General features: G+C 72.3%; 102 protein-coding genes and 1 pseudogene (1 of these 103 running past the window's edge). 25 read left to right on the top strand and 78 right to left on the bottom strand.

Going from position 1 to position 113,582, the window contains the following annotated elements; translation table 11 throughout:
• A protein-coding gene (locus ACYU8V_RS07380; protein WP_460846301.1) for an LOG family protein crosses the window boundary here: on the top strand, window positions 1–208 show its end. It extends 704 nt beyond the left edge of the window; 208 of the gene's 912 nt are visible here — the last part of the coding sequence; the start codon falls outside the window, past its left edge; it ends in the stop codon at window positions 206–208.
• On the opposite strand, the gene ACYU8V_RS07375 is transcribed toward ACYU8V_RS07380, so the two are convergent.
• Window positions 205–1,326 carry a glycosyltransferase family 4 protein gene (locus tag ACYU8V_RS07375; RefSeq protein ID WP_460846300.1) on the bottom strand — a complete coding sequence of 374 codons (1,122 nt, stop codon included), beginning with the start codon at window positions 1,324–1,326 and terminating at the stop codon, window positions 205–207. The genes ACYU8V_RS07380 and ACYU8V_RS07375 overlap by 4 nt on opposite strands.
• 134 nt (window positions 1,327–1,460) lie before the next feature.
• Here ACYU8V_RS07375 and ACYU8V_RS07370 point away from each other — a divergent pair, with 134 nt between their 5' ends.
• Complete coding sequence (locus tag ACYU8V_RS07370) at window positions 1,461–3,161, top strand: TIGR03767 family metallophosphoesterase (protein WP_460846298.1); 1,701 nt, start codon at window positions 1,461–1,463, stop codon at window positions 3,159–3,161.
• A 2-nt stretch (window positions 3,162–3,163) separates the two neighbouring features.
• On the opposite strand, the gene ACYU8V_RS07365 is transcribed toward ACYU8V_RS07370, so the two are convergent.
• From ACYU8V_RS07365 to rpsB, 11 genes are all read right to left on the bottom strand, one after another.
• Window positions 3,164–4,537 (bottom strand): FAD-binding oxidoreductase, encoded by a 1,374-nt coding sequence (locus tag ACYU8V_RS07365; RefSeq protein WP_460846297.1) that lies wholly within the window; start codon window positions 4,535–4,537, stop codon window positions 3,164–3,166.
• An 11-nt stretch (window positions 4,538–4,548) separates the two neighbouring features.
• Window positions 4,549–6,000, bottom strand: a complete 1,452-nt coding sequence (locus ACYU8V_RS07360; protein ID WP_460846295.1) for a flavin-containing monooxygenase — start codon at window positions 5,998–6,000, stop codon at window positions 4,549–4,551.
• A 65-nt stretch (window positions 6,001–6,065) separates the two neighbouring features.
• Complete coding sequence (rlmN, locus tag ACYU8V_RS07355; RefSeq protein WP_460846294.1) at window positions 6,066–7,193, bottom strand: dual-specificity RNA methyltransferase RlmN; 1,128 nt, start codon at window positions 7,191–7,193, stop codon at window positions 6,066–6,068.
• Window positions 7,193–7,519, bottom strand: a complete 327-nt coding sequence (locus ACYU8V_RS07350; RefSeq protein ID WP_460846293.1) for a hypothetical protein — start codon at window positions 7,517–7,519, stop codon at window positions 7,193–7,195. Before ACYU8V_RS07350 ends, rlmN begins: the two co-directional genes overlap by 1 nt.
• A 14-nt stretch (window positions 7,520–7,533) precedes the next feature.
• A complete protein-coding gene (locus ACYU8V_RS07345; protein ID WP_460846292.1) occupies window positions 7,534–8,409 on the bottom strand; it encodes a phosphatidate cytidylyltransferase in 876 nt (291 codons plus the stop codon).
• A 20-nt stretch (window positions 8,410–8,429) separates the two neighbouring features.
• Complete coding sequence (frr, locus tag ACYU8V_RS07340; RefSeq protein WP_460846613.1) at window positions 8,430–8,984, bottom strand: ribosome recycling factor; 555 nt, start codon at window positions 8,982–8,984, stop codon at window positions 8,430–8,432.
• Between the two features lie 62 nt (window positions 8,985–9,046).
• On the bottom strand, window positions 9,047–9,760 hold the full coding sequence (gene pyrH, locus ACYU8V_RS07335) for a UMP kinase (RefSeq protein ID WP_460846290.1): 714 nt from the start codon (window positions 9,758–9,760) through the stop codon (window positions 9,047–9,049).
• Between the two features lie 45 nt (window positions 9,761–9,805).
• Complete coding sequence (locus ACYU8V_RS07330) at window positions 9,806–10,999, bottom strand: hypothetical protein (protein ID WP_460846289.1); 1,194 nt, start codon at window positions 10,997–10,999, stop codon at window positions 9,806–9,808.
• Window positions 11,000–11,003: 4 nt separating this feature from the next.
• Window positions 11,004–12,041 (bottom strand): SPFH domain-containing protein, encoded by a 1,038-nt coding sequence (locus ACYU8V_RS07325; protein WP_460846288.1) that lies wholly within the window; start codon window positions 12,039–12,041, stop codon window positions 11,004–11,006.
• Between the two features lie 217 nt (window positions 12,042–12,258).
• Entirely contained in the window at window positions 12,259–13,068 is an 810-nt protein-coding gene (gene tsf / locus ACYU8V_RS07320; RefSeq protein ID WP_460846286.1) for a translation elongation factor Ts, read from the bottom strand.
• A 37-nt stretch (window positions 13,069–13,105) separates the two neighbouring features.
• A complete protein-coding gene (gene rpsB / locus ACYU8V_RS07315; RefSeq protein ID WP_460846285.1) occupies window positions 13,106–14,038 on the bottom strand; it encodes a 30S ribosomal protein S2 in 933 nt (310 codons plus the stop codon).
• 304 nt (window positions 14,039–14,342) lie between these two features.
• On the opposite strand from rpsB, the gene ACYU8V_RS07310 reads away from it, so the two are divergent.
• Window positions 14,343–14,870, top strand: coding sequence for a murein hydrolase activator EnvC family protein (locus tag ACYU8V_RS07310; RefSeq protein ID WP_460846283.1), 528 nt, complete (start codon window positions 14,343–14,345; stop codon window positions 14,868–14,870).
• On the opposite strand, the gene ACYU8V_RS07305 is transcribed toward ACYU8V_RS07310, so the two are convergent.
• From ACYU8V_RS07305 to rimM, 16 genes and pseudogenes are all read right to left on the bottom strand, one after another.
• On the bottom strand, window positions 14,871–15,833 hold the full coding sequence (locus ACYU8V_RS07305) for a tyrosine recombinase XerC (protein WP_460846282.1): 963 nt from the start codon (window positions 15,831–15,833) through the stop codon (window positions 14,871–14,873).
• 35 nt (window positions 15,834–15,868) lie between these two features.
• The gene (dprA, locus tag ACYU8V_RS07300) at window positions 15,869–17,002 is read right to left on the bottom strand and encodes a DNA-processing protein DprA (RefSeq protein ID WP_460846279.1); all 1,134 of its coding nucleotides are present in this window, start codon (window positions 17,000–17,002) and stop codon (window positions 15,869–15,871) included.
• Window positions 16,999–18,621: a YifB family Mg chelatase-like AAA ATPase gene (locus ACYU8V_RS07295; RefSeq protein WP_460846278.1), complete on the bottom strand. Its 1,623-nt coding sequence runs from the start codon at window positions 18,619–18,621 to the stop codon at window positions 16,999–17,001. The genes dprA and ACYU8V_RS07295 overlap by 4 nt, the downstream gene beginning before the upstream one ends.
• Window positions 18,621–19,016 (bottom strand): YraN family protein, encoded by a 396-nt coding sequence (locus tag ACYU8V_RS07290; protein WP_460846277.1) that lies wholly within the window; start codon window positions 19,014–19,016, stop codon window positions 18,621–18,623. Before ACYU8V_RS07290 ends, ACYU8V_RS07295 begins: the two co-directional genes overlap by 1 nt.
• 140 nt (window positions 19,017–19,156) lie before the next feature.
• On the bottom strand, window positions 19,157–20,887 hold the full coding sequence (locus ACYU8V_RS07285; protein WP_460846276.1) for a hypothetical protein: 1,731 nt from the start codon (window positions 20,885–20,887) through the stop codon (window positions 19,157–19,159).
• A 1-nt stretch (window position 20,888) separates the two neighbouring features.
• A complete protein-coding gene (locus tag ACYU8V_RS07280; protein WP_460846275.1) occupies window positions 20,889–21,359 on the bottom strand; it encodes a TadE family protein in 471 nt (156 codons plus the stop codon).
• Window positions 21,360–21,511: 152 nt separating this feature from the next.
• Window positions 21,512–23,263: a pilus assembly protein TadG-related protein gene (locus tag ACYU8V_RS07275; protein WP_460846273.1), complete on the bottom strand. Its 1,752-nt coding sequence runs from the start codon at window positions 23,261–23,263 to the stop codon at window positions 21,512–21,514.
• A gap of 140 nt (window positions 23,264–23,403) precedes the next feature.
• Entirely contained in the window at window positions 23,404–23,712 is a 309-nt protein-coding gene (locus ACYU8V_RS07270; protein WP_460791541.1) for a DUF2469 domain-containing protein, read from the bottom strand.
• On the bottom strand, window positions 23,709–24,398 hold the full coding sequence (locus ACYU8V_RS07265; RefSeq protein WP_460846272.1) for a ribonuclease HII: 690 nt from the start codon (window positions 24,396–24,398) through the stop codon (window positions 23,709–23,711). Before ACYU8V_RS07265 ends, ACYU8V_RS07270 begins: the two co-directional genes overlap by 4 nt.
• A gap of 7 nt (window positions 24,399–24,405) precedes the next feature.
• Window positions 24,406–25,236, bottom strand: a complete 831-nt coding sequence (lepB, locus tag ACYU8V_RS07260) for a signal peptidase I (RefSeq protein ID WP_460846270.1) — start codon at window positions 25,234–25,236, stop codon at window positions 24,406–24,408.
• A 47-nt stretch (window positions 25,237–25,283) separates the two neighbouring features.
• Window positions 25,284–26,102 carry a signal peptidase I gene (gene lepB / locus ACYU8V_RS07255; RefSeq protein WP_460846267.1) on the bottom strand — a complete coding sequence of 273 codons (819 nt, stop codon included), beginning with the start codon at window positions 26,100–26,102 and terminating at the stop codon, window positions 25,284–25,286.
• A 72-nt stretch (window positions 26,103–26,174) separates the two neighbouring features.
• Window positions 26,175–26,537 carry a 50S ribosomal protein L19 gene (gene rplS, locus ACYU8V_RS07250; RefSeq protein ID WP_460846265.1) on the bottom strand — a complete coding sequence of 121 codons (363 nt, stop codon included), beginning with the start codon at window positions 26,535–26,537 and terminating at the stop codon, window positions 26,175–26,177.
• A gap of 161 nt (window positions 26,538–26,698) precedes the next feature.
• Complete coding sequence (locus ACYU8V_RS07245) at window positions 26,699–27,715, bottom strand: hypothetical protein (protein WP_460846264.1); 1,017 nt, start codon at window positions 27,713–27,715, stop codon at window positions 26,699–26,701.
• Between the two features lie 38 nt (window positions 27,716–27,753).
• The gene (locus tag ACYU8V_RS07240; RefSeq protein WP_460846611.1) at window positions 27,754–28,197 is read right to left on the bottom strand and encodes a GNAT family N-acetyltransferase; all 444 of its coding nucleotides are present in this window, start codon (window positions 28,195–28,197) and stop codon (window positions 27,754–27,756) included.
• Window positions 28,198–28,908: pseudogene (gene trmD, locus ACYU8V_RS07235) on the bottom strand (tRNA (guanosine(37)-N1)-methyltransferase TrmD); the annotation flags it as partial.
• Window positions 28,905–29,459, bottom strand: coding sequence for a ribosome maturation factor RimM (gene rimM / locus ACYU8V_RS07230; RefSeq protein WP_460846262.1), 555 nt, complete (start codon window positions 29,457–29,459; stop codon window positions 28,905–28,907). The gene rimM and the pseudogene trmD, both read right to left, overlap by 4 nt.
• A 37-nt stretch (window positions 29,460–29,496) precedes the next feature.
• On the opposite strand from rimM, the gene ACYU8V_RS07225 reads away from it, so the two are divergent.
• The gene (locus tag ACYU8V_RS07225; protein ID WP_460846260.1) at window positions 29,497–30,723 is read left to right on the top strand and encodes a CoA transferase; all 1,227 of its coding nucleotides are present in this window, start codon (window positions 29,497–29,499) and stop codon (window positions 30,721–30,723) included.
• 51 nt (window positions 30,724–30,774) lie between these two features.
• Here ACYU8V_RS07225 and ACYU8V_RS07220 read toward each other — a convergent pair whose 3' ends face one another.
• Complete coding sequence (locus ACYU8V_RS07220) at window positions 30,775–31,014, bottom strand: RNA-binding protein (protein ID WP_460846259.1); 240 nt, start codon at window positions 31,012–31,014, stop codon at window positions 30,775–30,777.
• Window positions 31,015–31,018: 4 nt separating this feature from the next.
• On the bottom strand, window positions 31,019–31,462 hold the full coding sequence (gene rpsP, locus ACYU8V_RS07215; RefSeq protein WP_460846257.1) for a 30S ribosomal protein S16: 444 nt from the start codon (window positions 31,460–31,462) through the stop codon (window positions 31,019–31,021).
• Window positions 31,463–31,650: 188 nt separating this feature from the next.
• On the opposite strand from rpsP, the gene ACYU8V_RS07210 reads away from it, so the two are divergent.
• Complete coding sequence (locus tag ACYU8V_RS07210; RefSeq protein ID WP_460846255.1) at window positions 31,651–32,772, top strand: FUSC family protein; 1,122 nt, start codon at window positions 31,651–31,653, stop codon at window positions 32,770–32,772.
• A 132-nt stretch (window positions 32,773–32,904) separates the two neighbouring features.
• Complete coding sequence (locus tag ACYU8V_RS07205; protein ID WP_460846253.1) at window positions 32,905–33,525, top strand: hypothetical protein; 621 nt, start codon at window positions 32,905–32,907, stop codon at window positions 33,523–33,525.
• Here ACYU8V_RS07205 and ACYU8V_RS07200 read toward each other — a convergent pair.
• Window positions 33,502–34,575 (bottom strand): amidohydrolase family protein, encoded by a 1,074-nt coding sequence (locus ACYU8V_RS07200; protein WP_460846251.1) that lies wholly within the window; start codon window positions 34,573–34,575, stop codon window positions 33,502–33,504. The genes ACYU8V_RS07205 and ACYU8V_RS07200 overlap by 24 nt on opposite strands.
• A gap of 61 nt (window positions 34,576–34,636) precedes the next feature.
• On the opposite strand from ACYU8V_RS07200, the gene ACYU8V_RS07195 reads away from it, so the two are divergent.
• Complete coding sequence (locus ACYU8V_RS07195; RefSeq protein ID WP_460846250.1) at window positions 34,637–35,518, top strand: VanW family protein; 882 nt, start codon at window positions 34,637–34,639, stop codon at window positions 35,516–35,518.
• 146 nt (window positions 35,519–35,664) lie between these two features.
• On the top strand, window positions 35,665–36,276 hold the full coding sequence (locus tag ACYU8V_RS07190; protein ID WP_460846249.1) for a hypothetical protein: 612 nt from the start codon (window positions 35,665–35,667) through the stop codon (window positions 36,274–36,276).
• Between the two features lie 11 nt (window positions 36,277–36,287).
• Here ACYU8V_RS07190 and ACYU8V_RS07185 read toward each other — a convergent pair whose 3' ends face one another.
• The 9 genes from ACYU8V_RS07185 to ACYU8V_RS07145 all read right to left on the bottom strand — a co-directional run bounded on the left by ACYU8V_RS07185 (window position 36,288) and on the right by ACYU8V_RS07145 (window position 46,591).
• A complete protein-coding gene (locus ACYU8V_RS07185) occupies window positions 36,288–36,653 on the bottom strand; it encodes an NYN domain-containing protein (protein ID WP_460846247.1) in 366 nt (121 codons plus the stop codon).
• Window positions 36,653–38,230: a signal recognition particle protein gene (ffh, locus tag ACYU8V_RS07180; protein WP_460846246.1), complete on the bottom strand. Its 1,578-nt coding sequence runs from the start codon at window positions 38,228–38,230 to the stop codon at window positions 36,653–36,655. Before ffh ends, ACYU8V_RS07185 begins: the two co-directional genes overlap by 1 nt.
• A 55-nt stretch (window positions 38,231–38,285) precedes the next feature.
• Window positions 38,286–40,517, bottom strand: coding sequence for a [protein-PII] uridylyltransferase (locus ACYU8V_RS07175; RefSeq protein ID WP_460846244.1), 2,232 nt, complete (start codon window positions 40,515–40,517; stop codon window positions 38,286–38,288).
• Between the two features lie 25 nt (window positions 40,518–40,542).
• Window positions 40,543–41,832, bottom strand: a complete 1,290-nt coding sequence (locus ACYU8V_RS07170) for an ammonium transporter (RefSeq protein ID WP_460846242.1) — start codon at window positions 41,830–41,832, stop codon at window positions 40,543–40,545.
• Between the two features lie 77 nt (window positions 41,833–41,909).
• Entirely contained in the window at window positions 41,910–42,248 is a 339-nt protein-coding gene (locus ACYU8V_RS07165; protein WP_460846240.1) for a P-II family nitrogen regulator, read from the bottom strand.
• A complete protein-coding gene (locus tag ACYU8V_RS07160; RefSeq protein ID WP_460846238.1) occupies window positions 42,245–43,549 on the bottom strand; it encodes an ammonium transporter in 1,305 nt (434 codons plus the stop codon). Before ACYU8V_RS07160 ends, ACYU8V_RS07165 begins: the two co-directional genes overlap by 4 nt.
• A 136-nt stretch (window positions 43,550–43,685) precedes the next feature.
• The gene (gene ftsY, locus ACYU8V_RS07155) at window positions 43,686–44,816 is read right to left on the bottom strand and encodes a signal recognition particle-docking protein FtsY (protein ID WP_460846236.1); all 1,131 of its coding nucleotides are present in this window, start codon (window positions 44,814–44,816) and stop codon (window positions 43,686–43,688) included.
• A gap of 12 nt (window positions 44,817–44,828) precedes the next feature.
• Window positions 44,829–45,551 carry a glycosyltransferase family A protein gene (locus ACYU8V_RS07150; RefSeq protein WP_460846235.1) on the bottom strand — a complete coding sequence of 241 codons (723 nt, stop codon included), beginning with the start codon at window positions 45,549–45,551 and terminating at the stop codon, window positions 44,829–44,831.
• Complete coding sequence (locus tag ACYU8V_RS07145; protein ID WP_460846234.1) at window positions 45,548–46,591, bottom strand: hypothetical protein; 1,044 nt, start codon at window positions 46,589–46,591, stop codon at window positions 45,548–45,550. Before ACYU8V_RS07145 ends, ACYU8V_RS07150 begins: the two co-directional genes overlap by 4 nt.
• Window positions 46,592–46,721: 130 nt before the next feature.
• On the opposite strand from ACYU8V_RS07145, the gene ACYU8V_RS07140 reads away from it, so the two are divergent.
• On the top strand, window positions 46,722–48,818 hold the full coding sequence (locus ACYU8V_RS07140; RefSeq protein WP_460846233.1) for a phosphoadenylyl-sulfate reductase: 2,097 nt from the start codon (window positions 46,722–46,724) through the stop codon (window positions 48,816–48,818).
• A 139-nt stretch (window positions 48,819–48,957) separates the two neighbouring features.
• Window positions 48,958–49,608 (top strand): sulfotransferase family 2 domain-containing protein, encoded by a 651-nt coding sequence (locus ACYU8V_RS07135; RefSeq protein ID WP_460846231.1) that lies wholly within the window; start codon window positions 48,958–48,960, stop codon window positions 49,606–49,608.
• A 24-nt stretch (window positions 49,609–49,632) separates the two neighbouring features.
• Here the strand turns inward: ACYU8V_RS07135 and ACYU8V_RS07130 are convergent, their stop codons facing one another.
• From ACYU8V_RS07130 to ACYU8V_RS07095, 8 genes are read right to left on the bottom strand one after another with little or no spacing between them, the layout of a single operon-like run.
• Entirely contained in the window at window positions 49,633–52,329 is a 2,697-nt protein-coding gene (locus ACYU8V_RS07130) for a glycosyltransferase family 8 protein (protein ID WP_460846229.1), read from the bottom strand.
• The gene (locus ACYU8V_RS07125) at window positions 52,326–53,369 is read right to left on the bottom strand and encodes a hypothetical protein (protein WP_460846227.1); all 1,044 of its coding nucleotides are present in this window, start codon (window positions 53,367–53,369) and stop codon (window positions 52,326–52,328) included. The genes ACYU8V_RS07130 and ACYU8V_RS07125 overlap by 4 nt, the downstream gene beginning before the upstream one ends.
• Window positions 53,366–54,112, bottom strand: a complete 747-nt coding sequence (locus ACYU8V_RS07120) for a glycosyltransferase family A protein (protein ID WP_460846225.1) — start codon at window positions 54,110–54,112, stop codon at window positions 53,366–53,368. The genes ACYU8V_RS07125 and ACYU8V_RS07120 overlap by 4 nt, the downstream gene beginning before the upstream one ends.
• Complete coding sequence (locus tag ACYU8V_RS07115; RefSeq protein WP_460846224.1) at window positions 54,109–55,410, bottom strand: hypothetical protein; 1,302 nt, start codon at window positions 55,408–55,410, stop codon at window positions 54,109–54,111. The genes ACYU8V_RS07120 and ACYU8V_RS07115 overlap by 4 nt, the downstream gene beginning before the upstream one ends.
• The gene (locus tag ACYU8V_RS07110) at window positions 55,407–56,321 is read right to left on the bottom strand and encodes an NAD-dependent epimerase/dehydratase family protein (protein ID WP_460846223.1); all 915 of its coding nucleotides are present in this window, start codon (window positions 56,319–56,321) and stop codon (window positions 55,407–55,409) included. The genes ACYU8V_RS07115 and ACYU8V_RS07110 overlap by 4 nt, the downstream gene beginning before the upstream one ends.
• Before the next feature lie 46 nt (window positions 56,322–56,367).
• Entirely contained in the window at window positions 56,368–57,330 is a 963-nt protein-coding gene (locus ACYU8V_RS07105; RefSeq protein ID WP_460846222.1) for a TylF/MycF/NovP-related O-methyltransferase, read from the bottom strand.
• 36 nt (window positions 57,331–57,366) lie between these two features.
• A complete protein-coding gene (locus ACYU8V_RS07100; RefSeq protein ID WP_460846221.1) occupies window positions 57,367–58,107 on the bottom strand; it encodes a glycosyltransferase family 2 protein in 741 nt (246 codons plus the stop codon).
• Entirely contained in the window at window positions 58,104–59,879 is a 1,776-nt protein-coding gene (locus ACYU8V_RS07095) for a glycosyltransferase family 4 protein (protein ID WP_460846220.1), read from the bottom strand. The genes ACYU8V_RS07100 and ACYU8V_RS07095 overlap by 4 nt, the downstream gene beginning before the upstream one ends.
• Before the next feature lie 35 nt (window positions 59,880–59,914).
• On the opposite strand from ACYU8V_RS07095, the gene ACYU8V_RS07090 reads away from it, so the two are divergent.
• Window positions 59,915–60,928 carry a hypothetical protein gene (locus ACYU8V_RS07090; protein ID WP_460846218.1) on the top strand — a complete coding sequence of 338 codons (1,014 nt, stop codon included), beginning with the start codon at window positions 59,915–59,917 and terminating at the stop codon, window positions 60,926–60,928.
• Here ACYU8V_RS07090 and ACYU8V_RS07085 read toward each other — a convergent pair.
• The 3 genes from ACYU8V_RS07085 to smc are packed head-to-tail and all read right to left on the bottom strand — an operon-like array spanning window position 60,900 to window position 66,989.
• Window positions 60,900–61,352, bottom strand: a complete 453-nt coding sequence (locus tag ACYU8V_RS07085; RefSeq protein ID WP_460846216.1) for an acyl-CoA thioesterase — start codon at window positions 61,350–61,352, stop codon at window positions 60,900–60,902. The genes ACYU8V_RS07090 and ACYU8V_RS07085 overlap by 29 nt on opposite strands.
• Window positions 61,342–63,441, bottom strand: a complete 2,100-nt coding sequence (locus ACYU8V_RS07080) for an acyltransferase family protein (RefSeq protein WP_460846215.1) — start codon at window positions 63,439–63,441, stop codon at window positions 61,342–61,344. The genes ACYU8V_RS07085 and ACYU8V_RS07080 overlap by 11 nt, the downstream gene beginning before the upstream one ends.
• Window positions 63,438–66,989, bottom strand: coding sequence for a chromosome segregation protein SMC (gene smc / locus ACYU8V_RS07075; RefSeq protein ID WP_460846213.1), 3,552 nt, complete (start codon window positions 66,987–66,989; stop codon window positions 63,438–63,440). The genes ACYU8V_RS07080 and smc overlap by 4 nt, the downstream gene beginning before the upstream one ends.
• Before the next feature lie 142 nt (window positions 66,990–67,131).
• Here smc and ACYU8V_RS07070 point away from each other — a divergent pair, with 142 nt between their 5' ends.
• Together ACYU8V_RS07070 and ACYU8V_RS07065 are read left to right on the top strand one after the other, a co-directional pair.
• The gene (locus ACYU8V_RS07070; protein ID WP_460846212.1) at window positions 67,132–68,397 is read left to right on the top strand and encodes a hypothetical protein; all 1,266 of its coding nucleotides are present in this window, start codon (window positions 67,132–67,134) and stop codon (window positions 68,395–68,397) included.
• Window positions 68,394–69,146 (top strand): glycosyltransferase family A protein, encoded by a 753-nt coding sequence (locus ACYU8V_RS07065; protein ID WP_460846210.1) that lies wholly within the window; start codon window positions 68,394–68,396, stop codon window positions 69,144–69,146. Before ACYU8V_RS07070 ends, ACYU8V_RS07065 begins: the two co-directional genes overlap by 4 nt.
• Here the strand turns inward: ACYU8V_RS07065 and ACYU8V_RS07060 are convergent.
• Window positions 69,136–69,876 carry a TetR/AcrR family transcriptional regulator gene (locus tag ACYU8V_RS07060; RefSeq protein ID WP_460846208.1) on the bottom strand — a complete coding sequence of 247 codons (741 nt, stop codon included), beginning with the start codon at window positions 69,874–69,876 and terminating at the stop codon, window positions 69,136–69,138. The two genes, ACYU8V_RS07065 and ACYU8V_RS07060, sit on opposite strands and share 11 nt — an antisense overlap.
• An 88-nt stretch (window positions 69,877–69,964) precedes the next feature.
• On the opposite strand from ACYU8V_RS07060, the gene ACYU8V_RS07055 reads away from it, so the two are divergent.
• Window positions 69,965–71,404: a DHA2 family efflux MFS transporter permease subunit gene (locus ACYU8V_RS07055; RefSeq protein WP_460846207.1), complete on the top strand. Its 1,440-nt coding sequence runs from the start codon at window positions 69,965–69,967 to the stop codon at window positions 71,402–71,404.
• A 241-nt stretch (window positions 71,405–71,645) separates the two neighbouring features.
• Here ACYU8V_RS07055 and ACYU8V_RS07050 read toward each other — a convergent pair whose 3' ends face one another.
• The 10 genes from ACYU8V_RS07050 to ACYU8V_RS07005 all read right to left on the bottom strand — a co-directional run bounded on the left by ACYU8V_RS07050 (window position 71,646) and on the right by ACYU8V_RS07005 (window position 80,608).
• The gene (locus tag ACYU8V_RS07050) at window positions 71,646–71,846 is read right to left on the bottom strand and encodes a hypothetical protein (RefSeq protein ID WP_460846206.1); all 201 of its coding nucleotides are present in this window, start codon (window positions 71,844–71,846) and stop codon (window positions 71,646–71,648) included.
• 87 nt (window positions 71,847–71,933) lie between these two features.
• Window positions 71,934–72,788: a bifunctional DNA-formamidopyrimidine glycosylase/DNA-(apurinic or apyrimidinic site) lyase gene (gene mutM / locus ACYU8V_RS07045; protein ID WP_460846204.1), complete on the bottom strand. Its 855-nt coding sequence runs from the start codon at window positions 72,786–72,788 to the stop codon at window positions 71,934–71,936.
• On the bottom strand, window positions 72,781–73,560 hold the full coding sequence (rnc, locus tag ACYU8V_RS07040) for a ribonuclease III (RefSeq protein WP_460846202.1): 780 nt from the start codon (window positions 73,558–73,560) through the stop codon (window positions 72,781–72,783). Before rnc ends, mutM begins: the two co-directional genes overlap by 8 nt.
• On the bottom strand, window positions 73,502–73,687 hold the full coding sequence (gene rpmF / locus ACYU8V_RS07035) for a 50S ribosomal protein L32 (RefSeq protein ID WP_460846200.1): 186 nt from the start codon (window positions 73,685–73,687) through the stop codon (window positions 73,502–73,504). Before rpmF ends, rnc begins: the two co-directional genes overlap by 59 nt.
• Before the next feature lie 25 nt (window positions 73,688–73,712).
• Window positions 73,713–74,087 carry a YceD family protein gene (locus ACYU8V_RS07030; protein WP_460846199.1) on the bottom strand — a complete coding sequence of 125 codons (375 nt, stop codon included), beginning with the start codon at window positions 74,085–74,087 and terminating at the stop codon, window positions 73,713–73,715.
• A 290-nt stretch (window positions 74,088–74,377) separates the two neighbouring features.
• Window positions 74,378–75,547 carry a hypothetical protein gene (locus ACYU8V_RS07025; protein WP_460846197.1) on the bottom strand — a complete coding sequence of 390 codons (1,170 nt, stop codon included), beginning with the start codon at window positions 75,545–75,547 and terminating at the stop codon, window positions 74,378–74,380.
• 77 nt (window positions 75,548–75,624) lie between these two features.
• Entirely contained in the window at window positions 75,625–76,098 is a 474-nt protein-coding gene (coaD, locus tag ACYU8V_RS07020; protein WP_460846195.1) for a pantetheine-phosphate adenylyltransferase, read from the bottom strand.
• A 9-nt stretch (window positions 76,099–76,107) separates the two neighbouring features.
• Window positions 76,108–76,686: a 16S rRNA (guanine(966)-N(2))-methyltransferase RsmD gene (gene rsmD / locus ACYU8V_RS07015; protein WP_460846193.1), complete on the bottom strand. Its 579-nt coding sequence runs from the start codon at window positions 76,684–76,686 to the stop codon at window positions 76,108–76,110.
• Window positions 76,686–78,923 carry an ATP-dependent DNA helicase RecG gene (locus ACYU8V_RS07010; RefSeq protein ID WP_460846192.1) on the bottom strand — a complete coding sequence of 746 codons (2,238 nt, stop codon included), beginning with the start codon at window positions 78,921–78,923 and terminating at the stop codon, window positions 76,686–76,688. The genes rsmD and ACYU8V_RS07010 overlap by 1 nt, the downstream gene beginning before the upstream one ends.
• A 17-nt stretch (window positions 78,924–78,940) precedes the next feature.
• Window positions 78,941–80,608 carry a DAK2 domain-containing protein gene (locus ACYU8V_RS07005; protein WP_460846190.1) on the bottom strand — a complete coding sequence of 556 codons (1,668 nt, stop codon included), beginning with the start codon at window positions 80,606–80,608 and terminating at the stop codon, window positions 78,941–78,943.
• A gap of 161 nt (window positions 80,609–80,769) precedes the next feature.
• On the opposite strand from ACYU8V_RS07005, the gene rpmB reads away from it, so the two are divergent.
• The gene (rpmB, locus tag ACYU8V_RS07000) at window positions 80,770–80,955 is read left to right on the top strand and encodes a 50S ribosomal protein L28 (protein WP_460791594.1); all 186 of its coding nucleotides are present in this window, start codon (window positions 80,770–80,772) and stop codon (window positions 80,953–80,955) included.
• 60 nt (window positions 80,956–81,015) lie between these two features.
• Here rpmB and ACYU8V_RS06995 read toward each other — a convergent pair whose 3' ends face one another.
• Complete coding sequence (locus ACYU8V_RS06995) at window positions 81,016–81,981, bottom strand: thiamine-phosphate kinase (protein ID WP_460846188.1); 966 nt, start codon at window positions 81,979–81,981, stop codon at window positions 81,016–81,018.
• 104 nt (window positions 81,982–82,085) lie between these two features.
• Between ACYU8V_RS06995 and ACYU8V_RS06990 the strand changes: the two genes are divergently transcribed.
• Both ACYU8V_RS06990 and ACYU8V_RS06985 read left to right on the top strand, forming a co-directional pair.
• Window positions 82,086–82,322, top strand: coding sequence for an Lrp/AsnC family transcriptional regulator (locus ACYU8V_RS06990; RefSeq protein WP_460846187.1), 237 nt, complete (start codon window positions 82,086–82,088; stop codon window positions 82,320–82,322).
• 13 nt (window positions 82,323–82,335) lie between these two features.
• Window positions 82,336–82,809 carry a DUF3515 domain-containing protein gene (locus tag ACYU8V_RS06985; protein WP_460846186.1) on the top strand — a complete coding sequence of 158 codons (474 nt, stop codon included), beginning with the start codon at window positions 82,336–82,338 and terminating at the stop codon, window positions 82,807–82,809.
• A gap of 13 nt (window positions 82,810–82,822) precedes the next feature.
• Here ACYU8V_RS06985 and ACYU8V_RS06980 read toward each other — a convergent pair whose 3' ends face one another.
• Window positions 82,823–83,887 (bottom strand): D-alanine--D-alanine ligase family protein, encoded by a 1,065-nt coding sequence (locus ACYU8V_RS06980; protein ID WP_460846184.1) that lies wholly within the window; start codon window positions 83,885–83,887, stop codon window positions 82,823–82,825.
• 24 nt (window positions 83,888–83,911) lie between these two features.
• On the opposite strand from ACYU8V_RS06980, the gene ACYU8V_RS06975 reads away from it, so the two are divergent.
• Window positions 83,912–84,973 (top strand): trans-sulfuration enzyme family protein, encoded by a 1,062-nt coding sequence (locus ACYU8V_RS06975; RefSeq protein ID WP_460846182.1) that lies wholly within the window; start codon window positions 83,912–83,914, stop codon window positions 84,971–84,973.
• Between the two features lie 228 nt (window positions 84,974–85,201).
• On the opposite strand, the gene ACYU8V_RS06970 is transcribed toward ACYU8V_RS06975, so the two are convergent.
• The 3 genes from ACYU8V_RS06970 to ACYU8V_RS06960 form a co-directional block, all read right to left on the bottom strand.
• Window positions 85,202–86,206, bottom strand: coding sequence for an NAD(P)H-dependent glycerol-3-phosphate dehydrogenase (locus tag ACYU8V_RS06970; protein WP_460846180.1), 1,005 nt, complete (start codon window positions 86,204–86,206; stop codon window positions 85,202–85,204).
• Window positions 86,203–86,946: a lysophospholipid acyltransferase family protein gene (locus tag ACYU8V_RS06965; protein WP_460846178.1), complete on the bottom strand. Its 744-nt coding sequence runs from the start codon at window positions 86,944–86,946 to the stop codon at window positions 86,203–86,205. Before ACYU8V_RS06965 ends, ACYU8V_RS06970 begins: the two co-directional genes overlap by 4 nt.
• Before the next feature lie 64 nt (window positions 86,947–87,010).
• Window positions 87,011–88,486: a sugar porter family MFS transporter gene (locus tag ACYU8V_RS06960; RefSeq protein WP_460846177.1), complete on the bottom strand. Its 1,476-nt coding sequence runs from the start codon at window positions 88,484–88,486 to the stop codon at window positions 87,011–87,013.
• Window positions 88,487–88,683: 197 nt separating this feature from the next.
• On the opposite strand from ACYU8V_RS06960, the gene cofC reads away from it, so the two are divergent.
• Window positions 88,684–89,304 carry a 2-phospho-L-lactate guanylyltransferase gene (gene cofC, locus ACYU8V_RS06955; RefSeq protein ID WP_460846176.1) on the top strand — a complete coding sequence of 207 codons (621 nt, stop codon included), beginning with the start codon at window positions 88,684–88,686 and terminating at the stop codon, window positions 89,302–89,304.
• Between the two features lie 43 nt (window positions 89,305–89,347).
• On the opposite strand, the gene ACYU8V_RS06950 is transcribed toward cofC, so the two are convergent.
• The 3 genes from ACYU8V_RS06950 to leuC all read right to left on the bottom strand — a co-directional run bounded on the left by ACYU8V_RS06950 (window position 89,348) and on the right by leuC (window position 92,328).
• Window positions 89,348–90,022, bottom strand: coding sequence for an HU family DNA-binding protein (locus ACYU8V_RS06950; protein WP_460846174.1), 675 nt, complete (start codon window positions 90,020–90,022; stop codon window positions 89,348–89,350).
• 296 nt (window positions 90,023–90,318) lie between these two features.
• Window positions 90,319–90,912, bottom strand: a complete 594-nt coding sequence (gene leuD / locus ACYU8V_RS06945; protein WP_460846173.1) for a 3-isopropylmalate dehydratase small subunit — start codon at window positions 90,910–90,912, stop codon at window positions 90,319–90,321.
• A gap of 3 nt (window positions 90,913–90,915) precedes the next feature.
• Window positions 90,916–92,328 (bottom strand): 3-isopropylmalate dehydratase large subunit, encoded by a 1,413-nt coding sequence (gene leuC / locus ACYU8V_RS06940; protein ID WP_460846171.1) that lies wholly within the window; start codon window positions 92,326–92,328, stop codon window positions 90,916–90,918.
• A gap of 95 nt (window positions 92,329–92,423) precedes the next feature.
• Between leuC and ACYU8V_RS06935 the strand changes: the two genes are divergently transcribed.
• Window positions 92,424–93,146 (top strand): IclR family transcriptional regulator, encoded by a 723-nt coding sequence (locus ACYU8V_RS06935; protein WP_460791611.1) that lies wholly within the window; start codon window positions 92,424–92,426, stop codon window positions 93,144–93,146.
• 96 nt (window positions 93,147–93,242) lie between these two features.
• Here ACYU8V_RS06935 and ACYU8V_RS06930 read toward each other — a convergent pair whose 3' ends face one another.
• Window positions 93,243–93,725, bottom strand: coding sequence for a methylated-DNA--[protein]-cysteine S-methyltransferase (locus ACYU8V_RS06930; protein ID WP_460846169.1), 483 nt, complete (start codon window positions 93,723–93,725; stop codon window positions 93,243–93,245).
• Window position 93,726: 1 nt separating this feature from the next.
• Window positions 93,727–95,184 (bottom strand): AlkA N-terminal domain-containing protein, encoded by a 1,458-nt coding sequence (locus ACYU8V_RS06925; protein WP_460846167.1) that lies wholly within the window; start codon window positions 95,182–95,184, stop codon window positions 93,727–93,729.
• Window positions 95,185–95,280: 96 nt separating this feature from the next.
• Here ACYU8V_RS06925 and ACYU8V_RS06920 point away from each other — a divergent pair, with 96 nt between their 5' ends.
• From ACYU8V_RS06920 to ACYU8V_RS06900, 5 genes are all read left to right on the top strand, one after another.
• Entirely contained in the window at window positions 95,281–95,739 is a 459-nt protein-coding gene (locus tag ACYU8V_RS06920) for a hypothetical protein (protein WP_460846165.1), read from the top strand.
• 122 nt (window positions 95,740–95,861) lie between these two features.
• The gene (locus ACYU8V_RS06915) at window positions 95,862–96,383 is read left to right on the top strand and encodes a hypothetical protein (RefSeq protein ID WP_460846163.1); all 522 of its coding nucleotides are present in this window, start codon (window positions 95,862–95,864) and stop codon (window positions 96,381–96,383) included.
• Window positions 96,380–97,894 (top strand): hypothetical protein, encoded by a 1,515-nt coding sequence (locus tag ACYU8V_RS06910; RefSeq protein ID WP_460846161.1) that lies wholly within the window; start codon window positions 96,380–96,382, stop codon window positions 97,892–97,894. Before ACYU8V_RS06915 ends, ACYU8V_RS06910 begins: the two co-directional genes overlap by 4 nt.
• Window positions 97,891–98,886, top strand: coding sequence for a glycosyltransferase family 2 protein (locus tag ACYU8V_RS06905; protein WP_460846160.1), 996 nt, complete (start codon window positions 97,891–97,893; stop codon window positions 98,884–98,886). Before ACYU8V_RS06910 ends, ACYU8V_RS06905 begins: the two co-directional genes overlap by 4 nt.
• Window positions 98,887–98,991: 105 nt before the next feature.
• Window positions 98,992–99,609, top strand: a complete 618-nt coding sequence (locus ACYU8V_RS06900; RefSeq protein ID WP_460846157.1) for a TetR/AcrR family transcriptional regulator — start codon at window positions 98,992–98,994, stop codon at window positions 99,607–99,609.
• Here ACYU8V_RS06900 and acpS read toward each other — a convergent pair.
• The 6 genes from acpS to ACYU8V_RS06870 all read right to left on the bottom strand — a co-directional run.
• Entirely contained in the window at window positions 99,606–100,010 is a 405-nt protein-coding gene (gene acpS, locus ACYU8V_RS06895) for a holo-ACP synthase AcpS (protein ID WP_460846155.1), read from the bottom strand. The two genes, ACYU8V_RS06900 and acpS, sit on opposite strands and share 4 nt — an antisense overlap.
• Complete coding sequence (locus ACYU8V_RS06890) at window positions 100,007–108,856, bottom strand: fatty acid synthase subunit beta domain-containing protein (RefSeq protein WP_460846154.1); 8,850 nt, start codon at window positions 108,854–108,856, stop codon at window positions 100,007–100,009. The genes acpS and ACYU8V_RS06890 overlap by 4 nt, the downstream gene beginning before the upstream one ends.
• A 111-nt stretch (window positions 108,857–108,967) precedes the next feature.
• Window positions 108,968–111,556: a CHAT domain-containing protein gene (locus tag ACYU8V_RS06885; protein ID WP_460846153.1), complete on the bottom strand. Its 2,589-nt coding sequence runs from the start codon at window positions 111,554–111,556 to the stop codon at window positions 108,968–108,970.
• A 10-nt stretch (window positions 111,557–111,566) separates the two neighbouring features.
• On the bottom strand, window positions 111,567–112,154 hold the full coding sequence (locus tag ACYU8V_RS06880) for a hypothetical protein (protein ID WP_460846152.1): 588 nt from the start codon (window positions 112,152–112,154) through the stop codon (window positions 111,567–111,569).
• On the bottom strand, window positions 112,151–112,702 hold the full coding sequence (locus tag ACYU8V_RS06875; protein WP_460846150.1) for an RNA polymerase sigma factor: 552 nt from the start codon (window positions 112,700–112,702) through the stop codon (window positions 112,151–112,153). Before ACYU8V_RS06875 ends, ACYU8V_RS06880 begins: the two co-directional genes overlap by 4 nt.
• Before the next feature lie 347 nt (window positions 112,703–113,049).
• The coding region (locus ACYU8V_RS06870; protein ID WP_460846148.1) for a hypothetical protein at window positions 113,050–113,582 on the bottom strand (533 nt) is incomplete at its 5' end.

The raw sequence follows: 113,582 nt of genomic DNA, 5'->3' as shown, positions 1-113,582 counted from the left end.
CGGCACGGTGCAGGAGATCTTCCAGGACGCCTGCGAGAACTACTACGCGACCGAGGCCGACGTGGCCCCGATGGTGCTGGTGGGCCGCCGCTACTGGACCGAGACCCTGCCTGCCTGGCCGCTCCTGCAGGCGCTCGCCAAGGGCCGGCCGATGGAGCCCCACATCCACCTCGTCGACACGGTCGACGAGGCAGCAGCGGTCATCTAGCTGGCGAGCCTCAGGCCCTGACCCGGGCCCATCACGTCCCGGTAGTGCCCGATCAGCTGCTCGTTGACCGCGTGCCAGGTCCGCTCCTGCACCTTCGCCAGCCCGGCGGCGCCCATCCGCGCCCGCAGCGCATCGTCGGCGACCAGGGTCGTGACCAGCCGGTGCAGGGTCCGCCGGTCGCCCGGGGTGTAGAGGAAGCCGTCGACCCGGTCGGCGACGACGTCGATCGGTCCCCCGCTGCGCGGTGCCACGACCGGTACGCCGGAGGCCAGTGCCTCCTGGGCCGACTGGCAGAACGTCTCGTGCCGCCCGGTGTGCACGAACACGTCGAGCGAGGCGTACGCCGCCGCGAGATCCTCGCCGTGCAGCAGGCCGAGGAAGTGCGCGTCCGGGAGCAGCCCGCGGAGCCGCTGCTCCTCCGGCCCGCCGCCGACCAGCACCAGCTCGTGGCCCGGGTCGCGCGCGATCGCGGTCAGCAGGTCCAGCTCCTTCTCGGCGGCCAGCCGGCCGACGTACCCGACCAGCTTCCTTCCCGGCGCGATGCTGGACCGCAGCTCCTGGCTGCGGGCCTCGGGACGGAACAGCGCGGTGTCGACGCCGCGCGCCCACCGGTACACCTCCGGAACCCCGAGCTCGCGCAACTGGGCGATGCTGGCGCTGGACGGCGCGAGGGTGCGGTCGACCTGGGTGTGGATCCGGCGGGTGAGGGCCGCAGCGGCCCGGGCGCCGCCCGGGACGTCGTACCGCTCGGCGAAGCCGACCAGGTCGGTCTGGTAGATCGCGACCGCCGGGATGCCCAGCTCCTGCGCGGCCCGCGCCGCCTGGTAGCCCAGCGTCGCCGGTGACGCGATGTGCACGACGTCGGGACGGAACCGGAGCATCACCGCGCGCAGCCGGCGCTGCGTCTCCAGGCCGATCCGGAAGTCCCGGTAGAACGGCAGGTTCGCGCCGCGCGCCCGGGTGACCGCGAAGCCGGCGTACGTCGCCGGGCCGGTCGGTGCGACCAGCTCGGCCTCGTGCCCCTCGGCCTGAAGGTGCTCCAGGACCCGGCGCACCGAGTTGGTGACGCCGTTGATCTGCGGCAGGAACGACTCGCTGACGACCAGTACTCGGACCATGACCCGAACGCTAGGTACGCCGCCCCAACGACTCGGCACCCTGCCGGGTGTGTCGGGTGGACTCCGGGTGAACGACTGATCCCCGGTTCGGGCATTCGCGTGACGTACGACGCATCATGTGATTGGTTGCGGAGGTGGCTCTCTCCCGTCGCGATCTCTTCCGCAGTGGTGCCGCCCTGGGCGCACTCGCCGCGGTCGGCCGGATCGTCTCCCAGCCCTCGCTCGCCCAGGCCGCGGTGGCTCCCCGCACCACGGCCTCCCGGACCTACGCGCTCGGCCCGGCCAACGCGCTCGGCTACCGCACCATCGTCGCGGCCGCCGGCGAGCCACGGATCGTGCGCACCGACCTCGGCATCGCCGCCGGAGCGGGCCGCGCCGACGCCCGCAGGCCGCTGCTGTCCTTCGTGCAGCTGAGCGACGTGCACGTCGTCGACCACCAGTCCCCCGGCCGCCTGGAGTGGGTCGACCGGGTCGAGACGACCGGGTTGTTCTCCTCGTCGTACCGGCCCCAGGAGATGCTCACCGCCCAGGTCGCCGACGCCATGGTGCAGGCCGTGAACGCCCAGCGGACCGGGCCGGTGACCGGGCTGCCGTTCTCGTTCGCGATCGAGACCGGGGACAACTCCGACAACTGCCAGTACAACGAGGTGCGCTGGAACATCGACATCCTCGACGGCGGCACCATCCGGTCCGACAGCGGCTCGCTGAGCAGCTACGAGGGCGTCATGGACCAGAACGCCCTCTACTACGACGGGCACTACTGGCACCCGGGCAGCGTCCCGCTCGGCAAGGCGGCCGACCAGTACAAGTCCCAGCACGGGTTCCCGACGGTCAACGGCCTGCTCGACGCCGCGCGGCGCCCGTTCACGGCGCCCGGCCTGGGCATCCCGTGGTACACCTGCTTCGGCAACCACGACGGGCTGATGCAGGGGAACTTCCCGCACACGATCCCGACCTCGCTGCTCGGCACCGGGCTGCTCAAGATCATCTCGCCGCCCACCGGCCTCTCCGACACCGACCTCCAGAGCGCCCTGTCCGGGCTGAGCATCGACGGGCTGGTCAGCGGGCTGGTGCTGTCGCCGTACGTGCGCATCGTGAGCCCGGACCTGAACCGCCGCACCGTCACCCGCCAGGAGATCGTCGCCGAGCACTTCACGACCACCGGGCTCCCCGTCGGCCACGGCTTCACCGCCGCCAACAAGGCGGACGGGACGGCGTACTACTTCTTCGACGCGGGCAGGTTCCGCCACATCGTCATGGACACCGTCAACCCCAACGGGTACGACGACGGCTCGATCGACAGCGCGCAGCTGGCCTGGCTGCAGGCGACCGTCGAGGGGGCGGCGGGCAAGGCGGTCATCGTCTACAGCCACCACACCTCCGACACCATGGAGAACCCGCTGGTGGGCACCGGCGGCGACCTCGCGCTCCCCCGCGTCCTCGGGCCGGCGGTCGTCGACTACCTGCTCACCCAGCCGCGGGTCATCGCCTGGGTCAACGGGCACACCCACAAGAACCAGATCTTCGTGCACGCCCGCGCCGACGGCTCCGGCGGCTTCTGGGAGATCAACACCGCGTCCCACTGCGACTACCCGCAGCAGGCGCGGATCATCGAGGTGGCCGACAACGACGACGGCACGCTGTCGATCTTCACCACGATCCTCGACCACGCCGGCCCGGCGTCGTACGACGGCGACCTGAGCAACACGCTCACCCTGGCGAGCCTGTCGCGCGAGCTGTCGGCGAACGACCCGCAGACCGACCTGGCCGCCCACGCGGGCCTGGCGAGCGCCCGCAACACCGAGCTGCTGGTCGGGCGTCCCGCGGACTTCTAGGCCTACAGCCCGACGCCGGGGTTGAGGATGCCCTGCGGGTCGAACGCGTCCTTGATCCGGCGGTTGAGCTCGAGTGCGTCCGGGCCGATGGACGCCTCGAGCCAGGGCCGCTTGAGCCGGCCGATGCCGTGCTCGGCGCTGATCGTCCCGCCGAGCCGGATCGCGAGCCGCATGATGTCGTCGAACGCGGCCTCCTCGCGCTCGGCCGCGCCCGGGTCGTCGGGGCTGCGGATGACGATCGGATGCACGTTGCCGTCGCCGGCGTGCGCCACGACCCCGATCCGCACGTCCCGGTCGCGGGCGACGTCCTGGATGCCGGTGACCAGGTCGGCCAAGGCGGTCACGGCGACCGCGACGTCCTCCAGCAGGATCGGGCCGAGTGCCATGGCGGCCGTTGCCGCCAGGCGCCGCGCCGCGACCAGGCCCTCGGCCTCGGCGGGGTCGGTGGCGGCGTACGCCTCGGTGGCGCCGTGCTCGGTGAAGATCGCCGCGATCCTGTCGACGCCCGCCCGGCCCGCCTCGCCGGGAGCGTCCGTCGCGGCGATCAGCATCGCGGCCGCCGAGCGGTCCAGGCCCATCCGGTACCTGTCCTCGATCGCCTCCATCACGGCCTGGTCCATCAGCTCGAGCATCGACGGCTCGACCAGCAGCTTGACCGCGGCGGTCGCGCGCGCGGCGTCCCCCAGCGAGGCGAACACCCCCACCGCGACGGCGTCGTGGTGCCGCTGCGGGAGCAGCCGCAGGGTCGCCTCGGTGATGATGCCGAGCGTCCCCTCACTGCCGACGAACAGCCGGACCAGGTCGTAGCCGGCGTTGTCCTTGAGCCGGGGCCCGCCCAGCCGCAGCACCCGGCCGTCGGCCGTCACGACCTCCAGGCCGAGCACGTAGTCGGCCGTGACGCCGTACTTCACGCAGCACAGACCGCCCGCGTTGGTCGCGAGGTTCCCGCCGATGCTGCACATCTCGAACGAGGAGGGATCCGGCGGGTACCAGAGCCCGTGCTCGGCCGCCTCGGCCTTGACCTCGCTGTTGAGCAGTCCCGGGCCGACCACGGCGATCCGGTTCTCCGGGTCGACCGCGATGCGCCGCATCCGCTCGGTGGACAGCACGATCCCGTCGCTGCGGCCGCTGGCGCCGCCGGACAGGCCGGTCCCCCGCCCGCGGGTGACGATCGGGACGTCGTACGCCGCCGCCCACCGCACCGTCGTGGCCACCTCCTCGGTGCTCGCCGGTCGCACCAGCGCCAGCGGCACCTCGGCGTCGGGTGCCATCGTCATGTCGTGGCGGTACGACGCCAGCACATCGGGATCCGTGACGACCGTGCCCTCCGGCAGCTGCCCGGCGAGCGCCGCGAGCGCCTCCTGGGGTCCGGGCATCAGGCCGCGGCCTAGGCGCCCGCGCGGGAGAAGCGGATCCCGACGTCGGCGATGGGGCCCTTCCGCAGCAGCTTCACGTCCTTGGGGTAGTTCATGTACAGCGCCCAGGGCGCCTCCGAGCCCATCTTCGGCAGGATCTCCGCGGCCCGGTCGAAGTAGCCCGAGGACAGCAGGTTCATCGGGACCTCGGTGCCGGGCGCCGGCGCGAGCGGCATCGCGATCTGCGCGCCCGACTCGTCCATGTGCTGGAGCAGGCGGACGACGTAGTCGCCGGTCAGGTTCGCCTTGAGCGTCCACGAGGCGTTGGTGTAGCCGATCGTCATCACGAAGTTCGGCAGGCCGCTGAGCATCTGGCCCTTGTAGAGGACGCCGTCCACGATCCTCGCCGGCTCACCGTCGACCTCGAAGGTCAACCCGCCGGCCATCAGCATGGTGAAGCCGGTCGCCGTCACGACGACGTCGGCCTCCAGTTCGGCGCCCGACTCCAGCAGGATCCCCTTCGGGGTGAAGCGCTCGATCCGGTCGGTCACGATGGAGGCCTTGCCGTCGCGCACCGCCGCGAAGAAGTCGCCGTCGGGCACCAGGCACATCCGCTGGTCCCACGGCTCGTAGGTCGGGTTGAGGTGGGTGTCGACGTCGTACCCCTCGGGCAGGTGGCGGATCGCGTCGCGGCGGATGATCCGGCGCATCAGCCGGGGCTGCTTCTTGCACAGCGTGAAGGTCAGCTGGAACACGGCCCAGTGCGCCCACTTGGCGGCGAGGTGCGCCCTGCGCTCGGGAAGGATCCGCTGCAGCGGGCCCGCGAACGGCGACTTCCGCGGCAGCGCCATCAGATAGCTCGGCGATCGCTGCAGCATCGTGATGTGCTCGACCCGGTCGGCCATCGCCGGGACCAGCGTGACCGCCGTGGCGCCACTGCCGATGACCACGACGCGCTTGCCGGTGTAGTCGAAGTCCTCGGGCCAGTCCTGCGGGTGGATGATCGTGCCCGCGTAGTCCTCCATGCCCGCGAAGTCCGGGGTGTAGCCCTGCGCGTGGTCGTAGTAGCCGGTGTTGCCCCACAGCAGCGAGCAGGTGATCTCGCTGGTGGTGCCGTCGTGTTCCACCGTGACCGTCCAGCGGGCGTCGGCGCTCGACCAGGACGCGGCCACGGCCTTGTGCCGGAAGCGGACCAGCCCGTCCACGCCGTACTTGCGAGCGGTGTCCTCGACGTAGCTCAGGATCGCTGGGCCGTCCGCGATCCCCAGCGGCGAGGACCAGGGCTCGAAGTCGTAGCCGAGCGTGAACATGTCGGAGTCGGACCGCACGCCCGGGTAGCGGAACCGGTCCCACGTGCCCCCGATCGCGTCGCGCGCCTCGAGGATCGCTATCGACTTCTCCGGCAGCCGGCTGCGCAGCCGGGCCGCCGATCCGATCCCCGAGAGCCCGGCGCCGACGATCAGGACATCAACGTGCTCGCTCATGCGCCCAACCTAGGACGCGTGCGGGACCGTGCACAGGGGCGTTAACCCCCCTCTTCAGATGGCCGTCACTCCGAGGCGGCCAGCTGCCCGCAGGCGGCGTCGATGTCGCTGCCGCGGGTGTCGCGCAGGGTGGTGGCGATGCCGGAGTCGTTGAGGCGGCGTACGAACTCGTCCATGTCCTCCTCGCGTGAGCGGGTGAACTGCGAGCCGGGGATGTCGTTGAGCGGGATCGGGTTGATGTGCACCCAGCCCGTGCCGCGACCCTCGCCGGAGAGCACCTCGGCGAGCAGGTCGGCGCGCCAGGCCTGGTCGTTGATGCCGCGCATCATGGCGTACTCGATGGAGACCCGGCGTCCGGTCTTCTCGAAGTACTCGTACGCCGCGTCGACGGTCTCGGCCACGGAGAAGCGGGTGTTGATCGGGACCAGCTCGTTGCGCAGCTCGTCATCGGGGGCGTGCAGGGAGAGCGCCAGGGTCACCGGGATGCCCTCGTCGGCCAGCTGCTTGATCCGCGGGACCAGCCCGACCGTGGAGACGGTGACGTGGCGGGCCGAGAGGCCCAGTCCGGCGGGCGCCGGGTCGGTGAGGCGGCGTACGGCGCCCACGACGGCCTTGTAGTTGGCCAGCGGCTCGCCCATCCCCATGAACACGACGTTCGAGAGGCGCCCCGGTCCCCCGGCGACGTCGCCGTTGGCCATCGCGCGCGCACCGACGACGACCTGGTGCACGATCTCGGCCGTCGACATGTTGCGCTGCAGGCCGCCCTGGCCGGTGGCGCAGAACGGGCACGCCATGCCGCACCCGGCCTGCGAGGAGATGCAGATGGTGGCGCGGTCCGAGTAGCGCATCAGCACCGACTCGACCAGCGAGCCGTCGAACAGCTTCCACAGCGTCTTGACCGTGGTGCCCTTGTCCGCCTGCTGCTGCTTGATCGGCGTCATCAGGTCCGGCAGCAGCGCGGCCACGAGCTCGGCGCGCTGCCCGGCCGGCAGGTCGGTCATCTCGGCCGGGTCGTGGACCAGGCGGCCGAAGTAGTGGTGCGAGAGCTGCTTGGCCCGGAAGCCGGGCAGGCCCATCTCGGTGAGCAGGTCCTTGCGGCCGGCCTCGTCGAGGTCGGCGAGGTGGCGCGGCGGCTTGCCGCGCCCCTTGGGCGACTCGAAGACCAACGGCAGGGTGGTGAACTTCTCGCCCACTACTTGTCCTTGTGGATCAGGAACAGCAGTACGCCGACGGCCACGCCGACCACGACGACGAGCGTCGCGATGCAGGCCAGGAGCATGTACCGACCGAACTTGCGGGTGTGCTGCGGGACGAGCAGGCCGATCGGCACCACGAACATCAGCAGCACGAACGGGAAGAGGTCCTCGGCCTTCTTGTAGCCGACGATCAGCTTGAGCAGCGCGCCGTACACACCGGGGACGAACAGCACGTAGGCCATGCCGGTGAAGAAGCCTGCGAGGGGCACGAAGATCGGGTGATCCCGGTGCCACCAGTCGGGGCGTCGTCGCGTCGTCTCCATGGGTGGTTCCGTTTCTACTTGAAGACCACGTGGTGCAGCAGCAGCCAGATCGGCGCCACGGTCGCCAGCAGCGAGTCGAGGCGGTCCATCAGGCCGCCGTGACCGGGGATGATCTGGCTCATGTCCTTGATGCCGAGGTCGCGCTTCATGACCGACTCGCACAGGTCGCCGAGCGTGGCCATGACGACGGCGATGATCCCGAGCGCGATGCCGGCCCACCAGGGGCCGTCGAGCAGGTAGACCACCAGCGCCCATCCGGCCGCCATGCAGGAGATCGCCGACCCGGCGAACCCCTCCCAGGACTTCTTGGGCGAGATGACCGGCGCCATCGGGTGCTTGCCGAACAGCACGCCGGCGACGTACCCCCCGATGTCGGAGGCGATGGTGACCAGGATGAACGTGACCACGCCGGCGACGCCGTCGTCGGAGAGTCCGTGGCCGGTCCAGCCGCCCTCGGCGAGCAGCAGGGCCACGAAGGAGCCGAGGAAGGGCAGGTAGACGAGGGTGAACACCGAGGCGGTGGCGTTCTTGACGTAGCCGTCGACGCCGCGGCGCAGCAACCACAGCATGATGACCAGCGCGGTCACCGCGGTCGCGGTCACGAGGGCGGCGGCCCCGGAGAAGTACGCGAGCAGCACCATCACGACGCCGCCGACCATCAGCGGCTGCTCGGGTACGTCGATGTCCTTGGCCCGCATCCCGCGGCCCAGCTCCCAGACCGCCACGACCACCGCGATCGCCACGATCGCCATGAACGCGGGCTTCCAGAACAGCAGCGACCCGGCGATCGCCGCCAGCAGCACGACGGCGGAGCCGACGGCTGCCTTCAGGTCACGGCCGGCACGGCCGTGGTCCTTCTGGGCAGGCGCAGCTGCCTGGTTCGCGCTCATTCGGTCCGGGCTGTCAGGTCTCAGACCTCGAGCAGCTCGGCTTCCTTGTGCTTGAGGAGGTCGTCGATCGCGTCGGTGTGCTTCTTGGTGGTGGCGTCCAGGCGCTTCTCGGCACCGGTGACGTCGTCCTTGCCGGCCTCGCCGTCCTTCTCCAGACGCTCGAGGTTCTGCTTGGCCTTCTGGCGGACCTGGCGTACGGCGACCTTGCCGCCCTCGGCCTTCTCCCGGGCGAGCTTGATGAACTCCTTGCGGCGCTCCTCGGTCAGCTCGGGGAAGACGCAGCGCAGGGTCTTGCCGTCGCTGGAGGGGTTCACGCCGAGGTCGGAGTCGCGGATCGCCCTCTCCACGTTGCCGATGGCGCCGACGTCGAAGGGCTGGACGATGATGATCCGCGCCTCGGGTGCGGTGAAGGAGGCCAGCTGCTGGATCGGGGTCGGGGAGCCGTAGTAGTCGACCATGATCTTGCTGAACATGCTGGGGTGCGCGCGGCCGGCGCGGATCGCGGCGAACTCCTCGCGGGTCGCATCGACCGACTTGGCCATCTTGCCGTCGGCCTCGTTGAGGATGTCGTTGATCACCGGGTTCTCCTTGTCGTTGACGCTGCTGGTGGGTCGAGCCTGGCGAGGCTCAACCGGCCTCAACCAGCACTGACCAGCGTGCCGATCTTCTCACCCTGCACGACGCGCAGGATGTTGCCGGCGGGCTCCATCCCGAACACGACCATGGGCAGCTTGTTCTCGCCGCACAGCGCGAACGCGGTCTGGTCCATGATCCGCAGGCCCTGCGCGATGGCCTCGTCGTAGGTGACCTCGTCGTACTTCACCGCGGTGGGATCCAGGTGCGGGTCGGCGCTGTAGACGCCGTCGACGCCGCTCTTGGCGACCAGCACCACGTCGCACTTGCTCTCCAGCGCGCGCTGCACCGCAACGGTGTCGGTCGAGAAGTAGGGCATGCCCATGCCCGCCGCGAAGATGACGACGCGGCCCTTCTCCATGTGCCGGATCGCGCGGCGCGGGATGTAGGGCTCGGCGACCTGGCCCATGGTGATCGCGCTCTGCACGCGGGTGTCGACGCCCAGCTTCTCCAGGAAGTCCTGGAGGGCCAGGCAATTCATCACGATGCCGAGCATGCCCATGTAGTCGGCGCGCGCACGGTCCATGCCGCGCTGCTGCAGCTCGGCGCCGCGGAAGAAGTTGCCACCGCCGGTCACGACCGCGATCTGGGTGCCGGAGGCCGCCACCGCGGCGACCTCCTTGGCGATCGCCTGGACGACGTCGGGGTCGACCCCGAGCTTGCCCCCGCCGAAGACCTCACCTGAGAGCTTGAGGAGGACTCGCTTGTAGCCTGACACGGACGTCCTTCCTGGTAACGAAGAGTTCCGCCCGACCCTATCGCGTCAATGTCTGCGGGAAAGAACCACCGCGGCGATGATCGCCGCCACGAGCAGCAGACCGAGAATGGTTGCGAACGCGATCTTCCACGGGCTGTAGGGCCGGTCTCCCACGACCTCGCCGGTGTTCGCGTTGACCATCACCTGCCAGGTCTTGCCCGCGAAGACGTACGTCGCGATCCACAGCGGCATCAGCAGCAGCTTGAAGGTGTTGGAGCTGTAGCGGACGTCCATGCCGGAGATCCGCTGCTCGTCACCTCCGATGTCGTGGCGGACGTCGCCCTCGATGACCGACACCATCTGCTGCTTGGCCTGCTCCGACCCGGCCTGGGGGTCGAGGTCGTAGCGCAGCGCCGCGAAGCCGGTGAGGAACTCGTCCTGGAACGGCTTGGCGTCCTCGAGCCGCCACGGACCCATCTTGTTGACCTTCTTGGGGTCCAGCGTGTGCGCCCCGAGGACCAGTACGTCGTCGAAGTCGCGCGCGACGTGCCCGCTGGCGTGCCGCCACGCCGTGTGGCGCTGCTGGTAGGTCTCGGTGCGGGTGCCGCCCTGGCCGTCGGAGACCTGCCGGGTCTCGGTCGTGTAGTAGTAGTCGCCGCGCTGACCGGTGTAGTCGGTCTCGGTGTGCGAGTCGTAGGTCCAGTGCGGGATGTAGGTGCCGGTGAGGCCCTCGGTCGAGCCGACCTTCTTCAAGGCGTTGGGGGCGAACCAGCGACTGGTCACCCAGCTGCCGAACGCCTCGTGCGCCTGCTTGCTCTGCACGTGGAACGGGATGACGGCCTCGGGCGCGACCAGGCCCTCGGGCCTGTCCGTCGCCACCAGGGCACCGCCGCAGAACTGGCACCTGCTGGCCAGGTTCGTGGTCTCGGTGGTCGCGCCGCAGTTCTTGCAGCGCAGCTCGTGGGCCGCGACGTTGGAGACGAACGTGGTCGGGTTCTTCGCCTCCCAGTCGTCCAGCGAGTGCTCGGTGATCGTGGCCTCGACCGCCTTGATCGGCACCTCGGTGCCGCACGTGGCGCACCGCAGCAGCATGGTGCCGGGAACGTAGGCGAGCTGGTCGCCGCAGCTGGGGCAGACCGAGTTCACACCTTGAGGAGCCGGCGCCGCGGGCGCCGGCGTCGCGGGCGTCCCCGATGCCTCGGGTGGCAGCGGCGGAGGTGGCGGAGCAGCCCCCGGGATCGGCGGGGGTACGTCGCTCATCGGCTCAGCCCTGGGGCGGGAGCGGCGGCGGGGTCGCCGGGAACAGCGCCTGCAGCTCGGGCACCGTCGAGGCGGCCACCCAACCGCTCATGCCGTCCTGCCAGACCAGCGACTGCGGCGTCAGCTCGCCCGAGCCGACCTTGGCCGCGAGCTGGTCGGCGGGGAACGGGCCCGCCTGCTGGCCGTTCACGGCGACGTACCACGGCTTGGCGGCGCCGGGCAGGGGCGGCGGCGTACCTCCGGAGGTCGCGGCCTGGGCCTGCTGGGCCTGCATGGACTGAGCCATCTGCTGGCCCACGGCCATCCCCATGCCGAGCCCGATGCCGCCGGACGCCCCACCGCCCGGGTTCTGCGCGGCGTGGTCGATCGCCTCGGCGGTCTGGAACTTGGTGTACTGATCGAGGTTGCCCAGCACGCCCATCGAGGTGCGCTTGTCGAGCGCCTCCTCGACCTCGGGCGGCAGCGAGATGTTCTCGATGACGAACTTCGGGATCGAGATGCCGGTGTCGCGGAGCTCGCCGGTCAGCGTCTCGGCCAGCTGGGAGGCGATGGTGTCCTGGTTGGCGGCCAGGTCGAGCATCGGGATCTTCGCGTTCGCGACGGCCGGGGCGAAGCGGCTGACGATGGTCTGGCGGAGGTACTCCGAGACCTCCTCGGTCTTGAACTGCGGGTCGGTGCCGACCAGCTGCTTGAGCAGCGCGCGGGGGTCACTGACCTGCATCGCGTAGGTGCCGAACGCGCGCAGCCGGACCATCCCGAACTCGGCGTCGCGCATCGTGATGGGGTTCTTGGTGCCCCACTTCATGTCGGTGTAGAGGCGCATCCCGACGAAGTAGACCTCGGCCTTGAACGGGCTGTTGAAGCCGTACTTCCAGCCCGTGAGGTCCGAGAGGACCGGCATGTTCTGGGTCTCGAGCGTGTAGGTGCCGGGCGTGAACGCGTCGGCGATCTGGCCCTCGTTGACGAAGACCGCGACCTGCCCCTCACGTACGACGAGCTTGGCCCCATCTTGATCTCGTTGCCCTGCCGGGGGAACCGCCACACGATCGTGTCGCGGCTGTCATCGAGGAACTCGATGATGTCGATGAACTGGCCCTTGACCTTGTCCATGAGACCCATGGGGATGCCTTTCGCTCGGGGTGGCGAGCCGAACCTACCCTCGTCCTGCGACGTCGAACCACGGGATCGCCAAATAGCCGAACGGCCGGGAGCCACGAAGAGTTTCCGTGGCTCCCGGCCGTCGGGGAGCGATCAGGAGATCAGGCGCCGACCTCGAAGCGGGCGAACCGCTTCACGGTGGTGTTGGCGGCGTCGAGCACCTGCTTGACCGACTTCTTGGACTCGAAGACCGACTCCTGGTCGAGCAGCACGACCTCCTTGAAGAAGGCGCCGATCCGACCCTCGACGATCTTCGCGACGGCAGCCTCGGGCTTGCCCTCCTCGAGCGTCTTCTTGGTCAGGACGTCCTTCTCCTTCGCGACGATGTCCGCGGGGACCTCGTCGGCGGTGAGGTACTGCGCCTTGAGCGCGGCAGCCTGCTGCGCGGCCTGCTTGGCCGCAGCCTCGTCGCCGTCGAACTCGACGAGGACGCCGAGGCTCGGGGGCAGGTCGGAGGCCTTCTTGTGCAGGTAGACCGTGGTCGGGCCCTCGAAGTACGCGACCTCGCCGAGCTCGATCTTCTCGCCGATGGTGCGCGCGAGCTCCTCGACGGTCTCGCCGACGGTCTTGTCACCGAGCGAGACGGCCTTGAGCGCCTCGGCGTCGCCGACCTTGTTCGCGTTGGCGGCGTCGGCGATGGCCTGGGCCGCGTCCATGAACGCCTGGTTCTTGGCGACGAAGTCGGTCTCGGCCCGGAGGCTGATCAGGGCGTTGCCGGAGGCGGCGACCAGACCGGCCGACGCCTCGCGCTCGGCGGCGCGGGCGGCAGCCTTGGCCGCACCCTTGACGCGGAGCAGCTCGACGGCCTTGTCGAAGTCACCGTCGGTCTCGTCCAGCGCCTTCTTGCACTCCATCATTCCGGCCTGCGTCAGCTCGCGGAGCTTCTTGACGTCGGCAGCGGTGAAAGCCATGTCTCTTCCTTCGTGGTCTGTGTGCGGTGGGTGCGGATCAGGCGTCGGTCGCCGGAGCGGCCTCGGCCTCGACCGGCGCCTCGGCGGCCGGAGCGGCCTCCTCGGCGGGCGCGTCGGCGGCCGGGGCGGCCTCCTCAGCAGCCTCGACCGGCGCGGCGGCGTCGGCGGCCGGAGCGGCCTCCTCAGCGGTCGCGGCGTCGGCGGGCTGCTCGAGCAGCTCGCGCTCCCACTCGGCCAGCGGCTCCTCGGCGCCGTTCTCGGCACCGTCGGTCTTGACACCCGAGCGGGCCATCAGGCCCTCGGCCACGGCGTCGGCCACGACGCGGGTCAGCAGGCCCACGGCGCGGATCGCGTCGTCGTTGCCCGGGATCGGGAAGTCGACGTCGTCCGGGTCGCAGTTGGAGTCCAGGATCGCGATGATCGGGATGCGGAGCTTGCGCGCCTCCTCGACGGCGAGGTGCTCCTTGTTGGTGTCGACGATCCACACGGCGGACGGGACGCGGCCCATCTCGCGGATTCCACCGAGGGTCTTCTCCAGCTTGATGTGCTCGCGGCGCATCTGCAGGAGCTCCTTCTTGGTGCGACCCGAGCCGGCGACGGTGTCGAAGTCGACGTCGTCGAGCTCCTTGAGGCGGTTGATCCGCTGGCTCATGGTCGAGAAGTTGGTGAGCATGCCGCCGAGCCAACGCTGGTTGACATAGGGCATGCCGACGCGGGTCGCCTGCTCGGCGATCGACTCCTGCGCCTGCTTCTTGGTGCCGATGAACATGATCGTGCCGCCCTTGGCCACGGTCTCCTTGACGAAGGCGTAGCTGCGGTCGATGTAGGCCAGCGACTGCTGCAGGTCGATGATGTAGATGCCGTTGCGCTCGGTCATGATGAAGCGCTTCATCTTCGGGTTCCAGCGACGGGTCTGGTGTCCGAAGTGGACGCCGCTCTCGAGGAGCTGGCGCATGGTCACGACTGCCATGATGGTTCTCTCCAGTTTTCGTTTGTCAGTTGTTGCCTGACGCCTGCGCGCGGCCGGACCCTGATCGCTCAGGGACTGACGGCCGTCGCCCACGGGCGGCCGGCACTCGGAGGGAGCGCCGTCGTGGTCTGCGGACGTGCGAATTCCTACCCAGACGGGTCGGTTACGGCCAGCCTAGTCGCCACAGTCCCAGGCGCACCAATCCGGACCGCCTGCGGCCGCCGGGCCTGGGGATGACCGACGTCCTCCACAGCGCCCGAGCGCGACGGAGCCCGATGTCGCCGCTGTGCCCGACCGTGAAGACATGGTCCACCGCGCGCTGCTGCTCCTCGTCGCCCTGCCCCTTCTGCTGGCTCCGTCGGCCTCCACCGCCCAGGGCGTCTGGCCGCTCCCGCCGCCGCACCGGGTCGTGCACGCGTTCGACCCGCCCGACTCGACGTACGGCGCGGGCCACCGGGGCGTCGACCTCGCCGGACACCCCGGAGAGGTCGTGCGCGCTGCGCTCGCAGGCAGGGTCGTCTTCGCCGGGCTGCTGGCGGGCCGCGGGGTGGTCGTGGTCGACCACGGAGCGACCCGGACGACGTACGAGCCGGTGGCCGCGACCGTCCACGTCGGCGATCCGGTGGCGGCGGGCGGGCAGATCGGCCGGCTGACGCTCGCCCAGTCCCACTGCTTCCCCGCCGCCTGCCTGCACTGGGGTCTGATCCGCAACAGCGACGACGCCTACCTCGACCCGCTCACCCTGGTCGGGGCCGCGCCGATCCGCCTGCTCCCCCTGTGGCGCGAGCTGCCGTGGGCGCTCCCGATCGCGGCGCCTCAGGCGCAGCCGTGATCAGGCGCGTGGGTGCGCCTGCTGGTAGGCGCGGCGGAGCCGGTCGGTCGTGACGTGGGTGTAGCGCTGGGTGGTGGCCAGCGAGGAGTGGCCGAGCAACTCCTGGACCGAGCGGAGGTCGGCCCCACCTTCGAGCAGGTGGGTCGCCGCGGTGTGGCGCAGCCCGTGCGGGCCGATGTCGGGTGCGCCCGGGACCTCGGCGATCCGGCGGTGCACCATCGTGCGCACGGCCCGCTGGTCGATGCGCCGGCCGCGGCTGCCGAGGAAGAGCGCGGCGTCCGTCTCCGGGCGGACCAGGAGCGGGCGCCCCCGGGCGAGCCAGGCCTCCAACGCGGCGACCGCAGGCGTGCCGAACGGCGCGCTGCGCTCCTTGCCACCCTTGCCGAGGACCCGGATGAGGTTGCGATCGCGGTCGACGTCGTCGATGTCGAGGCCGACCAGCTCTCCGACCCGGACGCCGGTGGCGTAGAGCAGCTCGAGCATGGCGACGTCGCGCAGCCCGGTGGGGCTGCCGTCGTCGGCCCGTTCGGCCGCCGCGGCGATCAGGTCGGCTGCCTCGTCGGCGCGCAGCACGTTGGGCAGGGTGCGCAGGGCCCTCGGCGACCCGAGGGAGGAGCCGACGTCGTTCGCCGTCCTTCCGCTGCGAGCGAGCCAGGCCGTGAAGACACGTGCCGCCGTGGCGCGCCGCGCGATGGTGGTCCGGGCCAGGCCCATCGACTGCTGCTTGGCCAGCCAGCTGCGCAGCGTCCGGAGGTCCAGGTCAGCGACGTCCTCGATGCTCGCGCGATGGGCGTGCTCCAGCAGCGACGCGATGTCGGCGGTGTAGGCGAGGACGGTCTTCTTGGCCAGGTCCCGCTCGGTGACCAGGTGCTGCTCGTAGTCGCCCACGGTGCGCGCGAGTGCCTCGGGCAGACCGCTCGGCTCGGGAAGCCCCGGCTCCGCCTCACCCACCACAGCAGTCACATCAGCATCGTAGGCCGTGGCCCCGGCGGCACGGCTCAGCTGCGTGCCGACTCGGCGAGTCTCCAACCTCCCGCGTCACGCTCGACGTGCCCGGCCTCCTCCAGGGTCGGCAGCGCGGCCAGCACGTCGGCCAAGCCCACGCACGCCAACCTCGCGATCGACTCGGCGGCCACCGCCCGGTAGACGGGGACCGCGTCCAAGATCTGCCGGTCGCGCAGCTCGAGGAGATCTCGCGCCCGGTCCTGGCCGCGCGGGAACTCGCTGAGGTGGGCACCCATCTCCCCCACCAGCTCGAGGACGTCGGCCGCAGAGGTGACCAACGCTGCGCCGCCCGACCGCAGCTGGTGGTGCACGCCCAGCGAGGCGACGCTGGTGACCGGGCCCGGGACGCCCATGGTGAGCCGCTGCAGCCGCTGTGCCCAGTTCATGGTGTTCAGGGCGCCGCTGCGGGCTGCTGCCTCGACCACCACCGTGCCGCGCGCGAGCGCCGCGATCAGCCGGTTGCGCGCGAGGAACCGGATCCGCTGCGGCGCACCGCCCATCGGCACCTCGGACACCACCGCGTGCTCGGCACGCAGCCGGCTCAGCATCTCGGCGTGGCGGACGGGGTAGTCCCTGTCGACGCCGCACGCCAGCACGGCCACGGTCCGGGCTCCGACCGACACCGCGCCACGGTGTGCGGCGTAGTCGATGCCGATGGCGGCGCCGGAGATCGTGGTCACCCCGGCGCGGCCGATCCCGGACGTGATCTCGACGGCGATCTGCTCCCCGTACGACGTCGAGTCGCGCGAGCCCACCACGGCGACCGACGCCGTCAGCTCATCGAGCGACAGTGGACCGGCCACCCACAGCCCGATCGGGACGCCGCCGCGCAGCTGCACAGGCTCGGCGTCGGCGAGGTCCTCCAGCTGGGTCGGCCACTCGTCGTCACCCGGGATGACGAAGCGGAACCCCCGAGCCTCGGCCCGCTCGAGCTCGGCCGCCCCGTCCGCCACGGCGAGGCGAGCGCGGGCGGCCTCGAACTGTGGATAGCGCTCCGCGTCGGCGATGCCGTCGAGCAGCAGCTGGGCTCCGGCATCGGCGACCAGCCGCAGCGAGCGCGAGTCGCCCGGCTCGAGGATCAGGCTCAGGGTCGCGCGGGCAACCCTCTCCGCATCGGCGGCGGTCATCCCACGCCCTCCATCTCCTCGGCGGTGACCCGGTGCAGGACCCGGGAGGGCAACGGCTTGCCCTCCCGCAGCCGCATCGCGACGTCGACCTCGGCGACGCCGGGCCGGATGTCGCGCCCCAGGCGCACCGAGGTCAGGTCGGCGACGGTCCACGCCAGCCGGAGCACCCGGACGCCTCCCCGGGCACTCAGCCTTCCGCCGTACGTCGCCGTGTCGACCAGCTTCTGCGCGGCCGGGGTCACGGCCCAGTCGTCCTTGAGCCGAGGCCCCGGGATCTGGCTGTTCAGCCGCCAGTCGGCCCGCGCGAAGCGATCGGTCTGCCGCTGCCGGGCGAGCGCGACGCGAGCCGCGACCTCGGCCGAGGACTCCGCCGCCCGGAACGGGTCCTCGGGCATCCGGGTCTGCGGCCGCACATGGCGCACGATGTCGAAGCGGTCCACGATCGGGCCTGAGAACTTGCGCCGGTAGGTGCGCCGCAGCGTGACCTCGCAGGTGCACTTGTTGTGCTCCTTCGTGCTGGAGTAGTCGCCACAGGGACACGGGTTGGCGGCGATGACCAGCAGGCAGCGCGCGGGCAGGGTGACCGACTCCTCACGACGCGCCACCGTGATCTCGCCGGTCTCCAGCGGCTGGCGCAGCGCGTCGATCACGTCGGCGCGGAACAGTGGGAACTCATCGAGGAAGATCACGCCTCCGTGGCACTTCGAGAGCTCTCCGGGCTGCACGCTGCCGCTGCCACCGCCGATCAGGCTGGCCTTGCTGGCGTCGTGGTGCGGCGCGGAGTACGGCGGGCGGGTGATCAGCCCGTTCGCCGGGTCGAGGGTCCCGGCCAGCGAGTGCAGCGCGGTGAGCTCCAGCGACTCCTCGGGAAGCAGGTCAGGGAGGATCGTGGGCAGCCGCTCGACCAGGCTGGTCTTGCCGACCCCCTTCGGACCGTCCAGCATCAGCGGATGCGCACCGGCGGCCGCCACCTCGAGCGCGTACTTCTCCTCGTCCATCCCGGACAGATCCGCCAGGTCGAGCTCCTCGAGCCGGGTGTCACCGCGCCAGGAGAGCAGGTGCGCGCCGGAGGCCCCGGCCACCGGCGGAGCGATCGGGACCGGCAGGCCGCCGAGCACCGCGACGACCTGGGCCAGCGACCGCACCCCCACCACCTCCACGCCCGGCACCATCTCCGCCTCGCGCGCCTGGGGCTCCGGCACGATCACGCGGCGGATGCCGCGCTCGGCGGCCGCCATCACCATCGGCAGCACCCCCGACGCCGGCCGGAGACCCCCGGACAGCGTCAGCTCGCCGACGAAGGCCACGCCGATCAGGTCGACCAGCTGCAGCTGGTCCGATGCTGCCAGCACCGCGACGGCGATGGCGAGGTCGACGTGGGTGCCGGACTTGGGCAGGTCCGCGGGCGAGAGCAGGATCGTGGTGCGATAGCTGCTCGGCCAGTCCAGCCCGGAGTTGAGGATGGCCATCCGGGCCCGCTCGGGGCCCTCGCGCAGCGAGGCCTCGGCCCGGCCCACCAGGGTGATCCCCGCCTGGCCCGACGAGACGTCGACCTCGACGTCGATCAGGTGGCCCAGCGCGCCGCTCAGCGTCACGGTGTGGGCCGTGGCGGTCGACATCAGAGCAGCCCGCGGACGTGGTCGACCTGGGCCGGGCCGCGGCGCGGGCGCAGCACGGCGACCAGGTCGATGCGGATGCCGTCGGGCCGGATCCCACGGTCACGCGCCCAGCGCTCGCCCAGGCGCTTGAGCCGTGCCAGCTTGGCGTCGGTGACCGCCTCGTGGGGCGTCCCCGCGACCGTGCTGGTGCGCGTCTTGACCTCGCAGATCACCAGCGTGCTGCCCTCGCGGCAGACCAGGTCCACCTCGCCGATCTCGCAGCGCCAGTTGCGCTCCAGCACCGCATAGCCGAGCCCGTGCAGGTAGCGCGCGGCCACCTCCTCGCCGTACTCCCCCAGCGCCTTGCGGGACGCCGCCGTGGCGCCTCGTGGCTGTGTCACTGCCATGTCCGTCATGACCCACCTCCTGCCGACCACCTTCGCCAGGGGTGCCGACAGCGGCGGGTGGGCGGGCGGCGGGCTGTGGAGACGGCACGTCATCCACAGCCGTCACCGCCCTCAACCGGCACGCGGTGGGACGGATGTGACCGGTGTGGTCAGCCGACGAGCTTGGGCTTCCCGCACGACGGATTGGACCCGAACACGTCCACGCCGCCCACGCTGAGCCCGAGCATCCCCTCGAGCGGCTGCAGCAGCGTGGAGTTGACCCCGGAGATGACCGGGTTGAGGACGCTGCTGGTCAGGCTCGACACCAGGCTGTTCAGGATGGCGGCGAAGTCGCTGGCGTTGGCGTCCACGTAGACGAGGCCGAGCAGCGCCTTGACCTTGATGTGCAGGTTGCTGGAGTCCACCGTGATCGAGTTGTTGGTCAGCCCCAGCGAGCCGGAGCCGGTGTCGATCGGCAGCGCGAAGCTGGTCGGCGAGTTGGGCACCCGGATCTGCGCGATCTTCCCGGTCGCCGGGTCGCTCGTGCCCACCGAGATGGTCAGCGAGCCGGTCACCTGCACGCTCACGATGTTGCTCAGCAGCCCGAGCAGGCCGCTGTTGGCGGTGTTGCCGCTGATCGTCAGGGTCTGGCTGATGCCTGCTCCGACCAGTGCGCTCTTCACGGTCACGTCCTCGCCGCTCGGGCTGGCCGTGGTGAGCGCGCCGCACGTGATCCCGGTCAGGTTGCCGGTCGCGCTCGCCGCGCTGACTGTGACGTTGGTGGTCGCGTTGGACACCGTCAGCCCCAGCAGGGACGGAGGCGTGAGCGTGCCGGTCACCGCGAGGCCCACCTGCGCGGTGGACGCCGTGCGACCGCCGTTCGCCACGTCGCAGACGTACGGCGTGGGCGGGCTGATCAGGTTCAGCGACGTGGTCGCGCTGGCGAGCCCGAGGTTGGCGGCCAGGCCGGTGATGGCGATGGCGCTCGCGCCGTTCGCGATCTGCGCCGTGCCCTGCAGCAGGTTGAGCACGTTGACCGACGCGGTCTCCGCGGCGCCCGAGCCCGAAGCGGCGCTGACCAGGCTGCCCAAGGTGATGTTGTGGGCGATCGACGTGCTGGCCGCGATGGTGTTGAGGATCGTGGCGTCCGCGGTGTCGCCGTTCTGCTGCAGCACCTGGGCGGTCGCGAGGTAGAGCTGGCTCAGGCTGACGCTGGTGGTCAGCAGCTGGTCGACGGTCCCGACGCCCAGCTGGACGGCGAGCTGCTGCAGCGTCACGTTCGCGCTGGCCAGGCCCTGATAGCTGACGGCGCTGAGGTTGAGCGAGCCGCCGAGTGCCTTGTTCAGCACCGCGTTGAGCAGCACCGAGTTGGCGCTGTTGATGCGGGCGGCGTACGAGCCGAGCGAGAAGCAGGCATCGTTGGCGGCCGTGCCGTACGCCGTGCGGTTGGCGTTGCCGGAGTGGCTGCCCGTGATGCCGCCGAACGCGAAGCCCACCGTGGTCTGGGCGTCGACCCTGACGGCCGTGGGGGTCCCGGAGGTGACGGCGGTGAAGTGCGGGGTGGCGGCGGAGTTCCAGGTGCCCAGGGTGACGGTGAGGACCGGCAGATGGTTGGCGTAGCCGATCACGCTCTGGTTGCGGGCCTCGCTCTTCGCGGCCAGGCCGGGCATCAGCGGGTTGAGGGTGGCGTAGCTGCGCCCGTTGAGCTCGCGCGCGAGGTCCATGGCCACCACGTCGGCCAGGGACTGCATGTCCGCCCGGCCCACCCGCTGCTGGCCCAGGTCGATGGTGAAGGCCGCCGCGCCGAGGACGACGACCATCATCAGGCCGACCAGGACGGCGACCGCTCCGCGCTCGTCGCGCCGGCGCGACCGGCGCAGCCGTGCGCCGATCCAGCGCACCTCAGTTCTCCCGCGCCGTCGCGGAGTAGCTCAGCGTGGTCGGCATGGCCATGTTGACGAACGGCAGCGACAGCATCGGGTGCGCGCGGTAGGGGTAGCTCACCGTCAACGTGGCGCAGGTGTGGGTGGCGTCGTTGGTGCAGGCCGCCTCGGTGTAGGTGCAGGTGACGTTCGCCGCGGTGCACGACAGGGTCGTGCCGCCGACCTTGAGCGATCCGAGGGCGTCGCTGGCGGCCGACTTGCCGTCGACGCCGCGGGCGGCGGCCGAGCTCCCCGACGAGAGGGCGCCGGCGCGAGCGCCCTCGGTGGCGGCCTGGCTCAGCGTCTGGCGGAACGAGAGCATCATCCCGAAGGCGATGATGCCGAAGATGATGAGCAGCAGGAACGGTACGACGAGCGCGAACTCGACCGCCGACGCTCCGCGATCCCCACCCCTGCGGCGACGTGCCGACGCACACTCCGATCGCGCCATGGCCATCCCGTTCCTTCCGCTCCCCGCGCCCCCCAAACCAGCAGGCATTGGGGGGATCGTAGATCCGCCGACAGGCCGCGGGTAACGGTCTCCGGCACATTTCAGACGGTCGGGCCCAAGGTCCTAGTCCCAACGGACTACGGTCCGGCCGGTCACCCGATGAGCCGCGGCCTGCTGCAGGTCGGGGTCGGTACGCCGAACAGGTCTGCGCCCGCGAACCGGATGCCGAGCAGCTTGGCCACCGGGGTGAGCGCGGCGTTCAGGTTCGCCACCAGCTCGCTCACCGAGGTGCCGATCACGCTCGCGCCGGCCGCCGAGATGATCGAGCTCAGGTCGAGCTTCGAGACGTCGAGCGCGATGGTCACCGGCAGCCCCAGCACCTTCCCCACCAGCGACGCGGAGCTCTTCGAGAGATCGACCGACACGGTCGGCGTGACGAGCCCGATGTACGACGACGACGACCCGGGGCTGGGCTGGGGGTCGGTGTAGTTGTGCGGCGGCACGTCGTACGCGGTGTCGGCACCGCCCTGGGCCGCCGTCTGCACGACCGACGACGACGTCATCGCGAGGTGCAGCTGGACCTGGGCACCGATCAGGTTGCCGGGGATCAGCGAGGTAGGAACGATCCCGGTGGTGGCGATCGTGCCGTTGAGCTGGAACGGCAGCTGGACCGAGAGCTTGGTCAGCCGGGAGGAGACGGCCACCCTGGTCTCGGTGAGTGTGGAGGTGCAGGTCATCCCGGTCAGAGTGCCGCTGGCTCCCCCGAGCTCGGCGTCCACGTCGAGGGACGCCTGCTTGGTGGTGACGTCGTTGATATTGCCGCTGGACAGGCCGGCGACGGAGTTCGGGAGGTTGAACCCGATCGAGGTGACCAGCTGGACCTGGCCGGTGGAGGCGCTCGCCGTGCCGGGCATGCCGCAGCCCTGCTTCGGCGGCTCGATGACGGTGAGCGCGATGTCGCCGTTCGAGGCGTGCGGGGCGCTCCAGACCACGCCGGTGTGCAGCAGGTTGTTGTGGTCGGCCACGTTGGCGAGGTACGCCGCACCGAGGGCCGTCCCCCCGAGCAGGTCGATCGCATTGATCGAGGAGCCGACCGCCTGGCCTCCACCGACGCTCAGGATCTGGCCCATGTTCGCGACGACCGTGGACGAGACCTTCGCCGCGATCTGTCCCATCACCGCACCGCCGCTGGTGTCGCCGCTGGAGGTCAGCACCTGGGCGCTGGCCGCGAGCAGCCCCTTCACCGAGATGGAGCTCTGCTGGACGAGCGCCGAGGGGCTGCCGAGTCCGAGCTGCGTGGCGAGCGCGCCCAGGCTGATGCTGGAGTTGATCAGGCCCATGTACCCCACCGAGGTCATCGAGATGCCGAGCGCACTGCTACTGCCGAGCATGCTCTCGAAGACGCCCACGATGCTGCTGTCCCCCGACCGGAGCGAGGCCGCGAACGAGCCGAGCCGGAAGCAGGCGTTCGAGGAGGTGTTCGCGATGGCGGTGCGGTTCGTCGAGCCGCGGCTCTGCCCGATGATGCGGGCGAAGGCGAAGGAGATGTTGGTCCCCACGTGGACGCGCACCGCGGTCGGCGAGCCGCTGCCCATCACGACGAAGGCCCCGGCCGAGGAGGTCGTGCCGAGCTCGACGGTCGCGGTCGGCCGGGTCCCCACGGTCGAGGTGTTGCGCGCGATGGAGGCGGCGGCGTCGGTCACCATCACCGGCTGCAGCTGTGCGACGGTCCGGCCGTCGAGGTCGCGCACCAGGTCGAGCGCGACGACGTCGGCCAGGCTCTGCATGTCCGTGCGAGCGACGCGCAGCGTCCCGATGTCCATGACGATCGCCGCCACGGACATGATGATCACCAGCGTGAACGCGGTGAGAACCGCGACGGCGCCTCGCTCCTCCCTGAGCACGGCAGACCTCCCTGTACCTCCCCCGCCCATGACGGTAGGTGGGTCCCCAGGGTTCGGGACAGCGTTGCCAGGGAAGTCGGGACCGGGCGTCCCGTGGATTCAGGACCCACGTCCCGTCGCGGTACGACGAACGGAGGAGGTCAGGCCTTCGGGGGCTCGAAGTCGGAGTTGGCCAGCTCCTCGACGTTGACGTCCTTGAAGGTGAGCACCTTGACGTTCTTGGCGAAGCGGGCCGGCCGGTAGATGTCCCAGACCCAGGCGTCGTTGATCGTCACCTCGAAGAAGACGTCGCCGTTCTCCGAGCGCGCCTTCACGTCGACGGAGTTGCACAGGTAGAAGCGGCGGTCGGTCTCGACGACGTACTTGAAGATGCCGATGACGTCGCGGTACTCGCGGTAGAGGTTGAGCTCCTGCTCGGTCTCGTACTTCTCGAGGTCCTCGGCACTCATGCGGGCGAGCCTAGTGGCTCGACCGGCCGCACCCCAGGAAGCGACCACGACGTGCGATGGTGCGTCGTCGGGCCGCGCTCGGCGAGGGCCGCGATGTGCTCGGGGGCGGAGTAGCCCTTGTTCTCCGCCCAGCCGTACGCCGGGTGGTCGGCCGCGAGGCCGACCATGATCTCGTCGCGGGCGGTCTTGGCCAGGATGCTCGCCGCCGCCACGGCGGCACACCGCAGGTCGGCCTTGATCAGCGTGCGCACCGGCGGGAAGTCGGCGAGGAGGTCGGGCGGCGGCAGCAGGGTGTCCTGCTCGGGCGGCGAGAGGTAGTCGTGGTTGCCGTCGAGCAGGACCAGGTCCGGCCGCGACGTCAGCTGGGCCAGGGCGCGGTGGCCGGCCATCCGCATCGCGGTCATGATCCCGAACTGGTCGATCTCCAGCGAGCTGGCGTGCCCGACGCCGTACGACGACGCCCACCGCCGGATGCGCGGGGCCAGCCGCCGGCGTACCTCGGCGCTGAGCAGCTTGCTGTCGCGCACCCCCTGGGGCGCCGTGCGGGTGGCCAGGTCGACGGCCACCACGGCGACCGTCACCGGACCACACAGCGCGCCACGGCCGACCTCGTCGACCCCGGCGACCAGCGTGTGGCCGTCGCGCAGCAGCTGCCGCTCGACCCGCAGCGTCGGTGCCGTGCTCATACCGCGATCATGACGGATCCGGGACGTCCTTGAACACGTCGGGGCGGCTCACCCAGGTCCACCGCGACTTCGGCCAGACCACCGCGAACACCTTGCCGACGACCGTCGACTCGGGCACCCACGGCGAGCTGGTGCACGCCTCGTCGCTCGGGCTGCACATGTGCTGGCGCGAGTCGGCGGAGTTCGTCCGGTTGTCGCCCATGACGAACAGCTTGCCGGCCGGGACCGGCCCGATGGTCCAGTTGCACTCGCCCGCCAGGTCGGTGCCGCGCCGGGGCGCGACCAGCAGCTTCGCGTCGCAGGCGGCGTTCTTCGCGTCGGCGCTGAGGAACCCGTCCTCGTCGATGGCGTGACCGTTGATCTCCAGCTGTCCCTGGGCGCTGCAGCAGTGGATGGTGTCGCCCGGGACGCCGATGACCCGCTTCACCAGGTGCCCGCCGGTCGGGTAGAGGCCGATCTTGGCCAGCACGCTCGCGAACCCGGTCGGCCCGGCGTCCTCCTCCTCGGAGAGCCAGCCGCCCGGGTCGGAGAACACGATCACGTCGCCGCGCTGCGGGCTCCCGCCGAACCAGTACGACGGCTTCTCGACCAGGATCCGGTCGTTCTCCACCAGTCCCGGGTGCATCGACGCGGAGGGGATGTAGAAGGCCTGCACGAAGAAGGCCTTGATCACGATCGCCAGGCCCAGCGCGATCACCAGCAGCAGGATGCTCTCCTGCCAGACCGGCAGGTGCTTCTTGTGCGTGTGGCGCGCACGCCGGGGCGGCCGCGGCGCAACGGTCTCGACCGGATCGCCCTGGGCCTCGTCGTCGGGGTCCAGCGCGTCATCGGTCGTCACGCCCCGAAGTCTAGGAGTAGGCCGGGAGCCGCCCGCCGCCCGGGCACCTACCGGGTGGCGGGGTCCGGCACCCCGGCGAAGGCCTCAGCGCGGCCCACCCAGGTCCACCGCGACCTCGGCCAGACCAGCGCGAAGACCTTGCCCACGACGTCGCCCTCGGGGACGAACTGGACCTTGGTGCAGGAGGCGTCCCCCGGCTTGCACAGGTGGGCGCGACCGTCCTCGCTGTTGGAGCGGTTGTCGCCGAGCACGAACAGCTGACCGGACGGGATCGGCCCGACCGTCCAGTCACAGGGAGCCGCGAACGGGGTGCCGCGGGCGGTCAGGGCGGTGCTGAGCGGCGCGTCGCACTCCCCCGGCCCGGGGTTCTGGTTGAGGAAGCCGCTCTCGTCGACGGCGGTGCCGTTGACCTCCAGCTCGCCCTGGGCGTTGCAGCAGTGCACCGTGTCGCCCGGCAGCCCGATCACGCGCTTCACCAGGTGCCCGCCGCTGGGGTACAGGCCCACCTTCGACAGCAGGCTCTGTACGCCGGTCGGGTTGGCGTCCTCACCGGGCGGCAGCCAGCCGCCGGGGTCGGAGAACACGATCACGTCGCCGCGCTGGGGACTCCCGCCGAACCAGTACGACGGCTTCTCGACCAGCACCCGGTCGTTCACCGGGTAGCCGGGACCGCCCTGCAGCCCGGGCACCATCGAGGCCGAGGGGATGTAGAAGGCCTGCAGGAAGAACGCCTTGATCACGATCGCGAGGCCGAGCGCGAGGACCAGCAGCAGGGCCGTCTCCTGCCAGACCGTGAGCTGCCGGCGGCGTACACGCCCTGTCCATCGCGCGCGCCGCACCGCCGGTTCCCCGGTCTCCACTCCCATGCCGGCGAGTCTAGGTGGAGACAGCACGACGCCCCGACCCACCGGGCCGGGGCGTCGTACGAACGCGGAGGATCAGACCTCGCGGCGCTCCTTGATCTTGGCCTTCTTGCCGGTGAGGTTGCGCAGGTAGTACAGCTTCGCCCGGCGCACGTCACCGCGGGTGACGATCTCGATCTGCTCGAAGATCGGCGAGTGGAGCGGGAAGGTCCGCTCGACACCCACACCGAAGGAGACCTTGCGGACCGTGAAGGTCCGGCCGATGCCGCTGCCGTGGATGCGGATCACGATGCCCTGGAAGATCTGGACGCGCGAGCGGCTGCCCTCGATGACCTTGACGTGGACCTTCACCGTGTCGCCGGCGCGGAAGGCCGGGATGTCGGTGCGCTTCGCGGCGTTGCCGAGCTCGGTCACTGCCGAGGGGGTCGGGATGCTCATGGTGTCTCCTCGCAGATGCCACAGGTCAGCCGCGGATTGTCGGTGTTCAACGATTGCGGTGGCGTCGAACGGCATTTCCCCTGTGGCAGAAGCGTCCGTACGCCGACAGGCGATCCTCCCACAGCCCGGCCGCCGAGCGGAAATCCGAGCGGGCGGGCCGTTCAGGCCAGGACGTCGGCGAGCGCCTGGTCCTCGCCACCGGCCAGGTGGGTGACGGTGCCGGCGTGCAGGCGGCCCTCGTCGGCGTACCCCTGCAGCTGGGTGCGGCTGTAGGGGCCGTGGTCGGTGCCCTGGACGGTCACGAACCAGACCCGCTCGTCGTCGGCGGGGCGGGTGTCGGCCGCGGCGCGGACGGTCGCCACGTCGGGGATGTCGGTGGCGTCGTCGGCAGCCGGCTCCGGGGCGGTCTCCTGCGGCTCGGCCTCCGCGGCCTGGTCCGACGGCTCGTCCTCGGACGCGTGCTCGACCGGCGCGTGCTCGACCGGCGCCACCTCGGCCGGCGCGAACTCCGCCGTCGAGCCGCGCGGCGCGGGGACGTCGCGCGGCTCGGTGACCGGCGGGACCTCGCGCTCGGGGGTGCTCCCGTGCTCGGCGGGCGTGGCCGGGGCGTCCGGCGCCACCACGTAGCGGTAGTCGGCCTGCGGGGCGGCGACGTAGGCGTAGCCGAGGCCGCTGCCCGGCGCGCGGCGCCCCGCGCCGGTGGCCAGTACGACGAGCCAGACCAGCAGCGCCAGGACGCCGAGCGGGAGCATCACGTCGTTCACGAGGAACCACCAGCGCGCGAAGCCGGGCGGCGGCGTCCCCTGCCACAGGATGTTGCGCCGGTAGCGGCTGGCGATCTGGCTCCAGGTCAGGTCGAACTTGGTGACGTCGATCGTCATCCACACCAGGGTGACCACGGTCGAGGCGAGCGCGAGGAGGGCGGCCAGGTGCAGCGCCAGCCGGCTGCGGAGGCCGAGCGCGCCCAGCACGAGGGCCGGCACCCCCAGCGCGGCCCCCGCGAAGGTCAGGATCGTGAACCAGTTGCGCCACGAGTCCAGGCCGTGCGGCCACAGGTCGAAGCGGTCGTTGACCTGGATCTGCGCCACGACCGCGGCGACCGCGAACGCGCCCCAGATCATGAGCAGAACCGCACCCAGAGCTGCGATCGGCTGCAGCTTCGCCCCACCAGCGGACACGAAGCGAAACATAGCGCCGATCGGGGCCGTCGGGTTGCTCAGCCTCGCCGTTTGGTCAGGACCACCGCTCCGTCCGGTGCCGCGACGTCGCGCCGGAGCCGGAACCCGGCCTTGCGGTAGAGCCGCTGGTTGCGCTCGCTGAGCGCGCCCGTGAACAGCTGGTACGACGTCGCCGCGGCCGGCGCGACCTGCTGGATGTGCTCCAGCAGCGCGCGACCCAGGCCGGCGCCCTGCAGGTCCGGGGCGACCATGATCCGGCCGATGTCCCAGGTGGCGCCCTCGAGCCGGCCCCGGGCGGCGGCGACCAGCCGGCCCGCGCGACGCACCACGTAGGTGTCCCACTCCCCCAGCCAGGCCCGGACGTCGTCGTACGACTCGTGCAGGGCAGGGATGTCGAGCCGGTCGTTGGCCAGCGCCTCCTGGACCCAGCAGGCCCGCTGCAGGGTGAGGATCTCGGCGGCGTCGGCCGGCGTGGCGCGCACGATCGGGGTGCCGTCGTCGAGCACGGAGGCGGCCAGCAGGTCGGGGCGGCGCTCGGCGGTACGGCGTACCGACTGCTCGTGGCGCCACTGCTCGATGCGGGCGTGGTCGCCGGACAGCAGTACCTCCGGGATCGCGCGGCCCTGCCACTCGCGGGGCTTGGTGTAGACGGGGTACTCCAGCAGACCGGACTCCGAGTGCGACTCCTCGACCAGCGACGCGGCGTTGCCCATGAACCCGGGGAGCAGCCGCACCACGGCCTCGGTGATCGCGAGCGCGGCCACCTCGCCGCCGTTGAGGACGTAGTCGCCGAGGCTGATCTCGCGGACCTCGGCAAGGTCGCGGGCGTGGTCGATCACGCGCTGGTCGATGCCCTCGTAGCGGCCGCACGCGAAGACCAGGCGCTCGCGGGTGGTCAGCTCCTCGGCGAGGCGCTGGGTCATCGGCTCGCCCGACGGGGTCGTGAAGATCACGGTGGTCCGCTTGTCGACCGCGAGCTCGGCGAAGGCCTCCCCGAACGGCTCCGGCTTCATCACCATGCCGGCCCCGCCGCCGTACGGCGTGTCGTCGGTCTTGTGGTGCTTGTCGCGGGCCCACCCGCGCAGGTCGTGGACGTGGATGTCGAGCAGGCCGGACTCGACGGCCTTGCCGGGCAGCGACAGCTGCAGCGGGGCGAGGTAGTCGGGGAAGATCGTGAGGTAGTCGAGCCTCACTCCTCGACCTCCTCCTCGGGGAACGGCGCGACCAGGCCGGGGCGATCCGCGATCGTGACCCGGCCCCCGTCGACGTCGACGTCGGGGACCAGGGCAGCGACGAAGGGGACGAGCGTGTCGCGGCCGTCGAGCGCCCGGATCTGGAGCAGGTCCTGGGCGCCGTGGGCCAGGCCGGTGACCTCGCCGAGGTGCGTCCCCTCGGCGTCGTACGCCGCCAGCCCGATCAGCTGGTGGTCGTAGAACTCCTCGGGGTCCTCGGGTCGCTCGGCCTCGTCCACGCGGGCCCGGAGGACCACGCCGCGGGCCTCCTCGGCCGCGTTGCGGTCGGCCAGCTCGGCGAAGGTGGCGAGCAGGACGCCCTGGTGCCAGCGGGTGCGCGCGACGGTGAGCGTGGTGTGCGCGAACGCGGAGCCGCGGGGCGCCTGCGCGAGCAGGACCGCGCCGTCGGCGTACCTCCGCTGGGGCTCGTCGGAGCGGACGTCGACCGTCACCTCTCCCTTGATGCCGTGCGGCTTGCCGATCCGTCCGACGACGACCTCCAGGGTGCTCATGGCGGGCATTCTTCCCGACGCCTGCGAGACTCGCGGAATGACGTCGGCATGGCTGGCAGCGACCCTCCCGGTCCTCGATCTCGCCGCGATGTCCGTGCGGGCCGTGGGCCGGGCCGCGGGGCGCGCCGGGGCGACCGGTCCGCTGGTCGCGGCCGCACCCGATCCGGAGCGGTTGGCGGCGGCGTTCGGGAGCGAGCGCCTGTTCCGCGAGGACGGCCGGGCGATGGACGCCTTCGCGCCGCTCTCCGGCTTCTTCGCGACGTCGGACGGCTGGGTGCGCACCCACGGCAACTACCCGCACCACGCGTCACGGCTGGCCGGCATGCTCGGCCTGGCGTCGCCGGACCGGGACGCCGTCGCGGCGGCCATCGCCGAGCGTCGGGCTGCGGAGCTCGAGGACGCCGCCGCCGGGGCGGGGGCGATCCTGGTCCGGGTCCGCGACGAGGCCGAGTGGCGCGCCAGCGCGATGGGCAGCGCGGCGACGGGCGAGCCGTTGCGCTCGGTCGTCCGCGCCGACCGCGCCGCGCGCACGCCCCGGCTCACCGGCGGCGAGCGCCCACTGGCCGGAGTCCGGGTGCTCGACCTGACCCGGGTGCTGGCCGGCCCGGTATGCACCCGCACCCTGGCGCTGCTGGGCGCCGAGGTGCTGCGCGTCGATCCGCCCGAGCCCGCCGAGATCGTCTGGCAGCACCTCGACACCGGACACGGGAAGCGCTCGACGATCCTCGACCTGCGGACCCGCCTCGCGACGGCGCAGGCCCTCCTCGACGGGGCCGACGTCCTGGTCACCGGCTACCGGCCGGGCGCGATCGAGGCGTTCGGGCTGCGCCTGCCCGCGGGCGCCGTGCACGGCCGGATCAACGCCTGGGGCGACGAGGGCCCGTGGGCGGGCCGCCGCGGCTTCGACTCGATCGTCCAGGCGGCCAGCGGCATCGCGCTGATCGAGGGCGACGGCGCCCCCGGGGCGCTGCCGGCGCAGGCGCTGGACCACGCGTCGGGCTACCTGCTGGCGGCCGGGATCATCGACGCGCTGGTCGACCGCGCGGGCGACGGGGCCGGCCGGGACGTCGCCGTCGCGCTGGCCCGGACCGCCCGGTGGCTGCTCGACGCACCGGGTCGTACGCCGGACCACCCGCCCGCCGGCGTACCGACCACGGTGGTGCGGCACGGCTCGCGCGTCACCGCCGCCCCTGCGCTCCCGGGGTACGACGACTACCCGTGGCCGGCCCGGCCCTGGGGCGAGGACCACGCCTCCTGGGTGTGAAAAACGCAGCAGCCCCGCACCGGGGTGCGGGGCTGCTGGAGGTGCTTCGCGTCAGCGACGATCGGTGTCGACGAAGTCGACCCGGGCGCCGTCCTTGCCCGCGAGGGCCGAGATGACGGTCCGGAACGCGGTCGCGGTGCGACCGCTGCGCCCGATCACCTTGCCGAGGTCGTCGGGGTGCACCCGGACCTCGAGCACCGAGCCGCGGCGCAGCTGCTTGTCGCGGACCACGACGTCGTCGGGGTGGTCGACCACTCCGCGGACGAGGTGCTCCAGCGCGTCAGCCAGCATCGGCTCAGGCCTCGGTGTTCTCGGCAGCAGCCGGGGTCTCCTCGGCGGCAGCCGCGGCTGCGGGCTCTTCCTTCTTCACGGTGGTGGCGGCCTTGGGGGCGTCACCATCGCCGGCCTTGAGGGCCTCGTTGAAGATCTCGAGCTTGTCGCGCTTCGGCTCCTTGACCCGGAGGGTGCCCTCGGCACCGTCGAGGCCCTTGAACTTCTGCCAGTCGCCGGTGACCTTGAGGATGGCCTCGACGGCCTCGGTCGGCTGGGCGCCGACGGACAGCCAGTGCTGCGCCCGGTCGGAGACGACGTCGATCAGCGACGGCTCCTCCTTGGGGTGGTACTTGCCGATCTCCTCGATCACGGCGCCGTCGCGCTTCTTGCGCGAGTCGACGACGACGATGCGGTACTGCGGCACCCGGACCTTGCCCAGGCGCTTGAGACGAATCTTGACGGCCACGGTCGTGGTGTCTCGCTTTCAGAACTTGTGTGTGGGTGATCTGCTCGGTCCAGGTGGGGAACACCGGCTTCGCGGATCCATGGTGCTGGGACGCCCGGTTGAGAGGGTTCCGGACGACACAGAACTCAGCGGCCGATTCTGCCAGACGCCCCGCGGCGGTCGAAATCGCGAGCCACTAGTTTTGCTGCGTGAGCCCGCCGCTGTCCGCCACCGTGTTCTTCGACCGGTGGATGGCCCGAGGGCGCACGTCGTTCGGGGCCCGTGTGGCGCGGCTGCGCTCGGCCTCCTGGCAGGTCGGGCAGTGCGCCCTCGCCGCGGGGATCGCGTGGTGGCTCGCGCACGACGTGCTCGATCACAGCCGGCCGTTCTTCGCCCCGGTGGCAGCGGTGGTCGGGCTCGGTACGTCGTACGGGCAACGGCTGCGGCGGGTCGGCGAGATCACCGTCGGGGTGGCCGTCGGCGTCTTCCTCGGCGACGTGTTCACCCACGTCCTCGGCAGCGGGCCGTGGCAGCTCGCGCTGCTCGTCGCCGGCGCCATGTCGACCGCGCTGCTGCTCGACGCGGGGGTGCTGTTCGTGAACCAGGCGGCCGTGCAGTCGATCGTGGTCGCCGTCGCCCTGCCCAACAACGGCGGTGGGGCGTTCACGCGATGGACCGACGCGCTCATCGGCGGCGCCGTGGCGCTGGTGGCCGCCAGCGTCGTCCCCGCCACCGCGCTGCGCCGGCCGCACCAGCAGGCGGCGCGGGTCGCGGGCGCGATCGCCTCGCTGCTGCGGGCCGCCGCGGACTGCATGACCGACGCCGACCTCGACCACGCGCTCTCGGCGCTCTCCGAGGCCCGCAGCTCCGACCGGCTCGTCGCGCAGCTGAAGGTCGCCGCCGGCGAGGGGCTCTCCCTGGTCGCGTCGTCCCCGTTCCGCCGGCGACGGCACGGTCCCACCGTCCGCAAGCTCGCCGAGATCGTCGACCCGCTCGACTTCGCGCTGCGCAACACCCGGGTCCTCCTGCGCCGGGTCGCCGTGGCGACGTACCGCTCCGAGCCGTTGCCGGAGGAGTACGCCGTGGCAGCCCGGGCCCTCGCCGACCAGGTCGACGTCGTCGCCTCCGAGCTGGCCGCCGGCCACACCGTCGAGGGCGCGCGGGACGGGCTCCTCCGCTTCGGGGAGTCGACCTCGCTGCTCCCCCGCACCGTCGAGCTCTCCGGCGAGGTCGTGCTCGCCCAGCTGCGCTCCATCACCGCCGACCTGCTGGCGTGTGCCGGTCTGGATCCGGTCGAGGCCACCGAGGCGATCCCGCCGCTCGGGGGCTGATGCGTGGGACCCGACCCGGGACCCCCTGGCCCGTTCGGGTGGGTCGGCCGCGTCCTGCCGCCCGTGGTGGGCGCCGGGCGGCGCGGGCGAGGATCGGGGCGGCACGAGGCCGATCCACCGAGGGAGTCCCGCATGTCCGTACGACGCACCACCGTGGCTGTCGCCGCGCTCGCCGCAGCCGGCCTGGTCCCGGCCCTCGGATCCGCGGCGACCGCCGCCGGCCACGGCCACGGCCACGGCGACCACGGAGGGGGCCACGGCTCCGCACCCGCGGCCGCGGCCCAGACGCGGCAGCTGACCCACCTGATCGGCGTGCTCGATGCCCGTCTGTCCCGCCTCGAGGGCTCCGACGCCGTCACCAGCCTCGACGACACCGAGGAGCTGGCGCTCGACGCCAACATCGACACCGACCGCGCCCAGCTCGCGGACCTCGCCGCCGGTGCCGGCTCGCTGGCCCCCGCCGACGTACGAACCGCCCGCCGCCAGCTGCAGGCCTTCCGGGTCGAGAACTACGTGCTGGCCGTCACGATCCTGCACAGCGCCGAGGACCTCGCCGACGCGGCCGCGACGGTGCCCGCCGCCCAGGACGAGCTCGACCAGGCCGTGACCGCCGCCCTCGAGCTCACGGCGTCCAGCGCGAGGAGCGACGTCCGTGACGCGCGCTCCCACATCGACGCCGCCGAGGCCGCGATCGAGGACGCCGCCGGCACCGACGGGACCACCGACGGCTCAGGCGACAACACGGCCGCGTAGCACCACGGCCGCCGGCTCGAGCAGCACGCTCAGGTCCTCGCGGGGATCCCGCGGATAGACGACGAAGTCCGCGGGATCGCCCTCGTCGAGGCCGGGGTTCCAGCCGAGCCACGCCCGGCCGCGCCACGATGCCGCGCCGAGGACGTACGCAGCAGGCAGGCCCATGTCGGCCATCGCACGGATCTCCTCATGCAGTACGCCGTGGCGGGCGCTGCCCCCACCGTCGCTGCCGACGTACAGCGGCACGCCCGCCTCGTAGGCGCTCATCAGCACGTCACGACGCGACTCGTGCAGCGCGAGCATCCGATCGGCGTACGCCGGGAACCGCTCGCGTCCCGCCTCGGCGAAGCCGGGGAACTTGTCGGTCTGGAGCACCGTCGGGACCAGCGCGACCCCGCCCGCGACCATCTGCTCGATGTGCGCGGTCGTCAGCCCGGTGCCGTGCTCGATGCAGTCGATGCCCGCCTCGAGCAGCGGACCCAGCGAGTCGGGCCCGAAGCAGTGCGCCGTGACCTTGGCACCCTGGGCGTGCGCGACGCCGATCGCCGCCGCAACCGCCTCGGACGGGAAGGACGGCGTCAGGTCGCCCTCCTCGCGCGAGATCCAGTCGCCGACCAGCTTCACCCAGCCGTCCCCGTCGAGGGCCTGCTCCCCCACGGTGTCGGCCAGCGCGTCGGGCTCGACCTCGACCCCGTAGTTCCTGATGTAGCGCTGGGTGCGGGCCACGTGGCGACCGCAGCGGATCAGCCGCGGCAGGTCCTCGCGCTCGTGCACCCACCGGGTGTCGGCCGGAGAGCCGCAGTCGCGCGTCAGCAGGACGCCGTTGTCCCGGTCCAGGATCGCGGTGCGCTCGATCTCCTCATCGGAGACCGCTCCCCCGTCCTCCAGGCCCAGGTGGTTGTGGGCGTCGACGAGGCCGGGCACGATCCAGCCCTGCGCGGCGGTCTCGGCGCCGGCGGGTCGCTCGTAGGTGATCACGCCGTCGACGACGTACAGTTCACGGCTCTCGCCGTCGGGGAGGACCGGGCCGGTGAAACGCAGGGCAGTCACGACGACGAACCTATTACCGCGGCCGCTGCAACCGAAGCACGGCGGCCGGCGTCATCAGGACATGAGCACGATGACCCTTCCCGCGACCGCCCCGGCGGACTTCACCATCCCCGAGCGCGTGACCGGGCGTCCGCGCCTCTCGGAGCGGTACCCCGCCCTCTACCCCGCCGCCGTGCGCGCCCACCAGCTGCGCCGGCACGTCCGGTGGGCCACCTCCGACGACACCTGGGCGGCGGGCCGCGTCGACGAGGACCTCCCGGTCCGGCTGGTCAAGCACTCGTCGCTGCTGATGCGGGAGCTCTCCGAGGACGAGATGGTGCTGCAGCGCAACAAGGTCACGAACCTGCGCCTCGCCTCGGCGCGCACCGATCGCATCCTGATCCGGCCCGGCGAGACGTTCTCCTTCAACAAGGTGGTCGGCAACTGCACCCGCCGCAAGGGGTACGTCGAGGGCATGCGGCTGTCCAACGGACGCGCGATCGCCGGCGTGGGCGGTGGGATCTGCCAGCTCGCCAACCTGCTGCACTGGATGTTCCTGCACAGCCCGCTGACGATCCTGGAGCGCTCCGAGCACTCCTTCGACCCGTTCCCCGACAAGGGCCGGGTGCTGCCGTGGGGCGTGGGCTGCTCGATCGTCTACAACTACGTCGACCTCGTGGTCCGCAACGACACCGAGCACACCTTCGAGCTGCGCACCTGGGTCGACGACCGGCACCTGCGCGGCGAGCTCCGCGCCGACACCGCGACCGAGCACTCCTACCGGGTCGAGGCGCGCGACGAGGCGTTCCTGCGGCACGAGGGCCGGGTGTACCGGCGCAACGAGATCTGGCGGACCGTCATCTCCCGGCGCACCGGGAACACGGTCGGCGAGGAGCTGCTCAAGACCAACTGCGCGGAGGTGAGGTACCTGCCCGCCGAGGAGCTCATCATCGACGTCCCCTGAGCAGGCCGGCGTGGGCAGCCGGGGTGGGCAGCCGGGGTGGGCAGCCGCCGCCAGGAGTCGTGCCAGCACCCGCGACCTCCGACCGCATCCGGTCCTACCGTCGAGTCAGGGGTCGAGCTCCCTCGACCGGAGTCTCAGGAGGACCCATGGACACGCATCGAGCCGCAGCAGCCGTCCTCATCGTCGGCACCCTGGCAGCCGGCCTGTCGGCCTGCGGCGGGTCGGACACCGCGACGCCGGCCACGTCCGTGACGCCGTCCCCGACGACGTCCGCGGCCGACAGCGCACTGCTGGACCGGCTCCGCGCGGAGCAGGACTTCGGGTCCGCGGACGGTGCTCCCGAGATGGACACCGCCGCCGAGTTCGCCGCGAAGGCACCCGGCGACGAGGGGACCCGGCTGGGTGTCGACGGTGTCGGCATCCAGTTCCTGACCGTCCACGGCACGGGCGGGATGGCCCGGGTCATGCACTTCGGGTCGGCGCGGGCCGCGGCGACGTACCGCGACGACGAGCGCTCGATGGCCAAAGAGGTGACCACGCGGACGTTCCCGGTGCCGGGTGTCCCCGGGGCCATCGGCTTCGACCAGGTCCCCCGCGCCGGGGCCACGAACACCAACCACAGCCTCAACGTCGTGTTCACGATCGGCGGCTACGAGTACTACCTCGGGGCAGCGCTCCCGCCCGGCGGCGGGCCCTCGCGGGCCGACATCGCGGCCGGCGCGCGGAGCTGGTACGCCGCCGCCGCCGGTCTGGGCTGAGTCAGCCCGGGTCAGAGCCGGTCGAGCAGCCAGCTCGGCGACAGCGTCGTGGCCCCGACCCCGTGCACCCGGGCGTCCAGCGCTCGGTCGGCGGTGACGACCACGACCCGGCCGCCCCTCTCGGCGGCGACCCGGGCCTGCTCGACGATGGTCGCGTCGCCGTCCTTGGGGGCGTGCACGGTGCGCACGTGGGCGTCCCGGCCCGCCCGCACCCCGCCCTTGGCCTGCCCCTCGAGCACGAGCACGACGGCGTCGTACTCGATGTCGGCGACGAGCAGCGCCTCGTGCAGCCGCCGGGCGGCACCCGCGCGGTCCTTCCACCACCCGTCCGGACGCGCACCGACGACGTTGGCCCCGTCGACGATGAGCGTGGACATCACTTCAGGAACTTGGAGAAGTCCTTGGGGAGCTCGAGGTTGGCCGCAGCCGCCTCGTAGTCGATGTCCTGGCCGATGCCGAAGGGGTTCGCGGCGGGACGCTCGGCCGCCCGCTTCTCAGCCGCAGCGGCCTCCTGCGCGGCCTTCGCCGGGTTGCCGGAGCGGCGCTTGCCGCCCTTGGCCTGCTGCTTGGCCTTCTGCTTGGCCGTGACGCGCTTGCCGCCGCCGGCGCCGCCCATGCCGGGCATCCCCGGCATGCCGGGCATGCCGCCACCGCGGGCCATCTGCATCATCATCTTGCGCGCCTCGAAGAAGCGGTCGACCAGGCCGTTCACGTCCGAGACCTGCCGGCCCGAGCCCTTGGCGATGCGGGCCCGGCGCGAGCCGTCGATGAGCTTGGGGTTGGCGCGCTCGGCGGGGGTCATCGAGCGGATGATCGCCTCGACCCGGTCGATCTCGCGCTCGTCGAAGTTCTCCAGCTGCTCGCGGATCTGGCCCATGCCGGGCAGCATCCCGAGGATCTTCTGCATCGAGCCGAGCTTGCGCAGCTGCTGCATCTGCTCGAGGAAGTCGTCGAGGGTGAACTCGCCGCCCTGGCCGGTCAGCTTCTGCGCGGCCTTGAGCGCCTGCTCCTGGTCGAAGGCCTTCTCGGCCTGCTCGATCAGGGTCATCATGTCGCCCATGTCGAGGATGCGCGACGCCATCCGGTCGGGGTGGAAGACGTCGAAGTCCTCGAGCTTCTCACCGGTCGACGCGAACATCACCGGGCGACCGGTGACCTGGCGGATCGACAGGGCGGCGCCACCGCGGGCGTCGCCGTCGAGCTTGGTGAGGACGACGCCGTCGTACCCGACGCCGTCGAGGAACGCCTGCGCCGTGGTCAGCGCGTCCTGACCGATCATCGCGTCGACGACGAAGAGGACCTCGTCGGGCGTGACCGCGTCGCGGATGGCCGCGGCCTGGCTCATCATCTCGGTGTCGACGCCCAGGCGGCCGGCGGTGTCGACGATGACGACGTCGTACAGCTTGCGCTTGGCCTCCTCGATCGACTCGCGGGCGACGGCCACCGGGTCGCCGGTGCCGTTGCCGGGCTCCGGGGCGAAGACGGGTACGCCGGCGCGCTCGCCGTTGACCTGGAGCTGGTTGACCGCGTTGGGCCGCTGCAGGTCACAGGCCACGAGCAGCGGGGACTTGCCCTGTTCCTTGAGCCAGCGGGCGAGCTTCGCGGCCAGCGTCGTCTTGCCGGCACCCTGGAGGCCGGCGAGCATGATGACGGTCGGGCCGCTCTTGGCGTAGCGCAGCCGGCGGGTCTCCCCACCGAGGATGGTGACGAGCTCCTCGTTGACGATCTTGACGATCTGCTGCGCCGGGTTGAGGGCGCCGGAGACCTCCTCGGAGCGGGCGCGCTCCTTGACGGCCGCGACGAAGTCCTTGACCACGGGCAGCGCGACATCCGCCTCCAGCAGCGCGATGCGGATCTCGCGCGCGGTGGCGTCGATGTCGGCTTCGGAGAGCCGGCCCTTGCCGCGGAGGTTCTTGAACGTCGCGGAGAGGCGGTCGGAGAGTGTCGCGAACAAGGTGTGAGTTCCTGAGTCGTCGTACGGCGGGCAACTCGATGAGTTTACGGGTCGGTCAGTCCTCGGACGTCAATCGCTCCCTGATCGCGTACGCCGCCGAGGCGGCCCGCGTCTCGGAGAGCGCCCCGGCCGAGGCCTCCTGGACGTAGAAGACGTCGACGGCCTGCGGCCCGAGCGTCGAGACGTGCGCGGACCGGACCGAGATGCCGAGGTCGGCGAGCGCCGAGCACACCAGGTAGACGACGCCGAGCTGGTCGGCGGTGCGGACCTCGATGACGGTGGCCTGCTCGCTGGCCTCGGGGCGTACGACGACGGTGGGCGCGAGCGACGCGCCCGAGCTCGCCCGCGGGGCGAGCCGCCGGGCCGGGTCGACGCGGCCCTCGACGATGCTGTCGAAGCGGTCCTGGAGGGCACCCGACTCGAGGTGCCCCTCGGCCACGTCCCACACCGACACCGCGAACTCCTCCGGCGACCAGATGCGTGCCGCGCGCACCCGGATCCGGTGCAGCGCGAAGACCGCGGCGACGTCGGCGAGCAGCCCGATCCGGTCCTTGGAGACGACCGTGACGCGCGCACCGTCGCCCGCCTGCTCCACGGTGATCGACATGCCGTGCTTGCGCGCGGCCGCCGGGATCTCGATCTCCTCCACGGCCATCGCCCGCGGGACGCTCCCCTGCTCGAGCACCGCGGTCGCGCGACGCGCGAGGTCGTGGACCAGGCCCGCCCGCCACGAGGTCCAGGCCTGCGGGGAGGCGGCCTTGGCGTCGGCCTCGGTCAGCGCGGCGAGCAGCGCGATCGCCTCCGGCGTACGCAGGCGCTCGGTGATCGCCTCGACGGTGGCCGGGTCGTCGGGGTCGCGGGTGGTCGCGACCTGGGCGAGCAGCAGGTGCCAGCGCACGAGCTCGGCGACGAGGTCGACCTCGTCGGGCGAGAAGCCCATCCGGGTCGCGATCTCGCGGGCGATGGGCGCGCCCGCGACGCTGTGCTCGGTGACGCCGCCCTTGCCGATGTCATGTAGCAGCGCCGCGACGAGGAGCACGTCGGGGCGCGACACCGAGCGGATCAGCGAGGCGGCCTCGATGCAGGTCTCGACGACGTGCCGGTCGACGGTGAAGCGGTGGATGACCGAGGCGTGCGGAAGCAGCCGGATCCGCTCCCACTCGGGCAGGATCGCGGCCAGGGCGCCGGTCTCCTCCAGCGTCTCCCACACCGGCAGCAGGCCGCGGCCGGCGCCGATCAGGCGGACGAACTCCTGGCGCGCCTCGTCGGGCCACGGGCACGGCAGGGGCGCGGCCTCCGCCGCGAGGCGGGCCGCGGTCGGGGGCGCCAGCACGGCGTCACGGGTGGCGGCCTCGGCGGCGGCGCGGAGCAGCAGGACGGGATCGCGCGACGGCTGGGCGCCCGCGGCCAGGGTGATCTCCCCGCGCGACAGCGCCACGCCGGGCGCGACCGGGGCCAGCTCCGGCTTGCGCGACCCCCCGGCGCGTCCGCGCCGCAGCACGTCGTCGGTCCGCCGCCAGGCCAGCCGCGACAGGTGGGTGATCCGCCGGCCCAGCTCGCGCACGTGCCGCTGAGCGGCGACGTCGTCGGGCAGCTCGAGCAGATCCGCCAGGCCCGGCCAGTACTCCGGAGTCACGCGGTCCGAGCTGCGCCCGGCCACCGCGTGCAGGGCGTCGCGTACGTCGAGCAGCTGGCCGCGGCAGCGCTGCAGGTCGGCCGCGGGTACGTCCACCAGCCAGGTCGCGACCAGGCTGTTGAGCACCGTGGCGTCGCGCAGACCGCCCTCGGCCTCCTTGAGGTCGGGCACCGAGAGGTGCGCGAGCTCGCCGACCCGGGCGTGCCGGGCCCTGGTCAGCTCCTCCAGCGCGGGCAGCCGCTCGCGGGCCTTGCGCCGCCACTGCGCGAGCAGGAGCGACCGCGCCTGCAGGGTGAGGTTCGGGTCGCCGGCGACGTGGCGGATGTCGAGCAGCCCGGAGGCGACCCGCAGGTCGTCGTCAGCGGCGGCGAGCATCTCGGGCAGCAGCCGGACCGAGTGGTCGATCTGCTGGCCGGAGTCCCACAGCGGGTACCACAGCGTCGAGCCGAGCTCGTTGAACATCGCCCGGTCCGCGGCCTCGTCGGCGACCAGGACCACGTCCAGGTCGGAGTACGGCGCCAGCTCGCCGCGACCGTAGCCGCCGACCGCCACCAGCGCGAAGCCCACCTCCGGCCCGCTCGCCTGCTCGTAGGCGGCGATGCAGAGCTGGTCGGCGAGCTGGGTGCGCTCGAGTCGGTCGGCTGCGGTCACGTCGTTCCGTTCATCTCGCTCAACGCTAGTGGAGGGCGCCGCCGCTGAAGTGCGGCCGCCCCGTCGACGCGTGCAGGTCGTAGGCCGCCTCGGCGTGGATGACCAGGTCGACGCCGGCCACCTCGTGCTCACCGTCGATGCGGAACCCGATGGTCCTCTCCAGCAGCCACACGATGATGCCGGTGACGACGAAGGAGTAGGCGAGGGCGGCGCCGGCGGCGACCAGCTGCTTGACGAGCTGGTCGGCCCCGCCGCCGTAGAACAGTCCGTCCAGGCCGGCGACCCGCCGCTCTGCGAGCAGGCCGATCAGGATCGTGCCGACCAGGCCGCCGACGAGGTGGACGCCCACGACGTCGAGGGAGTCGTCGTACCCGAAGTGGTACTTCAGGCCCACGGCCGCCGCGCACACGACGCCCGCCACGACGCCGACGGCCATCGCGCCGAGTGGCGTGACGTAGCCGCAGGCCGGAGTGATCGCGACCAGGCCGGCGACTGCGCCGGAGGCGGCGCCGAAGGAGGTCGCGTGGCCGTCGCGCCAGCGCTCGACGCCGAGCCAGGCCAGCAGGCCGGTGCACCCGGCGAGCATGGTGTTGACGAAGACGATCGCCGCGGTGTTGTTCGCCGCCAGGGCCGAGCCCGAGTTGAACCCGAACCAGCCGAACCAGAGCAGGCCGGCGCCGATCATGACCAGGGTCAGGTTGTGCGGCTTCATCGGGTCACGCCCGAAGCCGACCCGCTGGCCGAGCACCAGCGCCGCGGCGAGTCCGGCGGCGCCGGAGTTGATCTCGACCGCCGTACCTCCGGCGAAGTCCAGCGCGTGCAGCTTGTCGGTCATCCAGCCGCTGCCGGCCGCGAAGATCCAGTGCGCCACGGGCGCGTAGACGACGACCGTCCAGATCGCGCAGAAGATCAGCCAGGTGCCGAAGCGCGTGCGGTCCGCGATCGCACCGGCGATCAGCGCCACCGTCACCACGCCGAACAGGCCCTGGAACATGGCGAACAGCGTCGAGGGGTACGGAGTCGACATGGCCCCCTCGACCGGGTCGAGCATCCCCTTGAACGCGAAGAACTGGCTCGGGTCGCCGATCAGGCCGCCGCCGAGGTCCTTGCCGAACGCCAGCGAGTAGCCGACCAGCACCCACACGACGGTGACCACGGCGAGTGCGCCGAACACCATCATCATCATGTTGAGCACGCTCTTGGCGCGGACCATGCCGCCGTAGAAGAAGGCCAGGCCGGGCACCATCAGCAGGACCAAGGCACTCGCGGCGAGCATCCACGCGGTGTCGCCCGCAGCCACTCCGGGATTCGTCATGCGCAAACCCTGTGCGAGGTCTGTTACGGGAATGTAACGGACCTCGCACAGGGCCATTGGGTGGGACGAGCCCTAGGTCAGAGCGCCGCGGAGTTGGTGTCGCCGGTGCGGACCCGGACGACGGTCTCGATCGGGCTGACCCAGACCTTGCCGTCGCCGATCCGGCCGGTCTGCGCGGTCTTGACGATGAGACCCACGATGTCCTCGGAGTCCTCGTCGTCGACCACGATCTCGATGCGGATCTTCGGGACCAGGGCGATGTCGTACTCCGCGCCCCGGTAGACCTCCGTGTGGCCCTTCTGGCGGCCGTAGCCGCTGACCTCGCTGACCGTCATGCCGGTCACGCCGAAGGTCTCGAGAGCCTCCCGGACGTCCTCCCACTTGTGCGGCTTGATGACTGCGGTGACGAGCTTCATGAGAGAACTCCCGATCCGGGTGCGAGGTCGTAGGCGGACTCACCGTGCTGGTCGGAGTCGATGCCCTCGACCTCGGCCTCCTCGGAGATGCGCCAGCCCATAGTGTATTTGATCGCCAGGCCGAGGACGGCGGTGACGACACCGGAGACGACCAGGGTGAACAGAACTCCAGCGGCCTGGTGGCCGAGGAGCGTGAGGTCGCCACCGTGGAAGATGCCGTTCATCAGGTTGCCGTGCTGGTCGGTGAACAGACCGTCAGCGCCCTGCGGCGAGCCGGTGCGGGTGCCCAGGAAGCCGATCGCGAGGGCACCGAAGATACCGCCGGTGAGGTGGACGCCGACCACGTCGAGCGAGTCGTCCAGGCCGATCTTGTACTTCAGGTTGACGGCCAGCGCACAGAGGATGCCGGCGAGGACGCCGATGATCAGCGCACCGTTGATGTCCACCGCGCCACAGGACGGGGTGATGGCGACCAGACCCGCGACGACACCGGAGGCGGCACCGAGCGAGGTGGCCTTGCCGTGCAGGATCCGCTCGATCACGAGCCAGCCGAGCATGGCGGCCATGGTGGCCAGGGTGGTGTTCATGAAGGTCGCACCGGTCTCGGCCTGGAACTGGGCGGCGAACTTGGCCGGGTCGCCCAGCGCGTCGCTGGTGAAGACGATCGAGCCGACGTTGAAGCCGTACCAGCCGAACCAGAGCAGGCCGGCGCCGATCATGGTGAGCGTCAGGTTGTGCGGACGCATCGGGTCCTTGTTGAAGCCGATCCGCTTGCCGATGATCAGCGCGAGGACACCGCCGGCGATACCGGCGTTGATGTGGACGACCGTGCCGCCGGCGTAGTCCAGGTTCGGGAAGTGCTTGTAGAGCCAGCCGCCCGCCCAGACGTTGTGCGCGATCGGGAAGTAGGCCAGCGTCACCCAGCCGATGATGAAGACGATCCAGGAGGAGATCTTCACGCGGTCGGCGATCGAGCCCGAGATCAGCGCCGCGGTGATGGCCGCGAACGTGAGCTGGAAGAGCACGTAGATGTAGTTGCTCGGGTCGACGTGGTGCAGCTCGAACAGCTGCGTCGGGTTGCCGATCAGCTTGCCGTTGTTGAACCCGTCCCACCCCACGGACCAGCCCCACAGCACGAAGACGATGCCGATGACGCCCATGGCGAGGTACGACATCATCATCATGTTGAGCACGCTCTTGGAGCGGGTCATGCCGCCGTAGAACAGTGCGAGTGCGGGGGTGGTCATCATGAGGACGAGGGCCGTGGCCACGATCATCCAGGCGTAATAGCCGTTGTCCATGAGACCTCCACTTTCAGCTGCGGCAAGGTTTGCCGCCGTTGCGCCAACAGTGAAGGTGTGAGATTTCGCGTCAGGCCGTGACTTGTTTCGGGCAAGAAACGAGTCTCTCCCGTTTGTTACGAGCAGATGACGCAGGTCACCCCAGCAGCGCGTCGACGAACGCGGCCGGATCGAAGGGCGCCAGGTCGTCGGGGCCCTCGCCCAGACCCACCAGCTTGACCGGTACGCCGAGCTGGCGCTGGACCGCGACGACGATGCCGCCCTTGGCCGAGCCGTCGAGCTTGGTCAGGGCGATGCCGCTGACGTCGACGACCTCGGAGAAGACCTTGGCCTGCACGAGGCCGTTCTGGCCGGTGGTGGCGTCGAGGACCAGCAGGACCTCGGTGACCGGGGTCTGCTTCTCGATGACGCGCTTGACCTTGCCCAGCTCGTCCATCAGGCCGGCCTTGTTCTGCAGGCGGCCCGCGGTGTCGACGATGACGGTGTCGGCACCGGTGTCGATGCCCTCCTTGACGGCATCGAACGCGACGCTCGCGGGGTCGGTGCCCTCCGGGCCGCGGACGACGTCGACGCCGACCCGCTCGCCCCAGGTGGTCAGCTGCTCGGCCGCGGCCGCGCGGAAGGTGTCGGCCGCGCCGAGGACGGTCTTGCGGTCCTCGGAGACCAGGATCCGGGCGAGCTTGCCGCAGGTGGTGGTCTTGCCGGTGCCGTTGACCCCGACCATCAGCACCACGCCCGGCTTGCCGTCGGCGCCGCTGACCCGCAGCGCGCGGTCCATCTCGGGACCGACCAGGGCGATCAGCTCCTCGCGCAGGACGTCGCGCGGGCTGGTCGTGCCGCCCTCGACGCGCAGGCGGGTGCGCAGCTTCTCAACCAGCTCCTGGGTCGGCGCGACGCCGAGGTCAGCGCCGATGAGGAGGTCCTCGATGGCCTCCCAGGTGTCCTCGTCGAGCTGGTCGCGACTGAGCAGGCCGAGCAGCCCCTTGCCGAGGGTGCCGGAGCCCGCGAGCCGGGCGCGCAGGCGCTGCAGCCGGCTGCCGACCTTCTCCGGCCTCTCCAGCGTGGGAGCGGCCGGCTCCTGCACGGGCTCCTCGACGGGAGCGGTCGGCTCCGCGGTCGGCTCCGCGGGCGCCTCGACCGGTGCCGGGGCGGGCGGCGCGGCCAGCGGGCCGGGCGCCTTGCGACGTACCGCCGTCGTGACGAAGCCGGCGATCGCGAGCACGCCGACGACGGCGATCCCGATGACGAGGTAGAGCCATTCAGCCATGGCGCTATCCAATCAGCCCGACGGCTGCTCTCCCCAACTGTGCAGGGTGCTGGGCCACGGGAGCGTCGAGGCGGCCTGGGCCAGGGTCAGCTGGGAGGTGGAGCGGCGACGCTTGAAGTGGATCGTGTCCTCGACCACCCGGTGGACGCAGCCCGCCTCGACCGTGGCCAGGTTCCAGCTCCAGTCGACGTAGGCGTAGCCGACCGCGAGGTCGCGCGCCGGGTAGGGGTGGGCCAGGTGCAGCGCGCGCGAGGCCATGCACAGCTGGTCCCACGGGTTCGCGATCCGCAGGAAGGCGCCCGCGTCCAGGTCGGGGTCCTCCTGGTCGGCGATGAAGAACAGGTTGGACTGGCCCTCGAAGAACCAGTTCAGCGCGGGGTGCGCGACGACGCGGTCGGGGTCGGCACGGCAGACGTCGTACGCCGCCGTCAGCCAGTTCTCGCTCCACAGGTCGTCGCCGTCCAGGAAGGCGACGTACTCCCCCGCGGCCAGCGCGATCGCCTCGTTGCGCACGATGCCGTGGTCGCCGAGGTCGAGCACCTCGATCCGCGCCCGGTCGCGCATGACCTCGACCGCGGCGACGGTCGCCTCGTCGGGCCGGTCGAGCATGACCAGGAAGTCGACGCTCAGGCCGGCGGCGCGCGCGTGGTCGGCGGCGGCGAGCATGCTGCGCCAGGACGTGACGAGCAGCTCGCCCTCGTTGTGGCCGGTCATCACGGCCGTGATGTCGCTCATGCGCCCTCGTCCCTGCGCCGCTGGGCCTCGACGAACGCGCCGAGGTCGGCGTCGCGGCCGTCGACCGTGCCCGACACCGTCATCGTGTTGGCGAGCGGGCGGCCGTAGCGGGCCAGCATCCGGGTCGCGAGGACGTTCTCCAGCACCACCACGTGGGCCGGGGCGACGCCCCGCACCAGGTCCAGCACCACCTGGACCCGCTGACGCGGACCCAGCCGCTCCAGGAACGGACGCAGGTCGACGGCGCTCTCGTCCCCCGCGGCCGTGGCCGCCGCCGCATCCGTGCACGCCACCCGCAGCACGCGACCGGGGAGGTCGACCTCGGCGGCGGAGCCGTCGTCGGGCAGGAACACGACCGCGTCGGCCCGCGGCGAGGGCAGGGAGCGGCGGACGGCCTCGGCGGCCGCCACCGTCAGCGAGTCCCAGTGCAGGTGCGGCGGCCAGCTCGCGGTCCGCAGCGGCAGCGCCACCTCGCCGATGGCCGGCTCGATCGCCACCGCGCGCGCCACCAGGTCGGCGACGGGCCCGCTCGCGAGCCGGTCCACCTTCGCCGCGACGGCGGCGATCCCGGACTCGAGCCAGGAGGTCGTGCGCAGGTCGTACTCGTCGCACCGATGCAGCATCCCGGTCAGCAGCACGGGGTCCTGACGGGCGCGGGCCTGTTCCGGTACGCGCGCGCCGTAGCTCTGCACGTACGCCGTGGGGCGCCGGTCGAGCCGGTAGCAGCCGTCGGTGACGAAGTCGGCGAAGCCCCACCGGTCGGCGCGCAGCTCGGGGTGGTGGGCGCGATAGTGCGCCTCGTCGTACAGGGGCGTCGGGACGATCCGGCGCTCCGCGCCCACCGAGAGCCAGTGGTCGAACGGGTCGCCCTCGACCTCGATGCCGGCCGCCGCGGCCGCGGCGCAGTAGAAGGAGGGCTGGAACAGGGCCGTCACCCGGGCTCCGGCCGCCTGTCCCTCCGCCCGGAAGTGCGCGAGCGCCTCGGCAGGGGCGAGCAGCGGGTCGAGGCCGGTCTGGGCCGCGTAGAAGCGCGGATGCACCAGGGCGTCGAGAAGCGATGTGACGGCTGTCCTACGACGTGCGGGCAACCATCTCATCGGGCGCCGATGCTAGCATCGGCACGCCTTCACCACCGTCGTCACACCGTCGAAGCACCCACGGAGCAACCTCTTGGATTACAGCGAAGCGCTGAGCAGCACGCTTGCGCTCCTCCAAGAGATCGAACGCGACTGGAGCCCGGCCACGCTGGCCAACGCCTTCGGTCCCGAGGCGATGGTGATGACCGACCTCATCGCGCGGCACGGGCTCGACATCGAGGTCTTCAGCCTCGACACCGGGCGCCTGCCCGAGGAGACCCACGCGCTCGCCCAGAACGTGCACCGGCGCTACGGCGGCGTGATCACGATGGTCAGCCCCGACCCGACCGAGGTCGCCGACTGGGTCCGCGAGAACGGCCAGAACGGCTTCTACGAGAGCGTCGAGAACCGCGAGGGCTGCTGCGGCGTCCGCAAGGTCAAGCCGCTGGCGCGCCAGCTCGAGGGCAAGCGGGCCTGGATCGCCGGGCTGCGCCGCGAGCAGAGCGTGACGCGGCGCGATCTCGAGGTGTCGTCGTACGACGAGAGCCACGGCCTGCAGAAGTTCCTGCCGATGCTGGACTGGACCAAGGACCAGGTCTGGGCCTACATCAAGGACCACCGCGTGCCGGTGAACGCGTTGCACTCCAAGGGCTACACCAGCATCGGCTGCGCGCCCTGCACCCGGGCGATCTCGCCCGGCGAGGACGAGCGCGCCGGCCGCTGGTGGTGGGAGGTCGACACCGTCAAGGAGTGCGGCATCCACATCAACCCGCTCACCGGGAAGTTCGAGCGGGTCGCGAGCGGCGAGATCCCCCGGATCGACACCGTCGTCACCGAGACTGGCAAGAAGCAGCCGCAGGAGGCCACCCCGGCACCCGCGGCGACCAGGAACGACCAGAACGACCACCAGAACGACCAGCAGAACGACCAGGCGCAGCCCGATGCTGCGCCGAGCATGGAATCACCGAACGAAGGGAAGGCAATGCGGGCACTGATCCTCGGAGGGGACGGCTTCTGCGGATGGCCGACCGCGTTGCACCTGTCTGCGCAGGGCTACGAGGTCGCGATCGTCGACAACCTCTCGCGTCGCAACATCGACACCGAGCTCGAGGTCTCCTCGCTCACGCCGATCCGCCCGATGGGCGAGCGGCTGCGGGCGTGGAAGGAGGTCACGGGCAAGGACATCTCGTTCCACAACTTCAACGTGGCCGAGAACTACCACCGGCTGCTGACCCTCATCGAGGACTTCCAGCCGGACGCGATCGTGCACTTCGCCGAGCAGCGGGCGGCTCCGTACTCGATGAAGTCGAGCTACCACAAGCGCTACACGGTCTCGAACAACCTCAACGCCACCAACAACGTGCTGGCGGCCGTCGTGGAGTCCGGTCAGGACATCCACGTCGTCCACCTCGGCACCATGGGCGTCTACGGCTACGGCACCGCGGGCATGCAGATCCCCGAGGGCTACCTGACCGTCCAGGTCGACGCGGGCGAGAACGGCCTGGTCGAGCAGGAGATCCTGTACCCGGCCAACCCGGGCTCGATCTACCACCTGACCAAGACCCAGGACCAGCTGCTCTTCGCCTACTACGCGAAGAACGACCACATCCGGGCCACCGACCTGCACCAGGGCATCGTGTGGGGCACCCAGACCGCCGAGACCAAGATGGACGAGCGGCTCATCAACCGCTTCGACTACGACGGCGACTACGGCACGGTCCTCAACCGCTTCCTCATGCAGGCCGCGATCAACTACCCGCTGACGGTGCACGGCACCGGTGGCCAGACCCGCGCGTTCATCCACGTGCAGGACACGGTCAAGTGCGTCCAGATCGCGATCGAGAACCCGCCCGCCAAGGGTGACCGCGTCTCGGTCTTCAACCAGATGACCGAGACCCACCGGGTCCGCGACCTGGCGAAGATGATCTCGGACCGCACGGGCGTCGACGTCGCGCTGATGCCGAACCCGCGCAACGAGGCCGACGAGAACGAGCTGCACGTCGCCAACGACCGCTTCCTGCACCTCGGCCTCGACCCCATCACCCTGTCCCAGGGCCTGATGGAGGAGGTCACCGAGATCACCCGGAAGTACGCCGACCGCTGCGACCTGGCCAAGATCCCCGCCCTCTCGGCGTGGAACAAGGAGCACCAGCACGAGGCCCCGCCGGTCCCGGCGTCGGCCACCGTCTGACCAGCACCGGCACACAGCACCGGATAGCACCGGATACAGCACCGACGTAGCCGACGAGGCTCCGGTCCCCGATGGGGCCGGAGCCTCGTTACGTTAGGGTCTGCCTCGCCCAGCCAGAGCAGAACAAGGGGACCTCTCCGTGCCGATCTTCGTGAAGGACGACACCTCGGTGCTGTTCATCCACATCCCCAAGACCGGCGGGACCTCGCTGGGCGAGGGACTGCTGAAGTCGGGGTGGAAGCGCACGTTCTACCAGTCCCCCGGCACCGACCCGGACCGCTACCACCTGATCCGGGTCTCGCAGCAGCACTACCACGCACGCCTGCTCCGCGCGACGCTGCGGATCCCGAAGTTCGACCTGCGCTTCTGCATGGTCCGTGACCCCATCGCCCGCTTCCGCTCCGAGTACGCCATGCGCCGCCAGGACCCCGCGGACGGCGCCGAGCACCTCGTCGACGCCTGGGCCGAGGAGCGCTTCGCCCGGTACGCCGACGAGCCGACCCTGCTCGACAACCACCTGCGCCCGCAGCACGAGTTCCTGGTGCGCGACACGGTGGTCTACCGCTACGAGGACGGCCTCGAGACCGCCGTGAACGACCTGCGGGACAACCACGCCATCGACATCAACGTCGAGCTGAAGCGGCGTACCTCCTCGCAGAGCCGGCCGGACCGGCTCTCCAGCCGCGACGTGCAGATCAGCCGTCGCCTCGAGGGCCGGCTGCGTGAGCTCTACGCGCTCGACTTCGAGCAGTTCGGCTACAGCACCAAGAAGCCGAAGCGCTTCCTGTGAGCCTCGGCTGACCCCGGGCGAGGATCAGCGGCGCCGGTTCTTCGCCAGCCGGCGGACCCGGCCGCCGATCCCCGCGGCCAGCTCGCGCGCCGGTCGCGCGGCCTGCTCGGCGAGCACCTCCGCCGCCGTCGGGGTCTCCCCCGGCAGCGACACGTTGGTGCCGGCCACGCAGACGGTGAACCGCCCGGCGGCGTACCCGCGCTTGACCAGGTGGGCCGCCCGGAACCGCAGCGGACGGCGGCCGTCCGGCTCGGCGTCGGGCGTACGCCGCACCACGAGCTCGTCGCCCACGTGCAGGACCATCGGGATCTCCCCGGTGCTGCGGTAGCTGCCCTGCAGCCAGCCCTTGGCCAGGCCGGTCATCGAGCCGGTCACGCCGAGCTCGCGCAGCAGCGTGTCACGGGTGGCTGCGGTGAGCGGGCCGGCGGACAGCACGTCGACGACGGCGACCGAGCGCCGGAAGCCGTCGGCCGCGGCCGGGTCGACGAGGGAGAGCTCGACACCCCGGGCGATCCCGCCGACAGGGGCGAGCAGGGCGGGCAGGTCCACCGGGAGCCGTCGTACGCCGGCGGCGACCCGCTCGACCAGATGCGCCTGCTGGGGCCCCAGGTCGGCCGGCGAGAGGTCGGCGAGAAGGGTCCCGCCCGCCTCGACGCGGAGCACCAGGCCGGTCGCGAGAGCGTGCCGGTAGGCCGCCGCGGAGAGGCGGAGGTACAGGGCGGAGTCGGTGGCGTCGACGTACTCGACGTCGGTGTCGTGCGACCCGGGGGCGTCCTCGCGCAGCGTCTCCAGCGCGAGGTTCGCCGCCCAGCCGTCGGCGTCCCAGTCCAGGTGGCCGACCCGCGGCCGCTGGGAGAAGTAGAAGCCGCAGCTGACCCCGAGCAGCTGCTCGGCGGTGCCGACGAGCTGCCGGTAGACGCCGTTGTAGAACTCCTCATCGGCCGTGAGCCAGGGCTTGATGCGGCCGGAGAAGTGGATGAGCGAGGCGTCCGCGGCGGCGTACTTGCGGGCCCGCAGCCCGTCGGCGACGGCGCGCTCGGAGGTGTAGAACTGCGTCATGTAGTTGTAGGTGCTGGGCAGCCGGAACTTGCTCCCCCGGAACGCGATGTTGACGGCGTCCTGGTCGTGCTGGGCCAGCGCGCGACCGGCCCGGGCGACCAGGCCGCGTGCCACCAGGGCCCGCTCGCGGTACTCGGGGTTGTCCAGGTCCAGGACGAGCACGCCGGCGTTGACGTACTCCAGCGGGTCGGGGCCGGCGATGCCGGTGAGCCGCATCCGCTGCTCGGTCGACACGCTGTCGGGCTGCTCGACGGCACGCAGCGCCGCGCTGTCCGGGACGCCCGCGATGCAGGCACCCTCCAGGTCCAGGCTGAACAGCTCGGCGATGTCGCGGGTCGCGAGCACGTCGCCGTCGAGATAGACGGTGCGCTGCTCGGGGAGCCGGTCGACGAGGTAGACCCGCCCGTAGGTCGCCCGGGAGCGACTCACGCCGGTCACCGCGACGCCGACGTCGCGGTCGAGGTCGCGGGTCACGTCGTGGACCTGCACCTCGACGCGCCGGCCGATCCGCTCCAGGGAGCGGAAGTGGTGGACGTCGACGGGCTCGAGCGCGTCGCCGAGGACGACGAAGCGGACCGAGCGCTCCGGGTCGAGCTGGGCCAGCACCGAGATCATCGTGGCGAAGGTCGGCTTGACGAAGTTGCGGTCGCAGACCATGGCGAACTGGAAGTCGACCCGCTCGTCCTTGGCGGGCAGCTGGACCAGGTCGTCGGAGGCCGGGGGCACCGGCAGCGGGCCGTCGAGCTGCCCGGACAGGTCGACCCGCTCCACGGTGCCGTCGGCCTCCAGACGGGCGGCCGCGTCGGCGTCGAGCCGGAAGAAGCTGTCGAAGAACGCGCGCTGCTGCTCGGGCGCCCGGCGCAGCACGGGCTCGAAGAGGCGCAGCTGGGCCTGCCGGTGCAGACCCAGGCCGCGGGCCACGGCCTCGCCGGACAGCCGGGAGGCCCACTTGTGGTTCCAGGTGGCGACGCTGCCGGAGTCGAAGTGCAGCAGCCGGGCGTCGTCGCCGAGCGCGACGGTGCGCGCGCGGAGCCGGCCGGGCAGCGGCCCGTGCACGCTGATCGCGCCGGCACCCATCGGCAGCCGGTAGACGGTCTTGCCGACGTCGTGGCCGAGCATCCCGTTGCGCAGGTACTGCGAGCGCCAGCCGAAGACCGGGGTCAGGTCGGTCCGCGCGGGCACCCGGCGCATCGCCAGGGTCGCACCGAACGGCTCGTCGACGCCGTGCCCGGCGTACCACATCTCCCGCACGCCGATGCTGTACGCCGCTGCCTCGGGGTGCTCGGCGGCGAGCTCGGCGAACGGGCGGCGCAGGTCGAGGACCTCGTCGGCGTCGATGAAGGCGAGGAAGCCGTGCCCGTCGGCCGCCGCGGCCCGGGCCAGCCATCGCGCGGCGTCGACCTGCTTGCGCTCGACCGCCGCCGAGGCGTCGGCGTAGAAGCGCTGCCAGGTCTCGGCGCCGATCGGCAGCCAGTGCACGCGCGGGTCATCCGGCAGGCTGTCGACCAGGCCGTCGGCGGGCCGGTCGAGGGCGACGTACAGCGCGTCGGCGCCGCGGCTGAGGTGGACGTTGCACCACTGCACCAGCTGGCGGGCCTCGCCGCGGAACAGGGTGCCGACGACCAGCCCGTTGAGCCCGCCCAGCCCCGTCAGCTCGGTCACGCCCCGGCCTTCTCCGCCTTGGCCAGCCGCGCCTGCTCGGCCTCGGCATCGTCCTGGGTGCGGGCCGCGGTGCACAGCGAGAGGACGTCCTCGACGTACCGGACCGTCTCCTCACTGCTCGGCACCGACGCGGGCGCCGAGCGCACCTCGGCGCCGAAGCGCAGCCCGGGCACGGGCGCGTCGAACCACTCGGCCTCGATGCGCTCGTTGATCGGGGCGCAGAGCTTGATGACGCCTTCCCGCATCTCCGGCGTCATCAGCGCGATGTCCCCGGCCGGCGCGGCGTCGTAGATGCGGCGGGCGGTGCGGTCGCGCAGGTCGCGGTTGCGCAGCCGCAGGCCGTTGAGCACCCGCAGCCCGAGGGTGTCGATGGGCCGGATGCTGTCGTAGCGCGGGACCTCGACACCGGGGAACGGCTCGAGGGCGGCGACGTCGACGCCGGCCACCTCCAGCAGGCGCCGGCAGATCGCGGCGCCGTCGGCCACGTCGTCGTAGGAGACGACGTGGAAGTTCTCCGGCCCGACCAGGTCGCGCCACGGCGAGAACCGGGTGTGGAAGTCAAGGAGCTCGGGACCCTCCTGGGCGAGGTAGTCACCGAAGGCGCGCGACTCGAAGTAGTAGTGCTGGTCGACCGACTGCTTGTACAGGCTCTCGATCCACACGTCCTGGCGGCGCAGGACCAGCAGCACCTTGATCGAGCCGAACATGCTGAACCGCTCGACGTGCTGGGCCGGCGAGACCCGCGGGTGGGTGAAGTCCTCGGCGGACATCAGCACCGTCGACGCCGTGGACGGGATCTCCTCGAGCAGGTCCTCGAACAGCTGCTTGCCGACGGTGCGGCCGGTGAACTTGGCCTGCCCCGACTGGGCGCCGTCGCGGGTGCGGATCGGGCGCTCGGGGTGCATGCCCGTGCTCGGGTAGAGGACGCCGTGCTCGATGAGGTCGTACCGGCGCGCGCTCAGCACGTTCTGCAGGTACGTCGAGGCGGTCTTGTGCAGACCGATGTGCAGGACCAGCTGGAGGTCCTTGGGGTTGGTCATCGGTTCTCCTGCGCCAGGTCGCGGACCCGGTCGATCGCCATCTCGGGCAGCGTCCGGATGATCGCGCGACGCCCGCTGCTCTCGGTCACGAGCGATGCGTCGCGGCGCCGCTTGAAGATGATGGTGTCCTTCACGGTGACGTGCTTCCAACCCCTCGACATGGTCTCGATCGCGAACTGGAAGTCCTGGAAGGCCAGCCCGTTCGGGATGTCCCGGCTCGCGTAGGGAACCTCGAGGTGGGCCTGGCGCGGCGTGATGCACAGCGAATCGTAGTAGCCGCGCAGGTAGAGGAAGTACGGCGTGAACAGCTCCGAGTCCTGCTCCAGGTTGCGGGTCACGGCGACGTTGCGGTCGAAGAGGACCTCGAGCTCGGGGCTGGCGATCATCCCGATCCCCTGCCGGGCGCCCTCGGTGACCATGTCCAGGCCGGCGGCGAGCCAGTTCTCGCTGAAGATGTCGTCGGCGTCGAGGAAGGCGATGAAGTCGCCCTCGGTGCGCGGGACGAGCGCGTTGCGGACCAGTCCGAGGTCGCCCTCGTCCATGGTCCACCGCTCCCAGTCGTCGAACCGCTCCTGGGAGAAGTACGCCGTCGTGGCCGGTGTGGCGCGGTCCAGGGCGATGATCTGCTGGACCGAGTAGCCGCGCGCGCGGGCCGCGGCGATCGCCGCGGCGGCCGATCGCATCGTCGGGCCGGCGACGGTCGTCTCGCTGTGCGCGGTGACGATCAGGGTCAGGTCGGTCATGACCGCGCCTCCTCGCGCAGCACGCGGGCCGCCAGGTCGGGGTCGCCGTCGGCACCGAGCACGTGGAACCTCTCCAGGTAGGGGGCGGTCAGCTGGAAGTGCTCGTCGAGGGCGTCGCGCACCTCGTCGCTGGCCACGAGGAGGCCCTCGACGTACTCGATCGTGGGGTAGAGCCAGCGCAGGCTGCCCGGGCTGGGCCGGCCGTCGGCGCCGACGCCGAAGCTGAGGAAGATGCGCTCCGAGCTGAGCAGCGCCTTGGCGTAGGGGGCGAGCATGTCGTGGAACAGCTCGGACTCGACGTTGACCAGTGCGTCGGCGTAGAACGAGCGCACCAGCGAGACCATCGCCTGCTGCCGATCCTCGGGCATCACCCAGACCAGGTCGGCGAAGCGGCTGTGGAAGTCGACGACCCGGACCCCGCTCGGCAGGGTCACGGCGGCGTCCTCCGGGCTGCCGTCGGTGTAGATGACGACGATCTCCGCGGGGTCGATCCCGGCAGCGAGGCTGGTCACCACGAGCACGTCGAGGCCGTCGGCACGGGGCCGGTCGACCGCGACCACGACCCGCGCGCGGCGGAACCCGGCCTGCTGGTGGGCGTCGTGGATGGCGGCGGCGCACAGGGCGACGGAGTCGTTGCGCAGCGGGAGCTGGGCGATCCGCACCGCCGTCTCGCGCCACGCGTCGCCGATCAGCGGCTCGAGCTCCACGGCCTTGGCGAACATCTCGCCCAGCTCGCCGGTGCGCAGCCGCTGCGTGGTGTCGGCACGGATGTCGCGCATCCGCTCGACCACGGCGAGTGGTGTCATGCCGAGCAGCTCGGCCATCGGCTCGACGCCCTCGGCGGGATCGGCGATCTCACCGGCGTCCCGGCCCCGCTTGAGCCACTCCAGGTAGAGCGAGCGCTCCTCGGTCCCCTTGCGCTCGGGGTGGCGGCGCAGGTACTTGCGGGCGTTGAAGTCCGGGTGCGGGCTGAACTTGGCGACCGGGCCCGACCACAGGAAATGCCGGATCGGGTCCGCCTCGGCGTCGAGGACGCCCTCGGTCTGCAGCGCGTAGTGGTAGTGGTCGAAGTGCTCGCGCACCAGGTCGTACTCGTCATTGACGCCGTAGCGGCGCTGGTTCTCGCGCTGCCGCGCGACGAGGTCGTCGACGTCCGGGCCGTAGTGCGTCTCCTCGCGCACGACCACGGGCTTGTCGCCCACCGGCCGGCGCTGCTCCTGAACGCTCCGCCTGACCCGCCCGAGCTTGCGCCGGATCCGCGGCCCCCACGCGTCCTTCTCGCTGATCGGGTCGGTCATCGGCTCTGGAACCACTCCCAGGTCTCGCGCAGGCCCTGCTCCAGCGGCGTCCTCGGCTCGAAGCCGAGGTGCTCGCGGGCCTTGTCGACCTGGCACCAGGTCAGCTTCACCTCGCCGGCACGGAAGTCCTTGTACTGCACCTCGGGGTCGAGGCCGGTCACCGTACGGATCACGTCGAGCAGCTCGTTGACGGTGGTGGGCTTGCCGCTGCCCAGCTGGAACGCACCGGTGGCGGTGCTGTTCATGGCCGCCTCGATCGCCTCGACCAGGTCGCCGGCGTACAGGAAGTCGCGGGCCTGGCTGCCGTCGCCGTAGACGACCAGCGGGTTGCCCTCGAGCATCTCCTTGAAGAAGTGGGCGACCACCGAGCCCTTGTGGAAGGACCGCGGGCCGTAGATGTTGGAGAACCGCAGGGCCGCTCCGCTGAGCCCGTACGACGCCGAGAACGCGCTCAGGTAGCCCTCCAGCATCAGCTTGGAGGCGCCGTACGGCGAGGTCGGCTGGGGCGCCATCTCCTCGTGCACCGGCGGCGTGACGTCGCCGAGGATCGCGCCGCCCGTGGAGGCGGCGACGACGCGCTTCACGCCGGCCGCGCGGGCGGCCTGCAGCAGGTTGAAGGTGCCGACGACGTTGTTGTCGAAGTTGAAGACCGGGTCCTCGATGCTCGGGATCACGCGGGTGTCGGCGGCCAGGTGGACGATGACGTCCTGTCCCTCGACGGCCTTCGCGACGTCCTCGGTGCTGCGCAGGTCGCCCTCGATGAAGGTGACCCGGTCCAGGTCGAGCACGCTGCGGTCGCCGAGGACCTCGTTGTCGATGACCGTGACGGCGTACTCCCCACGGCGCAGCAGGTGGTCGGCCAGGTGGTCGCCGACGAAACCGGCTCCTCCGGTGATCAGGACGTTCTTCACGAGTGATCCTCTGGGTCGGGGTAGGGCGGGCACCAAGGATAGGGGGTCAGCCGGGCTTGACCGCGATCACGCCCTGCCCGATCGGCACGAGCAGCAGGCGCTCGCCGGTCGCGGCCAGCCACTCGTCGGTCGCCCGGCGCGCGCCCTCCCAGTCGGCGTAGTCGTCGAGGATGAGTACGCCGCCGGGGCTGAGCCGCTGGTAGAGGTGCTCGAGCTCGTGCTTGGTGGAGGCGTACCAGTCGGTGTCGAGGCGCAGCAGCGCGATCGTGGCCGGCGCCAGGTCCGGCACGGTGTCCTCGACCAGGCCCTGGTGGAAGTGGACCCGGTCCGCGGGGTAGCCGGTCTCGGCCATGCCCTGCTGCACGTCCTCCAGCCCGGCCACGGCCCACACCCGCGCGTCGCGGCCGACCCGGTCCAGGGCCTCCTGCGCGGTGATCCGCTCGCCGCCGGTGTCGAGGCGGGTGTCCTCCTCGGTGGGGGGCGGCATGCCCTCGAAGGTGTCGAACAGGTGCAGCTCGCGGGAGGTGTCGCCCTCCGCGGCGAGGGTGAGCGCGATGGCCATCATGCTGCCGCCGCGCCAGACGCCGCACTCCACGACGTCGCCGGGGATGCGGTGGCGGGCGACGTACCGCACCGCCTCGATGAGCGGGGCGAGCTTGGGCGGCCCGGTCATGGTGCGCGGCTTGACCTGCGCCACGATCGAGCGCTTCGTCTCGTCCCAGTCGGCCGGCAGGTTGGCGCCGGTGCGCTCGGCCTCGGCCCGCTCGGCCTCGCGGCGCTCCGCGTCGAGCCGCTGGCGCTCCAGCCGCTCCTGGCGGCGCTGCTCGGTCCGGGCCTTGCGCCGCTCCTCGCGGGCGGCGGCCTGGCGCTCGGCGCGCTCCCAGGCCTTGCGCGCCCCGGCGCGACGCGCGCGCCGCAGCGCGACCTCGCGCTGCTCCGGGGTCTCCCGGGTCAGTCGGTAGCCGGTGGTCCGGGTGAGGACACGGTTGACGGTGGCCGAGAGCGACATGGACGTCATGCAATCACACGCGGCCGCGCCGATCGGTCAGCGGCGCCCGAGGTCGCGGACCCGGTCGATGGCCATCTCGGGGAGAGCGCGCACGATCGACTTGCGCGCACTGCTCTCGACCACCAGGGAGAAGTCGCGCCTTCGCTTGAAGATGATCGTGTCGCGCACCGCGACGTGCTCCCAGCCGGCGCCCATCGTCTCGATGCTGAACTGGAAGTCCTGGAAGGACAGCCCGTTGGGGATGTCCCGCGAGACGTAGGGGTGCTCCAGGTGGGCCTGCCGCGGCGCCAGGCACAGCGAGTCGTAGTAGTTGCGGAAGTAGAAGTAGTGGGGGGTGAACAGCGGCGAGGTCTGGTCGAGGTTGACCAGCACCGAGGTGATGCCGTCGAAGAAGACGTTGAGCTCGGGGTGCGCGATGACCCGCTCCCCCGCCTCCTCGGCCCGCTGCAGGCGGGCCACGCCCTCGGCCAGCCAGTTCTCGCTGAACAGGTCGTCGGCGTCCAGGAACGCGACATGGTCGCCGTCGGTGTCGGGCAGGAGCGTGTTGCGGACGCGGCCGAGGTCGCCGTCGTCGTAGGTGCGGCGCTCCCAGTGGGCGAACCGGTCCTGGGCGAAGTACGCCGCCGTGCCGTCCGTGGGCCGGTCCAGCGCGATCACCGGCTGCACGCTGATGCCGCGCGCGCGGGCCTCCGCGATCGAGGCGTCGGCGGCGAGCATGGTCGGACCGCAGACGGTGGTCTCGTCGTGGGCGGTCACGACGACGGTCAGGTCGGTCACCGCGCATCCTCCAGCAGCACGGTCGCGGCGGCCTCGGCGTACGCCTCTTCGCTGCGCTCGACCAGCAGCCGCTCGCGCAGCCTCCGGGCGCGGACGCGGGCGTCGTTCGGGTCGGCGAGGACGGCGCGGAGCGCATCGGCGTACGCCGCCGGGTCGTCCACGTCGCGGATCGGCCAGGCCTCGTCGTCCGGCAGCAGCTCGCCGACGCCGCCGACGACGCTGGCCACGATCGGGACGCCGGTCATGGCGACCTCGAGCAGCAGCTGCGGCACGCCGTCCCAGGCCGAGGTGTAGAGCCAGGCGTCGGCGCGGCCGAGGTCCAGGTCGGCGAAGCTGGCGTAGCGGCCCTCGAGGGTCACGTTGGCGGGCACGTCGGTGATCGGGTCGCCCTGGAGCACCCGCTCGCCCCACAGGTGGAAGTCGACGTCGGGAAGCAGCGCCGCGATCCGCATGACCAGGTCGACCCGCTTCTGGCGGTCCCAGCGCCCCGACCAGTAGACCTGCGGGCGGCGTCCCGGCGTCGCGTCCGGGACCGGCGCGAGCGGGATGGCCGGCTCGACCGGCGCGCGGAACACGTGGATCCGGTCGCGGATCTCGTCGGGCAGCAGGTTGCGCTCGGTCAGCTCGTCCTTGAGGAACCGGCTGTCGGTGATGACCGCGGGCACGTGGTCGATGACCCGGTAGAAGTGCTTGAGGCTCCACCCTCCCCACTCGGTCTCGGTGAGCTGCTCGTTGCAGAACATCACCGGGAAGATCCGCTCGGTGGCGGCCAGGGCCCGGCCGTAGGGGCCGAGGGCGTCGTACAGGACACGCGAGTTGATGTTGAGGACCGCCTCGGAGCGCAGCGAGCGGATCAGCTCGACGAGGACCCGCGCCCGCTGCGGCGCGGTCAGCTCGCGGGTCGCGGCCGCGAAGTCGATCTCCCGTACGCCGGCGGGGAACCGCCCCTCCGGGCTGGCACCGCCCTGGTCGGTGTAGACGACGACGATGTCTTCGGGGGCGATCCGGTCGCGGAGCGCGTGGGCGACATGGCCCTCGATCCGGCGCCCGGAGCCCCAGCGCGGCCGGTTGATCACGAACACCAGCCGTGCCCGGGCGAAGCCGGCCTGCTCGTGGCAGGCGTGCAGGGCGACCACCTGGTCGGTGATCTCGGGCGCGTTGACCGGCTGGATCCGCGGCTGGGTGGTCGCGGACCAGGTCGAGCTGATCAGCGGCTCGATCGCGGACGCCTTCGCGAGCTGCTCGCCCAGGACGCCGTACCGCAGCCGCTCGGTCAGGTCGTCGCGCACGGTGCCGAGCTGCTCGGCGAGCTCGGGCGGCGTCATGCCGAGGACGGGCGCGATCCGCGCAAGGCCGACCGTGGGGTCGCCGATCTCGCCGGCGTCGCGGCCCTCGCGCAGCCAGCCGACGTAGGGACTCTCCCGGCGCTCGCGGCGCCGCGGGTGGCGGGCCAGGTAGACCGGCATGCCGAACCCCGGCTCGGGTGAGTACGCCGCGTCGGCGCCACCCTCGAGGAAGTGCTCGACCAGGTCGCCGTCGGGCCGCTGCCCCGGCTCGCGGATCTGCAGCAGGTAGTGGACGTCGTCGAAGTGCTCGCGGACCAGGTCGTAGTCGGAGTCGAGGCCTGCGGGCAGCTGCTGGGTCCGGGCGCGGGCCACCGCCGCGTCGAACGCCTCGCCCATGTTGCTGGGACGGACCGGCTCGGCCTCGATCGGCGCGCCCTTGCGGAGGCGGCGGATCCGGGAGGTGAGGGACTTCGGAGCGCCTGCCACGCGCGCATTCTGGCACGGCCACCACAATGGGGGTCATGTGGCGGAAGGGTCCCCGGGCGCGCGAGGTCGTGCTGCACATCGGCACCGGCAAGACCGGCACCTCCGCCATCCAGCGCTTCCTCGCCGACCACCGCGGCGAACTCGCCGCGGGCGGTGTCCTCTACCCGCGGGCGATGGGACCGGTGCGGCACACCCACCTCGGTCACTCCGCGAAGCTCGACCAGCACCTGGTCGGGTCGCTGGTCTGGCAGCGCGGCGGGCACACCGACCCGGCGGCGTACCGCGCCCACCACCGCGACGCGCTCGCCGCCGAGCTCCGGGAGGCGCGGCCCGAGCGGCTGCTGTTCTCCGACGAGGGCCTCTACGCGCTCGGACCGGTGGCGCTGGGGCGGCTGCGCACGCTGCTGGACGAGGTCGCGTCCGCACGGACGGTGCTGGTCTACCTGCGCCCGCAGGCCGAGCACCTGGTCAGCCGCTACCAGCAGTCGGTGAAGGTCGGCGAGACCGCGACCCTCGCCGAGTTCGCCGTCCGCGACCACAGCGACATCTACGACTACGCGCGGCGGCTTCGGATGTGGGAGGAGGCCATGGCGCCGACCCGGGTCGTCGTCCGGCCGTTCCAGCCCGGGCGGTTCGCCGGCGGGTCGCTGCTCCCGGACCTCATCGCCGCCGTGGACCTGCCGCTGGACGCGCCCCCGACCGAGGACGTACGCCGCAACGAGAGCCTCGACGCCGAGGCGGTCGAGCTGCTCCGGCTGCTCAACGTCGCCGCCGTCGCGGAGGGGGCCCGGCCGGGCGCGATCGACAACCGCGCGATCGTCGCGTCGCTGGCGTCCCTGCCGCGGGGGCCGGTGCTGACCCTGCCCGAGGACGTCCTCGACGCCTTCGACGCGCACTGGGCGGCCGGCAACGCGGAGGTCGGGCGGCGCTACCTCGGCGGCGCTCCGCTGTTCACCGAGGCGCGGCGGCCGGCCGCGACGACGACCCACCAGGGCCTGACGCCCACGCGGTTCGCCGAGCTCAGGGAGCGGGTCGCAGCAGCGGGCTGATCGCCTCGCGGATCACGTCCGGGATCGGGGTCGACGGGCGGGCCGGGTCGGTGTTGTCGACGTACACGTGCACGAACCGGCCCTCGGCGCTCGCCAGCTCGCCGTCGCCCTGGAACATCCCGATCCGGTAGACGATCGAGGACGTGCCGATCCGGTCGACGGCCAGACCGAGGTCGATCGGGTCCGGGTAGCCCATCTCGGCGAAGTAGCGGCACGACACCTCGGCCACGACGCCGATCGCCGGCAGCGCCCGGATGTCGACGCCGGTGGCCTCGGCGAGATGGGCGTTGACCGCGGTGTCGATCAGCTCGAAGTACCGGGCGTTGTTGAGGTGGCCGTAGACGTCGATGTCGGCCCACCGCGTGGTCGCCTGCCGCCACGCGGAGTAGTCGCTGCGGGGCCGGCGTACGCGCTCATCGGTCACGGAGCGAGACGATAGCCCTCTGCAGCGCGGGATCCAGGTACGGCGCGAGCGTGCGCGCGAAGTAGCCGATGATGTGGTTCTCGTCGGCCCAGGCCACCACGCCGCCGATGACGCTGTGGCAGCGGCTGCGGTCGCAGAAGAACCGGTTGAGGTCCACCGAGAACACCCGCTTGCTCGTCGACTCGGCGGCCGCCTGCAGCATCGGGTCCGGCGACAGCGCCGCGGAGCGCGCCACCCAGCACGGGTCGTCGCGGGTCTTGGCCCGGGCGACGCACGTGGGCAGGTCCCCCTGGTCCATCGCGGGTACGTCGCCGATGACGACCACCGCCTTCCCGGACCGGGCGAGCTGGCTCCAGGCGGACCGGAACCCCGTCTTGAGCGGGGCCCGGTTGTGGCCGGGGGGCGCCCCCTGCACCAGGTAGCGGCGGCTGCTCGACGAGGTCACGACCAGGTCGATCGAGCGGTCCTGCTCGAGCCGGTCCATCACCGAGTGCACCCACTGGTGACAGCTCGCGGCGTCCTCGGGGTAGCGCGCGGTCGTCACCGGGGCGGTGTCGAGCGGGCAAGAGCCCTTGCTCATCAGCACGACGTTCCACCGGTGCTGGACCGCGAGCTGGTCCAGCGCGGGCGCCCAGTGCCGGGCGTGCGAGTCGCCGACCAGGGCGATCCGGAGCGTCGCCGACGCCGCCGGGACGCCGAAGGAGCAGCTCACCACGCCGGGCTTGTCCTGGTCCTGCATGCACTCCGAGCCGCCGTGCAGCCGGTCGTTGTAGCTGCGGCTGGTGAGCAGTGCGGAGTCGCGGTACTTCAGGTAGTGCGGGTTCGCGCAGCGGTTGGCGATCGCACGGGCGCCGAAGCACGGCGCGGGCGAGCTCGCGGCGGCGTCGACCGTCGCGGTCGCGCGCGACACCTGGGTGTCGACCTCCTGGGTGAACGAGCTCGCGAGCACCACGACGGCCGCCATGGCGACAGCGCCGGGGGCCAGCGACCGCAGCGAGCTGCCGCGGTTGAGCCAGCCCGAGGTGCGGACCCGGTCCTCGACCAGGCCGGTGCTGATCCAGGCGATGCCGAGAGAGACCAGGAGGACGTCGCCCTTCTCCCAGTCGGTCAGCGCGTGCCCGGTGGCGTAGGGCACCAGCACGATCAGCGGCCAGTGCCACAGGTAGAGCGAGTAGGAGATCCGGCCGAGCTGCAGGCTGACCCCGCGGGCGAGCCGGACGAACCGCGGCACCAGCCCGGGGAAGCCGTCCCCGCACCAGATCACCAGGGCGGTGCCGAGCACCGGGATCAGCGCGACCGAGCCCGGGATCGGGGTGGTCTCGGTGAGGAAGTACATCGAGCCGAGGATGGCGACCCAGCCGATCGCGGCGAGCGGCAGGCGCAGCCGGCGGCGTACCGGGAAGTGGGCGAGCATGCCGCCGATCGCGAGCTCCCAGATCCGGGTCTGGGTCGCGAAGTACGCCGCGTGCGGGTCGCTGCGCGTGAGCTGGATCGAGACGACGTACGACGCCACGGCGATCGCAGTGAACGCGAGGAAGACGGCCGCCCGCGGGCGTCGTACGACCCGGCCGGCGGTGAACGCCAGCCACGCCAGCAGCGGCCAGCCCAGGTAGAACTGCTCCTCCAGCGACAGCGACCAGTAGTGCGTGACCGGCGAGGGCGACTGCGCCGAGCGGAAGTAGTCGGTGGCGTTGTGCGCGAGCGTCCAGTTCTGGAAGTAGAGCGCCGAGGAGACGATCTGGCGCATCACCTCCTGCCACATCGGCTTGGGGATCAGCAGCACGGTGCCGACGGCCGCGACCACCAGGACCAGCATGCTGGCGGGCAGCAGCCGGCGCGCACGGCGGGCCCAGAAGCGCAGGATCCAGATCCGCCGCGTCGCGCGCAGCTCGTGCAGCAGCTGGCCGCTGATCAGGTAGCCGGAGATGACGAAGAAGATGTCGACGCCGATGTAGCCGCCGTGGAACAGCCGCGGCCACAGGTGGTTGAGGACGACGCCGACGACCGCGACGGCGCGCAGCACCTGCACCTCGACGCGCAGCGGGACCCGGCGCTCCCCTGCGACCGGCGGCTCTGCCAGACCGGTCACGCGGGCTGGGTGTCGCGCAGCCGCTGGCTGATCACCGCAGACACGCCGTCGCCACGCATGGTGACACCGTAGAGGGCGTCACCAACCTCCATCGTGCGCTTCTGGTGGGTGATGACGAGCAGCTGCGAGTGCTCGCGCAGCTCCTCGTAGATCTCCAGCAGGCGACCCAGGTTGGTGTCGTCCAGGGCGGCCTCGACCTCGTCGAGGATGTAGAACGGCGAGGGGCGGGCCTTGAACAGCGAGACCAGGAACGCGACCGCGACCAGCGAGCGCTCGCCGCCGGAGAGCAGCGAGAGCCGCTTGACCTTCTTGCCCGCGGGGCGCGCCTCCACCTCGATGCCGGTGGTGAGCATGTCGCTCGGGTCGGTGAGGACGAGTCGTCCCTCGCCGCCGGGGAAGAGTCGCGCGAAGACGTGGTCGAAGGCGACCCGCACGTCCTCCCATGCCTCGGTGAAGACCTGCTCCACCCGGACGTCGACGTCCTTGACGATGTCGAGCAGGTCCTTGCGGGTCTGGCGCAGGTCCTCGAGCTGCTCGGAGAGGAACTGGTGGCGCTCCTCCATCGCGGTGAACTCCTCCAGCGCGAGCGGGTTCACCCGACCCAGCATGGCGAGTGCCTTCTCGGCGTTCTTGAGCCGCTTGGCCTGCTCCTCGCGGACGTAGGGCACCAGCTCGGGCTCGGCGTCCGGCTCGGCGTCGGGGTCCACCACGGGGACAGGCAGCTCGGGCCCGTACTCGGCGATCAGGCCGTCGGCCTCCAGGCCGAGCTCCTCGAGCGCCTTGGTCTCCAGCTGCTCGATGCGCATCCGCTGCTGGGCTCGCGCGAGCTCGTCGCGGTGCACCGAGCTGACCAGCTCCTCCAGCTCGCGGCCCAGGTCGCGCAGGGTTCCGCGCACGGTGACCAGCGCCTGCTCGCGTCCGCGGCGGGCGTCCTCGACGGCCTGCCGCTCGGCGGTGGCGAGGCCGATGGAGACCTCCAGCCGCTCGATGACGTACGCCGCCGCTGACGCGACCGCCGCCCCGGCACGACCCTCGGCGAGCAGCCGCTCGCGACGGGCGGCCGCGCGGGCGCGGGCCTCGCGCTCGGCCGCCGCCGCGCGCCGCATCTGGTCCACGCGACCGTGCAGCGCGCGGGCGCGCTCCTCGGAGGTGCGCAGGGCGAGCCGCGACTCCATCTCGGCCTGACGGGCGTTGCGGGTGGCCTCGACGAGGCGCTCCTGCTCGGTGGTGTCCGGCTCCTCCTCGCCGCCCTCCTCGGCGGTGGCGAGGCGCTGCTCGAGCTCGGCGAGGCCGACCAGCGCCTGCTCGCGGTTGGTCTCGGCCTTGCCCATCGCCTCGGTCAGCCGCTCCGCCTCGGCCCGCGCGGACCGGGCCAGCGAGCCGTGCTGGCCGAGCTCCTCGGCGACGGCAGCCAGGGTGGCGTCGGACTCGTGCAGGCGGGCCAGCGCGACGTCGGCGCGCTGCTGGGCCTCGACCCGCTCGGCCTCGAGGCGGGCGAGGTCGAAGCCGAGCCGCTCGGAGGCGGCGACCGCCTCGGCGAGCGAGGCGGTGGCCTCGTCGACGGCGGCCTGGATCTCCAGCAGGCTCTGCTGGGCCGAGGAGCCGCCAGAGGCGAAGTGGGCACCGAGCAGGTCGCCGTCGCGGGTGACCGCGACGAGGTCGGGCAGCGCGGCCACGAGGTCCTGGGCCGCCGCGAGGTCGACCACGACGGCGGTCTTGTGCAGCAGCCGGGTCAGGGAGGGACGCACGGTCGCGGGGCACTCGATGACGTCGGCGGCGTACGTGACGCCGGTGGGGAGCGCGGGCCAGTCGGACCGGTCGACGACTCCCCCGCCGAGCAGCAGCCCGGCGCGGCCGAGGTCGTCGGCCTTGAGGTGGCTCAGCGCGCCGACCGCGGCCGAGGAGTCCGCGACGGCCACGGCGTCTGCTGCGGCACCGAGGGCGGCCGCGACGGCCGCCTCGTAGCCGGACCGCACGCTCACCAGCGCCGCCACCGAGCCGAGCAGCCCGGAGACCGTGTCGCTGGCGGCGAGCAGCGCTCCTGCTCCGTCCTTGCGGGCCAGACCCAGCTCGAGGGCCTCCTTGCGGGCGCCGAGGGCCGACTTGTCGCGGTCGGCCTGCTGGGCCTCCTCGCGCAGCTTGGCGAGCCGGTCGTCGAGGTCGTCGAGGGCCGCCACCGCGGCCTCGTGCTCGGCGTCCAGGCCCTCCTCGCCGGCGTCGAGCCCCGCGACCTTGGTCTCCAACGCGGTGAAGTCGCGCTGGGCGCGGTCGGCACGGGCGAGGGCGTCGGTGCGGGCGGTCTCCAGCCGGCCGAGCTCGTCCTCGGCGGAGCTCACCTTGGACCGCAGCGTCTCGACCTGGCCGTGCAGCCGCGCGAGCCCCTCGCGCCGGTCGGCGGCGGCGCGGAGCAGGCCGGCGACGCGGCGCTGCTCCTCCGCCGCGGCCACCTCGGCGGCCTTGCGGGCCTCGACGGCCTGCTCGAGCGCGGTCTGATGCTCGGTGACGAGCGCCGCGATCTCGGCCTCCTGCGCGGCCAGGCGCGCGGCCTCGGCCTCGAGCTCCTCGGGGTCCCGGCCGCTCTCGACGTCGGTCTCGGCGATCCCGGCGGCGTTGCGGACCCGCTCGGAGGCCAGGCTGTGGGTGCCGCGCAGCCGCTCGCGCAGCGCGTTGAGCGCGGCCACGGACTCCTGGGCGGCGGCCAGGGCCGGCAGGTCCTCGCGGAGCGCCTCCTCGAGCCGTGCCTCCTGCTCGCGCGCCGTGGCGACGGCCGTCTCGACCTCCTGGCGGCGCTGGGTGAGCATGCTCTCGTCGGCGAGCTCCTGGGCCAGCGACGTACGCGCGGTGACGAGGTCGTCGGCGAGCAGCCGTGCCTTCGCGTCGCGCACGTCGGCCTGGACCGTGGCGGCCCTCCGCGCGACCTCCGCCTGGCGGCCGAGCGGCTTGAGCTGGCGCCGGATCTCGCTGAGCAGGTCGTTGAGGCGGTGCAGGTTGCCCTCGGTCGAGTCCAGCTTCCGCAGCGCCTTCTCCTTGCGCTTGCGGTGCTTGAGGACGCCCGCGGCCTCCTCGATGAACCCGCGCCGGTCCTCCGGGGTGGCGTGCAGGATCGTGTCGAGCTGGCCCTGGCCGACGATGACGTGCATCTCGCGGCCGATGCCGGAGTCGCTGAGCAGCTCCTGCACGTCCAGCAGCCGGCAGGTGGTGCCGTTGATGGCGTACTCCGAGCCGCCGGTGCGGAACATCGTCCGGCTGATCGTGACCTCGGCGTACTCGATCGGCAGCGCGCCGTCGGAGTTGTCGATGGTGAGCAGCACCTCGGCACGACCCAGCGGCGGACGTCCGGAGGTGCCGGCGAAGATGACGTCGTCCATCTTGCCGCCGCGCAGGCTCTTGGCGCTGGCCTCGCCCATCACCCAGGCGAGCGCGTCGACGACATTGGACTTGCCCGAGCCGTTCGGTCCGACGATGCAGGTGATCCCCGGCTCGAGCTGCAGGGTCGTCGCAGACGCGAAGGACTTGAACCCCTTGAGGGTGAGGCTCTTCAGGTACAACGAACGTCCCCTTCGACAGTCGGTCGAGCGCGCGTCACGGAGCCGGTCAATCTACTCAGGGCCCTGCGGGGGAAGCACAGCGCACTCAGCCTAACCCGGGAGGCCGCCGTGACCGCTTCGACACGTCACTACGCTTCGGAACATGGTGTGGGAGGCAGCGAGCCGCAGGTTGCGCCGCGAGAGCAGGCCCGAGGCGGTCCCGCCGCTCGTCGAGGAGATCCAGAGCGGCACCCGGTACGGCGAGGACGTCGACGCCTGGGTCGCGCGCGCCGAGGCGCTCGCCGCCGAGGACGGCCCCCACGTCGACGACGTCCACCGCCTGGTGCGCGAGCACTTCGACCTGCACCACTACGGCCTGCAGGCCGGGCTCCCCGACCTGGAGCGGTACGGCGACCCGGTCGCCGCCTTCCTCGCCGCCGGAGCCTCGGCGACCGCCAGCCCGGACCCCGGCTTCTCGATGGAGCACTACCTCGAGCGGCACCCGGAGCGGGGCGAGGGCCCCACGTCGCCGTACGTCGCCTGGCTGCGGGAGGGTCGCGCCGCCGGGGAGATCGCCGACCCCGCCGACGGCATCGACGCGTTCGCACCCCTGCTCGGCCTGGAGCCCGAGGAGGTCGCGGCCGAGATCGCGGCGCTGCGCGCGGACATGACCGAGCGGCTGCGCACCGGCACCCTGGGCGCCATGCTCGCCCGCGCCGCCGAGCTCGAGCCGCTCATCGCCGATGTCTGGCCGGCGACGAGCCACGTGCACCAGATCCCCTTCCGCAACCAGTACGTCGCCCGTGCCGCCGCCGCCATCCACGACGCCCACGACGACGCCGGGCTGCGGCCCGCACGCCTGGTGTTCGTGGTGGGGCGCGCCAAGGGTGCGGCGGCACGGCGCGCGGCGTACGTCACCAACGCGCTGGCGCCGTACGTCGACCCCGACCAGATGCTGCTGCTCTACACCGACAAGCCCGGCCTGGCCCGGGAGGGCCTGCACCCGGCAGGGGTGCGCGAGGTCGATTTCGCGGCACGGCTGCGCGGGGTCGGGCCGAAGATGTCGGAGGAGGCGTTCGTGGCGCTGATCCGCTCGCTGCGCGCGGAGGCGATCGTGGGGGCCGACTCGGAGCTCATGCTGCGCTGCCTGGAGCCCTACGGGCGCCCGCTGGCCGCCTCGGAGCGGATGTTCCTGTCGCTCGGCGTCGCCGACGAGACCGCCGAGGGGTGGGCCGTGGGCGCGGGCGCGCGCTGGCTCTACCCGGCCTTCGACCACCTGGTCGGCGTGATGACCGGCGTCCCGCGGCTGCGCGAGGAGCTGATCGCCCACTACCTGATCAACGACGAGGACGCCGCGAACATCCGCACCGCCGCCGACCTCTCCCCCGAGGACCTCCTCGCCTGGCTGCTGCCCGGGAGCGCGCGATGACCGACCTGACCCTGATCGTCACCGCCCACGCCGAGAGCCTGGTCGCCGGGCCGACCATGCGCTCCGCCGAGCTCGCGGTCGCCGAGGCCCGCCGGCACGGGCACACCGTGCAGCAGATCATCACCCTCGACAGGGCCACGCCCCGGGCGGCCCGCTACTTCGGCCAACCCCGCTTCGACGACTGGGAGCGGCTCACCGTCGACGTGGGCGACCAGGGCCGGGCGCGCAACGCCGCGATCGCCCGGGCCGAGGGCGACTACGTCGCGTTCCTGGACGCCGACGACCTGTTCAGCGAGAACTGGCTGGCCGAGGCGCTCGCCACGGTCAAGGCCGGCGCGGAGCGCGGCGAGCGGCTCATCGCGAGCCCGGAGATGGAGATCGTCTTCGACCGCAACATCGCGGTGAACCGCAACCTGGAGCAGGACTCGAAGCTGTTCACGCCGTACTTCCTCTACCTGCGCGGCTACTACGACGCGCTGTGCGTGTCCCCGCGCCAGGCGCACCTCGACGTGCCCTACGCCAGCCGCGACATCCCCGGCGGCTTCGCCCTGGAGGACCTGCAGTTCTCGATCGAGACGATGGCGCGCGGCTACCGGCACGTCATCGTGCGCGACACGATCATCTTCAAGCGTCGCCGGATCGGCTCGATGGTCACCCAGCGCAACCAGCGCCGCGCCACCATCCGGTCGCTGCCGGAGATGGGCATCGACCAGGTCCGGGCGCTGCGCACCGGTCCGCTCAGCCCGTAGCCATCCGCGCGGACACCGCCTCCAGACCGGCGATGAGGACATCGAGGCCGAACTCGAAGCGCTCGTCGCCGTCGCCGGTGGTCAGCGCGTCGGCGTACGTCGTGATCATGGGGAACCGTGCCGGCGGCAGCTCGGCGAACACGCGGTGGACCTCGGCCACCACAGCGGCCTCGTCGACCTGCTGGCCCGCGGCCTCCGCGGCGCGGGCGCGCTGGGCCCAGATGCTCTCCTCGGCCGCGATCCCGCTGACGTAGAGCGCGCTCAGGTCGCAGAACCACGCGGCCGCCTGGGGGTCGATGCCCCCGGCGATCAGGACCGCCATCGAGGCCTCGGCGACCTTCAGCCCGCCGTCGCCGGTCGGGATCGCCGCCATGGCGGCGCGCGCGGACCCCGGGTGGGCGCGGTACGCCGCCAGGGTGTCGCGCAGCAGCTGCTTCGTCTGCTCGCGCCACTGCGCCGGGTCCGGGTCGGGAAGCGGCACCAGCGAGGCGATCCGGTCGATGACGAGCTGGTCGAGCTCGTCCTTGTTGGCGACGTGCGCGTACATCGACGCCGGCCCGGTGTGCAGGGCGCGGGCGATCGAGCGCATCGAGACCGCGTCGTACCCGTCCTCGGCCATCTGGGCGAGCGCGGTGTCGACGATCCGGTCGCGACTGAGCCGCTCCTTGGGCGGGTCGGGGGTCGTGACCCGGATGTTCACGGGGCCTGCGCGCCACTGCCGTTCGACCATGGCTCGCACTCTACCAGTTGACACGAACGGTGTTCGTATGTAGAACAGTGTTCGTCATAACGAACACTGTTCCGGAAAGGACTGTCGCGTGAGTACCGCTGACGCCCTCCCCCGCACCACGACCATCACCGAGGCGGCCTATCGCAACCGCTGGTTCGTGATGGCGGTGGTGATCATCGCCGACGTCATGGACCTGATCGACGGCACGATCGCCCAGCTGGCCGGCCCCTCCATCAGGGCCAGCATCGGTGGGTCCGACACCACCCTGCAATGGATCCTCGCCGCCTACACGCTGGCCTTCGCGGTCGGCCTGATCACCTCGGCCCGCCTCGGCGACATCGTCGGCCGCCGCCGGATGTTCATCATCGGGATGACCGGCTTCGCGCTCTCGTCGCTGGCCTGCGGCCTGGCTCCCGACCCGACCTCGCTGATCGTCTTCCGCGCGATCCAGGGCCTGTTCGGCGCCACGATGATCCCGCAGGGGTTCGCGATGGTGAAGCAGTCCTTCCCCGAGGAGGAGCTGCAGCAGGCCTTCATCCCGTTCGGCCCGATCATGGGCCTCTCCGCGGTGCTCGGGCCGATCCTGGCCGGCTTCCTCATCGACGCCGACATCGCCGGCACCGGCTGGCGCGCGATCTTCCTGATCAACGTCCCCATCGGCCTGGTCGGCGGGCTCATCGCGTGGCGCTTCCTGCCCGACGTGCCGAGGACCGCGGGAGCGCGGCTCGACCCGCTCGGCTCGGTCCTGGTGACCGTCGCGTGCGGTGGCCTGATCTACGCCCTGGTCCAGGGCCGCGACCTCGGCTGGCCGGTCTGGCTGTACGCCGTGATCGTGGGCTCCTTCGTCCTCTTCGCGATCTTCGCGTGGAGCGAGCGGCGCACCGACCATCCCGTCATCGAGCCGTCCCTGTTCGGGCACCGCGGCTTCGTGGCCGGCCTGGTGTTCCTCGGCAGCTTCTTCGTCTCGATGGTGGGCTTCGGGCTGGTCGGCAACCTGTTCCTGCAGTACGGCCTGGGCTACACGCCGCAGCACGCGGCCATCGCGCAGACGCCGTACGCCGTCGGGCTCTCGATCGCGGCCGCGCTCTCCGGGGCGCTGCTCGGCCCGAAGCTGGGGCGGCACGTGCTGCACATCGGGCTGGCGATCACCATCGTCGCGATGGCGTGGTTCGCGCTGCTGGTGCCCGGGTTGGAGCACGGCGCCAGCGCCTGGCACCTGACCGCGCCGTTCCTCGTCGCCGGCCTCGGCACCGGGCTGATCTTCGCCCCGCTCTTCGACATCGTGCTCGCCGACCTCGGCGACACCGAGGTCGGGTCCGGCTCGGGCCTGCTCAACGCGGTCCAGCAGTTCGCGGGCGCGCTCGGCGTCGCGGTCCTGGGCACGGTGCTGTTCCACCTGCTCCCCCAGCACGGCTGGGAGACCTCGACCAGCCGGGTGCTGTGGGTGACGGTCGGTCTCTACTGCCTCGCGTTCCTCGCGGCGTTCCTGCTACCGATGCGGGCCCGGGAGGACTCAGCCGCCCACTGACCGGAGGCTTGCCGCCACGCGCACGGAAACCGCCCACGAACTCGACCGCGCGGCCGGCAGCGTGTCGCCGCAGCGACCGAGGCCGGGCGCGCGGAGCGAGGCGGCGGAGGGAGCGAGGAACGAGCGACCGGAGAGGCCGAGGGCCGCAAGTCCGGCGAGGGAGCGACCGCGGCGACACGCTCGGCCCATCAGAGAGCATGACGAAGCGACCGCGAGACGCAGTCTCGCGGTCGTTGTCATCTCAAGCCAGCTGCATGCTGTCTGCTGGATCTGCGGTGAGGATGTCTGCCGCGTGCGCGGCCATGAGGCGGTCGTTCTCCTCCGAGAGGCGGAGGACGAGGGACTCCAACTCGGCAACCCGGTTGCGCAGTCGAGCATTGTCGACCGCGAGTCGCGGGTCGCGGAGGTCGCTGTTCAGGTGACCGATCAGCGCCTTTGCCATGAAGTGACCTTCCGGTTCGCGATGTTCGCACTGGGGGTTCGGTCCGACTCGGACCGTCTACCAGCGTCCCACTCCGGGCGTTCCGGGTCAAATGCCGCGCGGCCGTCGCGGGGTCGACTGGCACCTCGGGCAGAAGTAGGAGGAGCGGTTCATGAAGGCGATCCGGCGCATCGGCGTACCGCACCGACGGCAGGGCTCGTCCTCGCGGCCGTAGGCGTTGAGCGAGCGCTCGAAGTAGCCCGACTGGCCGTTGACGTTGACGTAGAGGGCGTCGAAGGAGGTGCCGCCCTGGGCGAGCGCCTCGGTCATGACGTCGCGCACGTGGCCGAGCAGCTCGACGCCCTGGGTGCGGGTCAACCGGTCGCCGGGCCGCTCGCCGTGCAGCCGGGCGCGCCACAGCGCCTCGTCGGCGTAGATGTTGCCCACGCCGGAGATCAGGGTCTGGTCCAGCAGCAGGCGCTTGACCCCCGAGGTCCGCCGGCGCAGGCGCGCCACGAAGGCGGCGTCGTCGAACTCCGGGTCGAGCGGGTCGCGGGCGATGTGCGCGATCTCGTGGGGAAGCTCCGCTCCCCCGAGCGCCACGCTGAGCCCGCCGAACATCCGCTGGTCGACGAAGCGCAGCTCGGGCCCACCGTCGAGGGTGAACCGGACCCGCAGGTGCCGCTCGTCCGGTACGCCGGCGGGCTGGACGAGCATCTGCCCGCTCATGCCGAGGTGGGCCAGGATGGCGTTCCCGTCGTCGAGCGGGAGCCAGAGGTACTTGCCGCGACGGCGCGCGGCCTCGACCCGGCGGCCGGTCAGGTCGGCGGCGAAGCCGGAGGCGCCGGTGGCGTGCCGGCGGACGGGCCGCTCGTGCAGCACGTCGACGCGGGCGATGGTCGAGCCGACGACGTGTCGTTCGAGGCCGAGCCGGACGACCTCGACCTCGGGGAGCTCAGGCAATGCCGTCGGAGGCGATGCCGTCGGAGATCTCGCCGTACGCCGTCTGCGCGGCGCCCTGCTCGGCCTCCTTCTTGGAGCGGCCGTGGCCGTTGCCGTAGAGCTTGCCGGCGACCCGCACCTGGGCGGTGAAGGTCTTGAGGTGGTCAGGGCCGTCGTCCTCGATGACGTACTCCGGCACGCCGAGGGCGTGCTCGGCGGCGAGCTCCTGCAGGGAGGTCTTCCAGTCCAGGCCGGCGCCGAGGTGCGAGGCCGCCTCGATCAGCGGGTCGAAGAGCCGGTGGACGACCTCGGAGGAGACCTCGATGCCGCCGCTGAGGTGGATCGCGCCGATCACCGCCTCGACGGTGTCGGACAGGATCGACGCCTTCTGCCGGCCGCCGGTGGTCTCCTCGCCGCGGCCGAGCTTGATGTACGGGCCGAGGTCGAGCTGCTTGGCGACCTCGGCCAGGGCGCGGGCGTTGACGACCGCCGCCCGCAGCTTGGCCAGCCTGCCCTCGGGCAGGTCGGGGTGGGTGCGGTAGAGCGTCTCGGTCACGACCACGCCGAGCACCGAGTCGCCGAGGAACTCCAGCCGCTCGTTGGTCGGCAGCCCGCCGTTCTCGTAGGCGTAGGACCGGTGCGTCAGGGCGCGGTCGAGCAGCTCGGGGTCCAGGACCGGATCCCCGAGCGCGCGACGCAGGTCGTCGTAGATACCGCTTCCCGGCGAGGGAGGGTCAGAGAACCTGACGACGGTCGGCCTTGGCGCCGTACTGACCGCAGGTGCCACAGGCACGGTGCGGCAGGTGCTTGGCGCCACAGGCCGGGTTCGCGCAGGTCACCAGCGTGGGGGCAACGGCCTTCCACGCCGAGCGACGGTGCCGCGTGTTGCTCCGCGACATCTTCCGCTTCGGAACAGCCACTGTCTTCTCCCTTGGTTCTTGTTCTCTAGTCCTGGTCGGTCAGGCCCTGGAGGGCCGACCACCGCGGGTCGATCGCCGCGTCATGTGCATGGTCCGGCTCATCGGCCAGGCGCACCCCGCACTCGGGGCACAACCCGGGACAGTCCGGCTGGCACAGCGGCTGGAACGGCAGTGCGAGCACCACCGCATCCCGCAGCACGGGCTCCAGGTCGAGCAGGTCGTCCTGGAGCACCCGGACATCCTCGTCCTCGTCGGCCCCGCGGAGATGGTCACGGGAGTCGTCGTAGACGTACAGCTCCTGGAAGTTCACCGCGATCTCGTCGTGGATCTCCGCCAGGCAGCGCACGCACTCGCCGTCCAGGTCGGCCTGAGCCTCACCGGTGACGAGCACGCCCTCCATGACCGCTTCCAGACGCAGGTCGAGGTCGACCGGCGCGCCTTCGGGAACAGCAAGGACTTCGATGCCCAGATCCGCTGGAGCCGGCGCTGTCCGTGACACTTGGGTCTGTGACCCCGGGCGGCGGCCGAGCTCGCGTGTATCGAGCACGAGCGGCGCTCTCGGGTCCAGGGGGTTCAAGGGTTCACTTCCAGGTCCGGGCACAGCAGATCGGTTCAATGCTAGTGGCGGCGCGGACGGGCGGCCAAATCAGGATCCTGCCCGCAGCCGCCACCCGGCCGCCCCGCCACGGCTCAGTAACTCACGCGCCGCTCCCCCAGCGGTACGACGGGGCCGACCTCGTGCCCCGCGCTCCACGAGTGCAGCACGTGCTGGCGGTGGGTGCGCGGGTCGTAGGTGGCCAGGACCTGGCGAGGCACGCCGGCGGTGTCGCAGCTGGTGGTGTCGAGGATCACCGGTCGCGACCCGAGGGTGCCGACCAGGTCGACCTGCCCGTGCACACCGCGGACCTCCTGCACCTGCAGGGTCCCGTCGGCGCCCTGGCGGGTGAACCACGACCAGCCGCAGGGGCCGGCCTCCTGGACGAAGGTGCCACGGCTGGTCACCCGCGCGTCGAGGCCGCCGTAGAACCGGTCGTCGGCCGGGTGTGGCCGGGTCACGGCGACGAGGGCGCCGACCGCCGGGTCCAGCCGGAACAGGGTGCCGGCCGCGGACAGGTCGCCCCTCGTGCACGCCAGCAGGACCGAGGTCGCGTCGTAGGAGCGCACCGGGCGGCAGTCCCTGCCACCGGTGGCGATCACGTGGCCCAGGCCGCCGGTGCGGCCGTCGAAGAGCCGCAGGGCGTGCCGGCGGCCGGTGGTGGGCACCAGGACGTCGCCGTCGGCGCTCAGCCAGGCCGACGACGTACGCACCCAGGTGCGGGCGCTGACGCTCCCGTCCCAGCCGGTGCGGGCCAGCTGGTCGCGGTAGTCGTCGGCCGACTGCCGGATCTCCAGTACCCCGGAGCCGTCGGGCTCGAGGAGGGCGCCGAGCAGGCGGCGTACGGCGGGCAGCCGGTGGGTGACCTGACCGGTGGTGGTGTCGATGGTGGACAGGCGGGTGCGGACGCCACCGAGGTCCTGGACCAGCGCGGTGCGGCCGTCGGCGGACACGTCCATCAGCTGCAGGGCGCCCGCGTCGGTCGCAGGGTCGGGATGCACGGTGCGCAGGACGGTCTGGCTGCCGTCGCGGTGGACCACGACGAGGCGCTGCGGCCCCTCGGCGTACCCACTGCCGTCGGCCGCTGCCGTCAGGGTCGAGACGATCGCGAGGAAGCCCCGTTGCGGCGCGACGGGGATGATCTGGGCCGCCGGGGCCGCCTCGGCTCCGGCGGAGGCCCCTCCGGCCGGGTGCAGGAACGGGACGACGGCGAGCAGGGCGGCGACGACGCCGCCCGCGGCGAGGGACTGGCGGCGCAGGCGCATGGCGATCTCCTTGGGGTGGTGGTTCACCCCGTGCGATGCCGGCGCGGGCCGTTCGGTTGCAGGTCAGCCGCAGGTGGTCAGGAGAGACGACGGGCGAGGCGGGCCAGCACCGCCGGCGGGACCAGCTCGGACACGTCGCCCCCGAGCGAGGCGACCTCCTTGACCAGGCTGGAGGAGACGTAGCCGAGGCTCGCCGTGGTCGGCACGAAGACGGTCTCGACGCCGGTGAGGTGGGAGTTCATCTGCGCCATGGGCAGCTCGTACTCGTAGTCGTTGCCGCCGCGCAGGCCCTTCACGATGGCCTGGGCGCCCACCTCGCGGCAGAAGTCGACGATCAGGCCGGTGAAGCCCATCACCTTGACGTTCGGGAGGTCCGCGCAGGCCTCGCGGAGCATCTCCATCCGCTCCTCGGGGTCGAACATCCGGCTCTTGGAGACGTTGGTGCCAGTCGCGACGATGAGCTCGTCGAACAGGCCGGACGCCCGGCGGAAGATGTCGACGTGGCCGTTGGTGACCGGGTCGAAGGAGCCGGGGCACACCGCGCGCGTCATGGGATCAGGCTAGTGGGGCGGCCTCTCGGCGAACCACAACGTGGTCTCGCCGTACTTCTTCATGGCGCGCTTGCCGGGCAGCGGCTCCAGGCCCGCGGGCCACGAGGGCTCCGGGCTGCGCCGCGAGCGCTCGACCACGACGAGGGCGTCGTCGGCCAGCCAGCCGTGCTCGACGAGGAGGCGGAGGTCGGTGGCGAGGTCGTCCTCGGAGAGCGGGTAGGGCGGGTCCAGGAAGACCAGGTCGACCTGCCTCGGGGCGGGCTGGGCGAGGAAGCGGGCGACCGGCTGGGCGGCCACCTCGGCGACCGAGCCGAGAGTCCTCGCGTTGCGGCGGATGAGGTCGGCGGTGGCGCGGTCGGACTCCACGGCGACGACGTACGACGCCCCGCGGGACGCCGCCTCCAGGCCGATGGCGCCCGATCCGGCGTACAGGTCGAGGACGCCGATCCGGCTCAGGCTCCCCTCGAACCATGCCTCGAGCGTGGAGAACAGCGCCTCGCGGACGCGGTCGCTGGTGGGGCGGGTCGCGTCGCCCTTGGGCGTCTCGATCCGCCGGCCGCCCGCCGTGCCGCCGATGATCCGCGTCATCAGCTCTTGTCCACGAAGTCGGCCTGCTGGGAGTGCTCGAGCTGGTCGACGCGGTCGGCCAGGAGCGGTGCGCCGGCCAGGCCGGGATCGGTGTCGAGCAGCGACTCGGCGGCCTTGCGGGCCGCCACGATGGTGTCCTCGTCGCGCAGGACGCGCAGGTTCTCCAGGCTCGAGCGGCGTCCGGACTGGGACGCCCCGAGGACGTCGCCCTCGCGGCGCATCTCCAGGTCGATGCGGCTCAGGAAGAACCCGTCGGTGGTGGAGGCGACGGCATCGAGCCGGCCGCGGGCGTCGCTGAGCGACTCGGCCTGGGTGACCAGCAGGCACAGCCCCGGCAGCCCGCCACGGCCGACGCGCCCGCGCAGCTGGTGCAGCTGCGAGACGCCGAACCGGTCGGCGTCCATGATCACCATGGTGGTCGCGTTGGCGACGTCGACGCCGACCTCGATGACGGTCGTGGAGATGAGCACGTCGACGTCGCCGGCGGCGAAGGCCCGCATGGTGGCGTCCTTCTCGTCGGTCGGCATCCGGCCGTGCAGCTTGGCCAGCCGCAGGCCGGCGAGCGGGCCCTCCTGGAGCCGCGGGAGCAGCTCCTCGACCGTCGCCGGCTGGGCGGGGCGCGGGATCTCGACCCCGTCCTCGTCGTACTCGACCTCGTCGACCCAGCCGTCGTCGGCCTGCTCGGCGGAGATGCGCGGGCACACGACGTAGACCTGGTGGCCCTTCTCGACCTCCTCGCGGATGCGGGCCCAGACCCGGTCGAGCCAGGCGGGCTGCTCCGCGACCGGGACCACGTTGGACTGGATCGGCGCGCGACCCGCCGGCAGCTCGCGGAGGGTCGAGACCTCCAGGTCGCCGAAGACGGTCATCGCGACCGTGCGCGGGATCGGCGTGGCCGTCATGACCAACACGTGCGGCGGGTTGAGGGCCTTCTCGGTGAGCGCGGCCCGCTGCTCGACGCCGAAGCGGTGCTGCTCGTCGACCACCACCAGACCGAGGTCGTGGAACATCACCTGGTCGGTCAGCAGCGCATGGGTGCCGATGACGATGCCCGCGTCGCCGCTGACGATCCGGGAGAGGACGGGTGCGCGCTGAGCCTTGGTCATCGACCCGGTGAGCAGCTCGACCTGGGTCCCGACGCCGGAGCCGAGGAGCGTGCCGCCCTCGGCGAGCTCGCCCAGCATGGCGACGATGGAACGGTGGTGCTGCTGCGCGAGCACCTCGGTCGGCGCCAAGAGGGCAGCCTGGCCGCCGGAGTCGACGACCTGCAGCATCGCCCGCAGTGCGACCAGCGTCTTTCCGGAGCCGACCTCGCCCTGCAGGAGCCGGTTCATCGGGTGCGGCTGCGCGAGGTCGCGCTCGATCTGCTCCCCCACCTCCCGCTGGCCCTCGGTGAGCGTGAACGGGAGCGTCTTGTCGAAGGCCGCGAGCAGCCCGTCGCCGCCGGTGCGCGGGGTCGCGCCGAGCGCCCGGAGCGCACGGCGCCGGCGGCCCAGCAGCACCTGGGTGACCAGGGCCTCCTCGAACCGGAACCGGTGGTGGGCCCTGTCGACCTGCGAGCGCTCCTCCGGGGTGTGCACCCAGCGGTAGGCGTCGTGGATCGGCAGGACGTCGTACGCCTCGCGGATCTCGCCGGGCAGCACCTCGGGGATCTCGTCGACGACGGTCAGCGCGAAGCGCACGGCCCGGGCGAGGTCCCAGGTCTCGACGCCCTTGGTGAGCGGGTAGATCGGGAACAGCGGCCCGATCTCGTCGGGCTGGAACGTGTCGCCGTCGGGCTCCTCGGAGTCGGCGAGGCCGAAGATCGTCATCTGCGGGTTGGTCAGCTGCCACTGGTCGCGGAACTGCTCGGCCTTGCCCAGGAAGACGCCGCGGTTGCCCTCGGCCACGCGGCGCGAGTGCCAGCCGGCGGTGCCCTTGTTCTTGGCGAAGAACGTCATCTTCAGCCGGGGCCCGTCGGTGCGGAGCAGGGCCTCGACCCGGTACGCCGGGCGGCCGGTGCGCCGGTCGGTGTAGGTCTTGATGTCGCAGCGCTCGATCTCGCCGACCACGCACAGCATCTGGCCGACCCGCAGGTCCTCGACCTTGGTGAGCGAGCCGGTCTCGAGGTAGCGGCGCGGGAAGTGCCGGAGCAGGTCGCCGACGGTCCTCAGGCCGAGGCCCTTCTCGATCTTGGCGCGCTTGGCCGGGGTGGTCGCGCCGAGGACCGCGGTGAGGGAGGAGTCGAGGTCGATCATGCTGTGCCCACCCTGACTCACTCGACCGACAGCAGGAGGGGGTAGCGCTCCTGGCCGCCGGCGTAGACGACGGCGTCGACGCCGGGGTGGTGCTCCTCGGCCCAGCCCGCGAGCGCCTCGGCGAGGGCCGGGTCGGCGGGGTCGGAGCCGCTCACGATCGTCACCAGCTCGCCGCCGGCGGCCATCAGCCGGCCGAGCACCTCCTCGGCGACCGAGCGCAGATCGGCGCCGACGACGGCGAAGTCACCGGCGACCACGCCGAGGACGTCGCCGACCTCGCAGGGTCCCGCGGAGGTGAACGCCTGGCGCGCCGCGACCGTGACGGCGCCGTGGCGCACGTGGCGCGCGGTCGCGGTCATCTCGGTGACGTCCTGGTCGAAGCCGCGGGCCGGCTCGTGGACCGCGACGGCGGCCAGGCCCTGGACCTGCGCGTGGGTCGGGATCACCGCGACCCGGATGCCGTGGTGGTCGGCCTCCGCGGTCGTCGCCGCCGCCTGCGCAGCGCGGATGGAGTTCTCGTCGTTGGGCAGCACGATCACCTCGCTGGCCCCGCACGCCAGGATCGCCTCGAGCAGCTCGCCGGTCGACGGGCGGCGCTCCGGGCCGCCCTGGACGACCACGGCACCTGCCTCCGCGAAGAGGGCGGCCAGGCCGTCGCCGGCGGCCACGGCCACGACGGCGCGTCCGGTCTGCGGGGCCGGCTCGGGCTGCTGGGCGCTGACCTGATCGGCGAAGTGGGTGACCCGGATCCGGTGCGGGCGGCCGACCCCGAGGCCCGCCTCGATCGCAGCGCCGACGTCGTCGGTGTGGACGTGGACGTTCCACAGGCCCTCGCCGCCCACGACCACCACCGAGTCGCCGATCGTGCGCAGCGTGGTGCGGAGCACCGGAGCGTCGTCGTCGGGCGCGTCGAGCAGGAACATCACCTCGTACGACGGCCCGTCGGCGCTCAGGTCGCCGCTGACCGGCACCGGGGTCGGCGCGGGTGCGGGTGCGGGCGAGCGGCGGGTGAGGGGCTTGGTCACCGCGATCGGGCGCTTGCCGGTGACGGCCGTCTCGGCGGCGTCGAGGATCACGCAGATCCCGCGGCCACCGGCGTCGATCACGCCCGCCCGCGCCAGCGCCTCGAGCTGCTCCGGGGTGTGGCCGAGCGCCTCGCGGGCGGCGGCCGCCGCGGCGGTGAACACGTCGCGCGTACGCCGGTGCGGGTCCTTGGCCTCGAGCTCGGCCGCCTCCGCGGCGGCTCGGAGCACGGTGAGCATCGTGCCCTCGACCGGCTCCCCGACCGCGGCATAGCTCGCCGTCACGGCCCGGCTCAGCGCGTCGGCCATCACGACGGCGTACCGCTCCTCGGGGCTGGTGGTGGCGATCCGGCGTACCAGCGCGCCGATCATCTCGCTCAGGATCACCCCCGAGTTGCCGCGGGCGCCGAGCAGGGTGCCGCGGGCCAGCGCGGCGAGGGTCTCGGCGCGGGTGCCGCGGGAGGCCTCACGCACGGCGTCGCGGCCGGAGCTGATGGTGAGGTACATGTTCGTGCCCGTGTCTCCGTCGGGCACCGGGTAGACGTTGAGCTGGTCGATCTCCTCGCGCGCGGCGGCCAGCGCATCGGTGGCGATGTCGACGAAACGGAGCACCGTCTCGATCTCGATGCCGCCACTCACCGGTGGGGCCGCCTGCTCGTCCATCAGCGCAACCCTAATGGCGGCGCCGACAGTGACCCGCGATTTCCTCGGCGGGCGTCTCCTCGGCTACGCTCTCCCGGTTGTCCGAAGAGTGTCGTCGCCCACCCGTGGGCCCACCCGCCGGGCACGAAGACTTGATCATCTGCAATCTCCTAGGAGTCCCCGTGGCCGCCGTGTGCGACATCTGTGACAAGAAGCCGTCCTTCGGCAACAACCGGCCGTGGTCGCGCAAGATCACCAAGCGCCGCTTCGACCCGAACATCCAGCGCGTGCGTGCCGTGGTCAACGGCACCCCGAAGCGCCTCAACGTCTGCACCGGCTGCCTGAAGGCCGGCAAGGTCAGCCGCTGACCCCAGCTTCACTACCGAGGCCGTCACCCCTGGGGGTGGCGGCCTCGATGCTTTTGCCGCTCAGAAGTGGGTCCAGCCGGTGGGGCCGTCGTAGGCGGCCCCGTCGACCGTGACCGCAGGCCCGTCCCCGGCAGCCCCGACCGAGCCGATGACCGTCCAGCCCGCCGGCACCGAGGCCGCGTCGGGGAAGGTCGCGAGCAGGGCGTGGTCCTCCCCGCCGCCGAGGATGTAGGTGAGCGGGTCGGCGCCGATGGCCTGGCCGACCGCGACCAGCGGCTCGGGGATCGCGAAGGCGTCGCTGCGGATGTCCAGCGACACCCCCGAGGCGCGGGCGACGTGGGCCGCGTCGGCCAGCAGCCCGTCGGAGACGTCGATCATCGAGGTGGCGCCGGCGGCGGCAGCGGCCGGGCCCTCGGCGTACGGCGGCTCCGGGCGCCGGTAGGCCTCGACCAGGACCCGTGGCGAGCGGAAGCCACGGCCGAGGACGGCGAGCCCGCCCGCGGCCCAGCCCTGACGTCCGGCGAGCGCCACGACGTCGCCGGCGCGGGCGCCGCTGCGCAGCACCGGCGCGACCGAGCACTCCCCGATCACCGTCACCGCGATCGTGATCTTGTCGGCCGAGGTGACGTCGCCACCGACCACACCGGCGCCGACCGAGGCCGCCTCCTCGGCGAACCCGCGGACGAAGTCCAGCGCCCAGCTCGCCGGGAGGTCGGCGGGAGCCGCGAACCCGATGGTCAGCCACTGGGGCCGCCCACCCATGGCGGCGATGTCGGCGAGGTTCTGGGCGGCCGCGCGGTGCCCGACGTCGCCCGCCTCGGCCCAGTCCCGACGGAAGTGGCGCCCCTCGACCAGGAGGTCCGTGGACACGACCACGTGCCCCTTCCTGACCCGCAGCAGCGCCGCGTCGTCGCCGGGGCCGACCACCACGTCCTCGCCCGGCGCCGTGGCCGCCACGATGGCCGCCACCTGCTCGATCAGACCGAACTCACCGAGGTCCGCCAGGGTCGCTGCAGGAGATGCCATGGGTCCATCCCACCAGATCGATCCGCGGACTCGCATTTGGGCGAAACTCCTCGTCGGGGAGTAGTTTGCTGAGGTCCGATTCCGACGCAGTCAGGAGCGCTCCCATGGTGGTGCAGGCCTACATCCTCATCCAGACCGACGTCGGCAAGGCGGCCGAGGTCGCGAAGGCCGTCGGCCAGATCAGCGGCGTGACGCTCGCCGAGGACGTCACCGGTCCGTACGACGTGATCGTGCGCGCGGAGGCCCGCACGGTCGACGAGCTCGGTGCGCTGGTGGTCTCGAAGGTGCAGACCCTCGACGGCATCACCCGCACGCTCACCTGCCCCGTGGTCCACATCTGATCCTGATCTGATCTTGCGTCGCTCGCTCCGCACGGCGGGCGCCCTGGGACTCGCCGTCGCGCTGTCCGGCTGCGGGTCGTCGCCGGTCGCGGTGCCCCATCCCAGCGGTGCCGACGCCAAGGCCTGCGCGTCCTTCATGGCCGCGCTCCCCCAGCGCCTCGCCGACCAGACGCTCGCCTCGAAGGCGAGCGACGGGCCGCAGGCGTCGTACGGCGATCCGGCGATCGTGGTGTCCTGCGGGGTCGGCGTACCGGCCGGCTTCGGGGTCGGGGCCGAGTGCCAGGTCGCGAACGGGGTGGGCTGGTACCTCCCCTCCGAGCAGTACGACGACCAATCGCTCGACGCGACCGTCACCGCAGCCGGCTACGAGCCGCGGGTGGAGGTCGACGTCCCGGCGCGCTACCGCCCCGAGGCCGTCGCCGCCGTGATGTCGCAGCTCGCGGGCGCGGTGAAGCGCTACTTCCGCAAGACCACCGGCTGCGTCTGAGGATCGGCGGGGATCAGCGCAGGCCGGTGTCGCGCTGCAGCGCCAGCTGGATCAGGCGATCCACCAGGTCGGCGTACGACAGGCCGCTGTGGGCCCACATCAGCGGGAACATCGACAGCGGGGTGAAGCCCGGCATCGTGTTCAGCTCGTTGATGACCAGCGACCCGTCGGGCAGGTGGAAGAAGTCCACGCGCGCCAGCCCCTCGCAGCCCGTGGCCAGGAAGGCACGCGCCGACATGTCCCGGATCTGCTCGATCGTCTCGTCCGGCAGCTTGGCCGGTACGTCGAGCTCGGTGTGCTCCTCGGCGTTGTACTTGGCGTCGAAGTCGTAGAACTCGTGCTCGCTGCTGATCCGGATCTCGGCCGGCATCGTGGTGTCGACGCCGCCGTCGAGGCTCTCCAGCACGCCGCACTCGATCTCCCGGGCCCCCTCGGCCGAGACCTCGACGAGGACCTTCGGGTCGTGGACCAGCGCACCCTCGATCGCCTCGGCGAGCTCGGAGGCGTCGTGGGCCTTGGCGATGCCGATGCTGGACCCGCCGCGGGCGGGCTTCACGAACAGCGGGAAGCCCAGCTCCCCGATCCGTGCGGCCGAGCCCTCGGGGTCGGCCGCCCACTCCCGCGCGGTGACCACCGCACCGGGCATGACCGGCAGCCCCGCGTCCTGCAGCACGATCTTCATGAACGCCTTGTCCATGCAGATCGCGGAGGCGAGCACGCCCGAGCCGACGTACCGGGTGCCGGTCATCTCGAGCAGGCCCTGGATGGTGCCGTCCTCGCCCCACGGCCCGTGCAGCAGCGGGAAGACGACGTCGAAGCCGCCCTCGCCGCCCTCGCCGAGCGCGATGGGCGTGCGGTCGCCGTCGACCGCGGGGAGCTGGCGGGGACCGCCGAGGACGTACTTGTCCGGGTCGTCGGCCTCCAGCACCCAGCGGCCGTCGGAGGCGATGCCGATCGGCACGACGTCGTACTTCTGGCGGTCGATGGCCTTGAGGACGCTGCCCGCGGTGACGCAGGAGATGGCGTGCTCGGTGGAGCGGCCGCCGAAGACGAGGGCGACGCGAATGCGCTGGCTCATTGGCATGACCCTACCGTTGGACGCATGCACCCCAGCACTGTGGCGGTCACCGCCGGACGCCCCGCGCACACGCCTGACGCACCGCTGAACCCGCCGATCACGATGGCGTCGACGTACGTCGCGACCGGTGACCTGGAGTACGGGCGCTACGGCAACCCGACCTGGACGGCCTTCGAGGACACCCTCGGCGCGCTGGAGGGCGGCCGGACGCTGGCGTTCTCCTCGGGGATGGCCGCGGCGTCGCTGCTCATCGACCTGGTCGGACAGGGCTCCAGCGTGATCGCGCCGCGGCACGCCTACCAGGGCTGCCTGGTCGCACTGGCCGACGCCGAGTCGCGCGGGCGGCTGCGGACGAACCTGGTCGACATCTCCGACACGGCGGCGGTGATCGCCGCCCTGCAGGAGGACGAGGACGTCGCGATCCTGTGGATCGAGTCGCCCACCAACCCCGCCCTGGAGGTCGCCGACATCGCGGCACTGGCCGCGGCCGCCCACGAGCTGGGCGTCCAGGTGGTCGTGGACAACACCTTCGCCACTCCCCTGCGCCAGAAGCCGCTGGAGCTCGGCGCCGACATCGTGCTGCACTCGGCGACGAAGTACATCGCCGGGCACAGCGACGTGAACCTCGGCACGCTCACGATCAAGGACGACGAGACGTACGCCGCCATCAAGGCCCGCCGCGACCTGACCGGCTCCACGCCGGGGCCGTTCGAGGCCTGGCTGGCGCTGCGGGGCCTGCGGACGCTGCACGTGCGGCTGGACCGGGCGGAGGCCAACGCGCGCGAGCTGGCGCGCCGGCTCGCCGACCACCCGGCCGTCGACGAGGTCCGCTACCCGGGCTTCGGGGCGATCGTCGCCCCGGTGCTGGCCTCCGCGGACGCGGCCGACTTCGTCGTACGCTCGACGGCGCTGTGGATCCACGCCACCTCGTTGGGCGGGGTGGAGTCCACCTTCGAGCGGCGGCGCCGGTGGAAGTCGGAGTCCGCCACGATCCCCGAGGGCCTGGTGCGGATGTCGGTCGGCATCGAGGACGTCGAGGACCTCTGGGAGGACCTCCGCCAGGCGCTCGACCGCGCCGTCTCCTGACAGCGCGAAGCGTCACCTCTGCACCGCCGAGGCGTCACCTCTGCAACGCCGAGGCGTCACAAGCGCACCGCCGAGGCGTCACAAGCGCACCGCCGAAGCGTCACCTCTGACACGCCGAGCTCCGGCGGCGGGCGGGTGCAGAGGTGACGCTTCGCGGGTGCAGAGGTGACGCCTCGCGGGTGCAGAGGTGACGCCTCGCGGGTGCAGAGGTGACGCCTCGCGGGGCGGTCAGCGCAACTCTGGCTTGGTGTCGCGGTTGATGAAGGCCTCCATCAGCTGCGAGGTGGTCAGCCGGCCCGCGACGACCTCGTCGACCGCGATGGCGATGGGGGCGTCGACGCCGGTCTTCTCGGCGAGGGCCCGGATCGAGGAGCACGACTTCGCGCCCTCGGCGACCTGCCGCGTGGAGGCGTAGATGTCGGGGACGCTCATGCCCTGGCCCATCCTCTCGCCGAAGGTGCGATTGCGCGAGAGCGGCGAGGAGCAGGTGGCGACCAGGTCGCCGAGGCCGGCAAGTCCCATCAGCGTGAGCGGGTTGGCGCCGAGGTTCATGGCCAGGCGGGCGGTCTCGGCCAGCCCGCGGGTGATCAGCGACGCCGTGGTGTTGTCCCCGAAGCCCATGCCGACCGCCATGCCGACGCACAGCGCGACGACGTTCTTGTAGGCGCCACCGAGCTCGCAGCCCAGGACGTCGACGCTCGTGTAGGGACGGAACGCCGGCGCGTGGCAGCGCCGCTGCAGCGTCGTCGCCACCTCCTCGTCGGTGCAGGCGATGACCGACGCGGCGGGCTCGCGGCGGGCGATCTCGCGCGCCAGGTTGGGGCCGCTGACCACGGCGATCCGGTTGCTCGGGACGTCCGCGACCTCGGCCACGACCTCCGACATCCGGCGTTGGGTGCCGAGCTCCACGCCCTTCATCAGCGAGACGAAGACGGCGTCGTCGGCGACGTACGGCATGAAGGAGGGGAGGTTGTCGCGCAGCGACTGGGAGGGTACGGCGAGCACGACCACGTCGGCACCGGCCAGTGCCCGCTCGGGGTCGGTCGTCGCGCTGATGGTGCGCGGCAGCTCGATGCCGCTGAGATAGTCGACGTTCTCGTGGCGCTCGTTGATGTCGGCCGCGACCTCGTCGCGCCGGGCCCAGATGGTGACGTCGTTGCCGGCGTCGGCGAGCACGATGGAGAACGCCGTACCCCACGAGCCACCGCCGAGGACGGCGACCTTGCCGCTCACGAGTCCGCCTTCTTGAAGCGGTCGCCGTCGACGGCCATGTCCCACCGGTGGGCGGGGGCCTTCTCGCCGCGGATCTGCTCCAGCTCGGCGGTGATCGCGGTCATGATCCGCTCGGTCGCCTGCGCGACGACCTCGGGCGTGCGCTCCTGCGCGGCGAGGTCGGTCAGGTCGACGGGCGCTCCCACGCGCTGGACCAGCCGCTTGCGCGGCGGCAGGACGTGCAGTCGCTTGCCGTACGGCGCCAGCAGGTCCTGGGCGCCCCACTGCCCCACCGGGATGACCGGGCAGCCGGTCTCGAGGGCGATCCTGGCGGCTCCGGACTTGCCCTTCATCGGCCACAGGTCGGGGTCGCGGGTGATCGTCGCCTCGGGGTAGATCACGATGCACTTGCCGGCCCGCACGGCCTGGACGGCGGCCGCATAGGCCTCCGCCCCGCGCGAGTCCCGCTCGACCGGGATCTGGCCCGCGCCGTTGAGGATCGCGCGAACGCCGCGGACGTCCCACAGCCCGGCCTTGGCCAGGTAGCGCGGGAGCCGCCCGTAGTCGTAGACCAGGTGCGCGGCGGTGATCGGGTCGATGTGCGAGAGATGGTTCATGGCGATGATGAAGCCGCCGGTCTCCGGGATCCGCTCCGGATGGACCCAGGTGCGCTTGGTCGTCAGCCACATGAACGGCTTCACCACGAAGCAGGCGAACCAGAAGGCCCAGCCGCGCTTCTCCTGCATCCTCCGCACCGTCACGGGTGCAGGCTACCGGTCACGCCGGCTGCGAGGACGCCTGTGGGCCCATGGTGGTGGCGGGTCCTCAGAGCGCCGGTGCGACCGGCACCTCGGGGTCGACGCCGGCCGTCTCGTCCATGTCCTCGAGGGCCATCCCCTTGGTCTCCTTGACCAGCTTCACCACGAACAGCAGCGAGAGCACGGCGAACAGCGTGTAGAGGCCGTAGGCGAGGACCAGGGACAGGCTCTTGAGCGGCGGGAAGCTGACGGTGATGACCCAGTTGGCCGCCCACTGCCCGGCAGCCGCCAGCGACAGGGCCGCGCCACGGATCCGGTTGGGGAACATCTCGCCCAGGAGCACCCACACCACCGGGCCCCAGCTCATCCCGAAGAACACCACGAACAGGTTGGCGGCGACCAGGGCGACCGGTCCGGCGGCACCGTGCAGGTGCGGCGTGCCGTTGACGACGTCGGCGGTGCCGAAGCAGATCGCCATGGCCCCGAGCGTCACCGCCATGCCGGCCGAGCCGACGAGCAGCAGGGGCTTGCGGCCGATCCGATCCACCAGCGCGATCGCGATGATCGTGGTGAGGATGTTGACGATCGAGGTGAAGACGCTGATCTTGAACGACGCGCTCTCCTTGAAGCCCACGGCCTCCCACAGGATGTTGGAGTAGTAGAAGATCACGTTGATGCCGACCGCCTGCTGGAAGACCGACAGGCCGAGGCCCACCCACACGATCGGGTGGATGCCGCCCGTCGGCCGCCGCAGGTCGCTCCAGGAGGGCCTCTTGTCGGCGTGCAGGCTGGTCCGGATGCGGTCGATGGTGATGTCGAGGTTCGCCTCGCCGAGCAGGAAGGCGAGGACCTTGCGGGCCTCCGGGATCCGGTGCTGCGCCACCAGGAACCGCGGGGACTCCGGGATCGTCATCGACAGCACGCCGTACAGGACCGCGGGCAGCGCCATCGCGATGAACATCCACCGCCAGGCCTCCAGGCCGAGGGCCAGGTCCTGGTCCGCGCTGCCCGCGGCGTCGGCCAGCAGGTAGTCGACCAGCAGCGACAGGAAGATGCCGAGCACGATGGCCATCTGCTGTAGCGAGCCCAGGCGACCGCGGATGCGGGCCGGCGAGGTCTCCGCGATGTACGCCGGCGCGATGACCGAGGCGATGCCGATGGCGACGCCGCCGACGACGCGACCCACGACGAGAAGGGCCAGGTTCGGCGCCAGGCCGGTGCCGATCGCACTGATGAAGAACAGCACGGCCGCGATCTTCATGACCGTGAGCCGGCCGACCCGGTCGGCGATGCGACCCGCGCTCATCGCGCCTGCGGCCGCTCCGAGCAGCGCCGAGGCGACCGCGAAGCCGAGCACCCCGTCGCTGACGCCGAAGGCGTCCTGGATCGAGGCGACGGCGCCGTTGATCACCGCGCTGTCGTAGCCGAACAGCAGGCCGCCGAGCGCGGCCACCGAGGCGACCCGGATGACGCCGGCGCTGCTGCCTCCCTCGTCGTCGCCGAAGATCGATGGTTCGTCGGGAAGAGCCGCGTGCTCGCTCATGGGGTTCCTTCCTGCGGTGCCGGGCGCATCGTCACCAGGCGGATCCGGCGATTCCGAGAACGTGACGCCCGCCACTCAATCGGGCGAGGTGGACATGTTCAAGTCCCCTGCCGCCAACCGGTCGGTCCCCAGGGTCGTTCGTGGAGGATCCGACCCGGCGTCGCCGGCCCTTCGCAGCCACCTGGGACGATGCAGGGGTGTCCCCCGTCGTGCCCCGTTTCGTCGCCCTGGTCCCGGTGAAGCCACCGGCCATCGGCAAGTCGCGGCTCGACGGCGTCGGCGACCGGGCAGGACTGGCACGGGCGATCGCGGTCGACACCATCTGCGCGGCCCGCGACGCGTCGGCCGTCGCGGGGGTGCTGGTGATCACCGACGCCTCGTTCGGCGAGGAGGTCCGCGGGCTGGGTGTCTCGGTGTGCGCGGATCCCGGTGGGGGTCTCAACGCAGCACTGCGCGGGGGTGCGCGCGTCGCCGCATCGCGCTGGCCCGGGCTACGACCGGTCGCACTCCTCGCCGACCTGCCCGCACTGACACCCGGCCTGCTCGACACCGCGCTCGCGTCGGTGACCGGGCCGGCGGCGTACTGCTGCGATGCGGAGGGGACGGGCACGACGCTCTACACGGCGGCGTACGACGACTTCGACCCGCGCTTCGGGATCGGCTCGGCGGCGGCGCACCGGGAGGCCGGCGGCGTACCGATCGAGGGCGCGCTCTCGGGCCTGCGTCGCGACGTCGACGACGCCGAGAGCCTCGCCGCCGCACGGGTCCTGGGGCTCGGGCCGGCCACGACGGCGCTGCTCGACGCGGTCCGGACATGACGAACGGGCCGCCCCGAGGGGCGGCCCGTCGTCGTGGAGGAGGTCAGGCCTTCTTGGCCGGAGCCTTCTTCGCGGGCGCCTTCTTGGCGGCCGGGGCCTTCTTGGCCGGAGCGGCCTTCTTGGCGGGGGCGGCCTTCTTGGCGGCCGGAGCAGCCTTCTTGGCCGGGGCGGCCTTCTTGGCGGCCGGAGCAGCCTTCTTGGCCGGAGCGGCCTTCTTCGCCGGGGCGGCCTTCTTGGTGGCCGCGGTGGCGGCCTTCTTCGCCGGGGCGGTGGCCTTCTTGGCGGCGGTGGTGGCCGCCTTCTTGGCGGGGGCGGCCTTCTTGGCGGCGCTGGTGGCGGCCTTCTTGGCCGGGGCCGCGGTCTTGGCCGGAGCAGCGGCGACGGTCTTCTTCGCAGCAGCGGCGGCCTTCTTGGCCGGCTTCGGCAGCGGCGGGAGCTTCTTGGCGCCGGAGATGACGTTCTTCAGGTCCGCGCCGGGAGTGAACTTCGGGACCGACTTCTTCTTGGTCTTGATCTGCTCACCGGTCTGCGGGTTGCGGACCAGGCGCGGGTTGCGCACGAGCTTCTCGAAGGAGCCGAAGCCGGTGATCGCGACCTTCTCACCCTTCGCGACCTGGCGCGTGATCGTGTCGAGCACGGCGTCGAGAGCGTTCGCCGCGGCCTTACGGTTGCCGTCGAAGCGCTCGGCGAGCGCATCGACCAACTGAGACTTGTTCACTGCTTGTCCTTCCGCCAGAACGACGAGGTCGCCGTTCTTGGTCGTTGCGACGGGCCCACGCCCGACGTCCTTGCGCCTGACGCTAGGCACAGATGACCGCGGTCACAATCACCACGCCGGGGAATTCCCCGGTTTTTTCACGGATTCCGGCACTTCTTGGTCGCTTCTCAGCCGGTGCGTACGGCGTGCGGAGCGAACCGGATTCGGCTGCGGGGCGTCGTACGCAAATGCCACCGGGGGCTTCGGCGATGCCGAAACCCCCGGTGGAATGGGACTTCTGAGTGTCGTGCCGGCCTTCAGGCGTGCTGCGTGACGGGCTTCCAGCTCGGCCGATTCTGCTCGTACGCCGCGATGTCGGCCTCGTTGCCGAGGGTGATGCCGATGTCGTCGAGCCCGTTGAGCAACCGGTAGCGCGTGTAGTCGTCGATCTGGAACTCCGCGGTCAGGTCGCCCGCCGTGACGGTGCGGGTCTCGAGGTCGACGGTCACCTGCGTGGTGGGGTCGGCCTCGACCATCTCCCACAGCCTCTCGATGACGTCCTGCTCGACCGGGACCGAGAGCAGGCCGGCCTTGCCGGAGTTGCCGCGGAAGATGTCGGCGAAGCGGCTCGAGAGCACGACCTTGAAGCCGTAGTCCATCAGCGCCCACACGGCGTGCTCGCGCGAGGAGCCGGTGCCGAAGTCGGGACCGGCCACCAGGATCGAGACGCCCTGGTACTCCGGCTTGTTGGCGACGAACTCCGGGTCGTTGCGCCACGCGGCGAACAGGCCGTCCTCGAAGCCGGTGCGGGTCACGCGCTTGAGGTAGACCGCCGGGATGATCTGGTCGGTGTCGACGTTGCTGCGGCGCAGGGGCAGCGCCGTACCGGTGTGCGAGGTGAACTTCTCCATGACTCAGGCCTCCACGGTCTGCAGGTCGGCGGGCGAGGACAGGGTGCCGCGGACGGCCGTCGCGGCAGCGACGGGGACGGACACCAGGTGGGTGCGACCGCCCTTGCCCTGGCGGCCCTCGAAGTTGCGGTTCGAGGTGCTGGCGCTGCGCTCCTGCGGAGCGAGGGTGTCCGGGTTCATGCCCAGGCACATGGAGCAGCCCGCGCCGCGCCACTCGGCGCCGGCCTCGATGAAGACCTTGTCCAGGCCCTCCTCGATGGCCTGGTTGCGCACGCGCACCGAGCCGGGGACGACCAGCAGGCGGGTGCCCTCGGCGACCTTGTGGCCCTTGATGATGTCGGCGGCGAGACGGAGGTCCTCGATCCGCCCGTTGGTGCAGGAGCCGACGAAGACGGTGTCGACCTTCACCTCGCGCATCGGGGTGCCCGCGGTGAGACCCATGTACTCCAGGGCCTTCTCGGTGGCGATCTTGTCGCTGGGGTCCTCGAAGTCCTCCGGGCTCGGGACGTTCGCGCCCAGGGGCACGCCCTGGCCCGGGTTCGTGCCCCAGGTGACGAACGGCGTCACGTCGGCGGCGTCGATCACGATCTCCTTGTCGAAGGTCGCGTCGGCGTCGGTGACGAGCGTCTTCCAGTGCTCGACAGCGGCGTCCCAGTCGGCACCCGTGGGCGCCTCGGGCTTGCCCTCGATGTAGGCGAAGGTCGTCGCGTCGGGTGCGATCATGCCGGCCTTCGCGCCCCACTCGATCGACATGTTGCAGACCGTCATGCGGCCCTCCATCGAGAGCCTCTCGATGGCCTCGCCGCGGTACTCGACGATGTAGCCCTGGCCGCCACCGGTGCCGGTCTGCGCGATCAGGTAGAGGATCAGGTCCTTCGCGGTGACGCCCTCGGCCAGCGCACCGTTGACGGTGACGGCCATGGTCTTCGGCTTGGCCTGCATCAGCGTCTGCGTGGCGAGGACGTGCTCGACCTCGGAGGTGCCGATGCCGAACGCGATCGCGCCGAAGGCCCCGTGGGTGCTGGTGTGCGAGTCACCACAGACGATCGTCATGCCGGGCTGGGTCAGGCCCAGCTGCGGGCCGACGACGTGCACGATGCCCTGCTCGATGTCGCCCAGCGGGTGCAGCCGTACGCCGAACTCCGCGGCGTTCTTGCGCAGCGTGTCGACCTGGGTCTTGCTCACCGGGTCGGCGATCGGCTTGTCCCAGTCCAGCGTCGGGACGTTGTGGTCCTCGGTGGCGAGGGTCAGGTCGGGGCGGCGTACCTTGCGACCTGCGAGGCGCAGGCCGTCGAACGCCTGCGGGCTGGTCACCTCGTGGATGAGGTGAAGGTCGATGTAGAGCAGGTCCGGCTCTCCGTCGACCGACCGGACGACGTGCTCGTCCCACACCTTCTCCGCCAGGGTCCTACCCATGACACCCTCCTGAAAATCGCTCTCGTCGCCCGGTCTGGGCCACCGATCAGAGCGTAGACCTTGCATCCCAACTTCTGAGACGGCAGTATTGCCATATGGACAACTCGAGCGGCGTCGGCGTACTCGACAAGGCGGCCCTGGTGCTCACCGCACTGGAGTCGGGACCTGCGACCCTGGCCGGCCTGGTGGCCGGCACCGGGCTCGCGCGTCCCACCGCGCACCGGCTCGCCGTGGCCCTCGAGCACCACCGCCTCGTGGCACGCGACATGCAGGGCAGGTTCGTCCTCGGCCCGCGGCTCGCCGAGCTCTCCGCCGCCGCCGGCGAGGACCGGCTGCTCGCCACCGCCGGCCCCGTTCTCGCGCGCCTGCGCGACATCACCGGCGAGTCCGCGCAGCTGTGGCGCCGTCAGGGTGACGCGCGCGTCTGCGTCGCCGCCGCCGAGCGACCCTCGGGGCTGCGCGACACCATCCCGGTCGGCTCGCAGCTGACCATGCGCGCCGGATCGGCCGCGCAGGTCCTGCTCGCCTGGGACGACCCCGAGCGCATCCACCGCGGCCTGCAGAACGCCGCGTTCTCCGCGGCCGAGCTCTCCGCGATCCGCCGGCGCGGCTGGGCCCAGTCGGTCGGCGAGCGCGAGCAGGGCGTCGCCTCGGTCTCCGCCCCCATCCGCTCCCCCGGCGGCAAGGTCATCGCCGCGGTGTCGGTGTCGGGGCCGCTGGAGCGGCTCTCCCGGCAGCCCGGCCGGATGCACGCCCCCGCCGTACTCGCGGCCGCGGAGCGGCTCTCGGAGTCGTTGCGGCGGGCTGCGGCCGAGTGACGCGAGACCCGGGTCCTGGCTCTCCGAGACCCGGATCCTCGCCGAAGGACGCACCCAGAGACGGGTCTCGCACGGCCAGAACCCGGGTCTCGCGGGCTAGAAGAGCTGGTCGGTGCGCTCCAGGTCCAGCAGCAGCTGCTTGCGGTCGATCCCGCCGGCGTAGCCGGTGAGGGTGCCGTCGGCGCCGATGACGCGGTGGCACGGGATGACGATCGGGATCGGGTTCGATCCGTTGGCCGTGCCGACGGCCCGCGACGCGGCGTTGGTCTTGCCCAGCCGGGCCGCGATCTCGCCGTACGACGCCGTCCGGCCGTAGTCGATCTTCAGCAGCTGCTCCCACACGCTGCGCTGCCACGCGCTGCCCGCGGGCGCGAGGGGGAGGTCGAAGGCGGTCCGGTCGCCGGCGAAGTACTCGGCGAGCTGGTCGGCCGCCGAGCGCAGCACGGGATGGTCGTCGGCCTGCGCCCCGCGGGGCCGACCGTCCTGGTCACGGAACGGGCTGAACTCGATCGCGGTGATCGCACCGTTCTGCTCGACGATCCGCAGCGGTCCGATCGGTGAATCGACGACGGTCCACATGTCAGCTCTCCTTGTTCGGGTCGGTGGTCCACAGGTGCAGCAGCGCGTAGGAGCGCCAGGGCGCCCAGCCCTCCGGGTCGGCGCCGGGCAGCGCCTCCAGCGCATGCCGCACGCCCAGGTCGGTGGGCAGGAAGATGTCGGGATCGCCCAGCGCGCGTAGGGCGATGTAGTCCGCGGTCCACGGCCCGATGCCGGGCAGGGCCAGCAGGTCGCGTCGTACGTCGGAGCGGGCCGGGCCGGGCTCCAGCACGAGATCGCCGGCGGCGAGCCGGGCGGCCAGACCGACCAGCGACCGGCCGCGCGAGCGCGGCATGGCGATCGTGGCCGGGTCGAGCGCCGCGAGCGCGTCTGCGGTCGGGAACAGATGCGTGAGGCCCGGGATGTCGGTCGTGATCTCCCGGCCGTGGGCGGCGACGAGACGCGCGGCGAGGGTGCGCGCCCCGGCGACGCTGACCTGCTGGCCGAGGACGGCACGGGTCGCGAGCTCGACCCCGTCGACGTGTCCGGGCACGCGCAGACCGGGGCGGCGCCGGACCCGTGGCCGCAGCGCGGGATCGGCCGACAGGTGCGCGTCGACGGCGACCGGGTCGGCGTCGGCGTCGAGGAGCCGGCGGGTGCGGGCGATCGCAGCGGAGAGGTCCCGCAGGTCGCCGAGCACGAACCGTGCGGGCACGAACGTCATCCCGCGCTCGGCCGCATCGGCGAGCTCGAGCCGGACCGTGCCGGGGCCGTGCGGCAGGTCCAGGGTGCGCGCGTACGTCGATCCCTCGGCGACCTCGATCCCCGGGACCGCCCGCAGCACCAGGAAGTCCAGCAGCGACCGGCCCGCGAACGGCGCCCGCACCGCGAGCCGGAGCTCGATCGCGTTGGCGGTCACTCCCCCGCGCCGGCCGCGCAGCGCGGTCGGGGTGGCGGCGTACACCTCGCGCACGGTGTCGTTGAACTGCCGCACGCTGCTGAAGCCGGCGGCGAACGCGATGTCGGCGAACGGCAGCGACGTGGTCTCGATCAGGATCCGCGCGGTCTGCGCGCGCTGGGCGCGGGCCAGCGCGAGCGGCCCGGCGCCGAGCTCGGCCGACACGACCCGGTTGAGGTGACGTGGGGCGTAGCCGACCCGGCGGGCGAGGCCCGGCACGCCCTCCCGGTCGACGACGCCGTCGAGGATGAGCCGCATCGTGCGGCCCGCGACATCGGCGGCCACGTCCCACTCCGGGCTGCCCGGCGTCGCGTCCGGCAGGCAGCGCTTGCAGGCGCGGTAGCCGGCGAGCTGCGCCGAGGCGGCGGTGCGGTGGAAGGTGACGTTGGCGCGCGCCGGCGTACGGGCCGGGCAGGAGGGTCGGCAGTAGATCCCGGTCGTGCGGACCGCGACGTAGAAGACGCCGTCGTAGCGACGGTCGCGCGACTCGAGCGCGGCGTACCGCGCATCGTCGACGGCGTCATCGCGGAGGACCTGGGTCATGGCTCCATCCTGCACCCCGCCACCGACATCTTCTGGCGGGAATCGGACATGGCTGCATTGCCCCACAAACGCTCACCGATCTGGGACTGTTACCGCATGGCAGACAACCCGAACCCGATCGACCTGATGCTCGCCGCCAGTGCGGCGGCGACCAAGCTCGCCACCGACACCATGCGCCTGGCGGCCTCGACGGCGATGGCGGGGGTCACCCGGCCCGAGGAGCTCGCCAGCCAGCTGTCGGGGCAGGTCGCCGATCTCGCGGGGACCGTGGCCGGCATGGCGTCGGCGTTCACCGGTCTCGCCGGGACGACCGCGCAGCCGCTGCAGGACTTCGTGGTCCGTCAGCGCGAGCTGGCCGACACCGTGGCCTCGCTGGCCGAGGCGCAGGCCCACCTCGCCGAGATCGTGTCAGGACTCGCGGACCGGCAGGCCGAGGTCGTCGCGGCGCTCGAGAACGTGACCGCGCCGCTGTTCCAGTTCATGGGGACCAAGCCGACGAAGCCGGCCCGCCCGCCCCGGCGTACGACGAAGCCGAAGGGGGACGAGACGGCCTGAGTCCGGCTCGAACCGGTCCCACCCGCGGCTGGTAGCGTCACGGCGCGATGACGATCGAAGAGCCGCGGGACGACCGGAGCGGAGCCCGGGGATCCACCGTCCGCCGGGGCAGGGTCGTTCTCGTGTGCGGTCTGCTCGCCTGCGTGGTCGTCGTACTGCTCAGCCCCTCGTTCGGCCGGGCGCGACCCAGCGGCTCCTACCGACCGCTGCTGCCACCGGACGCCCTCACGAACGGGTGCTACCCGCTGCCGGCCGGGGTCCGGCTCGATCTCCCCTACCAGGTACGCCGCGACGGCGACACTGTCGTCCCGGGCGAGGGCCGCCGGCGCAGGCTGGAGCTCCAGTACGACCTGATCGACGTCGGCCCCGCGACCTCCAGGCTGAGCGAGTCCTTCGTGCGCGCCGGCTTCCGGGAGACGGGGTCGAGCGCCGGCCCGACACCGGGCAGCCGGAGCATCCGGCTGGCCAGGAAGGGGATCGGCACGGTGAGCGCCGTCGTGACACCACTGAGCCCGTTGGGCAGCGACCAGATCGTCCGCGGGACCATCGTCCTCGACCTGCCGGTGGCCGCGCCGGCCTCCGACTCGCCGGTCTGCTCGGACCCCGGGTCGACCAAGCGCTACCCGACGGAGCCGACCCCATGATCACGTGGCTCCGGAGCGCCCCGCGCACCACCCGGATCCTGGTCGCTCTGTTCGCGGCCCACGTCGTGCTCGGGCTCGTCCTGCTCGCGTTCGTCTCGCAGGTCGCGCTGATCGGTGACCAGGTCTCCTACTGCGACGGGGCGATGGCGCTGTCCAACGTGGTCCGCGACCTGGCCGCCGGCGGACCCGTCCACCTCGGCGAGCTCCAGCGCAACCTCGTCGCGGGCGGCTGGTTCACCCCGGGCAGCAGCATCGCCCTGACTCCGTTGTACGTCGTGGACCCACACGCCTCGATGTTCGTGCTGCGGGCCTACCTCGGGGTCGTCAGCACCCTGCTGCTGCTGTTCACGGTGCTTCGAGTACGCCGGGTCCTGGGCGACCTCTCCGCGATCGTGCTCCTGGCGCTGGTCGGCCTGAGCCCGACGTGGGTGCTCTTCTCGATGGCGGCCTGGGGCGACACGCTCGCGGGCCTGCTCGCCACGATCCTGCTGATGGAGCTGATCACCCTCATGCGGGCCGTCCTCGCCGGCCGTTCCCCGCGCCTGCGCGACGGCATCCGGTTCGGCCTCGCCGCGGTCGCGATGGTCTACGCCCGGTCCAGCACCACGCTGATCGTCGCCGGCGTCGGTCTGGTCCTCGCGGTCACGGTGGTCGTCGCCCTGCGCGGCCGGGGTCGCTGGCGAGCGCTGCTCGCGTGCGCCGTCGCGGCCGGCACGTTCGGCGTGGTGCTGGCACCGTGGTCGGCGTTCGCGTCGTACACCCTGAAGGCGCCGGTGCTGACGACGACGACCGTGCCGGTCGTCATGTCCATCACGTTCGGTGACACCGATCGGGTCTGCTTCGGCCCCTGCGACCCGATGCTCAACCCCGGCACCAACACGGCGAACGTCTGGTTCCCTCCCATGCAGTACAGCCGCGAGGTCGCGCGCGCCACGGGCCGCAGCGAGGTCGAGGTCGAGAAGCAGATGTGGCCCTACGCGCGGACCTCCGTGACACCCCACAGCTACACCCGTGACGTCATCGCCGACTTCGGCCGGTACGCCGGTAAGCCCGCCTCCTTCGCGAAGCTGATGCTGCCGAGCGGGCCGCACGGTGTCGGCTACTGGCTCGTCTTCGTGCTCACCTACCTCGCCTGGATCCCGTTGCTCCTGGCGGCCTTCGCCCTGATCCTGAGACCCGTGCGCACCACCATCGACCACCAGATCGTCGCCCTGCTGACCTCGGTCTGTCTCGTCGCCCTGTTCACCCAGCCGTTCGTCCACGTGGGCTCGGGCCGCTACTGGACGACCGCGGCGCCACTGGCGGCGATCGGCCTCGCGCTGCTCCTCGAGGTCCGCGACACGCGCCGGCCGGCACCACGCCTCGCCGACGCGGAGTGGACCGCTCCGCCGGACCCGGACCCGTCCGCTGCGGGGACCCCGGTCCGGCGATGGCTCACGCTGGCGCAGTGGGGCCTCGCCGGTGTCGTCGCGACGGCGGTCGTGGTCGTGCTCGTGCTGGGGCTGGCATGAGCACCGGCCCGCGGCGCACGGTCGCCTACGTCCTCCCGGTCTACGACGAGGCCGAGGTCATCGCGGTGTTCCACGCCGCGCTGTGCACCGCGACCGAGGCCCGGCCCGATCTCGACTTCGAGTTCATCTACGTCGACGACGGCAGCAAGGACGGCTCCCTGGAGGCGCTTCTCGCCCTGCGCGCCGGGGACAGCCGCGTCACCGTGCTCGCGCTGTCCCGCAACTTCGGCCACCAGGTCGCGGTGACCGCCGGGCTCGACGCCGCCTCCGACGCGGACGCGGTGATCGTCATGGACACCGACCTGCAGGACCCGCCCGAGGTCAGCATGCAGATGATCCCGATGTGGGAGGACGGCGTCGACGTGGTCTACGCCCAGCGCCGCAGCCGCAAGGACGGTCCGTTCAAGCGGGCCACGGCGTACGGCTTCTACTGGGTGCTGGACCGGCTGGCCGAGATCGAGATCCCCCGCAACGTCGGCGACTTCCGCCTCATGGACCGTCGCGTCGTCGACGTCGTCAACCGCTACCGCGAGCAGGACCGCTTCCTGCGCGGGATCGTGGCGCACGCCGGCTTCCGGCAGGAGGCGCTGCTGTTCGACCGCGACGAGAGGTACGGCGGCCAGACCGGCTATCCCCTGCGCAAGATGATCCGGTTCGCGGCCAGCGGCATCATCGGCTTCTCGACGACACCGCTCAAGCTCATCTCCCGGCTCGGCTTCGCGATCTCCGGAATCAGCCTGCTGCTGGCCGGCTACGTCCTCGTCGTACGGCTGTTCTTCCCGCAGGACGCCGTGCCGGGCTGGGCGTTCCTGGGCGTCGGCATGTTCATGATGAGCGGGCTGCAGCTGATCATGATGGGCGTGATCGGCAGCTACCTCGGACGCGTGTACGTCGAGGCCCAGGATCGGCCGCTCTATGCGATCGCGCTGGTCGCCCGGACCGGCGCGGGCCGAGGTGGCTCGGGTGGACAGGACCGCGAGGAACGACCCTAGGTGACGCCTCGCGGGTGCACAGGTGACGCCTCGCGGGTGCAGAGGTGACGCCTCGCGGGCCGGGGTTCCGCCCACGGGTGGCGGGGTTTTCGTAGAGTTCGGGACGTGACCGATCTGCTCGAGCCCCGAAAGCGGCCAGCCCAGGAGCGCAGCAGGCTCAAGTTCGACCAGCTGCTGCAGGCCAGCCGCGACGTCTTGATGGATGTGGGCTTCGAGTCGTTCACGTGCGAGGAGGTGGCCCATCGGGCCGGCGTGCCGATCGGCACGCTCTACCAGTTCTTCGCCAACAAGTACGTCATCGTCTGCGAGCTCGACCGCGTCGACGCGGTCGCTGTCCAGGAGGAGCTGCGGGCGCTGGCCGAGCAGCTGCCGACCCTGGACTGGCTGGTGCTGGTCGACCGGCTGATCGACCACGTCGCCGAGCTGTGGCGCAAGGATCCCTCGCGACGCGCGGTCTGGCACGCCGTGCAGTCCACGCCCGCGACGCGCGCCACGGCCGCGGTGACCGAGCGCGAGCTCGCCGCCGAGGTCGCGCGGGTCCTCGCACCGCTCACGCCGGGTGTCCCGCGCGAGCGCCGCCGCATCTCCGCCGAGGTGCTGATCCATGTCGCGTACTCGATGTTCAACTTCTCCGTGCGCGACGGGCAGGAGCACGCGGAGGCGATCATCGAGCTGAAGCGGCTGCTCACCAGCTATCTCCTCGCCGCCGAGGCCGGGGACTAGGAGCTCCGGCGCTCCTCGAGCACCACGACGGCGATCGCGTGGTCGCCGTCGTGGCTGAGCGACACCTGGTGGTCGTACGACGCGAGCGCGTCGGCCACCTCGCCGTGCAGCACCAGCCGCGGCCGACCCCATGCATCCGTCGCCACCTCGATCTGCCCCAGTACGTCGTCCCCCGCCGGCGGCGCCTGCCCGAACAGGACCGAGGACCAGGCCTTCACGAGCGCCTCGCGGGCGCCCCACCGGGCCGCCCAGTACGCCGCGAGGCGGTCGCCGTCGAGCATCCGGCGTACGGCCTCGGCCCGCTCCCCCACGGTGAACACCGAGGGGAAGCGCGAGCCGGGCTGCGCGAGCTGCTCGGCGAAGCCGGGGACGTGCACCAGGTCGACGCCGAGGCCACTCACCACTCGTAGCTCCCGGTGGATGCGAGACGCGCGGTGTCGTCGAGGAGCACCGAGGCCTCGAGCTCCTTGGGCTCGCGGCCCTCGACGGTCTCACCGAGGCGGCGGTCGGAGCGCTTCACGAAGCCCGGCTCGCCGAGCATCGTCCGGGCGACCCGCACCGCACCGGCGACGCGACGGGCCCGCGCGGCGGCCCGGTAGGCCTCCTGCTGGTCCTCGGGCAGCGCGGCGACGAACACGTCGGGGTGGGCGATCGCCAGGATGCCCGCGACGTGGCCGAAGCCGAGGCTGGTGACCAGGCCGGCCTTGAGCGGGCCGGTCTCGATCGCCTCGCGGTGCCAGACCAGGTGCGGGTGCTGCTCGAGCACCGGGTCGACGCAGTCCAGGCTGCGGTTCGGCGGGATGACGCCGGCCGCGAGCGTCTGGCACAGGCCGATCACCTGGAAGGCGGCCGCGCCGCCCTTGGCGTGACCGGTCAGCGTCTTCTGCGAGATGACGTGCAGCGGGTTGCCCTCGCTGCGGCCGATGGCCGCGGCGAGCCGCTCGTGCAGGTCGGACTCGTTCGGGTCGTTGGCGGCCGTCGAGGTGTCGTGCTTGGACACCACCGCGACGTCGTCGGCGGTCAGGCCGTGGGCCTTCAGCGCCTTCGCCAGCGGCGAGTTGGCGCGACCGACGCCGGCGGCCAGCGCCCCGATGCCCGGAGCCGGGATCGAGGAGTGGATGCCGTCGGCGTACGACGCGGCGTACGCGACCACACCGAGGACGGGCAGGCCCATCCGGGCCGCGACCTCGCCGCTCGCGAGCAGCACCGTGCCGCCGCCCTGGGCCTCGACGAAGCCGCCGCGACGGCGGTCGTTGGCCCGGCTGAAGCGGTCGTCCGCGATGCCCTGGGCCCGCATGGCCTCGGTCTCGGCGGTGGCCGACATCGCGCCGAAGCCGATGATGCCCTCGTTGCTGAGGTCGTCGTAGCCGCCGGCGACCACGAAGTCGGCCTTGCCGAGCCGGATCTTGTCCGCGCCCTCCTCGATGGAGACCGCGGTCGTGGCGCAGGCCGCGACCGGGTGGATCATCGCGCCGTAGCCACCGACGTAGGACTGCATGACATGCGCGGCGACGACGTTCGGCAGCGCCTCCTGGAGCAGGTCGTTGGCGACCGGCTCGCCGAGCAGGGTGTCCAGGTAGAGCGACTGCATGGAGGTCATGCCGCCCATGCCGGTGCCCTGGGTGTTGGCGACCCGCGCCGGGTGGATCCAGCGCAGCAGCTCGGCCGGCGTGAACCCGCTCGCGAGGAACGCGTCGATGGTGCACACCAGGTTCCAGATCGCGAGCCGGTCGACGGAGTCGACCATCTCCTTGGGGACGCCCCAGGCGACCGGGTCGAAGCCGGTGGGGACCTGGCCGCCGACCGTGCGGGTCAGCTCCAGGCGCCGCGGGACGCGGATCTGGGTGCCGGCCATCCGGGTGACGGTCCAGCCCTCGTCGGTCTGCTCGATCCGGGTCTGCTCGGGGTGGCTGGCCTGCAGCGCGCGGGCCTCCGCCTCGGTGTCGACCGAGAAGGTCAGGTCCTGCTCGAGGAAGACGCCCACCAGCAGCGGCGCGCTGGCCTGCTCGAGACGGCCGTCGTCGGCGTACTGACGGATGCCGCAGCGGGACACGACCTCGTCGTGGTAGCGGTCGAAGATCTCGCCCTCGGCCACGGCGTCGTCGGAGGCGACGTCGCGCCAGGTGCGGGCCTTGTCGTCCCAGCGGACCAGCCCGGTCGCCCAGGCGAGCTCGAGCACGCCGGCGGCCGACAGGTCACCGACCTCGGCCTCGTAGCGGGTCCGCGAGGAGCCCCACGGACCGAGCTCGGCCGCACCCACGATGACGACCATGTCCTCCGGCGCGAGCGCCGGCCGGGCCACCTCGATGATCGCGGGGTCGACCAGCTGCGCCGGCGAGGCGGGCAGGGCCGCGATCGTCTCCGTCGTGTCCTCGGCCTCCTTCGCCCGCGCGTCGTGGGCGGCCTGGGCGGCCTCCGCCAGGTCCCGCATGCGTACGTCGGCAAGGCCCTCGGCGAAGTCGGCCTGCAGCGGCTGCTGCGCGGCCTGCTCGCGCGCCTCGGGGGTGCACAGCGCGAGCAGCGCCTGCGCCATCTCCTCGGGCGTCCAGACCCTCACGCCGGCCTCGCGGGCGGCGTCGACCATCGGGTCGTTGCCGCCCATCAGGCCGGTGCCGGCGACCCAGCCGATGACGGCGTGGGCGAGCGTGACGCGCTCGGGCCAGCCGCGCTCGGCCGACCACTTGGCGACGATCGCGTCGAGGGCGGCCTTGGTCTCGCCGTAGGCACCGTCGCCGCCGAACATGCCGCGGTTCGGGGAGCCGGGCAGCACCACGTGGACGCGCTGGTCGCCCCACTTGGCGCCGATGAGCCGCTCGACGGACCACAGCAGGATCCGCGCCTGCGCCTCGGCCCCGGCGCCGGCCTCGGAGAGGTCACCGGAGGCGGGGCCTGCGGCGAACGGGAACAGCAGCGTCGGGTGCAGCGCCGGCTTGATGACCTCGGTCTTCGGGCCGACGCGGCGGACCTGCTCGCCGCGGACCCAGTCGACGAGGGCGTCGACGTCGGCGTACGACGCCAGGTTGGCCGGGACCACCCACAGCGTCGCGCCGACCCGGGCGGTGCGGGCGTAGAGCTCGCGGAACCGCTGGATGCGTGCCGGGGAGGTGCTGGACGTGGTCGCGACGACGGTCGCGCCGCCGGCCAGCAGCTCGGCGACGATGCCCTCGGCGATGGAGTCGGGGCCGGCGCCGGTCACGACCGCGACCTCGTCGGTCCAGGTGCCGGGCGTGGTGTCGAGGGCCTGCTCGGCGAGGTGGTCCAGGCCGTGCCAGCGGGCGATCGAGGCGACGGCCTCACCGGCGCCGGTGAGGTCCGGCGTCAGCGCCTCGCCCCGGGCGATCCGCACCACGTCGGTGCGGGCGCTGGCCCAGCGGTCGTCGAAGAGAACCGCGCGGCGCCCGTCGAAGGCGGGCCTGGTGAGCCGCATCCAGTCCGAGCCGAGCTCGGCCTCGACCCGGGCGACGACGGCCCGGGCCTCCTCGTCGGCGCCGGCGGTCGCGGCGACGGCGGGGGCAGAGCCGAGCCGGTCGAGGATGGTGCGGGCGGAGGCGACGAGCGCGTCGGTGATGCCCCCGGTGAGCTCGGCGGCCGCGGCGGCGTCGATCGTGCCGCCGCCCTCGCCACCGGCGCTCGGGATGGCCACGGCCACGCCGCGGCGGCCGGCGACGGACTGGACGGCCGCGTCGATCGCGCTGTCGAGGTCGCTGATCGCGCTCTCGCGGGTGCTGAGCGCGAGCTCGGCGAGGACGTGGGTGCCCCAGCCGGAGCCGAGCTGCCAGGTCTGCGTGACGCGGTCGGTCACCGTGGACTGGCGCGCGCCCACCGGGCCGAGCACCTTCTTCAGGTGGTCGCCGATGGCGGTCGTCAGCACCGGGCCGAACGGCTTGTAGGAGCGGGCGAGGCCCTGCACCTGGCCGGTGAGCTGGCCGATCGGCGCCTCGGCGGCGCCGTCGATCGCACCCAGGCCGAGCTCCGCACCGAGGTCCATGAGCAGCTGGTTGCGACGCGAGGACGCACCGTCGGTCAGCGACTCGATGCTGTCGGTGGCGGCCAGGTCGGCCGGGTGGGTCTTGGTCCACCAGGCCAGCAGCAGGGTGGTCGCGTCGGCGGCGGTGAAGGCGATGTCGTCGACCGAGCCGGCAGCAGCGGCCGGGGCCGCGGGAGCGGGCGCGGCGGGGGCGGCCGGGGCGGCCGCCTGCGCGGCTGCCGGGGCGGCCTCGGCGACGGGCTCGTCGTCGACGACGACCTCGTCCTCGTCACGGCCGAAGACGACGTTGGCGTCGCGCTCGAGGTTGAGCACCTCCACCGGGCCGGCGAGGGTACGGCGTACCTCCGGCAGCTTCAGCGTCTGCGCGGCGATGTTGGCGAGGGTCGGCGCCGAGCCCACCCCGATCTCGACCAGCCGCTCGACGCCCATGCCGCCGTCGGCGGGGTCGGCGAAGAACAGGTCCTGGGTCTCGATCCAGCGCACCGGGCTGGCGAACTGCCAAGCCAGCAGCTCGACCAGCAGCAGCCGGCACAGCTCGCCGTCGCGGCCCTGCCAGGCGTCGAGGTCCTCGAGCGCTGCGGAGATCGCCTCGGCCGGGGCGACCTCGACGATCGCCTCCAGGAACGCGCGGTCCAGGGCGAACGGTCGGGCGACCAGGTTCGGCACGTAGCGGCCGACCAGCAGGCCCGGGTCGATCGCGGCGGGCAGCAGGTCGTCCAGCTTCTGCCGGAAGTCGGCCACCCCGTCGGCGAGGACGCGGGAGTGGAACGGCACGTCGATGCCGGGCACCAGGACGAACGCGGCCTTGCCGCCGAACGCCGCACGGCGCTTCTCGATCTCGGCCTCGAGCGCCTTCATGCCGGCGACCGTGCCGGCGATGGCGTACTGCGAGCCGCGCAGGTTGAGGTTCGCGATCTGCAGGAACTCACCCGTGGTCGCCGAGATGCCGTCGATGAACGCAGCGACCTCGTCGTCGGCGATGTCGCACTGGGCCGGGCGGATCGCGGCGAGCCGGTAGTCGCTGCGGCCCTGGGCGTCACGCGGGACCAGGGTGTGCATGACCGAGCCGCGGCGGAACACGATCTCCACGACGGCCTCGAGCTCGAGGACGCCGGAGACCGCGGCGAGCGCGTTGTACTCACCGACGGAGTGACCCGCGATGATCGCGTCGTCGATCGCCACGCCGGCCTCGATCATCTCGGCCATCTGCGCCGAGCCGAGGACCGCCATCGCGACCTGGGTGAACTGCGTCAGGAACAGCACGCCGTCGGGGTGCCGGTGCCAGGTGCCGTCCACGAGCAGCTCGGTCGGGTTGTCCTTGACGACCCGCAGCACCGAGAAGCCGAGGACCTCGCGGGTGTGCTTGTCGGCACGGTCCCAGATCGCCTTGGCGGCGGCCGAGCGGGCGTAGCCCTCCATGCCCATGCCCTGCTTCTGGATTCCCTGGCCGGGGAAGACGTACGCCGTGCGCGGGGCCGCCACGCGGGCGGTGGCGCTCATGACGAGGGTCGAGCCGTCCTCACCGAGGGTGCTGGCCTGGACCTCGACGATCTCCTCGCCCTGCGCGAAACCGACACGGGTCAGGACCAGGTCGACCTGCGCGCCCGGGCGGACCGGCGCGAGGAAGCGGGCGGTCCAGCCGGACAGCGGGCGGCCGAGGGTCTCGACGAGCGCACGCTGGGCGGTGGCGGAGAGCCACATGCCGTGCACGATCGGACCGCCGAGGCCGGCGAGCCGCGCGACGGCGGTGCTGGTGTGGATCGGGTTGTGGTCGCCGGTGACCTGGGCGAAGGCGTTCAGGTCGGTCGGCGCGGTGACGGTGACGCGGCCGCGGGTGCGACGGGTGGTCTGCGCGACCTCCTCGGCACCGCCGGCCACGGCCGGGTCGGTGAGCGGGGTCTTCGTCGTACGGCCCCGGATCGCGAAGCGCTCGGTGAGGCGGGCCTCGCCGATCGCGACCTCGACGGTGGCCACGCGGCCGACCTCGGTGTCGGTGACGTCGACGAGCTCGGCGCTGATCGCCGGCGCGACGGGCGCGGCCGGGACGGTGCCGGTGAAGGAGTGGTCGAGGTGGACCAGGTCGAGGAAGCCCTCGGCCACGTCGGAGCGCTCCGACAGGGTGGCGAAGACCGTCGGCCAGGCGAGGCCGACGAGGACGTCCGGGACGGCGTCGACGCGGGTGCCGCCGACCGAGGTGACGGCCGCGTGCGCGGCGACCAGGCCCTCGGTGAGCTCGGTGGTGCCGCCGGCGGCGAGCGCGAGCAGGTCGCGCATGGCCTCCGCGGGCTCGTCGACGACGATCGCGGCACCGGTGGCGGCGTCGCCGGCCAGCAGGCGCAGGCGCAGCTCGCCCCGCTGGAGCCGAACGGTCAGCACGCCGTGGTCTCCGTCGACGACGAGCGCGGCGCCGGTCTCGGCGTTCTCCGCACGGTCACCGGTCACGGTCCAATCGCCGATCCGACGGACCGGGTTGACCACGGTGCGGCCGGCCCAGACGGCGTCCGGCGCGGCGAGGAGTACGCCGAGCAGGCCGGCCGCGCCCTCGGCGCGACGGCGCCCGGGGACGTCGATGACGGCCTCGTCGACCGCGTCGACGACGGCGGCCTCGAAGCGGTCGAGCAGCTCGGCGACGGGCTCGTCGGCGCGGGTGATGCCGGCGACGGCCACCGGGCCGGGGATGACCGCGACGGCGTCGGCCGGGTAGCGGTCGTCGTGGGCCTGCCACAGCGAGTCGGAGCGGTACCAGCGACGGACGTCGCCGTCCAGCACCGGAACGAACGGGACGGGCTTGCCCGGGCGGGCGCACACGTCGAGGAAGAACGGCAGGTCGGCCGGGTGCAGCTGCACCTCGGCGGCCGCCGGGTAGGCACCGAGCAGCACCTCGAGGGCGGCGGCGCCGTCCGCGACGTCGGCCGGGGCCGCGAACAGGGTCGGGATGTCGCCGTGGTCGACCTCGGACAGGCGCGCCTCGGCGCGCTGCAGCAGCTCGTGGAAGCGGTCGCGGATGGTGACGTCCATCCAGGCCGGGGTGCCGGCCAGCTCAAGGAAGCGCTGCAGCCACTGGGCGTAGGTCATCGTGGTGACGTCGCCGAAGAAGGGCTTGGCGGTGAGCGCGAGCGCGGCCTCGATCTCGTCGCGGCGCTCGGCCACGGCCTCGGCATCGCCGGCGACCTGGTCGAGCAGCCGTCCGCAGCGAGCGGCGGCGTTGTCGATCTCGTGGATGTCGGCGCCGAGCTGGCTGCGGCCGGAGGTGACCCCGCCGCTGACCTCGCCGGCCCTCACCCACTGGTCGGTGCCGGGGGTGTCGACGAGCAGCTGCTTGACCTGCGGCGACGTGGTCGCCTCGAGGCAGGCCATGGCGGCCGTGCCGACCAGGATGCCGTCGAGCGGCATGCGGGGCTCGGCGTACTGCTCGCTCCAGGCGCCGCTGATGTAGGCGGCCGCGGCCTCGGGGGTGCCGATGCCACCGCCGACGCAGACCACGACGTTGTCGCGGCGGCGCAGGTCGGCGTACGTCGCGAGCAGGAGGTCGTCGAGGTCCTCCCACGAGTGGTGGCCACCGGCCTTGCCGCCCTCGATCTGGACGATCACGGGGACGGGCGCGACGGCGTCGGCGATCTTGAGGACCGACTTGATCTGGGCGACGGTGCCGGGCTTGAAGACGACGTACTCGATGCCACCGGCGCGCAGCTCCTCGACCAGCGCGGCGGCCTCGTCGAGCTCGGGGACGCCCGCGGTCACGATGACCGCGTCGAACGCAGCACCGGCGGCGCGGGCCTTGGGGACGAGCCGCTGCGAGGCGACCTGGAGGCGCCACAGGTACGGGTCGAGGTAGAGGGAGTTGAAGGCCGCCGTACGGCCCTCGTCGAGCAGCTCGCCGAGGCGAGCGACGTTCTCGTTGAACACCGGCTCGGTGACCTGGCCACCGCCGGCGAGCTCGGCCCAGTGGCCGCCGTTCGCGGCCGCGGCGACGATCGCCGGGTCGACGGTGGTCGGCGTCATGCCGGCGAGCAGGATCGGCGAGCGGCCGGTCAGGCGCGTGAACGCGGTCTCGGCGTGCACCCGGCCGTCCGGGGTGCGGACGACGGCGGGGGCGAAGCGCGCCCAGCCGCGCGGCTGCTGCGGGGCGGCACCGACGACGGTCAGCTCACGCAGGCCCTTCGGCGTGGCCGGGGCCAGCGTGCCGATGCCGTACGCCGCCGCGAGCTCGTGGGTGAAGCCGGAGATCAGGTCGCTGGGACCGAGGTCGACCAGCCAGCGGGCGCCGGCGTTCGCGAGGCGGGCGACCTCGGCCGGCCAGTCGAGGGGCTCGACCAGGATGGTGCGCGCCAGGCGCTCGGCCCGGTCGGCGTCGAGGCCGGAGCGGGCGGCCCAGTCGCGGACCAGGACGACGGCGGCCTCCATCTCGGGGTGGTGGAAGGCGGCGCCGGCGCTGATCGGCTCGGCGACCGCCCCCTTGGGCAGCGCCTCCTGCAGCCGGGCGAGGCCGCGCGGCGTACCGGACACGACGGTGCTGGTGCGGCCGTTGCGGACGTTGGCGACCAGGCGGCTCGAGGCCGGCAGGGTCGCGATGATCTCGGCGACCTCGGCCTGCGGCAGCGCGACGTGCAGCATGGTCTCGCCGGCCAGGCCGGCGGCCGGGGCGACGCGCTGCGACGCGGCACCGAGCAGGCGGGCCAGCGCGAGGATCTCGGACGGCTCGGCGCCGTCGACCAGCTCGACGGCGAGCAGGCCCTGCGAGTGACCGATCGCCGCGACCGCACCGCGCGGGTCGAGGCCGAGGCGGCGCACGGCGCGCAGGGCGGCGGCCTGGGTGAGCAGCACGCCCGGGAGGGCGTACGCCGGCTGCAGCCGCGCGTCCGCGTCCGGGATCGCCGGGGTGGCGATGCCCGGGGCGTCCTCGTCGTCGACGTCGACGGAGGCGGAGGAGGCGGCGAGGTGGGCGTCGACCCAGCGCAGCGGGGTGAAGGAGGCGGCGGTCGGGCCCATCTCGTCGATGACCGGCGCGAGCAGGGCGTCGCTCGCGACGACGAGCGCGTTGAGGTCGAGCGCGTGGGTGCGGATCAGGTCCGCGAGCGAGACCAGCCAGTCCGCGCCCTGGCCGCCGAAGCCCACGGCGTACGGGGTTCCGGCGGCGAGGCGGTCCAGGAGGCGCTTGGGCCGTCCGCCGGCAGCGGTCTCGGCATGGGCGTGCTCGGCACGGTCGGCCTGCCCGTCGAGGGCGGGGTGGGCACTGGCGTCGATGGCGTCACTGGTCACACACACCATGAGAACAGAACGTGAGGCAATCCTCAAATCTTTCGTGAGGAGTTTCTCATGTTTTTACATGGCGGTCGCCTCCCGACCCCGGGATGTCACACGCCGGGGCGCTCACCTTTCGTTCGCGAAATACTGGAACGCCGCCCAGAAGTAGGGGTGCGGGTGCTCCGCCGCCACGGCGCGCTGGGCGTCGGCGAGGGCGGTCCGCGGGTGCCGTCCCTGGGCCAGGGCCTCGTAGAAACGGGTCATCAGCTGCAGCGTGACCATGTCGTCGACCGGCCACAGCGACGCGACCACCCCCTGCGCCCCCGCCAGCAGCGCCGCCCAGACCAGCCCGATCGGGTCCGGCATCCGGTCCGAGGACCTTCCGGAGACGCAGGCGCTGAGCACGACCACCCGTCCGGTCAGCACCACCTGCCCGTTGATCAGGTCCGCGGCGCGCAGCCAGCCGTCACCGAGGTGGACGGCGGAGTAGAGCGGGTTGCCGCGCCGGAAGCGGCCGTGCGCGGCGATGTGGACGACGTCCACCGCGTCGGCCCGCTTGGCGAGCACGGTCGTGGTGGCGTCGCCGTCGACGTACACCTCCGCGCCCGGGAGCGTCTGCGCGATCATCGCCGCCTCCCGGCCGATCCCCGGTGCGTCGTCGTCGGGTACGGCCAGCACCAGGGTGGCCACCGGCGCCGCCGCGGCGACCGGCTCGGGACAGGGGCCCTGACCGACGCCGGGGAGGCGCTCGCGCCAGGGGGCACCGCGGCTGAGCAGCGCGGCGCCCGGCAGTGCGTGCAGGTGCCGGTGGCCCAGGACCTGCAGGGGCTCGTCGCCGAGGTCGGCCAGCCAGTCCTCGACCGGCGCCACGAGCAGGTCGTACAGCGCATCCAGCACCGCCGACCCGGCGTCGCCGTCGCGCGGCCCGGTGGCGGCCATCAGGATGCACTCGTGCTGCCAGGCGGTCGTCAGCCGCGCCGACTCCGCCGCGACGCCGCGCAGGATGGTCCCGGACACGAAGCCGTCGCGCAGCACGAAGCAGGCGATGTCGGCGCCGAGGACGTAGTACTCGATGCCCGCCGCCTGCGGGACCGGCGGAGCGGCCTCGGTGACGATCGGGATCGAGCCGGTCGCCGTCCGGCTCAGGGCCCGCTCGAGCAGCTCGTCGAGGCCGAGGCACACCGCGGCGGGATCCGTCTCGCCGTCGACCCGCCACCGGTCGGAGTGGCGGTGCAGCACGGTCAGCGAGACGCGCTTGGCACGGCGCACCCGGGTCCACGCCTCGGTGACGCTGGCGTGCCCGCCGTCCTCGAGCAGCATCCGCACCAGCAGGTCGGTGGCGTCGCCGGCCGGCGAGTGGCCCTGCATGCCCGGGAGCTGGTTGTGCGCCGGGGACCCGACGAACTCCGCGGCGGCGCGCAGCTCGTCGAGGGCCTCCTGGAGGGCGCCGGTACGCCGGAGGTGGCGGGCCCGCTCGATGCGGAGCCGGATCCGCAGCTCGGGCTGCCCGAGCCGGTCGGCGATCGCGGCGGTATCGGCGATGAGCTCCTCGGCCTCGTCGAGGTCCTCGGTCGTGCGCACGATGAGCAGCTGCGCCCAGGCGCGGTTCGGTGGCGAGGCGGTCGCGTCGCGCAGCTGCCGGGCGATGGCGTCGGCCGTCTCCTGGTCGCCCTCGGCGTACGCCACGGCGGCCTGGAGCAGCCGCGCCTGCTCGGCGGCCTGGACGAACTCGCAGCGGCGGGCGATCGCGGCGGCCGAGGCGAGCGCCTGGTGGGCGGCCTCGAAGCGGCCGATCCGGATCGCGGCCCGCGCCAGCGCGAGCTCGGACATGGCCGCGGAGCCGAGGTGGGCCATGTCGCGGAACGCGTCCCGCGCGGCGATCGCGGCAAGGCATGCCTCGTCGCCCAACCCGGCCCCGAGCAGCGCGCCGGACCGGGCCAGGTCGTGCTCGGCGATGGTGCGCGGGTGGCCCTCGAGTGCCGGCCGGACCGCCTCCAGCAGCTCCATCGCGGGGATGGCCCGGCCGATCCCGGTGAGGGCCTCGGCGATCGCGACGACGACCCGGTCGGCCCACACCTCGGCCCCGATGCTGAGGAACTGCGAGCGGCTGCGCGACAGCTGCTCGATCCCGCGATGCACCATGCCGGCCAGCAGCATCTTGCGCCCCCGCAGGTAGCCCACCTGAGCGACCTCGAACGGGTCGCCGATCAGCCGGGCCAGCTCGTCGGCGAGGTCGAGCGAGCGGACCCCGGCCGCGAACTCACCGGTGATCGCGAGGGCCGCGCCGAGCTGCCGGTGGGCGTGGAGGTGGAGCCGGGTCGCGAGCTCCTCGTCGAGCCGGCTCTCCCCCTCGAGCCCGTCGAGGACACCGCGGACGATGGTGATGACGTCGCGGTACTCGCCGGCGACCAGCAGCGCCGACGTACGGCCCAACAGCGCGCGGCGCTCCTCGAGGGGCAGTCCGACGGTGAGCGCGGCCAGGCGCGCCCGCTGGAAGCGGTGGATGGCCTCGCCGACCTCGCCGCGCTCGACGGCGATCGTGCCGAGCAGGGTCTCGATCTCGACGGTCGCCTGGTCGTTCGCCGATCGGTCCGGGTGCGCGCTCGCCCGGTCGAGCAGCAGCCGCGCGCCCTCCGGGTCGCGCGCCAGCTCGCTCGACGCCTCCGCGATGAGCTCCTCCAGCGCGGACACCTCCCGCCACCCCCCGGTCGGCATCTGAGGTCCGCTACTGCAGGCCGAGATCGGCGCTGAGGCGTACGTCGCCGACCGAGATCCGTATCTCGTCCGCACTCAGCGGTACGTCGAGGAGCTCGAACCGGCCGTGCGCCCCGAGCGGGGCCATCCGGCGGGCGACCCCACCCTCGGTCACGGTCACCGACCCACCGCCGGTCACGTCGTCGAGCAGCACCAGCCCGTAGAGATCCACCGCCGCCGGGCTCGCCGAGCGGCGTACCTCCAGCACGAAGCGGCCCTCGGCGGCCTCGAAGGCCAGGTAGCGCTCCCCGGCGCCGGCATCGAGGCGGGCGCCGGCGATCCGGCCCTCGGCGGTGTCGTGGAGCAGCCGGGCCACGGACCAGTCGGCCGTCCCCGCACGGCCCGCGGGGAAGAGTGCCCGGAGCCGGTCGCGCAGCTCGGCCGGCGGCTCGACCAGCGGCAGTGCGGCAGCGGCCTGCCCGAAGTCCCGGATCCACGCGACGGCGTCCGCGGCGGCCCCGTCGGCGCGCACGTGTGCGGCGACGAGCGCAGCGCGGTCCTCGTCGAGCCTGCCCTCGACCCAGTCGACCAGGTCGGCGAAGGAGGGGGTGCGACTCACCACGGCCCGTCCTCGGTCAGGATCGCCCGGAGCTTCTCCAGGCAGCGGCCGCGCAGCGGGCCGATGCCGCCGATGGAGCGGCCCATCCGGGCCGCGATCTCGGCGTAGCTGGGCGCCTCCGCCTCGAGGTAGAGGGCCTCGAGCAGCCGCTTGCAGGTGCCCCCGAGCTCGCTGAGGGCGTCGTGCAGCGCCATCACGGAGTCCCAGTCGGCGAGCGGCTCCTCGGCGGTCTCCGGGAGGGCGTCGAGGTCGACCTGGGTCCGCGCGCGGTTGCGCACCCGCCAGGACTGCCGGCGCGCCACGGTCATCAGCCACGAACCGAGCCGGTCCTCCTCGCGCAACCGCTCCAGGGAGTCGATGAGTGCGACGAAGGTGGCCTGCGTGACGTCGGCGGCGTCCTCGGAGCTCAGCCCGTTGCGGACCGCGACCGAGTAGACGAGTCGTTCGTAGCGGGTGACCAGGATGTCCCAGGCCTCGGCGTCACGGCGTCGGCACCGGGCCAGCAGCTCGGCGTCGGTCGGCGCGACGTCGGTCTGCTGGGCGATCATCGATCGGAACGGGATGACCTTCCCCTGTGTCGGCGGGGAGGCTTCCGCGGGAGGCGCGGGGAGCGCGGCCTCTCGAGCAATATTCATGTGGCGTTTTCCTGTGGTCGTCGAGTCGGCGCAGGACGACGCACCCGAGTGTGCGGCGAGCTGTCAATGTGGTTCCCGAGCACCATCCCCCAACCCGGACAGGACTTTCGCCACGGCCGATTCCGGAAGGTGCAGGTATGTATAGGACTAGACGAGCGTACGTCCGGAATGTCACGCGAATTCCACGCGATTACCCCGTTTGTGGCTCGAAACGCCAAACTTTTACCTTTGTACCGTAACGACACGCCGGACGACCGTGTTCAACGGTCGACGCGGTCCAGCGCCCTCCGAAACGCGGCGTACGCCGAGATCTCCTGCTGAATCGGTAGCACCACGCTCTGCTCGACGACCCGCCCGATCGTGCGCCCCACGGTCGCCCCGACCTGCCCGGACCACCGGTGCGCGGCCCGGTCGGCGGCCCGTCGTCCCGCGCCGGCGACCACCGCCACCAGCCCGAGACCGACGGCCGCGAGGACGACGGGAGGCGTGACTCCGGCGCCCGCGAGCAGCGCACGGACCGTCGCTCCCACGCCGGCCAGCGCGAGCAGGACCGCGACCACCTGCGCCGCCCGGTTGCCTGCTCCGAGCCCGGAGGGTGCGGGCACGCGCAGGGCGGCCAGGTCGGCCTCGACCCGCTCGCTGAGCGCCGCCGGACGCTGCGCGGTCCGCTCCCGGATCGGCTCGGCCCATCCGGGCGCGAGGGAGCCGCACACCTGGTCGATCAGGGCGCGGACGGCCGTGCCCACCGACGGGCGGTCGACCGCGCCGAAGCGGGCTGCGGGCGCCTCGCCGC

It is taken from the genome of Nocardioides ultimimeridianus, assembly GCF_054777895.1.
The sequence above is the reverse complement of the archived record's forward strand: the minus strand, read 5'-3'. Positions and strand labels throughout refer to the sequence as shown.

Excerpts from the sequence above, each read along its gene's own strand:
- ACYU8V_RS07375 (WP_460846300.1), bottom strand. The coding sequence starts at position 1,326 with ATGGTCCGAGTACTGGTCGTCAGCGAGTCGTTCCTGCCGCAGATCAAC.
- ACYU8V_RS07365 (WP_460846297.1), bottom strand. The coding sequence starts at position 4,537 with ATGCCCGGACCCCAGGAGGCGCTCGCGGCGCTCGCCGGGCAGCTGCCG.
- ACYU8V_RS07360 (WP_460846295.1), bottom strand. The coding sequence starts at position 6,000 with ATGAGCGAGCACGTTGATGTCCTGATCGTCGGCGCCGGGCTCTCGGGG.
- ACYU8V_RS07350 (WP_460846293.1), bottom strand. The coding sequence starts at position 7,519 with ATGGAGACGACGCGACGACGCCCCGACTGGTGGCACCGGGATCACCCG.
- ACYU8V_RS07345 (WP_460846292.1), bottom strand. The coding sequence starts at position 8,409 with ATGAGCGCGAACCAGGCAGCTGCGCCTGCCCAGAAGGACCACGGCCGT.
- ACYU8V_RS07330 (WP_460846289.1), bottom strand. The coding sequence starts at position 10,999 with ATGAGCGACGTACCCCCGCCGATCCCGGGGGCTGCTCCGCCACCTCCG.
- tsf (WP_460846286.1), bottom strand. The coding sequence starts at position 13,068 with ATGGCTTTCACCGCTGCCGACGTCAAGAAGCTCCGCGAGCTGACGCAG.
- rpsB (WP_460846285.1), bottom strand. The coding sequence starts at position 14,038 with ATGGCAGTCGTGACCATGCGCCAGCTCCTCGAGAGCGGCGTCCACTTC.
- ACYU8V_RS07310 (WP_460846283.1), top strand. The coding sequence starts at position 14,343 with ATGGTCCACCGCGCGCTGCTGCTCCTCGTCGCCCTGCCCCTTCTGCTG.
- dprA (WP_460846279.1), bottom strand. The coding sequence starts at position 17,002 with ATGACCGCCGCCGATGCGGAGAGGGTTGCCCGCGCGACCCTGAGCCTG.
- ACYU8V_RS07295 (WP_460846278.1), bottom strand. The coding sequence starts at position 18,621 with ATGTCGACCGCCACGGCCCACACCGTGACGCTGAGCGGCGCGCTGGGC.
- ACYU8V_RS07290 (WP_460846277.1), bottom strand. The coding sequence starts at position 19,016 with ATGACGGACATGGCAGTGACACAGCCACGAGGCGCCACGGCGGCGTCC.
- ACYU8V_RS07280 (WP_460846275.1), bottom strand. The coding sequence starts at position 21,359 with ATGGCGCGATCGGAGTGTGCGTCGGCACGTCGCCGCAGGGGTGGGGAT.
- ACYU8V_RS07270 (WP_460791541.1), bottom strand. The coding sequence starts at position 23,712 with ATGAGTGCCGAGGACCTCGAGAAGTACGAGACCGAGCAGGAGCTCAAC.
- ACYU8V_RS07265 (WP_460846272.1), bottom strand. The coding sequence starts at position 24,398 with ATGAGCACGGCACCGACGCTGCGGGTCGAGCGGCAGCTGCTGCGCGAC.
- lepB (WP_460846267.1), bottom strand. The coding sequence starts at position 26,102 with ATGGGAGTGGAGACCGGGGAACCGGCGGTGCGGCGCGCGCGATGGACA.
- rplS (WP_460846265.1), bottom strand. The coding sequence starts at position 26,537 with ATGAGCATCCCGACCCCCTCGGCAGTGACCGAGCTCGGCAACGCCGCG.
- rimM (WP_460846262.1), bottom strand. The coding sequence starts at position 29,459 with ATGAGCACCCTGGAGGTCGTCGTCGGACGGATCGGCAAGCCGCACGGC.
- ACYU8V_RS07225 (WP_460846260.1), top strand. The coding sequence starts at position 29,497 with ATGACGTCGGCATGGCTGGCAGCGACCCTCCCGGTCCTCGATCTCGCC.
- ACYU8V_RS07220 (WP_460846259.1), bottom strand. The coding sequence starts at position 31,014 with ATGCTGGCTGACGCGCTGGAGCACCTCGTCCGCGGAGTGGTCGACCAC.
- ACYU8V_RS07205 (WP_460846253.1), top strand. The coding sequence starts at position 32,905 with ATGTCCGTACGACGCACCACCGTGGCTGTCGCCGCGCTCGCCGCAGCC.
- ACYU8V_RS07195 (WP_460846250.1), top strand. The coding sequence starts at position 34,637 with ATGAGCACGATGACCCTTCCCGCGACCGCCCCGGCGGACTTCACCATC.
- ACYU8V_RS07190 (WP_460846249.1), top strand. The coding sequence starts at position 35,665 with ATGGACACGCATCGAGCCGCAGCAGCCGTCCTCATCGTCGGCACCCTG.
- ACYU8V_RS07185 (WP_460846247.1), bottom strand. The coding sequence starts at position 36,653 with ATGTCCACGCTCATCGTCGACGGGGCCAACGTCGTCGGTGCGCGTCCG.
- ACYU8V_RS07170 (WP_460846242.1), bottom strand. The coding sequence starts at position 41,832 with ATGACGAATCCCGGAGTGGCTGCGGGCGACACCGCGTGGATGCTCGCC.
- ACYU8V_RS07165 (WP_460846240.1), bottom strand. The coding sequence starts at position 42,248 with ATGAAGCTCGTCACCGCAGTCATCAAGCCGCACAAGTGGGAGGACGTC.
- ACYU8V_RS07160 (WP_460846238.1), bottom strand. The coding sequence starts at position 43,549 with ATGGACAACGGCTATTACGCCTGGATGATCGTGGCCACGGCCCTCGTC.
- ftsY (WP_460846236.1), bottom strand. The coding sequence starts at position 44,816 with ATGGCTGAATGGCTCTACCTCGTCATCGGGATCGCCGTCGTCGGCGTG.
- ACYU8V_RS07150 (WP_460846235.1), bottom strand. The coding sequence starts at position 45,551 with ATGAGCGACATCACGGCCGTGATGACCGGCCACAACGAGGGCGAGCTG.
- ACYU8V_RS07125 (WP_460846227.1), bottom strand. The coding sequence starts at position 53,369 with ATGACCAACCCCAAGGACCTCCAGCTGGTCCTGCACATCGGTCTGCAC.
- ACYU8V_RS07120 (WP_460846225.1), bottom strand. The coding sequence starts at position 54,112 with ATGACCGACCTGACCCTGATCGTCACCGCGCACAGCGAGACGACCGTC.
- ACYU8V_RS07115 (WP_460846224.1), bottom strand. The coding sequence starts at position 55,410 with ATGACCGACCCGATCAGCGAGAAGGACGCGTGGGGGCCGCGGATCCGG.
- ACYU8V_RS07105 (WP_460846222.1), bottom strand. The coding sequence starts at position 57,330 with ATGTCGCTCTCGGCCACCGTCAACCGTGTCCTCACCCGGACCACCGGC.
- ACYU8V_RS07090 (WP_460846218.1), top strand. The coding sequence starts at position 59,915 with ATGTGGCGGAAGGGTCCCCGGGCGCGCGAGGTCGTGCTGCACATCGGC.
- ACYU8V_RS07070 (WP_460846212.1), top strand. The coding sequence starts at position 67,132 with ATGGTGTGGGAGGCAGCGAGCCGCAGGTTGCGCCGCGAGAGCAGGCCC.
- ACYU8V_RS07065 (WP_460846210.1), top strand. The coding sequence starts at position 68,394 with ATGACCGACCTGACCCTGATCGTCACCGCCCACGCCGAGAGCCTGGTC.
- ACYU8V_RS07060 (WP_460846208.1), bottom strand. The coding sequence starts at position 69,876 with ATGGTCGAACGGCAGTGGCGCGCAGGCCCCGTGAACATCCGGGTCACG.
- ACYU8V_RS07050 (WP_460846206.1), bottom strand. The coding sequence starts at position 71,846 with ATGGCAAAGGCGCTGATCGGTCACCTGAACAGCGACCTCCGCGACCCG.
- ACYU8V_RS07030 (WP_460846199.1), bottom strand. The coding sequence starts at position 74,087 with ATGGAGGGCGTGCTCGTCACCGGTGAGGCTCAGGCCGACCTGGACGGC.
- ACYU8V_RS07025 (WP_460846197.1), bottom strand. The coding sequence starts at position 75,547 with ATGCGCCTGCGCCGCCAGTCCCTCGCCGCGGGCGGCGTCGTCGCCGCC.
- coaD (WP_460846195.1), bottom strand. The coding sequence starts at position 76,098 with ATGACGCGCGCGGTGTGCCCCGGCTCCTTCGACCCGGTCACCAACGGC.
- rsmD (WP_460846193.1), bottom strand. The coding sequence starts at position 76,686 with ATGACGCGGATCATCGGCGGCACGGCGGGCGGCCGGCGGATCGAGACG.
- ACYU8V_RS07010 (WP_460846192.1), bottom strand. The coding sequence starts at position 78,923 with ATGATCGACCTCGACTCCTCCCTCACCGCGGTCCTCGGCGCGACCACC.
- ACYU8V_RS07005 (WP_460846190.1), bottom strand. The coding sequence starts at position 80,608 with ATGGACGAGCAGGCGGCCCCACCGGTGAGTGGCGGCATCGAGATCGAG.
- ACYU8V_RS06995 (WP_460846188.1), bottom strand. The coding sequence starts at position 81,981 with ATGGCATCTCCTGCAGCGACCCTGGCGGACCTCGGTGAGTTCGGTCTG.
- ACYU8V_RS06990 (WP_460846187.1), top strand. The coding sequence starts at position 82,086 with ATGGTGGTGCAGGCCTACATCCTCATCCAGACCGACGTCGGCAAGGCG.
- ACYU8V_RS06980 (WP_460846184.1), bottom strand. The coding sequence starts at position 83,887 with ATGAGCCAGCGCATTCGCGTCGCCCTCGTCTTCGGCGGCCGCTCCACC.
- ACYU8V_RS06975 (WP_460846182.1), top strand. The coding sequence starts at position 83,912 with ATGCACCCCAGCACTGTGGCGGTCACCGCCGGACGCCCCGCGCACACG.
- ACYU8V_RS06960 (WP_460846177.1), bottom strand. The coding sequence starts at position 88,486 with ATGAGCGAGCACGCGGCTCTTCCCGACGAACCATCGATCTTCGGCGAC.
- leuD (WP_460846173.1), bottom strand. The coding sequence starts at position 90,912 with ATGGAGAAGTTCACCTCGCACACCGGTACGGCGCTGCCCCTGCGCCGC.
- leuC (WP_460846171.1), bottom strand. The coding sequence starts at position 92,328 with ATGGGTAGGACCCTGGCGGAGAAGGTGTGGGACGAGCACGTCGTCCGG.
- ACYU8V_RS06935 (WP_460791611.1), top strand. The coding sequence starts at position 92,424 with ATGGACAACTCGAGCGGCGTCGGCGTACTCGACAAGGCGGCCCTGGTG.
- ACYU8V_RS06930 (WP_460846169.1), bottom strand. The coding sequence starts at position 93,725 with ATGTGGACCGTCGTCGATTCACCGATCGGACCGCTGCGGATCGTCGAG.
- ACYU8V_RS06925 (WP_460846167.1), bottom strand. The coding sequence starts at position 95,184 with ATGACCCAGGTCCTCCGCGATGACGCCGTCGACGATGCGCGGTACGCC.
- ACYU8V_RS06920 (WP_460846165.1), top strand. The coding sequence starts at position 95,281 with ATGGCAGACAACCCGAACCCGATCGACCTGATGCTCGCCGCCAGTGCG.
- ACYU8V_RS06910 (WP_460846161.1), top strand. The coding sequence starts at position 96,380 with ATGATCACGTGGCTCCGGAGCGCCCCGCGCACCACCCGGATCCTGGTC.
- ACYU8V_RS06905 (WP_460846160.1), top strand. The coding sequence starts at position 97,891 with ATGAGCACCGGCCCGCGGCGCACGGTCGCCTACGTCCTCCCGGTCTAC.
- ACYU8V_RS06885 (WP_460846153.1), bottom strand. The coding sequence starts at position 111,556 with ATGCCGACCGGGGGGTGGCGGGAGGTGTCCGCGCTGGAGGAGCTCATC.
- ACYU8V_RS06875 (WP_460846150.1), bottom strand. The coding sequence starts at position 112,702 with ATGATCGCCCAGCAGACCGACGTCGCGCCGACCGACGCCGAGCTGCTG.